111 protein-coding genes, 2 tRNA genes and 1 pseudogene (1 of these 114 cut by a window edge) are annotated in these 115,343 nt (G+C 66.3%); 59 read left to right on the top strand and 55 right to left on the bottom strand.

Annotation, left to right across the window (positions count from 1 at the left end; all coding sequences use genetic code 11):
• Both orn and QN239_RS11765 read left to right on the top strand, forming a co-directional pair.
• Window positions 1–238 carry the final stretch of an oligoribonuclease gene (orn, locus tag QN239_RS11770; protein WP_499010470.1) on the top strand. It extends 410 nt beyond the left edge of the window, so the window shows 238 of its 648 coding nt (coding positions 411–648); its start codon lies off the left edge, out of view; the stop codon is at window positions 236–238.
• Between the two features lie 28 nt (window positions 239–266).
• Window positions 267–339 (top strand) — tRNA-His (locus QN239_RS11765).
• A 133-nt stretch (window positions 340–472) separates the two neighbouring features.
• Here the strand turns inward: QN239_RS11765 and QN239_RS11760 are convergent.
• Window positions 473–1,240: an SDR family oxidoreductase gene (locus QN239_RS11760; RefSeq protein ID WP_499010468.1), complete on the bottom strand. Its 768-nt coding sequence runs from the start codon at window positions 1,238–1,240 to the stop codon at window positions 473–475.
• 101 nt (window positions 1,241–1,341) lie between these two features.
• On the opposite strand from QN239_RS11760, the gene QN239_RS11755 reads away from it, so the two are divergent.
• Both QN239_RS11755 and QN239_RS11750 read left to right on the top strand, forming a co-directional pair.
• A complete protein-coding gene (locus tag QN239_RS11755; RefSeq protein WP_499010466.1) occupies window positions 1,342–2,031 on the top strand; it encodes a DUF899 domain-containing protein in 690 nt (229 codons plus the stop codon).
• On the top strand, window positions 2,028–2,495 hold the full coding sequence (locus tag QN239_RS11750; protein WP_499010465.1) for an SRPBCC family protein: 468 nt from the start codon (window positions 2,028–2,030) through the stop codon (window positions 2,493–2,495). Before QN239_RS11755 ends, QN239_RS11750 begins: the two co-directional genes overlap by 4 nt.
• Here QN239_RS11750 and QN239_RS11745 read toward each other — a convergent pair.
• Both QN239_RS11745 and QN239_RS11740 read right to left on the bottom strand, forming a co-directional pair.
• Window positions 2,488–2,853: a nuclear transport factor 2 family protein gene (locus tag QN239_RS11745; protein WP_499010463.1), complete on the bottom strand. Its 366-nt coding sequence runs from the start codon at window positions 2,851–2,853 to the stop codon at window positions 2,488–2,490. The two genes, QN239_RS11750 and QN239_RS11745, sit on opposite strands and share 8 nt — an antisense overlap.
• An 87-nt stretch (window positions 2,854–2,940) precedes the next feature.
• On the bottom strand, window positions 2,941–4,155 hold the full coding sequence (locus QN239_RS11740) for a L,D-transpeptidase (RefSeq protein WP_499010461.1): 1,215 nt from the start codon (window positions 4,153–4,155) through the stop codon (window positions 2,941–2,943).
• Between the two features lie 192 nt (window positions 4,156–4,347).
• On the opposite strand from QN239_RS11740, the gene QN239_RS11735 reads away from it, so the two are divergent.
• Window positions 4,348–4,423: transfer RNA gene (locus QN239_RS11735), tRNA-Lys, on the top strand.
• A gap of 194 nt (window positions 4,424–4,617) precedes the next feature.
• On the opposite strand, the gene QN239_RS11730 is transcribed toward QN239_RS11735, so the two are convergent.
• Complete coding sequence (locus tag QN239_RS11730; protein ID WP_499010459.1) at window positions 4,618–5,235, bottom strand: cation efflux transmembrane domain-containing protein; 618 nt, start codon at window positions 5,233–5,235, stop codon at window positions 4,618–4,620.
• Window positions 5,232–5,570: an ArsR/SmtB family transcription factor gene (locus QN239_RS11725; RefSeq protein WP_499010458.1), complete on the bottom strand. Its 339-nt coding sequence runs from the start codon at window positions 5,568–5,570 to the stop codon at window positions 5,232–5,234. Before QN239_RS11725 ends, QN239_RS11730 begins: the two co-directional genes overlap by 4 nt.
• Before the next feature lie 683 nt (window positions 5,571–6,253).
• Between QN239_RS11725 and QN239_RS11720 the strand changes: the two genes are divergently transcribed.
• Window positions 6,254–6,580 carry a hypothetical protein gene (locus QN239_RS11720; RefSeq protein ID WP_499010457.1) on the top strand — a complete coding sequence of 109 codons (327 nt, stop codon included), beginning with the start codon at window positions 6,254–6,256 and terminating at the stop codon, window positions 6,578–6,580.
• 570 nt (window positions 6,581–7,150) lie between these two features.
• Here the strand turns inward: QN239_RS11720 and QN239_RS11715 are convergent.
• Window positions 7,151–7,372, bottom strand: coding sequence for a DUF3618 domain-containing protein (locus QN239_RS11715; RefSeq protein ID WP_499010456.1), 222 nt, complete (start codon window positions 7,370–7,372; stop codon window positions 7,151–7,153).
• Window positions 7,373–7,479: 107 nt separating this feature from the next.
• On the opposite strand from QN239_RS11715, the gene bcp reads away from it, so the two are divergent.
• A complete protein-coding gene (gene bcp, locus QN239_RS11710) occupies window positions 7,480–7,953 on the top strand; it encodes a thioredoxin-dependent thiol peroxidase (protein WP_499010455.1) in 474 nt (157 codons plus the stop codon).
• A gap of 67 nt (window positions 7,954–8,020) precedes the next feature.
• On the opposite strand, the gene QN239_RS11705 is transcribed toward bcp, so the two are convergent.
• The 4 genes from QN239_RS11705 to QN239_RS11690 all read right to left on the bottom strand — a co-directional run bounded on the left by QN239_RS11705 (window position 8,021) and on the right by QN239_RS11690 (window position 20,378).
• Window positions 8,021–9,352 (bottom strand): dipeptidase, encoded by a 1,332-nt coding sequence (locus QN239_RS11705; protein WP_499010453.1) that lies wholly within the window; start codon window positions 9,350–9,352, stop codon window positions 8,021–8,023.
• Window positions 9,353–9,447: 95 nt separating this feature from the next.
• Entirely contained in the window at window positions 9,448–9,837 is a 390-nt protein-coding gene (gene acpS, locus QN239_RS11700) for a holo-ACP synthase AcpS (protein WP_090353927.1), read from the bottom strand.
• A 35-nt stretch (window positions 9,838–9,872) separates the two neighbouring features.
• On the bottom strand, window positions 9,873–19,097 hold the full coding sequence (locus QN239_RS11695) for a fatty acid synthase subunit beta domain-containing protein (RefSeq protein ID WP_499010452.1): 9,225 nt from the start codon (window positions 19,095–19,097) through the stop codon (window positions 9,873–9,875).
• Window positions 19,098–19,655: 558 nt separating this feature from the next.
• Complete coding sequence (locus QN239_RS11690) at window positions 19,656–20,378, bottom strand: DUF1906 domain-containing protein (RefSeq protein WP_499010450.1); 723 nt, start codon at window positions 20,376–20,378, stop codon at window positions 19,656–19,658.
• A 164-nt stretch (window positions 20,379–20,542) separates the two neighbouring features.
• On the opposite strand from QN239_RS11690, the gene QN239_RS11685 reads away from it, so the two are divergent.
• Genes QN239_RS11685 through QN239_RS11670 form a run of 4 tightly spaced genes read left to right on the top strand, consistent with a single transcriptional unit; the run spans window position 20,543 to window position 24,460 of the window.
• Window positions 20,543–21,637, top strand: a complete 1,095-nt coding sequence (locus QN239_RS11685; protein ID WP_499010449.1) for an ABC transporter ATP-binding protein — start codon at window positions 20,543–20,545, stop codon at window positions 21,635–21,637.
• 11 nt (window positions 21,638–21,648) lie between these two features.
• On the top strand, window positions 21,649–22,839 hold the full coding sequence (locus tag QN239_RS11680; protein ID WP_499010447.1) for an ABC transporter substrate-binding protein: 1,191 nt from the start codon (window positions 21,649–21,651) through the stop codon (window positions 22,837–22,839).
• Entirely contained in the window at window positions 22,818–23,660 is an 843-nt protein-coding gene (locus QN239_RS11675; RefSeq protein WP_499010444.1) for an ABC transporter permease, read from the top strand. The genes QN239_RS11680 and QN239_RS11675 overlap by 22 nt, the downstream gene beginning before the upstream one ends.
• Window positions 23,660–24,460 carry an ABC transporter permease gene (locus tag QN239_RS11670; protein ID WP_499010443.1) on the top strand — a complete coding sequence of 267 codons (801 nt, stop codon included), beginning with the start codon at window positions 23,660–23,662 and terminating at the stop codon, window positions 24,458–24,460. Before QN239_RS11675 ends, QN239_RS11670 begins: the two co-directional genes overlap by 1 nt.
• 3 nt (window positions 24,461–24,463) lie before the next feature.
• Here QN239_RS11670 and QN239_RS11665 read toward each other — a convergent pair whose 3' ends face one another.
• Window positions 24,464–25,066 (bottom strand): MerR family transcriptional regulator, encoded by a 603-nt coding sequence (locus tag QN239_RS11665; RefSeq protein WP_499010441.1) that lies wholly within the window; start codon window positions 25,064–25,066, stop codon window positions 24,464–24,466.
• 297 nt (window positions 25,067–25,363) lie between these two features.
• On the opposite strand from QN239_RS11665, the gene QN239_RS11660 reads away from it, so the two are divergent.
• Window positions 25,364–26,653, top strand: a complete 1,290-nt coding sequence (locus QN239_RS11660; protein WP_499010439.1) for an MFS transporter — start codon at window positions 25,364–25,366, stop codon at window positions 26,651–26,653.
• On the opposite strand, the gene QN239_RS11655 is transcribed toward QN239_RS11660, so the two are convergent.
• On the bottom strand, window positions 26,650–27,888 hold the full coding sequence (locus tag QN239_RS11655; protein WP_499010437.1) for a low temperature requirement protein A: 1,239 nt from the start codon (window positions 27,886–27,888) through the stop codon (window positions 26,650–26,652). The two genes, QN239_RS11660 and QN239_RS11655, sit on opposite strands and share 4 nt — an antisense overlap.
• A 40-nt stretch (window positions 27,889–27,928) precedes the next feature.
• Between QN239_RS11655 and QN239_RS11650 the strand changes: the two genes are divergently transcribed.
• Window positions 27,929–28,636: an IspD/TarI family cytidylyltransferase gene (locus tag QN239_RS11650; RefSeq protein WP_499010435.1), complete on the top strand. Its 708-nt coding sequence runs from the start codon at window positions 27,929–27,931 to the stop codon at window positions 28,634–28,636.
• Here the strand turns inward: QN239_RS11650 and QN239_RS11645 are convergent.
• From QN239_RS11645 to QN239_RS11625, 5 genes are read right to left on the bottom strand one after another with little or no spacing between them, the layout of a single operon-like run.
• On the bottom strand, window positions 28,620–29,153 hold the full coding sequence (locus tag QN239_RS11645; RefSeq protein ID WP_499010433.1) for a 2-C-methyl-D-erythritol 4-phosphate cytidylyltransferase: 534 nt from the start codon (window positions 29,151–29,153) through the stop codon (window positions 28,620–28,622). The two genes, QN239_RS11650 and QN239_RS11645, sit on opposite strands and share 17 nt — an antisense overlap.
• Before the next feature lie 54 nt (window positions 29,154–29,207).
• Window positions 29,208–30,227, bottom strand: coding sequence for a patatin-like phospholipase family protein (locus QN239_RS11640; protein ID WP_499010431.1), 1,020 nt, complete (start codon window positions 30,225–30,227; stop codon window positions 29,208–29,210).
• Window positions 30,228–30,248: 21 nt separating this feature from the next.
• On the bottom strand, window positions 30,249–31,676 hold the full coding sequence (locus QN239_RS11635) for a FadD3 family acyl-CoA ligase (protein WP_499010429.1): 1,428 nt from the start codon (window positions 31,674–31,676) through the stop codon (window positions 30,249–30,251).
• Complete coding sequence (locus QN239_RS11630; RefSeq protein WP_167161537.1) at window positions 31,673–32,863, bottom strand: amidohydrolase family protein; 1,191 nt, start codon at window positions 32,861–32,863, stop codon at window positions 31,673–31,675. The genes QN239_RS11635 and QN239_RS11630 overlap by 4 nt, the downstream gene beginning before the upstream one ends.
• A gap of 60 nt (window positions 32,864–32,923) precedes the next feature.
• Window positions 32,924–34,483 carry an AMP-binding protein gene (locus tag QN239_RS11625; RefSeq protein ID WP_499010428.1) on the bottom strand — a complete coding sequence of 520 codons (1,560 nt, stop codon included), beginning with the start codon at window positions 34,481–34,483 and terminating at the stop codon, window positions 32,924–32,926.
• 58 nt (window positions 34,484–34,541) lie between these two features.
• On the opposite strand from QN239_RS11625, the gene QN239_RS11620 reads away from it, so the two are divergent.
• Entirely contained in the window at window positions 34,542–35,258 is a 717-nt protein-coding gene (locus QN239_RS11620; RefSeq protein ID WP_499010425.1) for an enoyl-CoA hydratase/isomerase family protein, read from the top strand.
• A 22-nt stretch (window positions 35,259–35,280) separates the two neighbouring features.
• Here the strand turns inward: QN239_RS11620 and QN239_RS11615 are convergent, their stop codons facing one another.
• Entirely contained in the window at window positions 35,281–35,946 is a 666-nt protein-coding gene (locus QN239_RS11615; protein ID WP_187096376.1) for a TetR/AcrR family transcriptional regulator, read from the bottom strand.
• A gap of 170 nt (window positions 35,947–36,116) precedes the next feature.
• Here QN239_RS11615 and QN239_RS11610 point away from each other — a divergent pair, with 170 nt between their 5' ends.
• From QN239_RS11610 to QN239_RS11590, 5 genes are all read left to right on the top strand, one after another.
• On the top strand, window positions 36,117–37,397 hold the full coding sequence (locus tag QN239_RS11610; protein WP_499010423.1) for a cytochrome P450: 1,281 nt from the start codon (window positions 36,117–36,119) through the stop codon (window positions 37,395–37,397).
• An 84-nt stretch (window positions 37,398–37,481) separates the two neighbouring features.
• Complete coding sequence (locus QN239_RS11605) at window positions 37,482–38,084, top strand: TetR/AcrR family transcriptional regulator (RefSeq protein ID WP_499010421.1); 603 nt, start codon at window positions 37,482–37,484, stop codon at window positions 38,082–38,084.
• A gap of 153 nt (window positions 38,085–38,237) precedes the next feature.
• Complete coding sequence (locus QN239_RS11600) at window positions 38,238–38,675, top strand: Rv2576c family protein (protein WP_499010419.1); 438 nt, start codon at window positions 38,238–38,240, stop codon at window positions 38,673–38,675.
• Between the two features lie 226 nt (window positions 38,676–38,901).
• Entirely contained in the window at window positions 38,902–39,630 is a 729-nt protein-coding gene (locus tag QN239_RS11595) for an Rv1363c family protein (protein WP_499010417.1), read from the top strand.
• Window positions 39,627–40,259 carry a hypothetical protein gene (locus tag QN239_RS11590; RefSeq protein ID WP_499010416.1) on the top strand — a complete coding sequence of 211 codons (633 nt, stop codon included), beginning with the start codon at window positions 39,627–39,629 and terminating at the stop codon, window positions 40,257–40,259. Before QN239_RS11595 ends, QN239_RS11590 begins: the two co-directional genes overlap by 4 nt.
• Window positions 40,260–40,283: 24 nt before the next feature.
• On the opposite strand, the gene QN239_RS11585 is transcribed toward QN239_RS11590, so the two are convergent.
• The 15 genes from QN239_RS11585 to QN239_RS11515 form a co-directional block, all read right to left on the bottom strand.
• A complete protein-coding gene (locus QN239_RS11585; protein ID WP_499010414.1) occupies window positions 40,284–40,736 on the bottom strand; it encodes a hypothetical protein in 453 nt (150 codons plus the stop codon).
• Window positions 40,737–40,747: 11 nt separating this feature from the next.
• Window positions 40,748–41,143 carry a hypothetical protein gene (locus tag QN239_RS11580; protein WP_499016713.1) on the bottom strand — a complete coding sequence of 132 codons (396 nt, stop codon included), beginning with the start codon at window positions 41,141–41,143 and terminating at the stop codon, window positions 40,748–40,750.
• Between the two features lie 15 nt (window positions 41,144–41,158).
• Window positions 41,159–41,659, bottom strand: a complete 501-nt coding sequence (locus QN239_RS11575) for an Rv2253/PknI dimerization domain-containing protein (RefSeq protein WP_499010413.1) — start codon at window positions 41,657–41,659, stop codon at window positions 41,159–41,161.
• A 31-nt stretch (window positions 41,660–41,690) separates the two neighbouring features.
• Window positions 41,691–43,355 (bottom strand): MCE family protein, encoded by a 1,665-nt coding sequence (locus QN239_RS11570; RefSeq protein ID WP_499010411.1) that lies wholly within the window; start codon window positions 43,353–43,355, stop codon window positions 41,691–41,693.
• Window positions 43,356–44,675: an MCE family protein gene (locus QN239_RS11565; protein WP_499010409.1), complete on the bottom strand. Its 1,320-nt coding sequence runs from the start codon at window positions 44,673–44,675 to the stop codon at window positions 43,356–43,358.
• Window positions 44,672–46,144 (bottom strand): MCE family protein, encoded by a 1,473-nt coding sequence (locus QN239_RS11560; protein ID WP_499010407.1) that lies wholly within the window; start codon window positions 46,142–46,144, stop codon window positions 44,672–44,674. The genes QN239_RS11565 and QN239_RS11560 overlap by 4 nt, the downstream gene beginning before the upstream one ends.
• Window positions 46,141–47,217: an MCE family protein gene (locus QN239_RS11555; protein ID WP_499010405.1), complete on the bottom strand. Its 1,077-nt coding sequence runs from the start codon at window positions 47,215–47,217 to the stop codon at window positions 46,141–46,143. Before QN239_RS11555 ends, QN239_RS11560 begins: the two co-directional genes overlap by 4 nt.
• Before the next feature lie 25 nt (window positions 47,218–47,242).
• Window positions 47,243–48,271 (bottom strand): MCE family protein, encoded by a 1,029-nt coding sequence (locus QN239_RS11550; protein ID WP_499010403.1) that lies wholly within the window; start codon window positions 48,269–48,271, stop codon window positions 47,243–47,245.
• Window positions 48,268–49,464, bottom strand: coding sequence for an MCE family protein (locus QN239_RS11545; protein ID WP_499010401.1), 1,197 nt, complete (start codon window positions 49,462–49,464; stop codon window positions 48,268–48,270). The genes QN239_RS11550 and QN239_RS11545 overlap by 4 nt, the downstream gene beginning before the upstream one ends.
• A gap of 12 nt (window positions 49,465–49,476) precedes the next feature.
• Window positions 49,477–50,334 (bottom strand): MlaE family ABC transporter permease, encoded by an 858-nt coding sequence (locus QN239_RS11540; RefSeq protein WP_499010399.1) that lies wholly within the window; start codon window positions 50,332–50,334, stop codon window positions 49,477–49,479.
• 4 nt (window positions 50,335–50,338) lie between these two features.
• Window positions 50,339–51,148 (bottom strand): MlaE family ABC transporter permease, encoded by an 810-nt coding sequence (locus tag QN239_RS11535; protein WP_499010397.1) that lies wholly within the window; start codon window positions 51,146–51,148, stop codon window positions 50,339–50,341.
• Entirely contained in the window at window positions 51,138–52,307 is a 1,170-nt protein-coding gene (locus QN239_RS11530; RefSeq protein ID WP_499010395.1) for a thiolase C-terminal domain-containing protein, read from the bottom strand. The genes QN239_RS11535 and QN239_RS11530 overlap by 11 nt, the downstream gene beginning before the upstream one ends.
• Before the next feature lie 85 nt (window positions 52,308–52,392).
• A complete protein-coding gene (locus tag QN239_RS11525; RefSeq protein WP_499010393.1) occupies window positions 52,393–53,565 on the bottom strand; it encodes a Zn-ribbon domain-containing OB-fold protein in 1,173 nt (390 codons plus the stop codon).
• 30 nt (window positions 53,566–53,595) lie between these two features.
• A complete protein-coding gene (locus tag QN239_RS11520; RefSeq protein ID WP_499010391.1) occupies window positions 53,596–54,804 on the bottom strand; it encodes a CaiB/BaiF CoA transferase family protein in 1,209 nt (402 codons plus the stop codon).
• A complete protein-coding gene (locus tag QN239_RS11515; RefSeq protein WP_499016711.1) occupies window positions 54,804–56,240 on the bottom strand; it encodes an aldehyde dehydrogenase family protein in 1,437 nt (478 codons plus the stop codon). The genes QN239_RS11520 and QN239_RS11515 overlap by 1 nt, the downstream gene beginning before the upstream one ends.
• A 299-nt stretch (window positions 56,241–56,539) precedes the next feature.
• On the opposite strand from QN239_RS11515, the gene QN239_RS11510 reads away from it, so the two are divergent.
• The 6 genes from QN239_RS11510 to QN239_RS11485 all read left to right on the top strand — a co-directional run bounded on the left by QN239_RS11510 (window position 56,540) and on the right by QN239_RS11485 (window position 60,957).
• Window positions 56,540–57,241, top strand: a complete 702-nt coding sequence (locus QN239_RS11510; protein WP_499010389.1) for an SDR family NAD(P)-dependent oxidoreductase — start codon at window positions 56,540–56,542, stop codon at window positions 57,239–57,241.
• Between the two features lie 17 nt (window positions 57,242–57,258).
• Window positions 57,259–58,140, top strand: coding sequence for a mycofactocin-coupled SDR family oxidoreductase (locus tag QN239_RS11505; RefSeq protein ID WP_499010388.1), 882 nt, complete (start codon window positions 57,259–57,261; stop codon window positions 58,138–58,140).
• A 19-nt stretch (window positions 58,141–58,159) separates the two neighbouring features.
• Window positions 58,160–58,351 (top strand): ferredoxin, encoded by a 192-nt coding sequence (locus QN239_RS11500; RefSeq protein ID WP_499010387.1) that lies wholly within the window; start codon window positions 58,160–58,162, stop codon window positions 58,349–58,351.
• A 49-nt stretch (window positions 58,352–58,400) separates the two neighbouring features.
• Window positions 58,401–59,765, top strand: a complete 1,365-nt coding sequence (locus QN239_RS11495; RefSeq protein WP_499010386.1) for a cytochrome P450 — start codon at window positions 58,401–58,403, stop codon at window positions 59,763–59,765.
• A gap of 77 nt (window positions 59,766–59,842) precedes the next feature.
• Window positions 59,843–60,385 (top strand): TetR family transcriptional regulator, encoded by a 543-nt coding sequence (locus QN239_RS11490; protein WP_499016710.1) that lies wholly within the window; start codon window positions 59,843–59,845, stop codon window positions 60,383–60,385.
• Window positions 60,386–60,618: 233 nt separating this feature from the next.
• The gene (locus tag QN239_RS11485) at window positions 60,619–60,957 is read left to right on the top strand and encodes a hemophore-related protein (RefSeq protein ID WP_499010385.1); all 339 of its coding nucleotides are present in this window, start codon (window positions 60,619–60,621) and stop codon (window positions 60,955–60,957) included.
• A gap of 68 nt (window positions 60,958–61,025) precedes the next feature.
• Here QN239_RS11485 and QN239_RS11480 read toward each other — a convergent pair.
• Window positions 61,026–62,212 (bottom strand): annotated as a pseudogene (locus tag QN239_RS11480) (acyl-CoA dehydrogenase family protein).
• Window positions 62,196–63,239 (bottom strand): acyl-CoA dehydrogenase family protein, encoded by a 1,044-nt coding sequence (locus QN239_RS11475; RefSeq protein ID WP_499010383.1) that lies wholly within the window; start codon window positions 63,237–63,239, stop codon window positions 62,196–62,198. Before QN239_RS11475 ends, QN239_RS11480 begins: the two are co-directional and overlap by 17 nt.
• A gap of 252 nt (window positions 63,240–63,491) precedes the next feature.
• Here QN239_RS11475 and QN239_RS11470 point away from each other — a divergent pair, with 252 nt between their 5' ends.
• The 4 genes from QN239_RS11470 to QN239_RS11455 are packed head-to-tail and all read left to right on the top strand — an operon-like array spanning window position 63,492 to window position 67,051.
• Complete coding sequence (locus tag QN239_RS11470; RefSeq protein WP_499010382.1) at window positions 63,492–64,601, top strand: amidohydrolase family protein; 1,110 nt, start codon at window positions 63,492–63,494, stop codon at window positions 64,599–64,601.
• 17 nt (window positions 64,602–64,618) lie between these two features.
• Window positions 64,619–65,761, top strand: coding sequence for an amidohydrolase family protein (locus tag QN239_RS11465; protein WP_499010381.1), 1,143 nt, complete (start codon window positions 64,619–64,621; stop codon window positions 65,759–65,761).
• A 1-nt stretch (window position 65,762) separates the two neighbouring features.
• On the top strand, window positions 65,763–66,152 hold the full coding sequence (locus QN239_RS11460; RefSeq protein ID WP_090353092.1) for a Rieske (2Fe-2S) protein: 390 nt from the start codon (window positions 65,763–65,765) through the stop codon (window positions 66,150–66,152).
• Window positions 66,149–67,051 (top strand): alpha/beta fold hydrolase, encoded by a 903-nt coding sequence (locus QN239_RS11455; protein WP_499010380.1) that lies wholly within the window; start codon window positions 66,149–66,151, stop codon window positions 67,049–67,051. The genes QN239_RS11460 and QN239_RS11455 overlap by 4 nt, the downstream gene beginning before the upstream one ends.
• A gap of 6 nt (window positions 67,052–67,057) precedes the next feature.
• Here the strand turns inward: QN239_RS11455 and QN239_RS11450 are convergent, their stop codons facing one another.
• Window positions 67,058–67,519 carry a hypothetical protein gene (locus QN239_RS11450; protein ID WP_090353089.1) on the bottom strand — a complete coding sequence of 154 codons (462 nt, stop codon included), beginning with the start codon at window positions 67,517–67,519 and terminating at the stop codon, window positions 67,058–67,060.
• A gap of 54 nt (window positions 67,520–67,573) precedes the next feature.
• Here QN239_RS11450 and QN239_RS11445 point away from each other — a divergent pair, with 54 nt between their 5' ends.
• From QN239_RS11445 to QN239_RS11405, 9 genes are all read left to right on the top strand, one after another.
• The gene (locus QN239_RS11445) at window positions 67,574–68,866 is read left to right on the top strand and encodes an NADH-ubiquinone oxidoreductase-F iron-sulfur binding region domain-containing protein (RefSeq protein ID WP_499010377.1); all 1,293 of its coding nucleotides are present in this window, start codon (window positions 67,574–67,576) and stop codon (window positions 68,864–68,866) included.
• Window positions 68,863–69,159, top strand: coding sequence for a ferredoxin (locus QN239_RS11440; protein ID WP_167161475.1), 297 nt, complete (start codon window positions 68,863–68,865; stop codon window positions 69,157–69,159). Before QN239_RS11445 ends, QN239_RS11440 begins: the two co-directional genes overlap by 4 nt.
• Entirely contained in the window at window positions 69,156–70,814 is a 1,659-nt protein-coding gene (locus tag QN239_RS11435) for a thiolase C-terminal domain-containing protein (RefSeq protein WP_499010375.1), read from the top strand. Before QN239_RS11440 ends, QN239_RS11435 begins: the two co-directional genes overlap by 4 nt.
• Window positions 70,807–71,658: an alpha/beta hydrolase gene (locus QN239_RS11430; protein ID WP_499010372.1), complete on the top strand. Its 852-nt coding sequence runs from the start codon at window positions 70,807–70,809 to the stop codon at window positions 71,656–71,658. The genes QN239_RS11435 and QN239_RS11430 overlap by 8 nt, the downstream gene beginning before the upstream one ends.
• Entirely contained in the window at window positions 71,658–72,476 is an 819-nt protein-coding gene (locus QN239_RS11425; protein ID WP_499010371.1) for an NAD(P)-dependent oxidoreductase, read from the top strand. The genes QN239_RS11430 and QN239_RS11425 overlap by 1 nt, the downstream gene beginning before the upstream one ends.
• Window positions 72,477–72,516: 40 nt before the next feature.
• Window positions 72,517–73,323 (top strand): NAD(P)-dependent oxidoreductase, encoded by an 807-nt coding sequence (locus tag QN239_RS11420; protein ID WP_499016708.1) that lies wholly within the window; start codon window positions 72,517–72,519, stop codon window positions 73,321–73,323.
• Window positions 73,324–73,438: 115 nt separating this feature from the next.
• Entirely contained in the window at window positions 73,439–74,641 is a 1,203-nt protein-coding gene (locus QN239_RS11415) for a cytochrome P450 (RefSeq protein ID WP_499010369.1), read from the top strand.
• 4 nt (window positions 74,642–74,645) lie between these two features.
• The gene (locus QN239_RS11410) at window positions 74,646–74,840 is read left to right on the top strand and encodes a ferredoxin (RefSeq protein WP_090353076.1); all 195 of its coding nucleotides are present in this window, start codon (window positions 74,646–74,648) and stop codon (window positions 74,838–74,840) included.
• Between the two features lie 2 nt (window positions 74,841–74,842).
• Complete coding sequence (locus tag QN239_RS11405) at window positions 74,843–75,601, top strand: alpha/beta fold hydrolase (protein WP_499010367.1); 759 nt, start codon at window positions 74,843–74,845, stop codon at window positions 75,599–75,601.
• Window positions 75,602–75,605: 4 nt separating this feature from the next.
• Here QN239_RS11405 and QN239_RS11400 read toward each other — a convergent pair whose 3' ends face one another.
• Window positions 75,606–76,679 carry an NAD(P)H-dependent amine dehydrogenase family protein gene (locus tag QN239_RS11400; protein ID WP_499010365.1) on the bottom strand — a complete coding sequence of 358 codons (1,074 nt, stop codon included), beginning with the start codon at window positions 76,677–76,679 and terminating at the stop codon, window positions 75,606–75,608.
• A gap of 148 nt (window positions 76,680–76,827) precedes the next feature.
• On the opposite strand from QN239_RS11400, the gene QN239_RS11395 reads away from it, so the two are divergent.
• The 8 genes from QN239_RS11395 to QN239_RS11360 all read left to right on the top strand — a co-directional run bounded on the left by QN239_RS11395 (window position 76,828) and on the right by QN239_RS11360 (window position 83,128).
• Window positions 76,828–77,547, top strand: a complete 720-nt coding sequence (locus QN239_RS11395; protein WP_499010364.1) for a hypothetical protein — start codon at window positions 76,828–76,830, stop codon at window positions 77,545–77,547.
• Between the two features lie 13 nt (window positions 77,548–77,560).
• Entirely contained in the window at window positions 77,561–78,163 is a 603-nt protein-coding gene (locus tag QN239_RS11390) for a TetR/AcrR family transcriptional regulator (RefSeq protein WP_499010363.1), read from the top strand.
• 123 nt (window positions 78,164–78,286) lie between these two features.
• Window positions 78,287–79,831 carry a nitric oxide reductase activation protein NorD gene (locus QN239_RS11385; protein ID WP_499010361.1) on the top strand — a complete coding sequence of 515 codons (1,545 nt, stop codon included), beginning with the start codon at window positions 78,287–78,289 and terminating at the stop codon, window positions 79,829–79,831.
• Window positions 79,828–80,652 carry a CbbQ/NirQ/NorQ/GpvN family protein gene (locus QN239_RS11380; protein ID WP_499010359.1) on the top strand — a complete coding sequence of 275 codons (825 nt, stop codon included), beginning with the start codon at window positions 79,828–79,830 and terminating at the stop codon, window positions 80,650–80,652. Before QN239_RS11385 ends, QN239_RS11380 begins: the two co-directional genes overlap by 4 nt.
• Window positions 80,645–80,776 (top strand): hypothetical protein, encoded by a 132-nt coding sequence (locus tag QN239_RS11375; RefSeq protein WP_263988211.1) that lies wholly within the window; start codon window positions 80,645–80,647, stop codon window positions 80,774–80,776. Before QN239_RS11380 ends, QN239_RS11375 begins: the two co-directional genes overlap by 8 nt.
• Entirely contained in the window at window positions 80,761–81,459 is a 699-nt protein-coding gene (locus QN239_RS11370) for a hypothetical protein (protein ID WP_499010357.1), read from the top strand. Before QN239_RS11375 ends, QN239_RS11370 begins: the two co-directional genes overlap by 16 nt.
• A 10-nt stretch (window positions 81,460–81,469) precedes the next feature.
• The gene (locus QN239_RS11365) at window positions 81,470–81,874 is read left to right on the top strand and encodes a hypothetical protein (RefSeq protein WP_090353067.1); all 405 of its coding nucleotides are present in this window, start codon (window positions 81,470–81,472) and stop codon (window positions 81,872–81,874) included.
• Complete coding sequence (locus QN239_RS11360) at window positions 81,875–83,128, top strand: cytochrome P450 (protein WP_499010355.1); 1,254 nt, start codon at window positions 81,875–81,877, stop codon at window positions 83,126–83,128. It begins immediately after the preceding gene.
• A gap of 252 nt (window positions 83,129–83,380) precedes the next feature.
• Here QN239_RS11360 and QN239_RS11355 read toward each other — a convergent pair whose 3' ends face one another.
• The 6 genes from QN239_RS11355 to QN239_RS11330 form a co-directional block, all read right to left on the bottom strand.
• Entirely contained in the window at window positions 83,381–84,325 is a 945-nt protein-coding gene (locus tag QN239_RS11355; RefSeq protein WP_499010354.1) for an amidohydrolase family protein, read from the bottom strand.
• An 88-nt stretch (window positions 84,326–84,413) separates the two neighbouring features.
• Window positions 84,414–85,331, bottom strand: coding sequence for an alpha/beta hydrolase (locus QN239_RS11350; RefSeq protein WP_499010352.1), 918 nt, complete (start codon window positions 85,329–85,331; stop codon window positions 84,414–84,416).
• A 159-nt stretch (window positions 85,332–85,490) separates the two neighbouring features.
• Window positions 85,491–86,753, bottom strand: coding sequence for a fatty acid desaturase family protein (locus QN239_RS11345; RefSeq protein WP_499010351.1), 1,263 nt, complete (start codon window positions 86,751–86,753; stop codon window positions 85,491–85,493).
• Between the two features lie 113 nt (window positions 86,754–86,866).
• Complete coding sequence (locus tag QN239_RS11340; protein WP_499010350.1) at window positions 86,867–87,889, bottom strand: VOC family protein; 1,023 nt, start codon at window positions 87,887–87,889, stop codon at window positions 86,867–86,869.
• Window positions 87,890–87,894: 5 nt separating this feature from the next.
• The gene (locus QN239_RS11335; protein WP_499010348.1) at window positions 87,895–88,770 is read right to left on the bottom strand and encodes an alpha/beta fold hydrolase; all 876 of its coding nucleotides are present in this window, start codon (window positions 88,768–88,770) and stop codon (window positions 87,895–87,897) included.
• On the bottom strand, window positions 88,767–90,371 hold the full coding sequence (locus tag QN239_RS11330; protein ID WP_499010346.1) for a bifunctional 3-(3-hydroxy-phenyl)propionate/3-hydroxycinnamic acid hydroxylase: 1,605 nt from the start codon (window positions 90,369–90,371) through the stop codon (window positions 88,767–88,769). The genes QN239_RS11335 and QN239_RS11330 overlap by 4 nt, the downstream gene beginning before the upstream one ends.
• 108 nt (window positions 90,372–90,479) lie before the next feature.
• On the opposite strand from QN239_RS11330, the gene QN239_RS11325 reads away from it, so the two are divergent.
• The 4 genes from QN239_RS11325 to dmpG are packed head-to-tail and all read left to right on the top strand — an operon-like array spanning window position 90,480 to window position 93,897.
• Complete coding sequence (locus QN239_RS11325) at window positions 90,480–91,118, top strand: TetR/AcrR family transcriptional regulator (RefSeq protein ID WP_499010345.1); 639 nt, start codon at window positions 90,480–90,482, stop codon at window positions 91,116–91,118.
• The gene (locus QN239_RS11320; RefSeq protein WP_499010343.1) at window positions 91,118–91,906 is read left to right on the top strand and encodes a 2-keto-4-pentenoate hydratase; all 789 of its coding nucleotides are present in this window, start codon (window positions 91,118–91,120) and stop codon (window positions 91,904–91,906) included. The genes QN239_RS11325 and QN239_RS11320 overlap by 1 nt, the downstream gene beginning before the upstream one ends.
• Before the next feature lie 9 nt (window positions 91,907–91,915).
• Window positions 91,916–92,872, top strand: a complete 957-nt coding sequence (locus QN239_RS11315; protein ID WP_499010342.1) for an acetaldehyde dehydrogenase (acetylating) — start codon at window positions 91,916–91,918, stop codon at window positions 92,870–92,872.
• Complete coding sequence (gene dmpG / locus QN239_RS11310; protein ID WP_499010340.1) at window positions 92,869–93,897, top strand: 4-hydroxy-2-oxovalerate aldolase; 1,029 nt, start codon at window positions 92,869–92,871, stop codon at window positions 93,895–93,897. Before QN239_RS11315 ends, dmpG begins: the two co-directional genes overlap by 4 nt.
• A gap of 232 nt (window positions 93,898–94,129) precedes the next feature.
• Here dmpG and QN239_RS11305 read toward each other — a convergent pair whose 3' ends face one another.
• The 3 genes from QN239_RS11305 to QN239_RS11295 are packed head-to-tail and all read right to left on the bottom strand — an operon-like array spanning window position 94,130 to window position 95,899.
• Window positions 94,130–94,420: a DUF1330 domain-containing protein gene (locus QN239_RS11305; RefSeq protein ID WP_499010338.1), complete on the bottom strand. Its 291-nt coding sequence runs from the start codon at window positions 94,418–94,420 to the stop codon at window positions 94,130–94,132.
• A 4-nt stretch (window positions 94,421–94,424) separates the two neighbouring features.
• Window positions 94,425–94,622, bottom strand: a complete 198-nt coding sequence (locus QN239_RS11300) for a ferredoxin (RefSeq protein ID WP_499010337.1) — start codon at window positions 94,620–94,622, stop codon at window positions 94,425–94,427.
• Window positions 94,619–95,899 carry a cytochrome P450 gene (locus QN239_RS11295; RefSeq protein WP_499010335.1) on the bottom strand — a complete coding sequence of 427 codons (1,281 nt, stop codon included), beginning with the start codon at window positions 95,897–95,899 and terminating at the stop codon, window positions 94,619–94,621. The genes QN239_RS11300 and QN239_RS11295 overlap by 4 nt, the downstream gene beginning before the upstream one ends.
• Window positions 95,900–96,065: 166 nt before the next feature.
• On the opposite strand from QN239_RS11295, the gene QN239_RS11290 reads away from it, so the two are divergent.
• From QN239_RS11290 to QN239_RS11275, 4 genes are read left to right on the top strand one after another with little or no spacing between them, the layout of a single operon-like run.
• On the top strand, window positions 96,066–96,731 hold the full coding sequence (locus tag QN239_RS11290) for a TetR/AcrR family transcriptional regulator (RefSeq protein ID WP_499010334.1): 666 nt from the start codon (window positions 96,066–96,068) through the stop codon (window positions 96,729–96,731).
• Window positions 96,732–96,733: 2 nt separating this feature from the next.
• On the top strand, window positions 96,734–98,041 hold the full coding sequence (locus tag QN239_RS11285) for an acyl-CoA dehydrogenase family protein (protein ID WP_499010331.1): 1,308 nt from the start codon (window positions 96,734–96,736) through the stop codon (window positions 98,039–98,041).
• Window positions 98,038–99,057: a phosphotransferase family protein gene (locus QN239_RS11280; protein WP_499010329.1), complete on the top strand. Its 1,020-nt coding sequence runs from the start codon at window positions 98,038–98,040 to the stop codon at window positions 99,055–99,057. The genes QN239_RS11285 and QN239_RS11280 overlap by 4 nt, the downstream gene beginning before the upstream one ends.
• The gene (locus tag QN239_RS11275) at window positions 99,054–100,040 is read left to right on the top strand and encodes an NADPH:quinone oxidoreductase family protein (RefSeq protein ID WP_499010327.1); all 987 of its coding nucleotides are present in this window, start codon (window positions 99,054–99,056) and stop codon (window positions 100,038–100,040) included. Before QN239_RS11280 ends, QN239_RS11275 begins: the two co-directional genes overlap by 4 nt.
• Here QN239_RS11275 and QN239_RS11270 read toward each other — a convergent pair.
• Window positions 100,024–100,887, bottom strand: coding sequence for a cyclopropane mycolic acid synthase family methyltransferase (locus tag QN239_RS11270; protein ID WP_499010326.1), 864 nt, complete (start codon window positions 100,885–100,887; stop codon window positions 100,024–100,026). The two genes, QN239_RS11275 and QN239_RS11270, sit on opposite strands and share 17 nt — an antisense overlap.
• A 314-nt stretch (window positions 100,888–101,201) precedes the next feature.
• Here QN239_RS11270 and QN239_RS11265 point away from each other — a divergent pair, with 314 nt between their 5' ends.
• From QN239_RS11265 to QN239_RS11245, 5 genes are all read left to right on the top strand, one after another.
• On the top strand, window positions 101,202–101,960 hold the full coding sequence (locus QN239_RS11265; protein ID WP_499010325.1) for a DeoR/GlpR family DNA-binding transcription regulator: 759 nt from the start codon (window positions 101,202–101,204) through the stop codon (window positions 101,958–101,960).
• Between the two features lie 82 nt (window positions 101,961–102,042).
• Complete coding sequence (locus QN239_RS11260; RefSeq protein WP_499010324.1) at window positions 102,043–103,545, top strand: amino acid permease; 1,503 nt, start codon at window positions 102,043–102,045, stop codon at window positions 103,543–103,545.
• Window positions 103,542–104,969, top strand: a complete 1,428-nt coding sequence (locus tag QN239_RS11255) for an FGGY family carbohydrate kinase (RefSeq protein WP_499010323.1) — start codon at window positions 103,542–103,544, stop codon at window positions 104,967–104,969. Before QN239_RS11260 ends, QN239_RS11255 begins: the two co-directional genes overlap by 4 nt.
• A complete protein-coding gene (locus tag QN239_RS11250) occupies window positions 104,966–106,378 on the top strand; it encodes an NAD(P)/FAD-dependent oxidoreductase (RefSeq protein WP_499010321.1) in 1,413 nt (470 codons plus the stop codon). Before QN239_RS11255 ends, QN239_RS11250 begins: the two co-directional genes overlap by 4 nt.
• Window positions 106,375–107,619, top strand: a complete 1,245-nt coding sequence (locus QN239_RS11245) for an NAD(P)/FAD-dependent oxidoreductase (RefSeq protein WP_499010320.1) — start codon at window positions 106,375–106,377, stop codon at window positions 107,617–107,619. The genes QN239_RS11250 and QN239_RS11245 overlap by 4 nt, the downstream gene beginning before the upstream one ends.
• A gap of 6 nt (window positions 107,620–107,625) precedes the next feature.
• On the opposite strand, the gene QN239_RS11240 is transcribed toward QN239_RS11245, so the two are convergent.
• From QN239_RS11240 to QN239_RS11205, 8 genes are all read right to left on the bottom strand, one after another.
• On the bottom strand, window positions 107,626–108,129 hold the full coding sequence (locus QN239_RS11240) for a hypothetical protein (RefSeq protein ID WP_499010317.1): 504 nt from the start codon (window positions 108,127–108,129) through the stop codon (window positions 107,626–107,628).
• Window positions 108,126–108,773, bottom strand: a complete 648-nt coding sequence (locus QN239_RS11235) for a TetR/AcrR family transcriptional regulator (protein ID WP_499010315.1) — start codon at window positions 108,771–108,773, stop codon at window positions 108,126–108,128. The genes QN239_RS11240 and QN239_RS11235 overlap by 4 nt, the downstream gene beginning before the upstream one ends.
• Before the next feature lie 157 nt (window positions 108,774–108,930).
• Window positions 108,931–110,079, bottom strand: coding sequence for an acyl-CoA dehydrogenase family protein (locus QN239_RS11230; RefSeq protein ID WP_499010313.1), 1,149 nt, complete (start codon window positions 110,077–110,079; stop codon window positions 108,931–108,933).
• A gap of 15 nt (window positions 110,080–110,094) precedes the next feature.
• Window positions 110,095–111,240, bottom strand: a complete 1,146-nt coding sequence (locus QN239_RS11225; protein WP_499010312.1) for a thiolase family protein — start codon at window positions 111,238–111,240, stop codon at window positions 110,095–110,097.
• 3 nt (window positions 111,241–111,243) lie between these two features.
• On the bottom strand, window positions 111,244–112,068 hold the full coding sequence (locus QN239_RS11220; RefSeq protein WP_499016707.1) for an enoyl-CoA hydratase/isomerase family protein: 825 nt from the start codon (window positions 112,066–112,068) through the stop codon (window positions 111,244–111,246).
• A gap of 2 nt (window positions 112,069–112,070) precedes the next feature.
• Window positions 112,071–113,282, bottom strand: coding sequence for a CaiB/BaiF CoA transferase family protein (locus tag QN239_RS11215; RefSeq protein WP_499010310.1), 1,212 nt, complete (start codon window positions 113,280–113,282; stop codon window positions 112,071–112,073).
• Window positions 113,283–113,286: 4 nt separating this feature from the next.
• A complete protein-coding gene (locus QN239_RS11210; protein WP_499010308.1) occupies window positions 113,287–114,045 on the bottom strand; it encodes an SDR family NAD(P)-dependent oxidoreductase in 759 nt (252 codons plus the stop codon).
• A 34-nt stretch (window positions 114,046–114,079) separates the two neighbouring features.
• Window positions 114,080–115,276 carry an acyl-CoA dehydrogenase family protein gene (locus QN239_RS11205; protein ID WP_499010307.1) on the bottom strand — a complete coding sequence of 399 codons (1,197 nt, stop codon included), beginning with the start codon at window positions 115,274–115,276 and terminating at the stop codon, window positions 114,080–114,082.
• Window positions 115,277–115,343: the final 67 nt, after the last annotated feature.

Genomic DNA, 115,343 nt, shown 5'->3' with positions numbered 1-115,343 from the left:
ACTGTGCCGCCGCTGGTACCCGCGGATCTACTTCGGGCAGCCCGAGAAGGGTCTGGCGCATCGCGCACTGGCCGATATCCACGAGTCGATCCGCGAGCTGAAGTACTACCGCGGTACCGCATTTGTCGCCCCTCCCGGGCCCTCCACCAGCGAAATCGCGGCGGTCGCGGCCGAGCTGGGCCCTCCGAAGCCCGACACTCGGGAAACCGATTCGGCTGTCGAGCACCCGAGCGGCTAGTATCTACAGCGCCGCTTACGCGGCAATGGTGGCTGTAGTTCAGTTGGTAGAGCACCAGGTTGTGATCCTGGCTGTCGCGGGTTCGAGTCCCGTCAGCCACCCGAGTACCGGGAACGCCGTCTACGCAAGTAGGCGGCGTTCTTGGTTTGCGGAGCACCGCTGCACCAGGTGAGGACAACCCAGCACGATGGCATCACTTATGTGTCTAAGTGATGCTTAACCGAGCCGCTGACCTCAGTTCGCCGCAGGCACCTTCTTGATCCGCGGCGAGAGCTGCACGAATTCCGGTACCACACTGGGATTCTCGTGCGCCGTGAGCACCAAGGACAACAGCGTGTTCGCGACGTCGTCGAGCGCGGCCATCCGGGCCGGCAGCTGCCCGTGCTCCACCCAGGACTCGAACAGCTGGGCCAGCAGATCACGGTCGGCGCCGCGCAGGATCTCGGTGCCCTCGGTCGGACAGATGCCGACGCGCACCAACGACAGGTCAGGATGCTCGTTGCGCCACGAGTGCAGAATCTCGTCCAGCGCCGCCTTACTGGCGTTGTAGGCAGCCACGCCGGCGCGCGGGCGTCCGACGTCATGACTGGAGGCGATCAGCACCACCCCGTCCTCGGACAGGTGCGGCCGCACGGCGCGCAACACGTTGTTGGCCCCGAGTGCGTTGACGCTGAAGGCATGTACCCAGGTGGCGACATCGGTGTCCTCGATATGTGCCAGCGGCGCCACGGTGCTGGTGAACACCACCGCGTCCAGTCCGCCGAGTGCCTGCACTGCGGCGCCGACGACCGAGGTGATGGCCGCCGTGTCCTCGATGTCGAGTTCGAACGCCGAGCCACCGACCTCCTCGGCCAGGCTGCTCAACAGCTCCAGACGCCGCGCCGCCACAGCGACGGTGGCGCCGCGGCCGGCGGCGCTGGTCGCCACGGCGTGGCCGATACCCGACGATGCCCCCACCACCAACAGTCGCAACCCGGCCGCATCGGCACGATGACCGCTCATCCCCACCCTCATTCCTTCGGTTAGGCGACCCTAAGACAGCCGCGGTTGCACCGGACAGTACCTGTGCGATGAGTTCCGGTTGTCGCGTGGGTCAACACCGCATGACGCTTTCAGCCAAACCACCGGTCGCCGACCCCCAGACCTGGCGCGCCGCCCTGGACGAGTTGCGGATCCGCGAGAAGGCCGCCACCCGCGAACTCGACGCCATTGCCGCCGCACGCCGGCGACTGCCGATGGTCGAGTTACCCAAGTACGTCCTGATCGGCGAGGACGGCCCGGTGTGCCTGGCCGAGGTGTTCGACGGCCGCTCGCAGCTGATCACCTATCACCACATGTGGACCGACGGCGCCCAGTGGCAGTGCGGCGGCTGCACCGGGTTCACCTCGCAGTTCACCCGGCTGGAGTTCCTGGACAGCTACGACGCCCGGTTCGTCATCGTCACCAACGGCCCCATCGAGGAAGCCCTCGCCTACAAGAAGCGGGTCGGCAACAAGATGACCTGGTACTCCTCCTCGGAGTCCACCTTCGGCGCGGATGTCGACGCGGGGCCCGGGGAAGGCTTCGGGGTGAACGTCTTCCTGCGCGACGGCGACACCGTCTACCGCACCTGGCACACCAACGGTCGCGGCACCGAGCAGCTCAGCCACAGCTTCGCGCTGATCGACCTGCTGCCGTTCGGCCGCCAGGAGGAGTGGCTCGACTCGCCGGACGGCTGGCCGTCTCGGCCCACGTACTCGGGCTGGCTGGACAGCCCGGAAATCGCCCGCATCTACGGAGAGGACCCGCAATGACCGACCAGCGCTACGTCGTCACCCGCACCATCCCGGTATCCCCGAGCACGGTCTTCGCGCTGCTCAGCGATCCGGCGCGACACCGCGACACCGAACCCGGTGACTGGGTGCGCGACGCGATCGATCCGCGGATCATCACCGGCACCGGCCAGATCTTCGCGATCAACATGTTCTTCGAGCAGGCCGGTGGGCCCTATGTCATGCACAACCTGGTCGACGCGTTCGAGCCGGACCGCACCATCGGCTGGCGGCCAGGCCAGCTCGACGATGCGGGAAAGCTGGCCGAGGGTGGCTGGTGGTGGCGCTATGACCTGTCGCCCAACGGGGACGGCACCGACGTCACGCTCACCTACGACTGGACGGGGACGTCACAGGAGTTCCGGGACCAGGTCGGCGGCATGCCCGTCTTCGGGGTCGAGTTCATCGACGAATCGCTTGCCGCCCTGGAACTTTCGGTTACGTAGCCGGCGCGACGGGCACCTTGTCGAGGAAGCCGAGGACGGCGGCGATCCGGCCGTCGTCGTCGGTGGACAGCACATCGAACCCGACCACCACCGGCTCGGCGCCACTGGGGCCCAGGCCCCACTGGAAACGAGCGTGCCGGTGATGGGTGTCGGGCCCGCTCACCAAAGTGAAGACGAATCCCGGGAATTGGGCGTGCACGGCGTCGATCGCCGCCGAGATCCCGTCGTGGCCACGCACCTCGGCCAGCGGATCGATATAGGTGGCACCCGGCGCCCAGTGCTGGTCCAGCAGCGTCCGGCGCGCGGCCGCATCGATGGCGTTCCAGGTGTCCAGATAGGCAGTGACGGTGTCGGTCATGGCGACGTCTCCTTCGCGGAATCGAACTGGTAGGTCACCAGATTCGCGGCCGATCCGCGTGTTGTCGACTACCCGGGAGGTAATCGCTCAGTCGTTGACGTTGCCCGACTTCCACTGATCCCACGGAATGTTCCAGTCACCGAGGCCGTCGGTGCCGGGCAAGGGCGAGCCGACGGTACCGACCACCTCGACGATGTCACCGCGTCTGGTGTTCTCGTAGAACCACTGGGCATTGCTGGTGCTGACATTGAGGCAGCCGTGGCTGACGTTGCTGCGTCCTTGGCTGCCGACCGACCACGGGGCGGCGTGCACGTAGATGCCGCTGTAGGACATCTGGGTGGCGTAGTCCACCTCGGTGCGATACCCGTTGGGCGAGTTGACCGGAACGCCGTAGGTCGAGGAATCCATGATCAGGTGTGAGAACCGGTCGCCGATGATGTAGGTGCCGTTGTTGGTGGGCGTGCTGTTCTTGCCCATCGAAATCGGCATGGTCTTGACCACTTCACCGTTGCGCCGGACGGTCAACGTCTTGGTGGTGTCGTCGGCGGTGGCGATGACCTGGTCACCGATGGTGAAGTGCGTGCTGACGTTCTGCTGCCCGAACAACCCGTCGCCCAGATCCACCCCGTAGGTGTTGACGTCGACCTTGACATCGGTTCCCGGCTTCCAGTAATCCGCTGGGCGCCAACGCACTTCGCGGTTGTTCAACCAGTAGAAGGCGCCCTCGACATGGGGCTTCGTGGTGACCTTGATGGCCTTCTGCGCCGCCAGGCGGTTGGTGATGGTCTCGTCGAACCGGATGGCCACCGGCTGCCCGATCCCGACGACGTCACCGTCGTTGGGCATCAGATAGGGCATGGTCAGGTTCTGCGGCGAATGAGTTTCGAACGTCATCTGCCGGCTCGCCTCGCCACCGAGACCCAGCGAGCGCGCGGTCAGCGTGTAGCGGGTGTTGTAATCCAGCGGATCCGTCGTCGACCAGATCAAGCCATCCGGGCTGAGTTTCCCGGCCACCGCCGCGCCGGCGGAGTCGACCATGCTCACCGCGCCCAGCACGCCATCCTCGGCGCTGACGGTGACGGGGGCGTCGACAGTGACACCGACCGCGCCATCGGTGACCGAAGCGTTGAGCTTGGGCACCAGCAGGTCGCTGAACGGCGTGCCCTTGTCCGCGATGGTCTGCGGCTCGGGCGGCGGCTGGCTGGCGGAGCAGGCCGCCAGCACGAAGACGGACGCCAGCGCCACCACGACGGACCATGTCTTCGCCCGGCGCGCACCAGCGCGCGGTGTGATCTGCACCATTACTCTTGCCCCACCTCATCAGCGCCACGTGCTCGCAGCAACCTGACAGCATTCTATGGGAATCGGCGCCCAGCAGCCCACCGGCTGAGACTGCGCTCAGGCAGTCGCCGAATGCCCTCCCGGAACCGTCCGCACCCCGTCCTTCATGCGGATTTCACCTCGCGCCATAGGGCCTGTTATTCTTCCAACCGCGCGCCGTTAGCTCAGTTGGTAGAGCAGCTGACTCTTAATCAGCGGGTCCGGGGTTCGAAACCCTGACGGCGCACCATCGACGGACGCCCTGCTTCGGCAGGGCTTCTGTCGTTTCGGGGCCGCAACGGGAACACGCACCCGCGTGATGGTGCATTGCCGCCGGCGGACGCTCGGCCGGGCGGTCGCACAGCATCGCCATGGCAGGGGCAAAGACCTCGACCCGCCACCGCCGCATCTCGGCCCTTGAATATGTCTGCGATACAACGCCTATCAGTGCGTGCAACACGCATCCCCGCGCCAGGCGTCCCGACCTTCCTTGAGCGCGACGCCCGCGATCACCAGCCCGGCGATCGGATCGGCCCAGAACCAGCCGAACAGGCTGTTGAGCACCAACCCGACGAGCAGCACCGCCGACAGGTAGGTGCACAGCAGCGTCTGTTTGGAATCGGCCACCGCCGAACGGGATCCCAGTTCGCGACCCGCCCGGCGCTGGGCATACGACAGCGCCGGCATGAGCATCAGACTCACTGCGGCCAGCACGATTCCGACGGTCGAGTGCTGGGCCCTGCCGTCCCCGGACAGCGCTGCGATGGCATCCACCGACACGTAGGCGGCCAACCCGAAGAAGGACAGCGCGATGATGCGCAGCGCGGCCTTCTCCCGGGACTCGGGATCCGACGACGAGAACTGCCACGCCACCGCGGCGGCCGAGGAGACCTCGATGACCGAGTCCAAACCGAACCCGATCAGGGCCGTCGACGAGACGCGGGAGCCTTCGGTGATCGCCACGACGGCTTCGATGACGTTGTAGGAGATGGTCGCCACCACCAGGAATCGGATACGACGGGCCAGCAGCGCACGTCGGCGCTCGGTCAACACTGGGGTCATCGGCAACCGCACCCCCGGCCGCCCGCGCCCACGCAGGTGCAGTTCGGGTCGACGGCCAGCACCAGACCCATCAGGTCGTCCAGCGCGTGACCGATGCGCGGATCGGCCAATTCATAACGCATCCGCCGTCCCTCGGGCACCGCGACCACCAAACCGCACCCACGCAGACACGTCAGATGGTTGGACAAGATCTGCCGGGTGACGCCGATCTGCTCGGCGAGCGCGGAGGGGTAGCCCGGTGCCCGATTGAGGCTCAACAAGATTCGGGTACGGGTGGCATCGGCCAAGGCATGCCCGAACCGCGCCAATGCGTCGGTGTGAACCAGGGTTTCCACGCCGACGATAGTACAGAATTTTCTGTATTCATAGGGCTTGGGTTCGCTTCGCACCGAAATTAGCGAGAGCCGTCCGGTATCGCCGCAGCGGAATTCCCGCAAAAGCCGCGTGGCGCAGCACTGTCTGCCATGATGCTTCTTGCAGCAGCGAACAAATTGACGTTAGCTCCAATTATTCGCGCCGGCAACGGGATTCGGGGTACCACAACGCAGGTCACCGGGAGGGACGCACTGTGACATACCCTGGCGTGCGCTGGTCTCGAGGCGTCGTTCCCCTGCTGCTGGTGGGTGCCGCCATGGCGGTGGCCAATCGCGCACAACCCGTGGACACTCCGCCGCCGCAGGCCGCGCCGATGCCGATGATCGCCGTTCCCGCACCAGCACCGGCCGTCATGCCGGCCCCAGTTCCGCCGCCGGCAGCGGCCCGCGCCTCCGTACCACCACGGCACGCAACGCCCCCGCCTGCCCCCGTCCCCGCCCCTCCCCCATCTCGCCCGCCGGCTCCACCCGCGATCCGGGTCCCGGCCCCGCCGCCCCGTCCACCGGCCCCACCCCCGGTCGCCCTCGCCGCACCACCGCCGGTGCCGGTTATGCCGCCTCGCCCGCCGGCCCCACCCGTAGTCGCGGCACCGCCGCCACCGGTTCTGCCGCCCCTACCGGTCCCACCACCGGTTGCCCTGCCCGTGTCGGCGCCGGCGGCCGCTGCCGACCCGTGCATCCTGAGCTTCGAACAGATGCGCGCGATGGTGGCATCCGCATACAGCGGGACGATTCTGAGCAAGGCCACCTACGGACCGGGGTGCACTTTCCCGCTGGACGCCGGAGTAGACCTCAATATCGCCTTCCCGGTTCCGGCCGGCCGTCCCAATCCCGCGCCACCACCGGCGCCACCTGCCCCGCCGCCCCCGGGACCGCCCCTGACCACGAATCTTCTGACCGACGAGGTTATGGTCGCCGTGCTCACTGGCGTCGGCGACTACGGCTATCACGCCGGGACGGGCCTCACCTAGCGGCCGAGCCCCTACCCTCATCCGCCGGACAATTGCTGACGTCTTGCTCAACGACAGCGCCGTCACTATGCGGGACACATTGCTGAGACGGACAGTTTCAGCGAAACGGACGCGCCGGCAATCTCGGCGATGTTAGGGTTGCAGTCGACGCCGACGTCAATATCAGGGGCGCGACATCCCAGCATCCACCGAAAATGTGCTGAATCTGCGGGCAAGTAAGCTATATGCCCCGCCGCGGGACTTGAATTAGCAGGTAAGAAGCCTTCAAGCGGAACACCACAACGCTCAGCGCCGTGCTACGCTCAAGTTAGCTACATGCCAGCTGCGGCCAGCTGTGGCAAACCACGGGGGACGAAACGAGGTATTAGCTGATGCGAAGCGGAAGCGCACCGCAGACGCCTGATGCCACCGGCGATGGCGGCACAACGCCCAGCATCAGCACCGTCGCGGTCATCAGCTGCAGCCGCATCGGCATGACCGCCAATCCCCCCAGCTTCTCGATCGTCGGCTGGTTTCGGCCCCGCCGGCGTCGCTGACTCGCCGCTCAGCGGCCGGTATTGGACTCGCCGCTCAGCGGCGGCGGACCCGCCGGATCACCAGCACCACCACGACGGTGCCGACCACCGATCCGATCACGACAGGCTTCTTCACGAACGCCAGCACCCGCGCCTTGGCATCGTCAGCGAGTCGCTGCGGATTCGCCCGCACCGCCAACTGGTCGACCGTCGACGCGAGCTGATCGCGCGCCTGATCGATATCGCGCTTGATGGTCTCGGGATCCCGGTCGGCCACTGTGCCCCTCCATGTGCGCCTTACAACTCACAACCTTGCCGCACTACCCTAGAGCAGCCGCAGTCCACTCCGCTGCACCGGTCGACGAGAAAGACGTGTAATCAGGTATGCCTCAGACCCCGCGCCTCGCTCCCGGCGACAAAGCGCCCGCCTTCAGCCTGTCCGATGCCGACGGCAACACCGTCAGTTTGTCCGACTTCGCAGGCCGCAAGGTCATCGTCTACTTCTACCCCGCCGCGTCCACCCCGGGCTGCACCAAGCAGGCCTGCGACTTCCGGGACAGCCTCGCCGAACTCAATGAGGCGGGCCTCGACGTCGTCGGTATCTCCCCCGACAAACCGGAGAAGCTGGCCAAGTTCCGCGACCATGAAGGGCTGACCTTCCCCCTGCTGTCCGACCCGGACAAGAAGGTGCTCACCGCGTGGGGCGCTTTCGGCGAGAAGACGATGTACGGCAAGACCGTGCAGGGCGTCATCCGGTCGACGTTCGTCGTCGACGAGAAGGGCAACATCGAGGTGGCCCAGTACAACGTCAAGGCCACCGGTCACGTCGCCAAACTGCGCCGGGACATCTCGGTCTAGGAGCCCGTTTCCGACGTTCTGGTGACGACTCCGGCGATTCGACGACCGAAACGTCGGAAACGACGCGTCAGCGCTGACCCAGCGAACCCAGCAGCAGCGCCTCGGCCGTCGCCGCGCGTTCCAGCACCCCGAGGTGCAGGCTCTCGTTGACGCTGTGCGCCTGGGTACCCGGGTCCTCCACGCCGGTCACCAGAATCTTGGCGTCGGGGAACGCGGCGGCGAACTCCGCGATGAACGGGATGGACCCGCCCATGCCCATGTCCACGGGCTCACGGCCCCACGCCGTATGGAAAGCCGCCCGGGCGGCGTCGTACACCGGGCCGGTGGCATCGATCGCGTAGGGCTGGCCGACATCGCCTGGTGTCACGGTGACCTGGGCACCCCACGGCGCGTGGGCCAGCAGATGGCGGGTCAGCGCCTGCAGGTGGGCCGCGGCGTCACCGCCGGGGGCCACCCGCAGGCTCACCTTGGCTCGCGCCCGCGGGATCAGGGTGTTGGACGCCTTCTCGATCGGGGTGGTGTCGATACCGATGACGGTGATGGCGGGCTTGGCCCAAAGTCGTTGCACCACAGATCCGGAGCCGATCTGCCCCACGCCCTCGAGCAGCCCGGAATCCGCCCGCACCCGCTCGTCGGGAAACTCGACATCGGCGGCACTGGCCTCATGTAGACCGGCGACGGCCACATTGCCCTCGTCATCGTGCAGACTGGCCAGCAGCCGCACCAGCACCGAGAGCGCGTCGGGCACGACACCGCCCCACAGCCCGGAGTGCAGGCCGTGGTCCAGGGTGGCCACCTCCACCACGCAGTCCGCCAGGCCACGCAGCGACACGGTGAGCGCCGGGATCTCGGTGCTCCAGTTGTCCGAGTCAGCGATCACGATGACATCGGCGGCCAGCAGGTCGCGGTGAGCGGCCAACAGGGCTCCCAGGGACGGCGAGCCGGACTCCTCTTCCCCCTCGACGAACACCGTCACCCCGACCGGGGGCTTGCCGTCATGCGCCCGGAACGCGGCCAAATGGGTTGCGATCCCGGCCTTGTCATCGGCAGTGCCGCGGCCGTAGAGCCGCCCGCCGCGCTCGGTGGGTTCGAACGGCGCCGAAGCCCACTGGTCCGGATTCCCCTCCGGCTGCACATCGTGATGCGCGTACAGCAGCACGGTGGGCGCACCTTCGGGCGCGGGATGACGGGCGATGACCGCAGGGGCCCCACCCTCGGCGACGATCCGGACGTCGCCGAAACCGGCTTCCGACAACAGCTTTGCCGTCAGCTCGGCACTGCGCTGCACCTGGTCGCGCCGCGCCGGGTCGGCCCACACCGATTCGATGCGCACCAACTCTTCGAGGTCACGCCGCACCGACGGCAGAAGCTCCCGGACGCGTTCGACAAGATCGGTCATGCAGACGAGGTTAGTCGCACCTCGTCACCGGCGAACGTGCGCAAACCGCCGACCGCGAGCGGCGTGTCGCGTACAGACACGCACGCTCGCGGCGATCAGGCCTCCAGAACCGCCACCGCAGCGGCGGTATCGGCCTCGTGGGTCAGTGACAGGTGGATCGTCACATCCTTGAGGTGTTCGGCGATCGCTCCGGTCAACCGGACCTTCGGGCGTCCCCACATATCGGTGATCACCTCGATATCGCGGTGGATGCCCTCCGGCAGCATCGGCCGCTTGGAGAACCGTGACCCCGACCAGGCCTTGATCACGGCTTCCTTGGCAGCCCACCGCGCCGCGAGGTGGCGCGCCGCCGACGAACTCTTGTCCGCGGCGTCGCGCCGTTCACCCGGTGTGAAGGTCTCGGCGAACACAGTGCCCGGCTGATCCACCTGTGCGGCGAAATCCGGAATCGATACCAGGTCGATGCCTACCCCTACGATGCCCATACCCGGCACGCTATCCGACTCACGTTCGCTCATTTTCAGTAGTGGTCATCCGCGCCGAGGCGAGCCGCCGGATCCAGCAGCATCGCGGCTTCCTGAGGCTTCTCCGGGGTGTCATGCCCGAACCTACGGTCGGCCGGCTTCTCGTACAGCGACGGCCCACCGGCGATCGCCGACGCCAGCGTGCGCTGGCCGGTCAGCACCCGGGCGTTGGCCCGTGCCTGGTAGTCCGCCCGCTGATCGGCCGGCAGTGCCGCGATCAGCGCCTGCGGATGCACCAGCGCCACCAGACCCGACACGTGCCCGAACCCGAGGCTGGTCACCAGACCCGCCTTGAGCGGGAACTTCTCGCCCAGGTGCAATGCCTCACGAACCCAGACGAAGTGCTGCGCGTGCGACAGTTCGTCGTCGACACAGTCCAGGCTGCGGTTCGGCGGAATGACCCCGTCGCGCAGGATCTGGCACAGGCCCATCATCTGGAAGGCCGCCGCGCCGCCCTTGGCGTGACCGGTCAGGCTCTTCTGGCTGACCACGAACAGCGGAGCGCCCTTCGAGCGACCCATCGAAACTGCCAGCCGCTCATGCAGTTCGGTCTCGTTGGGATCGTTCGCCAGCGTGGAGGTGTCGTGCTTGGACACCACCGCGATGTCGTCGGGGCCCACCCCGAGCTTGGCCAGCGAGCGGGCCAACCGGGATTCGCGGCCACCACGGCCGGCACCGAGGGCGCCGAGCCCGGGAGCCGGGATCGAGGTGTGCACACCGTCGCCGAACGACGACGCGTAGGCGACGACGGCCAGCACCGGCAGACCCATCTGCACCGCGAGATCACCACGGGTCAGCAGAATCGTTCCGCCACCCTGTGATTCGACGAAGCCGAGACGACGACGGTCATTGGCGCGGGAGAACTTCGAGTCGCTGATGCCCTTGGCGCGCATCATCTCGGTGTCCGCGGTGGCCGCCATGTCACCGAAGCCGATGATGGCCTCCAGCGTCAGGTCGTCGTAACCACCGGCGACCACGAATTCGGCCTTGCCGAGCTTGATCTTGTCGACGCCCTCCTCGACCGACACCGCGGCCGTCGCGCAAGCGGCGACCGGGTGGATCATCGAGCCGTAGCTGCCGATGTAGCTCTGCACCACATGGCCGGCGAAGACGTTCGGCAGCACCTCCTGCAGGATGTCGTTCGGCTTGTTCTTGCCCAGCAGGTTGCCGTGATACATGGTCTGCATCGACGTCATGCCACCCATACCGGTGCCCTGCGTGCTGGCCACCAGGCTGGGGTGCACCCACCGCATCAACTCGGCCGGGCTGAAACCCGCTGACAGGAATGCGTCCACCGTGGTCACCAGGTTCCACAGCGCCACCCGGTCGATCGAGCTGGCCATATCCGGCGTGACGCCGTAGACCTGCGGATCGAATCCGGTCGGGATCTGCGCGCCGACGGTGCGGGACAGCTTCACCTTGCGCGGCACCCGGATCTCGGTGCCGGCCTTACGGGTGACCTGCCAGTCGGCACTGTCGGGCACCGGCGAGATGACGGTGTGCTCGGGGTCGAACTGCACGAACGCCCGGGCATCGGCCTCAGACGACACCACGAAGGTGAAGTCCTTGTCCAGGAACACCGAAACCAGCAGCGGCGCCGCGTGATCCGGGTCGATCGCACCGTCGTCCACCCACTCGCGGATGCCGACCCGCTCCACCACGACGTCGTGGTAGCGCTCGACGAGTTCGCCCTCGTCGACCAGGTCACCGCTGGCGGTGTCGTACCAACCCGGCTTGGGGTCGTCCTCCCACTTGACCAACCCGGTGGTCCAGGCCAGCTCCAGCACACCGGCGGCGGACAGCTGCCCGGACACCTCCATCTCGAAGCGGGTCCGCGACGAGCCGTACGGCCCGAGCTCGGCACCGCCGACGATGACCACCAGATCGGCAGGGTCGACGTCGAGGTCGTCCCACGCCGGCGGCGGGGCGCCCTGGTAGCCGCGGGGCGGTGACGGCAGCGCCGCGATGGTGCCGGCACCGTCTGCGTCGGCACCGTCATCGTCGGAAGCGGACTCCGCCAGCATCTCCTCGCGTGCCTTGGCGGCCAGCTCGGCCATGTCGAGTTCGACATCGCCCAGGCCGCCGGTCAGGTCGACCTTGATCGGCTCGCGTGCGGCGGCCACCTTCGACTCGATGGTGCACAGCGCCAACAACATCGACGCCATCTCTTCGGTCGTGTAGGTGGTCACCCCGGCTTCCTCGACGGCGCCGACGATCGCGTCGTTATGCCCCATCAGACCGGTGCCCTTGGTCCAGCCGATCAGCGCATGCGCCAGCGAAACACGCTGGGCCCACGATGATTCCGCCTTCCAGCGGGCCACGACGGCATCGAGTGCGGACTTGGATTCGCCGTACGCTCCGTCGCCACCGAACATGCCGCGGTTGGGCGAGCCCGGCAGCACGACATGCAACCTCGACGCGATATCGCGCTCGGAGCCCAGATGCGACAGCCCGGCGATGAGCCGCTGCACGGCCCACAGCAGCACCTTCATCTCCATCTCCGAGCGCGCACCGGCCTCGGACAGGTCCCCGGCCACCCGCGGAGCGGCGAACGGGAACAGCAGGGTCGGGTTCTGGGCGTCCTTGAGGTGGATCGCCTTGGGCCCGAGGTTCTCGGTCTGCTCGCTACCGACCCACTCGACGAGCGCATCGATATCGCTGTAGGACGCCATGTTGGCCGGGACGACCCACAGGGTCGCGCCGAAGCGGGCATGGTCGCGGTAGAGCGTGCGGTAGAACGCCAGCCGGTCGTCGTCGAGCTTGGACGTGGTGGCGATCACCGTCGCCCCGCCCTCCAGCAGTTGCCCGGCCACCGAGGCGGCGATCGAGCCCTTCGAGGCGCCCGTCACCACCGCGACCTCGTTTGCGTAGCCACCCTTGTCGGGGTTCTCCGCACCCGCGGCGGCGCGGCCGTACAGCGCTGCGTGCGTGAGGCGGCCAGCCGCAAGTGCACGACCTTGCCACCAATTGGCCTGCGTCCCCACGACATTGCCGGCACCTTCGAAGCGCTGCGACAGCCGCTCCCAGTCCGTGTCGATCTCGCTCTCGTCGACCAGCCACAGCTTGGCCAGATCCTCACGGGCACTGGCCCACCGGTCGTCGAAGACCACGGCCTTGCGCGCATCGAACACCGGCGCCACCAGACGCGGCCAGTCCGAACCCAGCTCGGTGGTGACCAGGTCGATCAGCTCGGAATCGCTGACGGTGTCGTTGGCGACGGGCGCGTTGAGACCCAGCTCGCTGAGCACCAGCCGGGCGGCCGACGCCAGCACACCATTGGGTCCGGTGACCTGCTCGGCAAATTCGGTCAGCGCCGCCGAGTCCACGACACCGCCACCGGCGGCACCGGAGGACGGCAGGCTCACGGAGATGCCCTTGCGCGCCGCGACGGCCGCGACCGCGCCGTCGATGACCTTGTCCACCGAAGCGGCATCGGCCAGCGCACCCTCGTGCAGGCCGCCCATGCTGCCACCGCGGACGCTGGATCCCTCACGGGTGCCCAGCGCCACCTCGGCGGTGACGTGCTTGGCCCAGCCGGGGCCGAGTTCCCATGTCTTGGTGACCCGTTCGGCGATGTACGCCGGGCGCTTGCCCGACGGCCCGAACACCGTGCGCAGCTGGTCGTTGATCGCGTCCGAGAGCACCGGACCGAACGGCTTGTACGTGCGGGCCAGCTTGGTCACCTGAGCCTTCAGCCCCGACAGATCGGCCTCGGCCGCACCGTCGATGGCACCCAGGTTCAGCTCGGATCCGAGGTCCACCAGCAGCTGATTACGCCGGGACGACGCACCGTCGGTGATCGACTCGATGGAATCCAGCGGCTCGATCTGCTCGACCCGCATCTTGGCCGACAGCGCGATCAACGACAGCGTCGCGTCGGCGGCGTCGTAGGCGATGTCATCGGGGCGAGGCCCGCCCGACGGCGCAGCGGCCGGAGCCGGTGCCGCCGCGGGGGCGGCCGCCGCCGGGGCGGCTTCCGTTGCCGCCGACGGGGTTTCGTCCACCTCGGGCTCGGGCTCCGGGTCGGTGTCCGTGGCGAACAGCACCGCGGCGTCGCGCTCGGCGTTGAGCACCTCGGTGGTGTTGTGCGAGTACTCCGGCAGCTTCAGCGTGTTGGTGGCCAGGCCGGCGACGGTCGGCGCCGTCTTCACGCCGATCTCGACGAACCGTTCCACACCGAGACCGCCCGCGGCCTCCTCGATGAAGAGCAGGTCCTGGGTCTCGATCCACCGCACCGGGCTGGCGAACTGCCAGGCCAGCAGTTCGATGACGACCTTGCGGCACAACGCTTCCGGCTTCTCGTTACGCCAGGTGTCGTAGTCGGCGAGCACCTCGTCGAGCGGCTCGGCCGGCACCAGGTCGCGGATCTCCTGGATGAAGTCGCGGTCCAGCGTGAACGGCCGCGGCACCAGGTTCGGGATGTAGCGACCGACGATCAGCGCCGGGTCCTGTCCCTCGGGCATGACGCGCTCCAGCGCGCGGCGGAAGTCGGCGACACCGACCCGCAGCACCTCGGAGTGGAACGGCACGTCGATACCGGGCACCAGGATGAACGACCGCTTGCCACCGCTGATCTCGCGGCGGCGCTCGATCTCCTCCTCCAGCGCCTCAAGACCGCGCACCGTACCGGCGATCGCATACTGCGAGCCACGCAGGTTGAAGTTCACGATCTGCAGGAATTCACCTGTGCGCTCGGAGATCTCGGCGACGAAGTCGGTGACGTCGTCATCGTCGAGGTCGATCTGCGACGGGCGGATGGCCGCCAGCCGGTAGTTCGACCGGCCTTTCTCGTCGCGCGGCACGATGTCGTGCATCTTGCTGCCGCGGTGGAACACCACCTCCAGCAGCGCCTCCAGCTGGTAGACGCCGGAAACGCAAGCCAGCGCGGTGTATTCGCCGACGGAGTGCCCGCAGGCGATGGCGTCCTCGACGAACGCACCCTGCTCGCGCATCTCGGCGACCTGGGCCGCGGCCACCGTCGCCATGGCGACCTGGGTGAACTGCGTCAGGTACAGAACGCCCTCGGGGTGGTGGTAGTGCACGCCGGAGGCGATCAGGCTGGTCGGGTTGTCCTTGACCACATGCAGGACCGAGAAGCCCAGGGTGTCGCGGGTGAACTTGTCCGCGGTGTCCCAGATCTTGCGGGCGGCCTTCGACCGGGCCCGCACCTCCATACCCATGCCCTTGTGCTGGATGCCCTGGCCGGGGAACGCGTACACCGTCTTCGGCGCGGCCAACTGGGCGGTCGCCGACATCACCAGGTCGCCGCCGACCTTCGCGGTGACCTCGATGATCTCGGCACCGCGGTCGATGCCGACCCGGTCGACCCGGAAGTCGATCTCGTCGCCGGGCAGCACCATGCCCAGGAAGCGCGAGGTCCAGCCCACCAGACGCGCCGGCGGGGTGGCCCGCCCGTCGGTGGCGGTGACCACGTGCTGAGCGGCGGCCGACAGCCACATGCCGTGCACGATCGGGCCTTTCAGCCCGGCCAGCAGCGCGGCGGCCCGGTCGGTGTGGATGGGGTTGTGGTCACCGGAGACCACGGCGAACGCGCTCATATCGGTGGGCGCGGTGACGGTTGCATCGCGGCGACGGCGACGCGGGGTCTCGGTGGCGTTGTCGGTGATCGCACCGCCGGCCCGCAGTGGGTCGGACAGCTCGGCGGCGCCGTTGCGTCCACGGATCGCGAAGCGCTCCTGCAGGGTCGCCAGCACCGTGCCCTCAGCATCGGCGATCGTCACCGACACCGGTACGACGCGGCCGTATTCGGTATCGCTGGCGGCGGCAGCCGTTGCGGTGACGGTCAATTCGGCCTTGCCCTTGGGCATCGGCGCCAGCAGATGCGCGGCGTGGTCCAGGTGCACGAGGCTGAGCAGACCCTCGACCACCGGGAAGTCGTCGGCGGTCACGGCGGACCCGATGACCGAGAACACCGCCGGCCAGCAGCGGCCCACCAGCGCGTCGGGTACCAGGGTCAGGCCGGGCGCCAGCGGGGCACCGAAGGTCGCGGTGACACCGGTGTGGTCGGCGATCTCCTCGGGGTCCCAGCCGACGGTGACCGTGGAGGTGCCGTCGGTGACCACCGGAAGCGCATCCACCCCGTCGACGCCGGCGGCGATGGCCAGCACCGCGCGCATCGCGGTGGAGGCGTCCTCGGTGGTGACCACCGGCATACCACCGTTGACGGTGGCGGCCGGCAGCGTCAGCTTGATCTCGATCCAGATATCCGAGAGCGGCACGCTGAGCGTGACACCGTCGCCGGTGAGCTCCAGGCGCGACCCGGTGGATGGGTGTACCGCGGAACGGTTCTCGTTGACCTGCCACTCGCTCGGTGCGCCGATCCGGTGCACCGGGTTGATGGCGGTGCGGCCGGCCCACAGCACGTCGGGGGAATCCAGCACCACCGCGATCGGGCCCGTCACGTCGGCACGGGCCTGCCTGCGCGACATGACCGGCACGGACGCGGCGCCGGTCGCGATGACCTCGTCGACGGCAGCCTGTTCGAAGCGGTCGAGCAGTTCACCGACCGGCTCGTCGACCCGGGTGATCCCGGCGACGGCTTGGGTGCCCGGGATGATGCACACCTGGTCGGCGCTGTAGCGGGCGTCGTGGGCCTGCCACAGTGAGTCGCTGCGCCACCAGCGCCGCACATCCTTGTCGATGACGGGCACGAAGTTGACCGGCTTGCCCGGCGTCTTGCACAGCGTGATGAAGAACGGCACGTCGGCCGGATGCAGCTTGATGGTCTCGGCGTCCGGGTAACGCGACAGCAGCGCGGCGCGGGCCGCGGCCGGGTCCTCCAGCAGCGCGGTATCGACGAACAGTGTCTCGATCGGACCGGAGTCCTGCGGGTGCAGGCGGGCCTCGGCGCGCTTGAGCATGCTCTCGTAGCGGTCCCGCCAGGTGATGTCCAACCACGGCGAGTCCTCGCGCTTGGTGTCGGCGGTGGAATCACCGTTGCCGATGGCCAATTCGACGTAGCGGTCCAGCCACTGCACGTAGGTCAGGTCTGCCAGGTCACCGAAGTAGGGCTTGGCGGTGTCTGCCATCGCGGCGATGATCTCGTCGCGCCGCTCGGCGACCGCGTCGGCGTCACCGGCGACCTCGTCGAGCAGGCGGCCGCAACGCGATGCGGTGTTGTCGATCTCGTGGATGTCGGCGCCCAGCTGGCTACGGCCGGAAGCCATGCCGCCCTGGGCTTTTCCGGCGCCGACCCAGATGTCGGTGCCGTTGGTGTCCACCAGCAGCTGCTTGACCGCAGGTGAGGTGGTCGCCTCCAGGGTGGCCATGGCCGCGGTGCCCACCAGGATGCCGTCGACCGGCATCAGCGGGAAGCCGTAGACCTGCGACCACCGCCCGGACAGGTACTCGGCCGCCCGCTCGGGGGTGCCGATACCGCCGCCGACACAGATGGTGATGTTCGACAGCTTGCGCAGATCCGCATAGGTGGCCAGGAGCAGGTCGTCGAGGTCCTCCCACGAGTGGTGGCCACCGGCGCGGCCGCCCTCGATATGCGCGATGACGTCCTTGCCGGGCACCTCGGCCGCGATCTTGATGACGGACTTGATCTGGTCGACGGTGCCGGGTTTGAACACCACGTGGGTGATGCCGATGCCGTTGAGCTCCTCGATCAGGTCGACGGCCTCGGGCAACTCGGGGATACCGGCGGTGACGATGACACCGTCGATCGGTGCACCGGCCTGACGGGCGCGCTGCACCAGGCGGCGGCCACCCAGCTGCAGCTTCCACAAGTAGGGATCCAAGAACAGCGAGTTGAACTGGATCGCGCGGCCGGGTTCGAGAAGCTGGGTCAGCTCCTGCATCCGGCCCTCGAAGATCTCTTCGGTGACCTGACCACCGCCGGCCAGCTCGGCCCAGTGCCCGGCGTTGGCCGCGGCGGCGACGATCTTGGCGTCCACCGTCGTCGGGGTCATTCCGGCCAACAGGATGGGCGAGCGTCCGGTGAGGCGGGTGAACTTGGTGGACAGCTTGACCGAGCCGTCGGGCAGGGTGACCGTCGACGGGGCGTAGCTGCTCCACGGGGCCGGCACCTCGGGTGCCGCACCGACGGTGAACAGGCTGCGCTGTCCGGCGCGGGTGGCGGCGGGCACGATGCCGACGCCCAGACCACGGATCACCGGCGCCGTCACACGGGTGGCGGTATCACCGGGGCCCAGGTCGATGACCCACTTGGCGCCCGCGTCGTGCAGCCGCTCGACCTCGGCGACCCAGTCGACGGGGTCGACGAAGACGGCCTTGGCGAAGTGGTGGGTGAGCTCGGCGTCGATGCCGGGGATGCGGGCGGCCCAGCTGTCGATCAGGTCGACGGCGTCGGCCAGGCGCGGGGTGTGGAAGCCGACCTCGACCTGGATGCCGTTGAAGACCGGGGCGAACACGGCACCGCCACGCGTCTTGTTCTTGCGCTCGGCCTCTTCCTTCTCGGTGATCTTGGAGCAGTACAGCTCGAACCGGGACAGCTGCTCGGGCGTGCCCGTGATGACCACCGAGCGGCGGCCGTTGCGGATGGACAGGACCGGCGGCAGCACCGTGCGCACGTCCTGGGAGAACTCCTCGAGAAGCTCGGCGATGCGCTCGGGGTCGGCGTTGGTCACCGACACCATGGGCGACTTGTCACCCCGGCCGACCATGCCGCGCCGGCGGGACATCAGGGAGCCGGCGGCGCCCATCAGCTGCAGGATGGCCAGCATCTCGGCGTCGCGGGTGCCCTTGGCCTTCAGCGCCTCGGCCGCCACGATGCCCTGGGAGTGTCCGGCGACCGCCACCGGCGGCGAGCCGTACAGGTCCAGCCCCTGCCGCAGCAGGGCGCGCGTCGCGGCGATCTGCGCCAACAGGATGCCGGGACCCGAGATGGCGGTGCTGATCAGTTGTTTGGGGGCCGGCAGCGGCTCATCGGCGGCCAGCGCGCGCACCCACTGCAGCGGCTCGAAGCCGATGGGGCGGACGACGACGAGCTCGCGCGCGACGGGCTCCAGCAGCAGGGCCGCTTCGGTGACCAGTTCGCTCAGGTCGGACTCGATGCCGGCGGAGCTGACGAGTTCCTCGAGGCTTTCCAGCCAGCCGCCGCCCTGCCCACCGAACGCGACCGCGTAGGGCTCGCCGGCATTCAGCAGATCCACGAGCGCATGCGCACCCGACAGCGACGCTCGTCCGAGGTCGCTCTTGCCATTGGCTGCCACTCTGTCGTGTTCATTGATCGTCACGTCTTGCCATCTCCCTCGGTACTGACTCGTCACGCGTCTGGCTGATGGTGCCGGTGCGCCGCGCCTTCGCAGCGCATCCCGGACGGGCCTGCGTCATGCAGGCCCCGGCGATTCGGCACTGAATCTCCATGAGCTCTCGGCCGGTGCGCCCTGCTGGCATGGTCGAGGGTCACGCCTCGGTGTTCCCACCGTGGTGCGACCCCCCGGGGCCAGGTCCAGCAGAGCAGTCCAGCCGTACTAAGAGTGTCATAAGAGCTGGTGTGATCATCCGCCCCTAAATGGTTACTAGCGAGTTCTACGCTCGAGTAACCACGGCTCGTATAACGCCGGTTCACACGACGACCAAAGTCCTGCGGGACAAACGTCCTGTTGGCAGGTGGTTACGGTCGAGTAGCTATAACTTCCCAGATCAAAGCAGCATTGTTATCAAATCGTTATGTCGAATTTCGGCGCCCGCCGCGCGACACGACTCGATCGACAGTTTCGCCAGAAGTGTCTATAAAAGTCCACAAATTCCCGAAATTTGTTTGCTGGACTTTATTACTGATCAGTAAGTTTTTAGTCCCACTGCCCGAACGACGGCTTCAGGATCTCGTTGAGGTCCACCCCCACGCCACCCACCGCGCGCTTGTCGATCTCCACTTGGTGCAGATGCGCTGCGGGGTGCGCAACTCCGCCCGGCGAACCCCAATTGTGCTGCCAGAAGTAGGAGCCGAGACCATCCTGGATGGCCCATTCGATGGTCTTGGAGTTGGCGTAGACGCCGGTCCGCTGATGACCGATGACCGCCTCCCACCCCTTCAGATAAGGGGCAACCTGCGTCTTGTACTGGTCGTAGCTGGGATCGTCGTCGATCGAGGCGTACACGGGGGCACCGACGGGTCCACCGGCCGCGGTGTGCAACTGCCAACCGCGTTTCGCGTGCGCGACGCCGGCGCTCTGTCCGCCCAGCCAGTCGGCGGTGTCCGCTTTGCCGTACTGGTAGCACGACACGATCTTCAAGCCGGCCTTGTAGAGGTCTCGAGCTTCGGGCAATTGGATCGGCTTGCCCAGCATCCAGGCTCCGCCGGGCCGGCGGTCGGACACGTACCGGATGGCGCCGATCGCGCCGGAGGCCCGGATATCGTCGGCCGGAATGACCCCGGCGGCGTAGTCGAGCAGCACGCCCAGGGGTGCGGCGGCAGCCTGTGACGCCAGGGCCGCGGAGACGGCGGCACCCATCCCGAGGAGTGCGGGTGCCGCAGCCGCGTATTTGAGCAGATCACGGCGGGAAAGTGACACGAGAATCAGAATATGACAACTGCCTCATGATCCTCATCAACGCCACTGGTCACATATGCATCAAGTTTCACAGGTACCGGCGGATATCGTGCCGTCACCCCCGCGAAGAGACGAAATCCGTACTTGTGCTGCGCTTTGACCGGTGAATCCATACGATCTCGACCATGCCCGCATCGACATCGGGACTTGCTGGAAGCGCGGACGTCAGCCCCGGACTCGACAGGGAGGGCGATCCGCGCATCGAACTCATCGGGGTCAGAAAGGTATTTCCGGGCCGTCAGGCCGAGGTCATCGCGGTCGAGGGCGCCGATCTCAGCGTCGCCGACGGCGAACTCTTCGCCATCCTCGGCCCGTCCGGCTCGGGTAAGACCACCGTGCTGCGGATAATCGCCGGATTCGAACAACCCACCGCGGGCACCATCCGGCTGGGCGGCACCGACGTGACGACGGCGCCTCCGCAGCGGCGCGAAGTCAACACCGTGTTTCAGGACTACGCCCTGTTCCCCCACATGACGGTGGGCCAGAACGTCGAGTACGGCATGAGGGTGCGCGGGGTCGCCAAGGCGGAGCGGCGCCGTCGCGCCGCCGACGCCCTGGACATGGTGCGGCTGACCGAGCACGGCGACCGTCGCCCCGAACAGCTCTCCGGCGGCCAGCGTCAACGCGTCGCGCTGGCCCGCGCCCTCGTCGGGCGGCCCAGGGTGTTGTTGCTCGACGAGCCGCTCGGGGCACTCGATCTCAAACTCCGCGAGCAGATGCAGGTCGAGTTGAAGGCCATCCAACGCGACGTCGGGATCACGTTCGTCATCGTCACCCACGATCAGGACGAAGCACTCACCCTGTGCGACCGCCTCGCGGTGTTCAACGCGGGACGCATCGAACAGGTCGGTGCGGCCCGCGAGGTGTACGAGAATCCGGCCAACCGGTTCGTCGCCGACTTCGTCGGCACCTCCAACGTCGTCGACGGCACCGCCGCCCAGACGCTGGTGGGCCGCACCGGAACGTTTGCCGTGCGCCCCGAACAGATCGCGGTGCTGCCCCCGGGGAGCGCCGCCGGTCCGGGCAACCGCACTGTCGAGGCCACCGTCGCCGAGGTCATCTATGCCGGTCCGCTGACCCGGGTCACCTCCACCGCGGCCGGTACCGCCGTGACCGCGACGGTGCTCACCTCGCGCACCTCGCTGCCCGCCGGCCTGGCTCACGGCTCCCCCGTCGTCCTGTCGTTCCCGGACTCCGCCGTCCACCCACTGAACTCCTGAGGAGGCCGCACATGTTACGAACCACGATCCGCACCGGGCTCGCCCTGGCCGCGACTGTGGCCCTACTGGCCGCATGTTCGAGCGCTTCCGACGGCGGCGGGTCCGGGCAGGCCCCGCCCAAACTCGAGGCCCCGACCTCGCTCGGCGACGGCGAGGGCCAGCTCAACCTCATCGCCTGGGCCGGCTACGCCGAGAACGGCTCCAACGACAAGGCCGTGGACTGGGTCACCCCGTTCGAGAAGGAGACCGGCTGTAAGACCAACGTCAAGGTGGGCAACACCTCCGACGAGATGCTGCAGTTGATGCGCACCGGTCAGTACGACGGCGTCTCCGCCTCCGGGGACGCCTCACTGCGCCTCATCTACGGCGGCGACGTGGCGCCGGTCAACACCGACCTGGTCCCCAATTACGCGACCATCTCCCCGTTCCTCAAGGACAAGCCGTGGAACTCGGTGGACGGCAAGATGTACGGCATCCCGCACGGCTGGGGCGCAAACCTGTTGATGTACAACATCGGTGTCGTCAAGGACGCGCCCGACTCCTGGGCCGCGGTGTTCACCGATTCCGGCAAGTACAAGGGCAAGGTCACCGCCTACGACTCACCGATCTACATCGCCGATGCGGCGCTGTACCTGTCGAAGGCGAAACCCGAACTGGGCATCAAGAATCCGTACGCGCTGACCGCCGCACAGCTGGACGCCGCAGCGGATCTGCTGAAGGCGCAGCGAGAGAACATCAGCGAGTACTGGTCGGATTACACCAAAGAGGTGCAGGCCTTCGAGTCGGGCACATCCGTCATCGGCACCACCTGGCAGGTCATCGCGAACACCATCGGCAGCGACAACAAAGTGCAGGTGAACACAATTCTGCCCAAGGAGGGCGCCACCGGCTGGTCGGACACCTGGATGGTGGCCGCCAAGGCGGCGCACCCGAACTGCATGTACAAGTGGATGAACTGGATCACCTCCCCCGAGGTCAACGCCCAGGTCGCCGAATACTTCGGTGAGGCACCGGCGCAGACCAAGGCCTGCGAGCACACCAGCCAGAAGGACTTCTGCGACGTCTTCCACGCCACCGACTCGAAATACGCTGAGCAGATCCACTATTGGACGACACCGCAGCGCAAGTGCGTCGACGGCAGCGGAGACAACTGCACGACCTACGATCAGTGGGTCGACAAATGGCAGCAGATCAAGGGGTGATCGCACGCCGTGCTCGGCTGGCACTCCTCCTGGTGCCACCGCTGGCCTGGCTGACCATCGCATATCTGGGATCACTTGCCGTTCTCCTCGTTTCGGCGTTCTGGGGCACTGACAGCTTCACCGGAGCCGTCACCCGGACGGTCACCACCGACAACCTGGTGCGGGTGCTCACCGACGCGGTGTTCCGCGCGGTCACCCTGCGTACCCTGGGCATCGCCGTGGCGGTGACGGTGATCTGCATCGTGCTGTCGGTGCCGCTGGCGCTGTTCATGGCGAAGTTCGCCTCGCCCCGGGTGCGCCTCCTGCTGGTCGTGGCGGTGACGACACCGCTGTGGGCGAGCTATCTGGTCAAGGCATATGCCTGGCGCGTGCTGCTTTCGCCGGAAGGCCCGCTGGCGTGGGCGACAGGCGGCACACCGGGTTACGGGCTGACCGCCACCGTCATCACACTGAGCTATCTGTGGTTGCCGTACATGGTGATTCCGGTGTTCGCGGCCTTCGAGCGAGTACCGGACACCCTGCTGGACGCCAGCGCCGACCTGGGCGCCTCCGATGCGACGACGCTGCGGACGGTGATGGCGCCGTTGGTCTTTCCCGGTATCGCCGCGGGTTCGATCTTCACCTTCTCGTTGTCGCTGGGTGACTACATCGCGGTGACGATCGTCGGCGGCAAAACCCAGATGCTGGGCAACCTCATCTACGGCCAGCTGGTCACCGCCAACAATCAGCCCCTGGCCGCCGCCCTGTCACTCATCCCGCTCGTGGCCATCGTGGCGTACCTGCTGGCGATGCGGCGCACGGGCGCCTTGGAGAACGTCTGATGCGATCGGTTCGGACCCGGTGGGCACTACGGTGCTGGACCGCCCTGGTGCTGCTGTTCCTGTACGCACCCCTGCTTCTGGTCGTCGTCAACGCGTTCAATGCGTCGCGCAGCTTCGCCTTCCCACCGACCGGGTTCACGCTGCGCTGGTGGGTCGACGCCGCGAGCAGCGCCGGGATGTGGCAGGCCCTGGCCAACTCCGCGGTGGTCGGCCTCGCCGCCACCGCGATCGCCCTGGTGCTGGGCACCATGGCCGCGTTCGCCGCGCAGCGGTACCGGTTCTTCGGCAGGCAGGCGGTGAGTTTCCTTGTCGTGCTACCGATCACGCTGCCCGGCATCGTCACCGGCATCGCGCTCAACGCGACCTTCACCTCGGTACTCGGCGTCACACTCGGCATCACGACGGTGATCATCGGGCACGCCACGTTCTGCATCGTGATCGTCTTCAACAACGCGCAGGCCCGGTTGCGGCGCCTCGGTACGCATTTCGAGGACGCCTCGGCCGACCTGGGGGCCTCATCATGGCAGACGTTCCGCTACGTCACGCTGCCGATGATGCGCGGTGCGCTGGTGGCCGGCGCGATCCTCGCGTTCGCGCTGAGTTTCGACGAGATCGTGGTCACGACGTTCACCGCCGGGCCGGCGGTGCAGACCCTGCCGATCTGGATCTTCGCCAACCTGTTCCGGCCCAACCAGGCGCCGGTGATCAATGTGGTGGCCGCGGCGCTGACCGCGCTGGCGATCCTGCCGGTGTGGCTGGCGCAACGGTTCGGCGGCGATCCGGCGAACACGCGCCTGTGACGGTCAGCGCGGTTCGCCCAGCGCCCGGTCCAACCGGTCAGTCGTCACCAGCCGGCCCAGCTCGTGATGCTCGGCGACCGCGCCCGCCACCCCGCCCACCGTCTCCGACACCCCGTCGACCAGCCGCCGCACGTCGCCGTCGACCGCCTCGATCAGTTGCAGGATGAACCGGACGTAGCCGCGCTGGTCGTCGGTCCGCGCGACGATGCCCCCGATCGCCGGGTTCGTCCATGCCAGCCCGTCGGCGGTGCGTTGCACCAGCCCTGCTTGCAGCAGAGCGTCGGCCTCCGGACCGTCCAGCGCGAGGACGAATGCCTGCGGCCACAAGCCCAGGAGCTCGATCAGATCGCTGCCCCGCCGCACGGCGTCGAAGAACTCGGCGATATGCGCGGAGGTGAACCCGCGGCGCAGCAGTTGGTCGATGGCCCGCAGCTGGGCCAGATGGTGATCGTCGTAGATCGCGGCCCTGCCGGCCCGGCGTGGCGGGTCCAGCAACCCACGTTCGCGGTAGGCCCGGATGTTGCGGGCGGTCACCCCGGAAACTCGGGCCAGCTCGCCCACGCGGTAGTCAGGCAAGATCGAGAGCCGATCTGTGTCTGCAACCATCCATGTTTCCATGCTAGCTCGCAGTTCGGCAGGCTGAGCGAATTATCTGACGGCCACCGATCACAGGGTTCGAATATCGGGTTCACAGTCTCCATCTGCGCCGATTCCGGTTCGACCTACCCTCGACCACGCCGATGCCGGTGGGCCCAGCCAACTCCGGACACGCACCGCCCGTTGCTGGTGAGCAAATTCACCGGAAATCGATTGGCGATTCGTCCCATCATTTTGGGAGAATATGACAGGACAAAGCTCGTCTTTCCCGATTCCGGCTGTCACTGCCGAAGAGAGGCTGCCGCCGTGCGTCCCTGGATCGTCTGGGCCACCGGGCTACTGGCCTATATCGTCGCCGTCCTCAACCGGACCACCTTGGGTGTCTCCGGGCTGGAGGCCGCCGACCGCTTCCACGCCAGCCCCAGCGTGTTGTCGACCTTCGTCGTGCTGCAGGTGATCGTCTACGCGGGCGCTCAGGTACCTGCCGGTGTGCTGCTCGATCGTTTCGGCTCGAAGGTCCTGATCGTGTCGGGCGCGGCACTGATGGCCGCCGGGCAGCTCGCCATCGCGCTCACGGAGTCGTTACCGCTGGCGTTGGCCGCCCGCGCGGTCGTGGGTCTCGGCGACGCCATCACCTTCATCTCGGTGTTGCGCCTGGTACCGCACTGGTTCCCGGCCCGGCAGATCCCGCTGCTCACCCAGTTGACCGGCATCTCCGGGCAGGTCGGCCAGGTGCTCTCGGCCATCCCGTTCCTGTCGCTGCTCGGCGTCTCCGGATGGACGTCGGCGTACCTGTCGGTGACCGCGCTCGGGGTACTGGTCCTGGTGCTCGCCGTGGTGGTCGTGCAGAACACCCCGCACGGCCGCTTGGCCGCAGGCGAGACCATGGGCGTGCGCGACACCCTGGCCAGCGTGCGCACGGTATGGATGCGGCCCGGCACCCGGCTGGGGTTCTTCACCCACATGGGCACGCAGTTCTCCGTGACGATCTTCGCCCTGATGTGGGGCGTGCCCTACGTGATGGTGGCCCAGCACCAGTCCCGGGCGGCGGCGGGCATGCTGCTGACCATCTCCGTGGTCACCGCCATCGTCGCCGGCATCGTGCTGGGCATCTTCACCGGTCGTTACCCGCACCGTCGCTCATGGATGGTGCTCGGCATCATCGGCAGCAACGCGGCGATCTGGACCGTGGTGCTGGCGCTGCCGGGACCCGCGCCGCTGTGGCTGCTGATCGTGCTCATCGTCATCATCTCGGTCGGCGGGCCAGGCTCCATGGTGGGCTTCGACTTCGCCCGCACCTTCAACCCGAGCGCCACCCTGGGTACCGCCCAGGGCATGGTGAACATGGGCGGTTTCCTGGCCTCGCTGATCCTCATGCAGGCGATGGGCTGGATCCTCGACGCCGCGGGCGGCTATTCGTTCGACTCATTCCACCTGGCGTGGACACTGCAGTACGCGGTCTGGGTACTGGCGGTCATCGGCATCCTGGTGACCCGCAAGAAAGCGCGAAAGCTGCTCGCCGAAGAGGAAGAGCGGGAACTGCTGGAGACCGTCGAGATCGGGGCCGTCCACCCCGCCGACCGTCGGGCACGCTAGGCGACCAGTCGCCGGGCGAGTGCGTCGGCCATGTGTCGGTGGCCGACGAGTTCGTACCCGAGAACCGACACCATCGGCGCGGCCGTGGCGACCAGCAGGCACCACGCCATCGACACCCCGGACAACGCCAGCAGGACCGCAACCACCAGTACCGCAGCGGTGAGCACGAGTAACAGGAGATGGAACCGGTCGGTCTGGCGCACCAGCGTCGAATAGATGAGGAACACCAGGCAGACGAACAGACCCACCGGGATCACCACCGAGAACACCGTGCCCACCGATCCCAACTCGGAATGCCCTTCCAGGTAGTAAGCGGCCACGTGCAAACCGGCACCGGTCGCGACAATCGATCCGAACAGGAAGATGGGCAGATAGCCGAACCAGAACGACTGCTCACGGTGGGCGTGCAACAGGTCTGCGGTCGGCACGGTGAAATACACCCACCACATCCCGAAGGTCAGACCGATACCGGCGATCGCGACCAGGACGGCATCGGTCGTCCAACCCTGCTCCTGCACCACCGCCGACAGGGTGGCGACCGTCCCGACCACACCCTCGCCGAGGGCGATGATGGCCATCAGCCCGTACCGCTCACTGATGTGGTGCGCATGCCAGGGCGTGCCGCCCACCTGCCGCTCGGCCAACACCGGCACCGAGATCTCCAACAGGATCAGCACGCCGCACCAGACCAGCGTCACCATCAGCGACGTGTGCGCGAAGATCTGGGCGATCCAGCCGATCTGCACCACGCTCACGGCGATCGCGTAGGTCAGGCAGGCCCGCCGCCGCGCCGGATCACCGGCCGCTGCGCGCAACCACTGCGCCACAAGTCCGACACGCATCACCACGTAACCGGCGACCAGCACCGCGTTGTCGACGTGCCCTCCATGCTCGATCGAGGCGAACACGGGGGGAATCCCAAGCGTCAGGATCACCACACCGACCATCTGCACCATGGTGGTCAACCGGTACACCCAGTCGTCGGTGTCATAGGCCGACGCGAACCAGGTGAAGTTGATCCAGGCCCAGCAGATCGCGAAAGTCGCGAACCCGAACGCGATCAACCCCGCTCTGATGTGCCCACCTGTCAACGCATGGGCGAACTCCGAAGCGGCGGTGCCGAAGCCGACGACGAAGGTGAGGTCGAAGAGGAGTTCCAGCGGGGTGGCGACTCGGTGCTGCTCATGCGGGTCTCGCCCCGACATCACCCGGACCCGATGTGTGTACGCAGTCATGACACCGCCCCTTCCCCGCCCGACGCGCTAGCGTGGGCGGATGCCCACCCCCGACACCCTAGGGTCCGCCGTCGGCGTCGTGCTCGCCGCCGGTATCGGATCGCGGGTCGGCGCCGACGGCAACAAGGCCTATCTCCGGCTGGCGGGCCGTTCGATGGTGGCGTGGTCGGTGCACGCCGTCGCGGCCACCCCCGAGATCGACCGCACCATCCTGGTGTATCGCAAGGGTGAACGGGATATCGCCGAAAGCACCGTGCGCGAAGACCTTCCGGACATCGCAGTGGAATATGTGGAGGGCGGGGACACCCGCCACGACTCGGAGTCCAATGTGCTGGCCCACCTCGCCGGCGATATCGATGCCGGCACCGTCGACGTGGTGCTGATCCACGACGCCGCCCGCCCGCTCGCCACGCCGGATCTGATGCGGGCCGCACTGACCACCGCGCGCAACTTCGGCGGCGCGGTGCCTGCGGTGGACGCCCACGGCACGTTGCGGGCCGATACCCTCGCCGGATTCACCGAACACCTGGTGCGGGTGCAGACACCGCAGGCGTTCCGGGCCGCGCCACTGCTGGCCGCCTACCGGCGGGCCGGTGAGGAGGGATTCGACGGGACCGACACCTCGTCGTGTGTGCAGCACTTCACCGATGTCGACGTGCGGGTGTTCCCCGGGGCGTCGGCCAATCTGAAGGTGACCTTCCGCCACGACATCGCGCTGGCCGACCACCTGCTCAGCGGCAGGCGATGAGCGCCTCGATCAACGCGGTGTCGGCCGGCAGGTCCGCGAGGATCGCGTCGGGATCACCTTCGACGGTGACGATGTCCACGTCCGCCAGTGCGTCGACGGCAGCACCGTAGGGGTACTGGGCGGTCCGCAGTGCCGACCGGTCCACGGTTGCCAGGATGCGTCCTTGTGCGTCAACGGTTTTGACGGTGTCGGTGACCGGCACGATCGGCACCACCTTGGCGGCGCCGCCGGCCAGCGCCGCCCGCACCCGCCCGATCACCTGCGGTGAGATCAGCACCTGGCACGGGTCGGCCACCAGGAAATGGGAAACCGCCTCCGCTCGAAGGTGTTCCACGGCGGTGGGTAAGCCGTCACCGTCCGGTGCGGCCAGTACCGTCGCCGCGGTGCCTGCCAGCGCACGCTCGACATCGGCCACCAGGGCCGGCGCGACCGTCACCACCACGCTGTGCAGGTCCGCCGCCGACAACGCATCCACCACGCGCGACAAGGCCGGGCGGCCCGCTATCGGTGTCAGCACCGCGGCACGGTGGTCTGCGGAAACCGGCACTATCGCTGAGATCTTCACCGCGGCTCAGACTATCGGGCTGGTCGGACGGAACCGGAGCAGGTAGGTCTCCCAGTCCCAGCCGGCCAGGAAGGCCTGCGCGGCGTGATAGCCCTTGGCGTACAGGGCCTGCACTTGGGCATCGGTGATGTCGAAGTCGAGAAACCCGACCTCGGTCGAGTCGACCCGGATGGTGCGGGCGCTCACCCACGGCTGGTTGAGGTAGGCCTGATCCCGCCCGACCAACACCGTGGTGATGACATCGTCGAGCAGCCGCGGGGGCCCCAGCCGGTGCAGCAGACCCCAATCGGGCAGCACCTGGTCGATACCGTCCGGCAGATCGGGCAGCAGCGTGATGCCGAAGCTGGGCCAGCGCGGCGCCACCCCGTCGGTGCGGTCCAGGGAATCGACCGGGAAGTTCGACAGCAGACCACCGTCCAGCAAGGTCGAGGTGAGACCCGCGGCGCTGGTCAACTTCACCGGACGGAAATAGAACGGAATGGACATCGACGCGCGCACGGCGTCCGCCACACTCTGTTCATCCGGGTCCAGGCCGTAAACCCGCCGATAGTCCCACGGCAGCCGGACCAGTTGGCCCGTGGTGACATCGGCGACGGTGACGACAAGTTTGTAGCGCTGTTCGGGCGGCAGTTCGTCGTCGTCGATGGCGAGATCACCGAACGTGCGGACGCCGAGATTGCGCAGCTGACTCTGCACCCAGTCGTGGGCGTAGTCACCCCGGTACATTCCGTCGCCCAGCAGCACCGCCAGCGAACTGCCGATGACCGGCAGCCGCTGCGCCGGGACGGGATCGCGGAACTTGTGGTAATCCAATTGCAGCGCAAGGTCTTTGACCTCGGCGCCGGTGAGTGCCCGGGTTTGTTGCGATCCCGCCGCCACGATGGCGCCGACGATCGATCCGGCCGACGTACCGGATACCCGCTGGACGGTGTACCCGGCCTCCAGCAGCGCGACGACGGCACCGACGAGTCCGACACCCTTGACTCCCCCACCGGAGAGCACCAGATCGGCGGACAACGACGACACGATCCGACGATACCGCGGCGGTCAGACGAGTTCGTTCTTCATCACCTTGCCGGTGGCGTTGGTGGGCAGCGCATCCACGAAGTGGACGTACCGCGGCACCTTGTATCCGGCCATCCGTTCCCGGCTCCAGCCGATCAGCTCGTCGGCACCCAGCGGGTGGTGGCACACCACGAAGGCCTTACCCACCTGGCCCATCCGATCGTCGGGCACGCCGATGACGGCGACCTGAGCCACCGCGGGGTGCTGCATCAGGACACCCTCGATCTCGGCCGGATAGGCGTTGAACCCGCCGACGATGAACATGTCCTTCTTGCGGCCGACGATCTTGAGCCGGCCGGATGCGGTGAACTCACCGAGGTCACCGGTGTGCAGCCAGCCGTCGGCGTCGATCGCCTCCGCCGTGGCGGCCGGGTCGTCCAGGTAACCGCGCATGACGCTGTAGCCCCGCACGAGCACCTCGCCGTCTTCGGCGATGCGGACGTCGACGTCCTGGCACGGCACCCCCGCCGTGGTGGCGACGTCGTCGGGGGCGTCGCCGGGCCGCGACAACGTGACATTTCCGGCCTCGGTCAGGCCGTAGCCGGTCATCAGGCTCTGGAACGGCAGCTCGTCGCGTATACGGCGGATGAGTTCGACGGGGATGTCGGCCGCGCCGGTCACTCCCGCGCGCAACGTCGCCAACTTGGATTTGTCGGCGACGGTCAGCAGCGAGTGATACAGCGTGGGCGGCCCGGGCAACATCGTGATGCGCTCGCGTTCAACGAGATCCACCACCGCGTCGATGTCGAACACGGCAACGGGCAACATGGTCGCACCGCGCAGAAAGGAGGCGACGAGGCCGGCTTTGAGCCCGAAGGTGTGGAAGTAGGGGTTGATCATCAGGTAACGGTCACCACGGCGCAGATCCGCCAGGGTGGCCCATTCCTCGTACATCCGCAGCGTCTGGCGATGGCACATCATCGCGCCCTTGGGCCGGCCGGTGGTACCCGAGGTGTAGATGACATCGGAGACGTCGTCCCCGTCGACCGCACCCACGAAAGGCGTACCGCTGCTCAGGAAATCCGAGCGCAGGTCGATGCTCGGCACACCGGGAATCGCGAACCCCTGGCCGAGGAAACCTTGTTGCACCAGAACGGCTTTGGCGCCGCTGCGGGCCACCACATCGGCGGCCTCGTCGGCCTTGAACCGGGTGTTGACCGGCACCAGGACACCGCCGGCGGTCATGATGCCGAACGCGGCGACGATCCACTCGACGGAGTTGGGCGCCCACAGGGCCACCCGATCCCCGTTGCCGATACCGAACTCGTGGAACGCACCCGACGCCTGCCGGATGCGTTCGACGAGTTCGGCGAAAGACAGGCGCTGCGGACCGTCGACGACAGCCTCGGCGTCGCCGAACCGGTCCGCAGCGCGCAGGACCATCTCGGGGATGGTCTGCCAGTAGCTCACGCGGTGATAAGGCGTCCGAGGTTGCCGCCCATGATCTTCGCCTGGTCTTCCAAGGCGAGATGCTCGAGCGCGGTGATGTAGTGCGTCGGCTCGGCCAGGCCCTCGGGGTGCGGCCAGTCCGAACCGTAGAGCACCTGGTCCACACCGATCAGGTTGATCAGGTCGTCGATGCCCTCTTCGTAGAACGGGCTGACGTAGATGCGGTTCTTGATCTCTTCCATCGGGTTGCCCAAGAAGGCCTCGGGCGCCTTCTTGTACACCTCGGCCATCGAATCCAGCAGCGGGAACATCCACTTCGAGCCGGCCTCGACGATGCCGACCTTCAGCTTCGGGAAGCGGAACAGCGCACCGTGGATCACCCAGGACGCCACCGCATCCTGGATGGGGCGCCATTCGTTGAGGATCGACATGGCGTTGGTCTGGAACGGCAGCATCTCCTGCGCGGCGCCGTCCCATTCGGAGGTATAGCGCGAGTAGCCGCTGTCCGACGAGTGCATGCCGACGAAGATGTCGTGGTGCACGACCCGCTCCCAGAAGGGATCGAATTCCGGCAGCGCGAAGGAGCGCGGCCCGCGGAAGCCCGGCACCGGGGCGGGACGGATCAGGATGGCGCGGGCGCCGCGCTTGACGGCCCACTCCAGTTCCTCGATCGCCTTCTCGACGATGGGCAGGGTGATCACCGGGGTGGTGAAGATGCGGCCCTTGTGGTTGAAGCCCCAGACCTCGTGCAGCCACTCGTTGAGCGCGTGGATGATCACGTGGATGGCGAGCGGATCGTCGGACAGCCGCTCCTCGATCAGGCTGGCCAAGGTCGGGAACATCAGGCTGCGGTCGACGCCGAGTTCATCCATCACCTTGATGCGGGGCTCGGGCTCGAAGAAGGCCGGGATGGCCTTCATCGGCTCACCGAACAGTTCCCGCTTGCTCTTGCCGTCGGGGTTTCCGTACTTGAAGTACTCCTCCCAGGCGCCGGGCTTGGCGACCACCGAGAAGGTGGGGTTCGGGATGTAGTTACTGATCTGGCCCTTGAGCGCGATCTTGGTACGACCGTTGACCTCGACGTACTGAACGATGTCCTTGTACTCCTTCGGGAGGTACTTGGTCATCGCCTCCGGCGGTTCGTACAGGTGGTTGTCCGCATCGAAAAGCGGAAACGGCACGTCGACACGATGCGACAGTTGTCCCATGAGATGCTCCTTTTCGGTTCGTGAGAATCATATTCTCACGAACCGAATGCCGCAATGCCCCTAGTGGGCCTTGGCCGCCGCCTCGCGGACGAGCTGGCGGATACGGAACTTCTGCACCTTGCCGCTGGCGGTACGCGGGTAGTCCTCGCCGTCCGGGACCTGATGCAACTCCTCGGGCCACTTCTGCCGCGCCGCCCCGGATTCGTCGAAATGTCCCCTGACCTGCTCAAGCGTCGGCATGACCTGGCCGCTGCGGACCCGGAGTACCGCCGCCACCCGCTCGCCCAGTCGGGCGTCGGGAGCGGCCACCACCGCAGCCTCGGCAATCTGCGGCATGCTCAGCAGCACTTCCTCGACTTCGAGGGCGCTGATGTTCTCGCCACCCCGGATGATCAGGTCGGTGGCGCGATCGGTGATGGTCAGGTAGCCGTCCTCGTCGAGTACGCCGATGTCGCCGGTGCGATACCAACCCTCCTCGTCGAAGCACTTCGCGGTCAGCACGTCATCGGTGTAGCCCAGGCACAGGTCAGGGCCCCTGCTGAAGATCTCACCGTCGGGCCCGAGCCGGATCTCCACCCCCGGCCGAACATTGCCGTCGGTGAACAGGCGCTTGTCCTCGGGCGCGCCGACACCGGACCCCGTGATGGACGGATGTTCGGTACTGCCGTAGGAGCGGTAGACGAACAGGCCCTGGTCGGCCAACCGACGGGTGACGGCCGCCGGCACGGTCGAGCCACCGAGGCCCACCGTGGTGAACTTCGCGAGGTGACCCTCGTCGAACCGGGGGTGATCCATCAGGCTGGTGACGAAGTAGGGCGGCCCGCCACCGATGGACAGCCCGTCGCGCTCGATGAGGTCCAGCACCTTGCCCGGATCCCATACATCGCAGAGGTCGATCGGCGCGCCTTCCAGCACAGGGATCAGGAACGCCCCGATCATGCCGATGAAGTGGCCGATCGGTGTCGCGGTGAGCTGTCGGCCCCGGTTGGGTGGGTAGTTGTCCAGCAGCTGGCGGGTCTCGAAGCCGAGCGTCTGGTGACTGTGCACGACACCCTTGGGGTCCTTGGTGGTCCCGGAGGTGAAGGCGATGAGCGCCCTGGCGGCCGGGTCGGCGGGGACCGTGCCCACCAGCGGTTCGTCGGCCAGTAGATCATCGAAGGTGCGGTGTCCGACCAGGCCGACGATCGGTATGTCGGCGCACAGATCAGGCTGGAAGGACATGCGGCCGAACCGTTCGGTGGACAGGAAGACCTTGGGTCGGGCGGTGGCGATGATGTGCCCGAGTTCCTTGCGCCCGTAGAAGTGCACGATCGGCACGGTCACCGCACCCAGGAAGGCCGACGCCCAGAACGCGACTGCGGCCTCCATCCAGTTGGGCAGCTGCAGCGCCACCACGTCGCCGGGTCCGACGCCACGTTGTTGCAGACCGGCGGCCAACCTCCTGGCCTGCAGTTCGACCTCGGCGAAGGTGCCCGCGTAGGGCCGGGTCTCGGAGTGCACATAGAAGCCGGTATCCGGGCTTGCCGCCAGACCGTCGGCCACCATCTGACCGAGGGTCTCCGGCCGCCACCACCCTTGCTCCACGTACCGTTTGGTCAGGTCAACGGGGATGGTACGCATCCTGGTGATGCTATTCTCGCCCTACGAGAATGCCAATATCTAATCTGGAGAATGCTTGATGGTCGACCTCGAGATCGAGGACGGATTGGCGGTTGTCACCGTGAATCGCCCGCACGCGCGCAATGCCATTTCGCTGGACACGATGAACGAACTCGGTGCGGCGTTGGACAGTGCGGCGGACGCCTCGGCCTTGGTCATCACCGGTGGTGGCGACAAGGCATTCGTCTCGGGCGGCGATCTCAAGGAGCTGGCCGCGCTGCGCACCGAACTGGAGGCCGCCGAGATGGCCTGGCGCATGCGCACCATCTGCGATCGCATCGCCGGCTTCCCCGGCCCGGTGATCGCCGCCCTCAACGGTCACGCACTCGGCGGTGGCGCCGAGTTCGCCGTGGCCGCCGATATCCGCATCGCCGCCGAGGACATCAAGATCGGCTTCAACCAGGTGTCGCTGGCGATCATGCCGGCCTGGGGCGGAGCCGAGCGCCTCGGTGCACTGGTCGGCCGCGGCCGCGCACTGCTGCTGGCCGGCACGGGCCGGGTACTCGGCGCCGCGGAGGCGCAGCGCCTCGGCCTGATCGACGAGGTGGTCCCGCGCGCCGACTTCGCCGAGCACTGGCGCACGACGGCTCGGCTGCTCGCCCGCCGGCCCGGCGCGTCCATCAAGCGCGTCATCAACGGCACCACCACGACCGATGCGGTCGCCGCCTTCGCGAGACTATGGGTGTCCGACGAGCATTGGGAAGCCGCGGACAAGGTGCTGAACAAGGGCAAGTAGCCGGTCTCGGCACCGGGCGAAGCTACGGGGCCGCGGGCACCACTTCAGGCACGCCGTCCTCGATGCGCAGCAGCTGACCGTCGGGCAGGGGGATCTCCAGCGGTTGCGCTGGCCCTTCCAACTCGTGCAGCCAGCGCTCCACGAACGCCAGCGTCTCGGCGTGCCCGGCGGACATGCCGAGTTCCTGCTCCATGACGAGCACCCGGGACAGACTGGTGGCGAACACCGTCCATACCACCGGCGGCACCTCCGAGGTATCCAGCCCGTAGCGGTCCAGCGCGGCGGCCACCGCGACACGCTGATCGTCGCGGAACCGCTCGGCAAAGTGACCGATCTCGGCGCGCAGCGCCTTGCGATGGTTCGCCAGCCCCATGAACTCCATCGTCAGCCGCGTCGCCGCCGGATCGGTGCCGAACCGCCACAGCGCCCACAGCGGCTGCGCGGTCTGCAATGCCGCCGCCTGCACCGCCAGCCCTTGTTCGGCCCGGCGACGGAAGACCGCGAGGAACAGGTCGTCCATCGTGCGGAAGTAGTAGTGCACCAACTGCGGCTTGAGGCCGGCCTTGTCGGCGACCCGGCGCGACGTCACCGCGGCGTAGCCCTCCTCAAGCATCAGCGCCTCGGCGGCATCGAGCAGGACACCACGATTCTTGGCATCCGGTGCCCCGATCCTGCGCGACGTCGTCATGCTCTCCCCACTATGTGCCGGCGTGCACAGATGGTAGCCATCTGCCGCACGTGTGACCTTGACCACGACTCTATCGCCATGCTAAGCAGGTGCACAGCACTTTGAGTGGCGACGACCTTGGATGAGTCGCCGATTCCCCGATTCCCGTACAGCCCTGGGAGAACCGCCATATGACGATCGACTACGCGACCCTGGATTTCCTCACCGAGCAGTCGCTGGTACCCAACCCGTACCCGTACTTCGACTACCTCCGCGACCAGAACCCGGTGCTGGAGGTCCCGCCATGGGGCTGTATCGCGGTCACCGGATACGAAGAGGCCGTCGCCGTCTACAAGGACACCGAGACCTACTCCAATGCGATCGCAGTCGGCGGACCGTTCCCGCCGCTGCCGTTCACCCCGGAGGGTGACGACATCTCCGAGCAGCTCGCGGCGCACCGGCACCTGCTGCCGATGTTCGAACACATGGTCACCATGGACCCGCCCGACCACACGAAGGCGCGCTCACTGCTGAACCGGCTGCTCACGCCGAGCCGGCTCAAGGAGAACGAAGACTTCATGTGGCGACTGGCGGACAACCAGCTCGATGAGTTCCTCTCCAACGGACACTGCGAATTCCTCGCCGAGTACGCCAAGCCGTTCTCCCTCTTGGTGATCGCCGACTTGCTCGGCGTGCCCGAGGAGGACCACAAGGTGTTCCGCACCGTCCTCGGGGCCGACCGACCGGGCGCTCGCGTGGGCTCGCTGGAAGGCGAGGTCGTCTCGGAGAACCCACTGCAGTTCCTCGACGACCAGTTCGTCGCGTACTTGGAGGACCGCCGCGCCAACCCGCGCGAGGACGTACTCACCTCGCTGGCGACCGCGCTGTACCCGGACGGGTCGGTGCCAGAGGTCATCGACGTGGTGCGCTCGGCGACCTTCCTCTTCGCTGCGGGCCAGGAGACCACCACCAAACTGCTCAGCGCCGCCATGCGCGTACTGGCCGAGAACCCCGAGGTTCAAGACAGACTCCGCAAGGATCGGACCCTGATCCCCACCTTCGTCGAGGAGTCACTGCGGCTGGAGAGCCCAGTCAAGTGCGACTTCCGGCTCGTCCGGCGCAAGACCACCCTGGCCGGTGTCGACATCCCGGCCGGCGGCATGGTGATGGTGCTGCCGGGCGCGGTCAACCGCGACCCCCGGCGTTTCGACAACCCGCACGAACTGCGCCTGGACCGCAAGAACGTCCGTGAGCACATGGCCTTCGGTCGGGGCGTGCACTCCTGCCCGGGCGGCCCGTTGGCCCGCGTCGAGGGCCGGGTGTCACTGGAACGGATCCTGGACCGCATGGTCGACATCCACGTCGACGGGGACAAGCACGGCCCGATCGGAGACCAGAACTTCAACTACGAACCGACGTTCGTCCTACGCGGCCTCACCGACCTGAACATCAGGTTCACCCCGGTCGCCTGACCCGCCTCCGGATCGGCGAACCGGCAGTTCCGAGCACCTTCGGAGCGGCCGGTTCGTCATCTTCGGCTCAGGGATAATGGCCCGGTGACATCCGGGAGTCCCCCCAGCACCGAATCCGGTGATACGCGCCGTCGGATCCTGGACGCCGCGCTGGACCTGGCCTCGACGACCGGACTGCGCAAGTACTCCATGGAGCAGATCGCGCGGACCGCCAAGATCGGCCGGGCCACGCTCTACCTCTACTTCAACGGCCGAGAAGCACTGATCGCCGCGCTGGTGGAGGCCGAACTGGCACGCTACTTCGCCGATATCCAGTCCGTCATCGACCGCTACCAGGACACCGACGACCGACTGGTCCACGGCTTCGCCGCGGCATACCGGGGCCTGCACCACCATCCGGCGTTCACCACGGTCTTACGGGTCAACCCCGAGCTACTCACTCCGTACCTGATCGCGGACAACTCGACGGCCATGGAACTGGCGCGCGCCTTCGTCTACTCGGCGGTCCGGGAGGGCGAACTGCCCGACGACGTCCGTGCCCAGTTCGCCGAACACGTGGCGCGCGCGATTCACTCGTTCATCCTCATCCCCGGTGGTGTCCTCGAACTCGACTCCGCCGACGGTCCCGAGGATTACGCCCGGCGGTTTCTGTTGCCGGTACGCCGGGCCCTCTCCGGCGACCGGTAGCGTTGCGCCGTCGCGAAACAGTGATCTCTCATCGCGAGAATCAGGTTCTTCAATTTGGCGAAGCAGGAATGACGTTTCAGCCAAATGAGGCCGGCGGCCGATCTATAGTCAGCCGAAGACGACTAGCCATGGAGGGCGCCCGTGAATTCGGTGGTGAGAAATACCGCGACCCGCGTCTCGACCGTGGCCGCTGTCGTGGGCGCGACGATGACAGCCTCCTTGCTCGGGCCGGTGCCCGCGCACGCCGACGATCCGGTGTTGCACCACGTCAAGTACACCGTCGGTGCCAGCCAGCCGATCAACGCCGAGATTTACTACCGAGATACTCAGCCGCCGAACTTCGGTGAATACAGCCACAACCCCTACCAGTACAGCCCCAAAGCAGTCGCCGAACTCGGCCCCGGCAAACCCTGGACGCTGGAAGCCACCTTGGCCGATCCGCAAGACTGGGCGATGGTGGTGGCCACCAAGAACGGTCACGATCCAGAACTCGCTGCCCCCGGTTTCGTGTGCGAGCTCCGCGTTGATGACATAGTGGTCGCGACGGATTCGGGAACCAAAGGAGTGCTCTGCTCGCTGCGCACCTGGTGAGCGCAGATTCCGGCGGGACGCTGTCCAAGCGGTCCGCGGAAATGATGTTTCCGCTGCTGGATCCACCTGAACAGCGTCCGGCCGGAACAGTTCCCGGCCTCCGGTACCGTAGGAAGATAATGCCATTCTCAACGCGAACGCCCGGCCACAGGGTGCAGAACGGACAGGAGGCCGGATGCCGTCCCGCAAACCTGCCACACCCGACACCCAGAACGATGGTGCCGGCGTGAGAACACCGACCGACAGCGCCGCCGATTCACTGGCCCTGGCCGAAGCCGAAGCCCTCGAAGCGGAAACCGCGGCGGCCGCCGCCCGGGCCAAAGCGGACGTGCTGCGCCTGCGCCGAGAAGCCGAGAAAGCCCAGGCAGAGCCGGAGGCCAGCGAAGACGACTCCCCTGACCACGACAACACCGGCCCTGACACGGTCTCCGAAACTCAGGAGGCCTCCGCCGGCGCGTCCGGCCGGATGGCCCGCGCGCTGCGCTGGGTCGGCGCCGTCGTGACGGTACTACTGATCGGTGCCCTGATCGCGGCCGGCGTGTGGATCTTCATCGAGCATCGCGCCGTCCAAGCCCATCAGCAGCGGACCGCCGAGTTCGAAGCCGCCGCGCGGCAGGGGGTCGTGACACTGATGTCGTTGGACTACAACAAGGTCGACGACAACGTGAAGGCCATCGTGGACAACTCCACCGGCGAATTCAAGAAGGATTTCGAGAGCGCCGCCGACGATTTCAAGAAGACGGCCCGCGATTCCAAGGCGGTCACCGAAGCCATGGTCAGCTCCGCAGCGGTGGAAACCTCCACCGACACCGATGCCGTCGTGCTGGTGGCAGCGACCACCAAGGTCACCAATGCCGCCGGCGCCAGACAGGAACCGCGCAACTGGCGCCTGTCGGTCAACCTCATCCGTGAGGGTGACCAGATCAAACTGTCGAAAGTCGAGTTCGTGCCGTGACCACTGAGGACAGAGACGACGTGACCGAATCGGCCGCGGTCGAACTCGCCGAGAACAGCCCGGAACACGCCCCCCAGGACACCGCCGGACCCGAAGCGGACAGCGCCACGACGACCGTCGCCACCGCCGCTCCGCGCCGCATCTCCCGTATGTGGCTGGTCGCAGCGGTGCTCGCGGTACTACTGGTGGCCTCGGCCGGTGTGACGTCTTGGCTCTACTTCAACCAATATCGACCGGATCAATTGGTGGACAACGATGCCCAGCAGGCAGTCCTCAAAGCCGCCAACGACGGCACGGTCGCGCTGCTGTCGTACTCGCCGGACTCACTGGACAAGGACTTCGCCGCCGCGAAGTCCCACCTGACCGGCGACTTCCTCTCGTACTACACGAATTTCACCCAGCAGATCGTCACCCCGGCGGCCAAGCAGAAGGCCGTGAAGACGTCGGCCGCCGTCATCCGCAAGGGAATCGCAGAGATTCATCCTGATCGGGCCGTGGTGCTCGTCTTCTTGAACCAGGTGACGACCAGCAAGGAGAACCCTGACGGCTCGTACACCACCAGTGCGGTCAAGGTCAGCTTGGAACGCCACGACGGCTCCTGGTTGATCTCCGCATTTGATCCCGTCTAGCCTTCGATCCGGTCTAGCGCCGACTCACATCCGCTTCAGCGCGAAAGTCCAGGTGTTCATCCCGGGCGGACCGTTGAAACAGCCGACGTCGAAACGTGATTCGACGACGCCAGCCAACGTGTTCGCGTCCCAGGTATAGGTGTCACGGGTGGGCAGCACCTGACCGAAGCAGCGCAGGCCGTCCGGGACATCCGTCGTGTAGGAGTACTGGCCGTTGGTCAGGTTCGCCACGCCGCCGTAGTAGGCGCCGCGCTGGGGACTGGGCATTGCGGAGATCCGCACGCAGTTGATCGGGGCACCCGCGTCACCAGGGTTGCCGGGGTCACAGGGGTAGGCCGCCCAGATCCAGGCGGCGTCCGTCCATCGGTTGCTCAGCACATCGTAGTTTCCGTACAGCATCGTCGCGTGCGCCGTCGGCACCACGACAGTGGCCACCGCCACCGGAGCCAGCGCGGCGACAAGCATGTATCTGTTCAACCGTCTCCCCATCACAAGTCACCACGAAGCCACAATGCGGCACCGTCTTTGGGCACGCAGGTCAGAAACAGGCCATCGGGAGCCTGCGCCACCTCGCCGTCATAACCGGCGCAGTCGGTGTTCTCCACCTTGACTCCGTGCATCTCCGGTGATCGGAACCACCGCGGCTCGTACCGGCGCGGCGACCCGCAGAACACCAAGCGGCCCCAATCCGTCACACCGAACACGTAATAGGTGGCGTTGGAACAGTTCGCACCCAGCACCACGTGCGGTGCGATACCCGGGGTGCACGCCGGATAGTTGCAGGACTCCGGGGCAGGGTCAGCGCCCGACGGCGCCGCGACAATCACCGACGTACTTACCAGAGCGAGAAGCAATCTCGGCACCGCCGCCTTCACACGACGCAGCTTCACGGCAGTCTCCTACAGCTTCCGAAGGGTCAACGGAATGCTGATCACCAAGGGCGTGTTGATTCCACACGCACCGCTGACGCCAATGGTCCGGTCGTACCCCATCAACGTTTTGACGTCCAACCTCTCGATCTGCCCGTTGGCGTCGGCAGGCTGGAACTGGTAACGCTGCCGCCCCGGCGAAAAAGTGCCGTCCGGGCAGGGTTCCCACTGTTCGTGGTAGCGATCCAGGATCCACCGTGTGGTGCGGAACTCCACCGGCGCACTCCAGCCCGCATCGCTGTTCACCGTTCCGGTGCAGGTGTGCGCATCGGCGCACGACGTCGAGAATGTCCATATCTCACGAACCGGCACCTCATCCCGGTACTTCTCGTTGGTCTTGGCCCAGTCACCGTTCGAGGTCACCTCGTACGGGCCGTTGAGCTCGAACCCGAAGTCCGCGTGGGCATCCGGCGCCGAGATCAGACACAGCGCCAAACCCGCGGCCGCAATACTCAGTCGGTTCGTCCGCATCGAATCTCCTCCCACTCGGCCCGGTGCTTGCTCACGTGGGCATCAGGTCTTTCCACGAGGTCGGCCCGTGTGCACTGGTGACCAGATTCGTCTGCTGCTCCAGTTGGCCAGTGCCCGACATGTATTTACCGGTGCCGGGGTCGTACGGCACCACCGCGACCGACGGTCCGCCGGCACCGCGGTCGGCATAGCCACTCGGCGCTGCGGGCACCGCGCCGTCGGCGGGCGGTCCCTCCACCGGCGGGATGGGCACACCGTTGAGGGAGTTACCCGGCGGTGGCGGTGGCGGCGGCACGTATGCGGGTGCCGGGGCCGCCGGCACACCGGGGGCGGGGGGCACCGCACCTGGGGCGTCCGGCGGCGTCCCGGAGGGCACCGCCCCCGGAGGCAGCGGGGTGCCTTCGACCGGTGCGAAGATCCGGTCGCCGAAATCCACCCTGTCATCGGGCGGGACACCCTGGGAGATCAGGTTTGGGTCGAACGGCATCGGACCCAGGATATGCTGCCGCTGCGCCATTGGGATGAACCCCTTTGGGTCATCACATAATTGGACGGTCGGCGCACGCTTGCCCGGGTGCTCGATGCACGGGAAGTTGCGGGCACCGCGCACCGAGACCGGCGAGTCCTGTGGCAGTTTGCAGTACAGGTTGTCGGGAGTGTCGATCGTGGTGGTGTCCGCAGGCGAACGCCACGACGACGGCGGCAGAAAGCCGACGGTGCACGGCTGTGGGTCACCCAGGGTGAGGGTGAAGTCGCCCTGCGGCCATCCGGTGGCGTTGTTCTTGGGCAGACCGAAACTCTGCTGAGCCCCGATATAGCCCGGCAGCAACACCATCAACTGCTCGATCGACGGGTTGTATGCGAGCAGCACCTGACCAACCGTGTTCATATTGGCCAGCAACAGCGGCAGCGTCGGCTTCAGGTCGTTGAGCAGACCAGACACTTCCTGAGCGAAGCCCGGCCCGCGCTGCAGCACGGTGCGCAACTGCGGATCGTTCGCCACGACCTGACCGGTGATACCGGCCAGGCTGTGCGCCCAGGTGCGGATGGCATCGGTAGTTTGCGCCTGCGAATCCAGCAGCGGCCCACTGTCGTCGATCAGCGTACGCATCTGATCGGATACCCCGTTGGTTGCCGTGCTGATCCTGGTGGCCGAGTCCACCAGGGACTGGAAGTCCTCACCGGCCCCGTTGAACGCCGTATATGTCTCGTCGAGGAGGTCGCTGATCCTGTCTTTGGGGATCGAGTCCACCAGTGCACTGACCTTGTCGAGCGTCGGCCCCACAGCCTGCGGCATGACCGCACGGTCGCTCGGGATGACCGAGCCGTCCTGCAGGTAGGGACCATTCAGGGAGTGTGGCCTCAGGTCGACGTACTGCTCACCGACGGCCGACACGCTGCGTACCTCGGCCTGCAGATCCGCCGGGACTTTGGGCGAACGGTCCAGCGACAGAGTGGCCACGGCGCCGTTGTCGGTCAATGCCACGTCGGTAACCTTGCCGATCTGCACACCGTTGTAGGTCACGTTCGAGAAGCGGTATAGGCCACCGGTTTCCGGTAGTTCCAGCTTCACTGTCAGGCGTCCCACCCCCAGCAGGGTGGGGACCTGCATATATGTGAAGAGCATGACGGCAACGCCGACAACCGAGGCGATGGTGAAGATGATCAACTGGGTTCGGACGAATCTGGTCAGCATCTAGCCACCACTCCCCGGTGTCGGTGCGGCTTCCGGTGCAGGGGCCGCCGGCGCGGGTGCAGCACCGCCGGCGTACGGCCCTGCGAAGACGGGCCCACCCGGGGTGGGCGGGGCGGCCAGCGGCATCAGCGGTGGCGGCGCCACCGGCAGTATCGGCTCGTTGACCACCGGTATGGCACCGGCTGGCGGTGGAACCGCATCGGGTGGCGGTGGTGACAGCGGCATACCCAACGGGTCGTAGCTGTAGTTCAGATACCACGGTTCGCCGGGAGCGGGAACGAGTTTCGCGTTCGCGTCACCCCAGCGCGTGCCCAAGAACAGCGACCGCTTCAACCGAGGGTAGGAGAGGTCGAATATCGCGTACAGGTTCAGGTAGTCGCCCTTGACTGCGCGTTCGATGGCGTTGGGCCCGTAGGGGAAGGCCGTCGCGTAGTACAGAGCCGAGGTGATGTCCGGCCCGATATCGGCCAGCGACCGGATGGCCGGTTCCAGGTGTTTCAGATCGGCCACCAGCTGATCGCCGGCGTCGTTGACCAGTCCGGTCGCGGTATCGCTGAAGTTGCCCAATCTCTGCAGCGCCGCGGTGAAGTTCGGTCGTTCCTTGACCAGCACGTCGATGGCCGGCGGAAGGTCGCGCAGCGCACGTTCCAGCACCGGGGTCTGGTCGGCGAAAGTGTGTGCCACGCGATTGAGCTGCTGGACGGAAGAGACGATGTTGTCACGCTGGTTGTCCAGCACTCCGACAAAACGGTCCAGTCGGGTGATCAGCTCACGGATCTCGGGTTCGCGGCCCGACATGGAGGTGCTGAAGTTGTGGATGATGTCGCCGATCTGGCCAAGTCCACCGCCGTTGACCAGAACCGACAACGAGGACAACGTCTGCTCGGTGGACGGATAGGTCGACGAGGCATTCAGCGGGATTGTCGTCCCACTGGCCAACCGGCCCGCGGGCTGCTCGCCGACGGGCGGATTGAGCGCCAGGTGCATGGAGCCCAGAAGGCTGGTCTGTCCGACCGACGCGACCGCGTTGCCCGGGATCACCACCCCCGGATTAACCCTGACCTCCACATCGGCGTGCCAGTTGTCGGCGGTCATCGTGCCGACGCTGCCCACCACCACATCGTCGACCATGACCGGTGAATTCGATTCCAGGGTACCGACATTGGCGACCTGGACGTGGAAGATCTGCGCATCGCTCTCGGTGCCCTGGACCCCGGGCAGAGTCAGCGAGTTCACTCCCTGGAAGGCACAGCCACTGGCGGTGAGCGCCACTGCGCACCCGGCCACCAGGGCACGGTGGATCGTTGCAAGGCGGTTCATGGCGTCGGCGTCCCTTCGGCGGGCAGCAGCGGTCCGGCGGCGGGATCCGGCCCCGGCGCGGGGCCGGGCGGCGGACCGGCGGGAAGCATCAATCCGTTGAACGTCGTCGAACTCGGTGGCGGAGCACCCGGATACACCGGAGGCGACGGATTGGCCGGCACGGCACCGTTCGGCAGGAACGCACTCGGCGGCCCAGGAGGCGCATTCCATCCCGGCGGCGGTGCGACGTCGCCGTTGAGTCCGGTGAATGCAGACACCGTCGGCGGTGGTTCCGGCGGACTCACCGGCTGGGTCGTGCTGCCCGGCAACATGTTCGGATCGGTGTACACCAACTCGTTCGGGCTGGGCGCCTTGGTCAGATACGGGTTGATCGGGAACGGAACCCCGTTGAAATTGAGCAACCGCAGCGCAGGCCCGAGGTACTGAGAGCACAGTTTGGCGGTCTCGGGGGCGGTCGTGTTCTCCACCGCACCGACCATCGAGCAGATCATCTGAACCGGATTGCTGAAGTTCGCGAACGCGAACGATCCCACGGGCGTGCCACTGCTCGGGTTGTACATGTTGAACGTGTTGGCGATCGCGTTGGGGGTGACGTGCAGGATATTGCGGATCGCGTCCTTCTGCTCCGCCAGTACCTGGGTCACGTTGGCCAACCGCTGCACCTGCTCGGTGGTCTCCTTACGACTGCCGGCGACGAAGCGCTGCACCTCGCCGACCGCCACGGACAGTTCGTTGAGCATGTCGTCCAGGCTGGACCGATTGTCGTCCACCACGCTGGTCAAAGTGGCCAGCCGGTTCTCGAACACCACGATCTGCTCGCTGCTCCCGCGTAGCGCGGTGACGAACGTCTGAAGACCCTTGACGATATCAACGATGTCGCCGCTTCCATCGGCGAAAATCCTTGCCACCCCTGATAACTGAGCCAACATCTCACGCAGCTTGGCGCCATTGCCGTCCATGGCGTTGGCGGCGCTGTCGATGAACCGGGAAGCCGATGTCCCCGACACCCCACTCTGGGGCCCGAGCTCGGTTGCCAACCGGTTCAATTGAGTCTTGACCTCATCCCACTCCACCGGGATGGCGGTCCGCTCTTTGGGGATCATGGCGCCGTCGGGCATCGTGGGCCCACCGCCGCCGCGGTAGGCGGGCGCCAACTGCACGAAACGGGCGGCGACCAAGTTGGGAGCCACGATGATGGCCCTGGCATCCACCGGAACCTGGATGCCGTGATCCACCCGCAGTGTCAGTTTCGCCTGGTCACCCTGCGGCTCGAAGGTCGTTATCGTACCGACCTTCACCCCGGCGACCCGCACTTCGTCACCCGGGTAGATCGCCGTCGCGCTCGGGAACACCGCGGTGATGGTGGTGGGCTTGAACACCGTTTCGCGGGCCAGGAAAACGGCGCCGGCAACCAGTGCCACCGCCACCGCGGCGACGCCGAGCATTTTCAGAGGTTTGCGTGTCTTCATCGTGGCGGTATTCCGTTGAACGGGATCGGGAACTCTGCTCGGGGGCCGGCATTGTCCGGTGGCTGTCCGGCGTTGACGCCGCGCCGGAATCCGAAGGCATAGTCCAGGAACGGTTGGAAGAACTGGCCGAACTGGAGGTTCGGAACGTAAGCGCTGTAGTAGAAGCCGTTGGAGACTGCCTCACCCTGCGTGAGTTCGTATTTGGCCAACCCGGGGAGGGCCTTCGCGATGTTGTCCCGGTTCTTCTCCAGCACCGCGGACACCGAGTTGAGCCGATCAAGGGTCGGCTTGAGTTGCGCCTCGTTGTCCGCCACCACGCCGACGAGCGTCCTCGACACCTGCGCAGTCTGTGCCAGCAGGGCGACGATCGCCTGGCGGCGGGTGTCGAGCACCCCGACCAGGTCGTTGGCATTGAGGATCAGGGTGTTCACCTGATCGCTGCGCTGCGCCAGTATCCCGGTGACATCGCCGGCGCTCTTCAGCAGCTCGCCCAGACTGCCGTTGCGGCCGTTCAGCGACTTCGACAATCGGCTGAGCCCGTCGAACGTCGGGCCGAGTTGCGGGGCGATCTGGTCGACGGTGGCCGAGAGGGTGTCCAGCGACTGATTCAGCGACGTCGTATCGGTGGCGGCCGTATTGCTGGTCAATTCGCCTACCGCGTCGGTCAGGGAGTACGGCGACGACGTCCGCGACGTCGGGATGACGTCCATGGCATGCATGCGACCGTTGCCGGCCGGCTCCAGAGCCAGCACGCGCTCGCCGAGCAACGATCCGGTGCGGATGTGTGCCAGGGTCTCCGACCCGAGGCCGTACTTGCCGGCCAAGGTGAACGTCACCAATGCGTCGCCGTTGTCCAGTTTGATGTCCGACACCGAACCGACCTTGATACCGGCCAGGGTGACGTCGTTCCCGCTCGACAACCCGCCCGCCTCATCGAAGCGCGCCTGATAGCGCACCGAGGTGCCCCAGTCGATGAGCTTGTCGGGCTGCAAACCGATAGCGATGACCAAGACGATGAGAACGACGCCGATCACGCCGGACCGAATAAGATGCGCCCCACGATATTTCAGCATCCGGGCTCGCCTACCCCGGCCGCGGTCAGTCCGTGTCTTTGCATCGTCCCTCTTCCTGCTTGATCCACGGGTACATCACGGAACGACCCTGCAGATCGCTGAAGCGGAGGGCAACGCCGCAGATGTAGTACTGGATGAACCCGCCGTAGGCGCCCAGCCGGATCGCCTTGCGGAAGTTGTCCGGAGCCTTCTGCAAGGACTTGTCCAGACCGGCCTTGTCGGTATCGATATTGGTGGCCAGTCGGTTCACCTGGGCGATGGTGTCCTTCAACGGCTGGCGCGCATTGCCCAGGAAGTCGGCCAGCGAGGCGGTGCCATTGTCCAGCGCAGTGACAGCCGTGCCGATCGGATCGCGGTCCTCGGACAGGCCACCGACGAGCTTGTCCAACTTGTCGATCGCGCCGGAGAATTTGTCGCCGTCTTTGGACAGCGTGTTCAGCACGGTCCGGAGATCATCGATGAGCTGCTCGACCACCTGGTTGTTGTCGGCCAGCGAATTCGAGAACGACGACGTCTTCGACAGCAATGATTCAATGGTGCCGCCCTGCCCCTGCATCACCTGGATCAATGAGGCCGTGAGCGCATTCACATCTTTGGGGTTGAGTCCCTGTATCACCGGTTTGAGGCCCCCCAGCAGCAGGTCGAGATCGAGCGCGGGCAGGGTGCGGTCCACAGGGATCTGAGATCCGGCCGCCTGCACTCTGGTGGATCCTGGGCCGTCCACCAGTTCGAGGAACCGGTCACCGACCAGATTCAGGTACCGCACAGCAGCTTTCGTTCCGGTGGTCAGCGCGACGGTGCGGTCGGCATCGAAATTCACCAATACGGTGCCGTCGGATTGCAATGAAACATCGTTGACGGTGCCGACCCGCACCCCGGCCACCCGGACGCTGTCTCCCGATTTCAGCCGGGAAGCATCCTTGAACACCGCCGTATAGGGGTTGGTCGAACCCACCCGGACCTCGCCGAAGATGGCGAACAGCGCCGCGGTCAAGAGCACCATGATGACCGCGAAGGTGCCGAACTTCGCGATGGTCTTGCCCATACCCGTCATCCCGGCTGCCCGATCTGCGCTGAGTTACGCGGCGGACCGCCCAGCGGGCCGAACAACCACTGTTTGAGAGCGTCGGAGTTCAGCAGGATGCCCTGATTGCCGTACTGGTCGCGGCGCGCACCGACGTCGGCGATCATGCCCGGCTCCTTGACCTCCGCCGGCACGTTCGGCATCTGGTACTCCTTGCAGAACGGATGATCGGCCTTGGCCGCAACCTTGGGCAGGTCGTTCGGATAGCGGTAGCGCTCCTCGCCCAACACGAAGCTGGCGGCGATGATGATGCCCGGCACCGGGAACGGCGGCGACTTCGCGAACGGCACCAAACCGCCGATCGAGCAGTACAGCGCGTCGTGGTACTTATCCAGAAGTTCGGCGGTGGGCACCAGGATCTGCGCCAGGTTGGTCAGCGCCGGCTTGTTGCTGCCGAGCACATCGTTACCGACATCGGCCAGGCCGATCGCGCTGAGCAGGAACGCGTCCAGATTGTTCTGTTCCTCCACGATGCTCTTCGACAGCTTGCTGGTGTTGTCGACGGCGGTGGTGAGGTCCGGTGCCGCATCGGCATACGCGGTGAACACCTGCGGCATGGTCCCGATCATCCGGTCCAGGTTCGGCAGGCTGGGGTCGATCTTGCCGAGGAAGGTGTTGAAATCCGAGAGCGCCTGCCCGATCTTCTCACCGCGGCCGTTGAAGGCCTTGGCGACCGCACCGAGCGTCTGGTTCAGCTTGGCCGGGTCGATCTTGTCAAGCACCTGGGTGAGCTGCTGGAACACGGTGTTGATCTCGACGGTGACATGGTCACCCTGCAACACCGCCCCCTCCTGGATTGATTTGGGGGACGGCTCCTCCGGAGCCTGGAGCTGGACGAACTTGGCGCCGAACACCGTCGATGACGTGATGTCGGCCCGCACATTGGACGGGATCAGCTTGAGCTGTGCGGGATCCATCGCCAGGTGCAGGACCGCGGATCCGTCGGGGCGGGACTCGATGGAGGACACGCTGCCGACCTGCACACCTCGCATCTTGACCTTGGCATCGGGGTTCATCACCAGGCCGGCGCGTGCCGAGACCACGGTCAGTGGAACGGTTTTGGTGAAACTGCCGCGGAACAGACCGATGGCCAGCGCGAAGATCAGCGCGAGAGCCACCACGGTACCCAGGCCCGCGAGGGCGCGCGCATTGACGTTCTTCATGTTCGCCTCTCCCTAGCCCGACAGGTTGAAGTTGCCGTTGGAGCCGTAGATGGCCAGTGACACCAGCAGGGTCACTGACACCACCACGACGAGGGAGGTACGCACCGCGTTGCCGACCGCCACCCCCACCCCGGAAGGTCCGCCGGTGGCGAAATAGCCGAAGTAGGTGTGAATGAACAGCACCGCCAACGCCATCAGGATCGCCTGCAGGAAGGACCAGAACAGGTCGATGGGGTTGAGAAACGTATCGAAGTAATGCGAATACAGGCCACCGGACTGACCGAACAGCACCGTGGTGGTGAACTGCGAGGCCAAGAACGACAGGATCACCGCGATCGCATAGAGCGGCGTGATGGCGATCATGCCCGCGACGATCCGCGTTGACACCAGGTACTCGACCGGTCTGATGGCCATCGATTCCAGAGCGTCGATCTCCTCGTTGATCCGCATCGCGCCCAGCTGCGCGGTCACCCCGGCACCGAAAGTGGCGGCAAGTCCGATACCCGCCACCACCGGGGCGGCGATGCGGACATTGATGAACGCCGACAAGAAGCCGGTGAGTGCCTCGATACCGATATTGCCCAGGCTGGAGTAACCCTGCACCGCGAGCGTTCCACCGGTGGCCAACGTCAGGAATCCGACGATCACCAGAGTCCCGCCGATCATGGCCAATGTGCCTGCACCCATGGAGATCTCGGCGATGAGCCGGATGATCTCCTTGCGGTAGTGCACGCCGGCGTGCGGTATCCCACCCAGCGCCCGGGCGTAGAACAAGGTGTGATCGCCGAGCCGCGACAGCGCCGAGACGGGTCGCTTCAATGTGCGCGCCACCCGTGGGTAGGTGGACGCGAGCACGGCCCTGTTGCCCATCAGCTCACCTCGCCGTCATCTGGATACCGATGGCGGTGACCACCACATTGACCACGAACAGCGCCATGAACGCGTAGACCACCGTCTCGTTGACGGCGTTGCCGACGGCCTTGGCGCCGCCACCGCTGATGGTCAATCCGCGGTAGCAGGCGATCAGGCCGGCGATCAAGCCGAACAGGCCGGCCTTGACGCACGAGATGATGACCTCGGGCACCCCGGTGAGCAGCGTGATACCGGCCGCGAACGCACCCGGATTGACGTCCTGGACGAAGACCGAGAAGAAATAGCCGCCGAGGATACCGATGATCACCACCAGACTGTTGAGCAACAGCGCCACCAAACCCGAGGCCAGCATCCGTGGCGTCACCAGACGCTGCACCGGGTTGATGCCCAGCACCTCCATCGCGTCGATCTCCTCCCGGATGGTGCGCGACCCCAGATCCGCACACATCGCGGTAGCCCCCGCACCGGCCACGATCAACACCGTGACCATCGGACCCACCTGGGTCACCGCCCCGAAAGCCGCACCCGCACCGGACAAATCCGCCGCACCGAGCTCGCGCAACAGGATGTTGAGCGTGAAGCTCACCAGCACGGTGAACGGAATGGCCACCAACAACGTCGGCCCCAGCGCCACCCGCGCGACGAACCACGCCTGCTCCAGGAACTCCCGCCAGAAGAACGGACGCTGGAACAGGTACTTCACCGCATCGGCCGACATCAGGAACAGCCCACCCACAGCCTGCATCGGCCCCGAGGCGCTCTTGCCGATCGCCACCCCCGCGGTCCAACGATCCGGGCCCTTATTCGCCATTGAAACCCGGTCCTTCCAGAAGTGTCACCGCGGCCACCGCTGTGGGGCCACCGACATTGTGTGCCAACGCAACTCGAGCTCCGTCCACTTGATTGACGGCCTCCCCCCGCAATTGCGCGAACAGTTCGACGCACTGTGCCACACCGGTGGCGCCCGGCGGATGCCCTTTGGCTTTTAATCCCCCGCTGGTATTCACCGGCAGCGCACCGCCGACGCTCGTGACCTCCGTCTCGACGAGCTTGTGGGCCTCGAAGCGGTCGGCGAAGCCGAGATCCTCGTAGCTGATCAGCTCGATACCCGTGAAGAAATCGTGCACCTCGGCGACGTCGATATCGGCCGGTGTCAGCCCGGCCATCCGGAACGCCTGCTTGGCCGCCCGCACCGTGGCCGGGAAGGTCGTCATATCGCCCTTGTGCTGATGCATCACCGAATCGAGCCCGAGACCGACCCCGCGAATCCACACCGGCCGGTTGGTGAAGCGGTCCACGACGTCCTCGGCGGCGATCACCAGCGCGGCCGCACCGTCACTCTGCGGCGCACAGTCGTAGACGTGGAACGGGGTCACCACGGTCGGTGCATCCAGGGCCTGCTGCAGAGTGATCTCGAAACGCAGCCGGGCCTGCGGGTTGGTCACCCCGTGTCGGTGGTTCTTCACCGCGATCATGGCGAGATGCTCACGGGTGGCCGGGGATTCGTGCAGATAACGACGGACGTGCAGAGCGAAGCCGGCCGGTGCCACCAGGCCCAGCGGGTAGTCCCAGGCCTTGTCCCGGGCCATCCCCTCCCACTCCCATAACATGTCCCTGCTCGTGGTGTCGCGCAGCTTGTCCGCACCCATCACCAGCGCGATGTCGAAAGCCCCGGAGGCCACCGCGTACAGCGCATTGCGTACGGCGTCGTTCCCGGTGGCGCAGGAGTTCTCGATGCGGGTCACCGGCAGGTCGGGCAGACCGAGAGTGTCCGCCAGGATTCCGGCCGGGAAGCCGTCGGCGGTTCCCATGGAGCCATACCAAGCGGCTTGGAGGTCATGCTTATCCAGGCCCTTGTCGATGCTGCGGACGCAGTCGGCGAAGGCCAAAGGCAGCAGATCCTTGAGTCCGAGCGCGAAATGCTCCCCGAAAGAGGTCATTCCGGCACCGACGATGGCAACGTTTCTCATGACCTCCCCCCGGCGCTCCGGTGGAGCATACCGAATGGCTTACGGTAACTGTCGCGATCTTTGCGGAAACGGCGCCGGCAGGCGCTCACGCGACAGCCCTGTCGGGCACGAACGCATACCCGTAGTCGGGCACGCCCGAGCGCACCGCCACCCGGCGCAGCGCCATCCGGCCCCGATCACCGATGTCGACGGTGCCCGGCTCGACCCCGGTGACCTTCGCCAGCGCTCGCACCCCCACGCCGTCCAGTTCGACGATGACCAGTGAATAGGGGGTGCGCAGGCCGGGTACCGGAACGTGCACCGTCACCTCGGTGTAGACGCTTCCGGTGCGCGGCAACGGCACGAGTTCGTAGTCCATCGCCAGCGATCCGTCCCGGTCGACGCGGAACCGCGGCGGGAAATCCAGCTCGTCACTGCCCGCGAAAGTCCCTGCCTCCCAGCGCACCTTGGCCTCGAAGGCCCGCTCGTAGGCGGCCAACGAGATCGGGATCTCGGTGCCCGGTGTGGTCCTGCTTTCGGGTACCGCGCGGGACGCCGGCTCGCGGCGGTGCGTCTCGGCGACGCCGTTGCTGACGGTGATACCGGACAGGATGGCCTGCTCGACGGCCACCAGCGGACCTGTCTTGCCGGTCTCCGCCAACCCGGCCAGAGCGAAGATGCTCGCGCTGGCGCCCGTGGTGGGCAACCGCGGCGGATCCGGCAGGCAAAGCTCCAGTGCCCGCTCGTGATCCACACCTGCGACCGCCGCGGGCGTGTCCAGCCACGCCGCCTCCAGCGAGGCGATCAGACCGCGCTCGTGCAGCAGCCGCGGATCGCCGTAGTCCTGGATGCCGGCCTCGGTGCGGATGCGTACCGGTAGGCTGCGCGCCACCCGGGCCGCGGTGCGCACCTGCAGTCCGCGCTCGGCGGTCAGCAGCGCCGCGGCACCCGCGGGTTCCAGGTCGACGCCGATGATCAGGGTCCGCGGCCGGGCCGAGCTGACCGCGTCGGTCGCGGCGGGGGCTCCGCCGAGTCGCTCGTCGACCTCCAACTCGGAGTCGAGGCCGAGGCCCGCCAGCAGCACCGCGGCATTACTGCTCTCCAGCAGCGGAAGATCGCGACTCACCAACACGACGCGCTCGACCGCCCCGCCGGCTTCCAGTGCGGCACGGCCGGCTTCGACGGCGAGCGTGATGGCATCCTCGTCGTCGCCGGGCACCCGGCGCCGGGCGGTACCCCAGCACGGAAGGTAGGTGCCGATAGAAGCGATATGGGGCATGGGCTGTGCGACGGACCTCTCTGTGACCGGTTAAGTAACTGCGCCTGCGGTTTTCAGCTCGATGATGCGATCCCAGTCGAGCCCGAGTTCCAGCAGGATCTCCTCGGTCTGTTCGGCGAATCCCGGTGCACCACCGGTGTGCGGCGCGACGACATCGAACTGCACCGGGTTGGCCACCAGCTCCAGCTCGCCTGCGGTGACGATGTAGTCGTTCGCGCGGATCTGAGCGTCCTCGGCGGCCTGCAGGGTGTCCTGCACCGGCGCCCACGGGCCGGCCAGCGTGGCAAACTTCTTGCTCCACTCGGACAGCGGCCTGGTGGCCATCACCTTGCGGAGGATCTCGACCGCCTCGGGGGTGTGTTCCGCGATCGACTCGGCGGTGGCGAACCGCGGGTCGTCGGCCAACTCGGGGAGGTCGACGTGGTGGCACACGTCGGCCCAGAACTTCGTCGGCTGCATCATGACGAACGAAATGTAGCGGTCATCGGCAGTGCCGTAGACCCCAACGAGCGGATTGATCGGCGATCCGTGTACGCCGGGCGGCTGGGCCACCAGCCGTTGCTTCAGGTGCGAGGTGAGCGCGACGGTGTGCCCCATCGCCCACAAGCCACTGCCGAGCAGCGACACGTCCACCACCGAAGGCGTACCGGTGCGTTCCCTCTTCAGCAAAGCCGCGGCGATACCCCCGGCCAGGTTCGTGCCGGAAATGGTGTCACCGTAGGCGGGACCGGGCGGACCGACCATGCCCTCCACCCCCGGTGGGGTGATGGTGGCCGCGGTACCGGCCCGGCACCAGAAGGCGGTCATGTCATAGCCGCCCTTCTCGGATTCCTCACCGCGGGGCCCGAGCGCACTGCCGCGCGCGTAGATGATGGACGGGTTCACCGCGCGGATATCGTCGACATCGATACCGAACTTCTTGCGGTGCCCCGGCAGGAAGCTGGTCAGGAACACATCCGAACGAGCGGACAGCACCTTCAATATCTCGCACCCCTCGGGCGTCGAAATATCCAGGCCCAGACTGCGTTTCCCGCGATTGGCATGTTCGATATTCGGGTTGGGATCGCCCTCGACGCGCAGCGGCCCGGTCTGACGCAGACCGCGCTGCGGATCGCCCGTCACCGCGTGCTCGACCTTGATCACATCGGCGCCCCACTCGGCCAGCACCGCGCCGGCCGACGGGACGAACCCGTACATGGCGACTTCGAGTACGCGAATTCCGTCCAGCGGCTTGCTCATTACTGGGCCGCCGGTCCGATCACGGTGGCGAACGTCTTCGACTCCAGGAACTCGTCGAGCCCGGCGGCCCCCATCTCACGACCGATACCCGACTGCTTGAACCCGCCGAACGGGCTGTCGGGGCTGAAGTAGTTGCCGCCGTTGATGGAGAAGGTGCCGGTGCGGATCCTGCGGGCCACCGCCAGCGCACGCTCCTGACTTCCGAACACCGCACCGGACAGGCCGTAGATCGAATTGTTGGCGATCGCCACCGCCTCGTCGTCATCGTCATAGGCGATGACGACGAGCACCGGCCCGAACACCTCTTCCTGGGCGATCTCACTGTCGGGATGGACATTCGTGAGCAGTGTCGGGGTGTAGAAGAATCCCGGATCCTTCTTCTCCCCACCGGTGACCAGCGTGGCCCCGGCCGCGACGGCGCGCTGCACCATGGCGTCGACCTTGTCGCGCTGCTTCGCACTGATCAGCGGTCCCATATAGACGGAGGGGTCGGTCGGATCTCCGAAGCGGACGTGCCCGAAATTGGTCTTGACCAGCTCCACGATCTCGTCATGGTGGCTGCGCGGCACCAGCAGCCGGGAGGTCAGCGCGCAGCCCTGGCCGGCGTGGGTCACCATGCTGAAAGCCGAGAACACGGCGGCCATACCGAAATCGGCGTCGTCGAGCACGATGGCCGCCGACTTGCCGCCGAGTTCGAGGAACACCTTCTTCAACGTGGCGCTGGCGGCCGCCATGATGGCGCGGCCGGTCGGGGTCGACCCGGTGAAGGTGACCATGTCGACATCCGGGCTGGTGGTCAGTACCGCCCCGACCTGCGGGTCCGCGCCGCTGATGACGTTGACGACGCCGGCCGGGATGTCGGTGTGATGGGCGATCAACTCACCGAGGGCCAGCGTGATCAGCGGGGTGTCCGGCGCGGCCTTGAGCACCACCGTGCACCCCGCGGCCAGCGCCGGCGCGAGCTTGGCCAGCGCCAGCTGATTGGGGTAGTTGTAGGCGATGATCGCGGCGACGACGCCCGCGGCTTCCTTCTCCACCCAACGGTGGTGCAGGGCGCCCCGGCTCTCGATATTGCCCAGATCCTCGGTGAGCGGGTAGTCGCGCAGCAGGTCTGTGTAGTACTTCACGATGGCGATCGGCTGATCCAGCTGAGCGCCCAGGTTCAGCGCGGGTGTCGCGCCCACCTCCGCCGTCGTCAGTGCGGCCAGCTCGTCGCGGTGCTCGACGAGAGCCTGGTGGAACTGTTCCAGGCAGCGGATCCGCAAGTCGACATCGGTGGCCCACCCGGAATCGTCGAAGGCCCGGCGGGCGGCCGCGACGGCCGCTTCGGCATCGGCGACGGACGCATCGGGCGCGTGGCCCAGCACCTCTCCGGTGGCGGGGTTGAGTGTCGCGAAGGTTTGCGCCGCGTCCACCAGTTGCCCGTCGATCAGCATCCGTCGGTCAGCCGCGCCGCTCCGGTTCTCAGACGTGATCGTCGAGGTCTCGCTCACAAAGGGCTCCTCACTGTGATGGAAATTTCATTCTCATCAACGGCGAATCTTACATTCACATGATGAGAACGCAAGAAAACGCAGATGCGCTAGTCCGGACACCCGAGCTGGACGTGAGACCTACTTGTTATTCCCCCCAGCGACGCCGCCTATCTTGCGTGATCAACCTGGCCGAGAGTACGGTTCTCATAATCGGAAGGCCGATTCTTGAGATCGCGACCACACATGAGGAGGCTCTGTAGGTGAAGAATGCTGTCGTGACCGGCGGCGGGTCCGGGATCGGGCTGGCCATTTCGAATCGACTCCGCGCCGACGGTCACCACGTCGCCATCCTCGATCTCAACCCGTCTGACGCGCCGAACTCCTTCGTCGCCAACGTCACCGACCGGGCCGCCGTCGACGAGGCGATGAACGCCATCCGCGCCCAGCTGGGTCCTGTCTCCATCCTGGTCAACGCGGCAGGCCTGGACAGCTTCGGAAAGTTCATCGACACCTCGTTCGAGCATTGGCAGCGCGTCATCGACGTCAACCTCAACGGCGTCTTCCACTGCGTCCAGGCCGTACTGCCGGACATGATCGAGGCCGGCTGGGGACGCGTCGTCAACATCTCGTCGTCCAGCACGCATTCGGGCCAGCCCTTCATGGCGCCGTATGTGGCGGCCAAGTCGGCGGTCAACGGACTGACGAAGTCACTCGCGCTGGAGTACGGGCCGGTGGGGATCACGGTCAATGCCGTCCCACCGGGCTTCATCGACACCCCGATGCTCCGCAAGGCCGAAGATCGCGGGTTTCTCGGCGACACCGACAAGCAGATCGCCCAGACCCCGGTGCGGCGCATGGGCAAGCCCGAGGACATCGCAGCGGCGTGTGCGTTCTTCATCTCCGAGGAAGCCGGCTACATCACCGGACAGATCCTGGGCGTCAACGGCGGCCGGAACACTTAGAACCGAAGGGACTCCTGATGGGAAGCAGTGCGAGCACTGAAGGCCGGGTTGCCGGAAAAGTCGCATTCATCACCGGTGCCGCGCGCGGGCAGGGGCGCAGCCACGCGATCCGGCTCGCCGAAGAGGGCGCCGACATCATCGCCGTCGACCTGTGCAAGAACCTCGACACCATCGGCTATCCGCTGGCCACACCCGAAGATCTCGAAGAGACCGCGCGCTTCGTCGAGAAGGCGGGCCGCCGCATCGTCACCGCGCAGGCCGACGTCCGCGAGGCCGGCCAGCTCAAGGAGGCGCTCGACGCCGGCCTGGCCGAGTTCGGCAAGGTCGACATCGTCGTGGCCCAAGCCGGTGTCGCCGCCATGAAAGGCCAGCCACCGATGCAGGCCTGGACCGACGGCATCAACACCAACCTGATCGGCACCATCAACGCCATCCAGGTCGCGCTGCCGCATCTGACCGAAGGCGCGTCGATCATCGCGACCGCGTCCGCGGCCGCCCTCATGGATGCGCACAACAAGCCCAATCCAGGTTCGGATCCCGGCGGCATGGGCTACATGGTGTCCAAGCGGATGATCTCCGAATACGTGCACTATCTGGCCACCGAGCTGTCCCCCCGCGGGATCCGGGCCAATGTGATCCACCCGACCAACTGCAACACGAACATGCTGCAGAGCGAACCGATGTACCGCTCGTTCCGGCCCGATCTGGAGCAACCCGAACTCAAGGACGCCGAGCCGGTCTTCTACGTACAGCAGGCCATGAAGGTGCCGTGGGTCGAACCGGTCGACATCAGCAACGCCGTGCTGTGGCTGGCCTCCGACGAGGCCCGGTTCGTCACCGGTATGCAGCTGCGGGTCGACGCCGGCGGCTACCTCAAGTGGTACGACTACCACATCTGACCGGAAAGGTGCTGACGCAGTGAAGGTTTCAGTCGACGGTTCACGCTGCCAGGGACACACGTTGTGCTCGATGATCGCGCCCGATTCGTTCGAACTCGACGACGTCGACGGCCACGCGTCACCGGTTTCCGACATCGTCCCCGACGATCAGCAGGAAGCGGTGCGCGAAGCGGCGCACTCCTGCCCCGAACAGGCAATCGTCATCGAATGACCGGCAGGGCCGCCGTCTTGAGTCACGAAAATCATAGGGAGACAACGCCGTGAGTATCGACGACGTGGTTGACGACGACCGCAAGAAGAACAAGTACCACTTCGACCGGCACACACCGGAATACCGGCTGCAGTTCGAGAAGATCACCGAGGAAATGCAGACCCGGTGCCCGATGGCGTGGACCGATGTCTACAACGGGCACTGGGTGGCTGCCGACAGCAAGCACGTCTTCGAGCTGGCGCGTTGCCCCGTGGTCTCCAATGACCACGACATCACCGGGGAGGGAACGGGTTACGAAGGCATCAGCATCCCGTTGGCCAGCCGGGCGGCCGCCGTCCGCGGTGGCATCCTGGAGATGGACGAGCCCGACCACAGCACCTACCGCGGTGCGCTGAACCCCTACCTGTCGCCGGCCGCGATCAAGCGGTGGGTGCCGTTCGTCGACGAGATCACCCGCGCCGCGCTCGACGAGCACATCGAGTCCGGCCGTATCGATTTCGTCGACCATCTGGCCAATGTGGTTCCCGCGGTACTGACCCTGGCGATGATGGGTCTGGACCTGAAGAAGTGGAACGTCTACAGCGAGCCCACCCACGCGTCGGTATACACCCCCGAGCACTCACCCGACCGCGCGAAGATCAACGAACAGCATCGCGAGATGGGTATCGACCTGCTCACCAACATGTTCGTGATGAAGGAGAACCCCAAGCCGGGCCTGATCAACGCCCTGCTCCAACTTCGCATCGACGGTGAGCCCGCCCCCGATATGGAGATCCTGGGCAACCTGGGCCTGATCATCGGTGGCGGCTTCGACACCACGACCGCTCTGACGGCACACGCTCTGGAATGGCTGGGCGAGCACCCGGAACAGCGTGAGTTGCTCAGCCGGGAACGTGAGGACCTGCTCAATCCGGCCACCGAGGAGTTCCTGCGCTTCTTCACACCCGCCCCCGGCGACGGCCGCACCTTCTCGGCTGACGTCGAGGTGGCGGGCACCCGGTTCAAAGAGGGCGAGCGCCTGTGGATCTCGTGGGCGATGGCCAACCGGGATCCGGCGGTGTTCGAGAATCCGAACACCATCGTCATGGACCGTAAAGGCAACCGGCACTTCAGTTTCGGCATCGGCGTACACCGTTGCGTGGGCTCCAACGTGGCGCGCACCGTCTTCAAGTCCATGCTGACGGCCGTGCTGGACCGGATGCCCGACTATGTCTGTGATCCGGAGGGCACCGTGCACTACGACAGCATCGGTGTCATCCAGGGCATGCGAAACCTGCCCGCCACCTTCACCCCCGGTCGGCGGCTGGGCCCCGGGCTCGACGAGACGCTGGAAAACCTGCAACGCATCTGCGACGAGCAGGAGTTGGCCCGGCCCATCACCGAGCGCAAGGAAGTCGCCGTCATCGACTGGTAGTCGCCGGGCGATACTGTGTCGCTGTGGTGGAAGTGTCAGCGCGCGAGGCCAAGCGGCTGCAAACCCGGGAACGGCTGATGGGCGCCGCGATCGCCGAGTTCAAGCGCTCCGGCCTGGCGGCCGCCGACGTGGCCGCCATCGTGGCCGCGGCAGGGGTCGCGCATGGCACCTTCTTCTTCCACTTCCCCACCAAGGAACATGTCCTGCTGGAGCTGGAACGGCGCGAAGAGGAACGGATCGCCAAGCAGTTCAGGCAGTTCCTCAAGACACAGGACGACCTGGCCTCGGCGTTGCGCGAAGCGGCCCGGCTGATCCTGGGTCTGGAACGCAGGCTGGGCGGCGTTCTCTTCAAGGACTTTCTGGCGCTGCATTTCTCACAGACCCGGCCACCCGCCGAGGACGTTCAGGATCACCCGGTGATCGTCCTGGTCGCCGAGCAGATCGAACTGGCTCGGGGGCGCGGCGACATCGACAGCGCAGTCACGCCGATGAACAGCGCCGTGTACTTCCTGCTGGGCCTCTACGCGCTGCTGATAACCACCGGCGACTGGCCCGAGCGCGACGATCTGCTGGACGACTACCTGACCCGCACACTGCGCAGCATGCAACCGCCGGCCTGACTATGGCTCAACAGCGAACTTCGCCAGTGCCGAATTCTGTGAGTTTGGTAATACCTGCGCCCGCCTGGGAATAATCTGCAAACCTGCAGCTCAGGGCGCCTCCTACAAAGGAATATTCTGCACCCTCGTCCGTCCTGTTAGCCTGTAAAAATCAGCGTGTAACGCAACCGGCGCGAACGACGAAAAGTGTGTGACGCCGGAAACTGGTCCGGGCGGGGAAAGGTATCTAGGCAATGGTGAAGGTGTCGGGAAAGAAGATCGTGCTCACCCTGGTCGGGATGGCAGCCACGCTGCCGCTGACCGCAGGCATCGCGTCGGCGACCCCGGACTTGAGTCCCGTGGTCAACACGACGTGTAGCTACGACCAGGTCGTCGGGGCCATGAACGCGGAACGGCCTGATCTGGCTCAGCAGTTCAGTGCTCAGCCGGTCGGGCAGGCCATGCTGCGCAACTTCCTGGCCTCGGGCCCGGCAGAGCGCCAGCGCACCGCGACGCAGATCGCGAACACTCCGGGTGCGTCGAAGTACTTCGACGGGATCGCGCAGATCATCACGAGCTGCAACAACTACTGATCGACAACGGATTCGGCGCGTTTCGTCTTGGGCGAGACGCGCCGAATTCGTTTGTCCGACCTCGCTACTCAGCCCCGAGGTAGGCCGAGCACCTGCTGCGCGATGATATTGCGCTGGATCTCCGAGGTGCCGCCGGCGATGGTGCCCGAGAAGCTGCGCGCGTAACGCTCGAACCAGCTCGCGTAATAGTGGTCCAGGTTCATGTGGGCGTACGGCCCGCTGAATGCCGGGTGGATCAATCCCTCCGAACCGGCCGCGATGAGCGCATTGTTCGACGCTCGCAGCTCGGCCTCGGCGCCCAGCAGCTTGGGCACCGACACCGAGGCGACGTCGACGTCCCCCGGGCGGCTTTGGCCAGCCCGACCGAACCCAGCAGCCGCAACGCCTGGTAGTCCATGATGGTCGATGCCAGCTGGTCACGCTCCAGCGGCGTGGACGGCTTGAAATCGCCGATCGAGTTGGCGATCCGGTCCGCGAAGCCCAGCCACATCATGGTGCGCTCGTGGCCCAGTGACCCGTTGGCCACCTTCCAGCCGCCGTTGAGCGGGCCGACGAGGTTCTCGGCGGGCACCCGCACATCGGCGAAGAAGACCTCGTTGAAGTCTTTGTTCTCCTCACCGCAGATATCGGCGAACGGCCTGCACACCACACCCGGGGTGTCGGTCGGGATGATGAGCACGCTGATGCCCTTGTGCTTGGGTGCGTCGGGGTCGGTGCGCACGAACGTCAGCAGCCAGTCGGCGTCGTGCGCTCCCGAGGTCCAGACTTTCTGGCCGTTGACGACGAACGCTCCCCCTTCTGCGCCGTTCTCGTACGTAGCCTTGGTGCGCAACGACGCAAGGTCGGACCCCGCGCTCGGCTCGCTCATGCCCAGTGACGCGGTGCGCTCCCCCATGAGCACCGGCACCGCCCACTGCTGCTTCTGCTCCTCGGTGCCGAAGGTCAGCAACGATGCGGCGATGATGTTGACGCCCTGTGGGTTGAAGCTGTGGTAGATCCGACGCCGGCACAGCTCCTCCAGATGAACGTAGGTCTGCAGCACAGATGCGTTGCGGCCCCCGAACTGCGGGGGCTGGGCCGGCAGCAGCCAGCCGTTGTCGAACAACAGACGCTGCCAGTCGCGTGCCCACTGCGGCATGTGCGATACCGACCGCGGACGCTCCAAGGTGTCTGCCGCAGAGGGTAAGTGCTGGTCGAGGAAGGCCGAGAACTCGGCACGGAATTCTTCGACGTCGGGATCAAATTCGAGTTGCATCAAACTCCTCGGCGATGAGAGCGCGGTGTTCTGCGGCGCCGCCGAGCAGGAGCTCGCCGGCCTTGGCCCGCTTCAAGGCGAACTGAAGGTCGTTTTCCCAGGTGAAGCCCATGGCCCCGAAGGTCTGTAGGCCGTGCTGGAACACCAGTGACTGGCACTCCCCCGCACTGGCCTTAGCCATCGCCGCGGCGATACGACGGCGCGGGTCGTCGGCGGCGATGGTGAGCGCGGAGAAATAGGACAGCGCCCGCGCCCGCTCGATGGCCACGTACATATCGGTGGCCTTGTGCTGGATGGCCTGGAACGAGCCGATGGGCACCCCGAACTGATGTCGGCTCTTGGCGTGCTCAAGGGCCAGGTCGAGGACGCGCTGGCAGGCGCCGACCATGGTGATGGCCAGGCCCATCAACGCGATGTGCCGGGATCGTTCGACCAGGGCCGACGCCGCCGACGGCTCGAGGTCCAGCCGGTCGGGCTCCTCGACGCGCAGCCGGTCGAAGGTCACTTCGGCGACGTGCAGAACCGGGTCGAACACATCACGTCGCCGGGCGCTGAAGCCTTCGCCGTCGATCACGAACACCCCGGCGGGTGTCACCACGGCGATCTGCTCGGCGCGATCACCGTCCAGCACGAATTTCGACGTGCCATCCAGCACCCAGCCCTGTTGACTCCACGTGGCGCTGACCCCGTCGTAGACCGCCGCCCCGGCCTTCGAAGGGTCGAAGCGCTTTCCGGCCAGCGGCGCGAACTGCGACAGCGTCGCCAGGAATGGGGTCGGGTCGGTCGCCCTGCCGAGTTCCTCAAGCACGATGGCCAGTTCGACCGCGTTCTCCGGGTCGGCCAGCTCCGTCCAGCCTGCGTCCAGATAGGACTGCCACAGTGCGTGTGCGGCCTCAGGTGCCCCCTTGTTCTCTGCGATTCTGTTCTCTGCGATTCCCCGCACCAATGACGCCGGGCACTGTTCGCCCACCGCATCGCGCACCGTCTCCTGCCATAGCCGCTGGTCAGCATCGAACTCAAGCAGCACGCGGCACCTCCCACCTCACTCGTCCCGACGCGGCGAGAATACCATTCTCCTATGTGGTGTCGAGATTCTCCAGCAGCCAGTGCGGGGTTTCACCCGGCAATCGCCACGCAACTGACCAGCACACACGCCCACCAGCGCGGATGTAAGCGATCCGCTGGAGAACATTATTCTTGATTCGGAAGAACAAGGATCTACACTGGGACCCACTCCGGCCGGTTCCCGGCCCGGCTTGTGAGGGGAAGGTGGAACCCGGTGAAGCGGTTCGAAGAAGGTTCCGGTGTGGTGGATGTGCCCGTCATCGACGCCAGCGTGCACATCTTCTTCGGCTCCAACTCCGACCTGCGGCAGAACTTCCTGCGCGAACCGTTCAGCAGCCGAGGATTCCCGGACTACGAGATGGACTGGTACGGCGCGCCCGGCGGCGAATACCTGAATGAGGCCAAGGGCCCCCACCGCGAATACCCGGGATCCGATGTCGACCTGGTGGCCGAGCACCTGTTCGTCGACCGCGGCGTCGACGTGGCGGTCCTGCACCCGATGACGCGCGGCATCATGCCCGACCGCCATCTGGGCTCCGCGCTCGCCGCGGCTCACAACGACATGATGGTGACCCGCTGGCTCGAACACGACGAGTTCGGTGAACGCTTTCGCGGCACCCTCCGCGTCAACCCCGATGATGTCGCCGGCGCGCTGCGGGAGATCGAGAAATACAAGGACCACCCACGGGTCGTGCAGATCGGCGTACCCCTGCAATCCCGCGAGCTCTACGGCAAGCCCCAGTTCTGGCCGCTGTGGGCCGCCGCTGAAGCGGCAGGTCTGCCGGTCGCCGTGCACATCGAGGTCGGTGCGGGAATCCAGTTCTCCCCCACACCTTCTGGCAGAGCCCGGACGTACGAACAGTACCTGTCCTTCATGTCCCTGAACTATCTGTATCACCTGATGAACATGATCGCCGAGGGCGTGTTCGAACGAATGCCGAACCTCAAGATGGTCTGGGCCGACGGTGCGGCCGACATGCTGACACCGTTCATCTGGCGGATGGACTGCTTCGGAAGGCCGCATCTGGAGCAGACCCCGTGGGCCCCGAAGATGCCCAGCGACTACCTGCCGGGCCACGTGTATTTCGTCCAGGGCGCGTACGACGGGCCCGGCGACGTCGACTTCGCGGGTGAGTGGTTCGGGTTCACCGGCAAGGAAGACATGACGATGTTCGGGTCGAGTTACCCGCACTACAACGCTGCCGAACTGACCGTGCCGGCGGCATACAGCGCCGAACAACGGGACAAGCTGTGCTGGCGCAATGCCGCGCAGTTGTACGGAATTCAAAGTCCGGCTTTTTCGTCCGCTTCGGGCGCACAGTAGAGCAGGAGGCCACCACCATGTCCGTCACCACCACACCCCGTGTCGCCCCTGCCGAGCGCATCGCCGTTCGGTGCGTCGACTCCGACGTCCACCCCATGCCGCGACGCGGTGAGCTGGTCGAATACATCCCGGAACCGTGGCGCAGCAAGTATTTCCTGAACCACAAAGTGGGCGAGCAGATCTACTACGACGCCCCTGATTACGCACACGCGTACGCGATGCGCCTCGACGCGTTTCCGCCGGACGGCGAGTTCGCCTGCAGTGACCCCGATATGGCGCTGCGCCAGCTGGTGATGGAGGCCGGATCCGATATCGCGATCCTGGAGCCCACCCACGGTGAGATGCGGCTGCCCGAGGCGACATCGGCCTACTGCACGGCCACCAACACCTGGCTGGCCAATCATTGGCTGGACAGCCACAACAACTGGCACGAGCGCTGGCGCGGGTCCATCTGTGTGGCCATCGAGGACCAGCCCGGCGCCGTCACCGAGATCGAGAAGTGGGCGGAACACCCGTTCATGGCCCAGATCCTCATCAAGGCCGAACCGCGGCCGTCCTGGGGCGATCCGTGCTACGACCAGATCTGGGCGACCGCCACCAAATACAACATGCCCGTAAGCTGCCATCTGTCGCGCGGCGTGTACGAGACGCTGCCCATCCCGCCGGTCGGGCTACCCAGTTACAACCACGATTTCATGGTCACGTACTCGTTGTTGGCCGCGAACCAGGTCATGAGCCTCATCTTCGACGGTGTCTTCGACCGGCATCCGACCCTGAAGATCGTCTTCATCGAGCATGCGTTCACCTGGATCCTGCCGCTGATGTGGCGGATGGACGCCATCTACGAAGCCCGCAAAAGCTGGCTGGACATCAAGCGCAAACCCAGCGAATACGTCAAGCAGCACATCAAGTTCAGTACGCAGCCGTTGGACTACCCCGAGGACAAGACCGAACTCTCCCGGGCCTTCGAATGGATGGAGTGCGACAAGCTCCTGCTCTTCTCCAGCGACTACCCGCACTGGACCTTCGACGACCCCCGCTGGCTGGTCAAACACCTGCCCGAGTACGCCCGCGAGAACATCATGTTCCGCAACTCGATCGAGACCTACAACCTTCCCGACACCGTACCGGTGCTCGAGGGTCAGGTTCGGGTGTTCTGAGTTGGCCGACAACGAGACTCCCCGACTCGCCCAGGGACGCGAACACGTTGTTGCCACCGTCGACGAAATACCTTCCGGCACGCACAAACTCGTTCCCATCGGCCGTCACGGCGTGGGCGTGTACAACGTCAACGGCACTTTCTATGCGATCGCGAACTACTGCCCCCACGAGGGCGGCCCGCTGTGCTCGGGACGCGCTCGCGGTCTGAATGTCGTCGACGAGAACGTTCCCGGTGATGCCGTGATGGTGCGCGACAAGGAGTACATCTTCTGTCCCTGGCACCAGTGGGGATTCGAATTGGCCACCGGCACCACGGCGGTGAAGCCGGAGTGGAGCATCCGGACCTACCCGGTGCGGGTGGTCGGCAACGATGTGCTGGTGCAGGCATGACCAGTCACGAAGGCCCCGTGCTCAAGCGAGGCGAGAAGGTCATCGAGATCAACGGCGGTAACGTCGTCTACGAAATACTGGGCAAGACAGGAGATCTCATCGCCCTGACACCGGGCGGACGGTTCAGCAAGGATATCCCCGGGCTGCGTCCACTGGCCAACGCTCTGGTCAAGGGCGGCTGCCGGGTACTGCTGTGGGACCGGCCGAATTGCGGCAAGTCCGACGTGCAGTTCTACGGCCAGAGCGAGTCGCACATGCGCGCCGAGACGCTCTACACCCTGATCTCCAAGCTCGGTGTCGGGCCGTGCATCATCGCCGGAGGTTCCGGCGGCGCCCGGGACTCGATTCTGACGGCGATCCTCTACCCGGAGATCGTCACCAAGCTGATCGTGTGGAACATCGTCGGCGGCGTGTACGGATCGTTCGTGCTCGGTGGGCACTACATCACCCCGAGCATCCTGGCCGTCCGCGGTTTGGGTATCAAGGGACTGCTGCACGTACCGGAGTGGCGCGAACGTATCGATCAGAATCCCACCAACCGGCAGCGCTTCCTGGAGCTGGACAACGACGAGTTCCTCAAGGTGATGTTGCGCTGGCTCAACGCCTTCGTGTCCAAACCGGGCCAGACCATCCCCGGCGTACCGGACGAGACGTTCGAGAACATCACCGTCCCGACGCTGATCATCCGGGGCGGCGAGAACGACTGGGATCACCCCAAGCGCACCTCACTCGAAGTGAGCTGCCTGATCAAGGGTTCCACCCTGATCGATCCGCCGTGGCCCGAGGACGCCTGGGAGCGGGCCGGCGAGAAGTTCGCCCGGAGCGGCGGGAAGAAGTTCTGCTTGTTCGACACGTGGGTGCAGGCCGCGCCGGCGATTCTCGACTTCCTGGACAGCTGACGTGAACTACTCCAGCAGGATGCGCACCTCGCTGTTCAGCGATGCCTCCAGCGCGGTGTGGATCCGGCTCTCGGGCACCCGGGCCAGGTCGGCGCGACACAGCGTCACCTCCACGATGTCCCAGCCCTCGCCGCTCGGGAAACGCTGCACCCGGCCGGCCAATCCGAAGCCGGCCAGCACACCGTGCGCGTCGTCGTCGGTGCCGCGACTGACGAAGGTCAGCACCCCCGGCACCGGGTTGGTACCGAAAGCCTTGCTGCACAGCGTGATAGCTTCTGCCGTCAGCACATCCGGATCGTCGCCGGCCACCAGCACCTCAACCTGGCGCCGGCCGGCCGGCAGTGCACTCAGATCGGCCTCGACCACCTCGGCGCCGAGCTCGCGCAATGCTGCCATGCCTTCGGTAAGCCGGGCCGGGGTCAGCTGCCCGAACGGATCCACGTCCACACGCACCACTGCGGTTCTCACGGCACTCAGCCTAACCGTCGCCGGCACGGCGGACGAGCAGGAAAGGACTACCGCATGACCACCACCGCAACGGATCTCGCCACTTCGGTGTGGCCGGGCCTGACCCCGCGCCTGTTGCGGACCGAACACGGCCGCGAAGATCTCTCCGACTACACGCGTTCCGGCGGCTACCAGGACGTCGACGATCCAGAGCGACTGCTCGGCGAGATCGCCGCGGCGGGGCTGCTCGGCCGCGGTGGCGCCGCGTTTCCGCTCGCGGTAAAGCTGCAGACGGTGCGCGCCGCCCACCTCGCGGGGCGGCAGACCATCGTCGTCGCCAACGGCGAAGAGGGCGAGCCGGCATCGGTGAAAGATCGCTGGCTGCTGCGTAACCGGCCTCATCTGGTGCTCGACGGGCTACGTCTGGCAGCGTGGATCGTCGGCGCGCAACGGGCCTACGTCTACGTCTCCGACACCCACGCCGCCGCCGCGATCGAGGCCGCGCTGGCCGGGGCCGACACCGCACCGGCGATCAGCGTGGTGACCGTCTCGCCCGCCTATATCGCCGGTGAGGAATCCGCGGCCGTGCGGGTGATCAACGGCGGACCGGCCAAACCCACGGACAAACCGCCGCGGGTGTTCGACGAAGGAGTCGCCGGGTGCCCGACGCTGGTGAGCAACGTCGAGACGCTGGCCCATCTGCCGTATATCCGGCGACATGGCGCGGATGCGTTCCGCTCGCAGGGCACCGAGGCCTCGCCGGGCACCTTCCTGGCCACGATCACCGGTGCAGGCAAATCACCCGTGCTCTACGAGCTGCCCTACGGCACCCCCATCGCCGATCTGCTGACCCTGCACGGAGTGTCCCCCGCGGCCGTGTCAGGACTGCTGATGGGTGGGTACTTCGCCGGACTGCTCGGCCCCGACGCGGTCGGTGCCGGCCTGGACCACGAGACGCTGCGCGCACTCGGCAGCGGCCTGGGCTGCGCAGCGGTGGCGGTGCTCACCTCCGACTGCCCCGTCGCTGTGGCCGCCTCGGTGCTCGACTACTTCGACCGGGAGAATGCGGGACAGTGCGGCTCCTGCTTCAACGGGACGGCGGCGATGGCCGCCGTCACCGGGGCTTTGCGCAACGGTGCCGCCACCGCCGAAGACCTCGAGCGGCTGCAGCGGTGGTCGGTGGTGCTGCGCGGCCGGGGCGCGTGCGCGACGCTGGACGGCGCGGCGAATATCGCGGCCAGTCTATTGGCCCATTTCCCCGACCTGGTCCGTGCGCATGTCGACGGATCCTGCGACGGCTGCCGCACTTTCGAGGCGCAGCGGCCCTTCGAGGTTGAGGCGATCGAAGCAGTGGAGGCGCGTCGATGAGGATCAAATTGGACCGTACCCTGTGCGACGGGTTCGGGATCTGCGCCAAACACGCACCCGAGTACTTCTCACTCGACGACTGGGGATACGCCAAGCTCGAGGGCTCCGGCGACGTGCCGGCCCAGGATCGCGATGCGGTGATGCGGGCCCTGCTGGACTGCCCGGTACACGCCATCCTCGAGCTCGGCGAGCGACGCCCCGATGACGATCACCGGCCACTCGTCGACACGGCCGACCCCGCCGGCAGCCTCAAGACCGAAGACAACGAAGCGCAGTGGGGGTTCACCCGGTGACCGCAGCCCCGGGACGTCCACTGCCCCAACTGACTTCGCAGAACGAGTTCTTCTGGACCTCGGGCGCCGACGGGAGACTCCGCATCCAGGAATGCCAGAGCTGCCACGCGCTCATCCATCCGCCTGCCCCGATCTGCCGCTACTGCCGCAGCCAGGATCTCGGGGTTCGCGCCGTGTCGGGCCGGGGCACGCTGGCCGGTGTGAGCATCAATCACCGCTTCGGCTTCCCCGATCTGCCGCCGCCCTATGTGATCGCCGAAGTGGCGATCGCCGAGGATCTGCGGGTCCGGCTCACCACCAACATCATCGACTGTGATCCGGAGAAGCTGGAACTGGGCCAACCCGTCGAGGTGCGCTTCCAGCAGTTCGCCGATGTCTGGCTGCCGGTGTTCACACCCGCGGCCGACCAGACGGCGCCGGCGACGATGCCCGAAGACGAGATCGCACCATCGGAATTCGGCAAGTACGTCCGCCCCATGCTCACCGCCGAGAAGTTCGAGGACCGCTCGGCCATCACCGGGGTCGGCGCTTCCACGATGGGCCGACGGCTGATGGTGCCACCGCTGTCGCTCACCATCGAGGCGTGTAAGGCGGCGGTCGCCGACGCCGGACTGACCTTCGACGATATCGACGGGCTGTCCACCTATCCGGGTCTGGACATCGCCGGGATGGGCGAGGGTGGCGTGTCCGCGCTGGAGGGTGCGCTGGGACTGCGTCCCACCTGGATCAACGGCGGTATGGACACCTTCGGGCCGGGCGGCTCGGTGATCGCGGCGATGATGGCCGTGGCCACGGGCATGGCCAGGCATGTGCTGTGCTTTCGCACCCTGTGGGAGGCCACCTTCCAACAGTTGATGAAGGAAGGCCGGATGTCGCCCCCCGGTGGTTCGCGCACCACCAGCTGGCAGCAGCCGTTCGGCGGCATCTCGGCGGCACATACGCTGGCGCAGAACGCCTCCCGGCACTTTCACCGGTACGGCACCACACGTGAGACGCTGGGCTGGATCGCGCTGAACCAGCGGGCGAACGCGGCCCTGAATCCCACCGCCATCTACCGCGATCCGATGACGATGGACGACTACCTGTCTGCCCGGATGATCACCACGCCGTTCGGTTTGTACGACTGCGATGTTCCGTGCGACGGCGCCGTCGCCGTGATCGTGTCGGCCGTCGACGCCGCCAAGGACCTGCCCCACAAGCCGGTGCGGGTGGAGGCCGTCGGCACCCAGATCATCGAGCGGCTGGACTGGGACCAGACCACCCTCACCCACGAACCCCAGGTGCTGGGCCAGTCCGCACATCTGTGGAGCCGGACCTCGTTGCGGCCCAGCGATGTCGATGTTGCGCAGCTCTACGACGGTTTCACCTTCAACTGCCTGTCCTGGCTGGAAGCCCTGGGCTTCTGCGGGATCGGCGAGGCCAAGGATTTCCTGGACGGCGGCAAGGCCATCGCACGGGACGGGGTGATCCCGCTCAACACCCACGGCGGGCAGCTCTCGCATGGTCGCACCCACGGGATGGGACTGATCCACGAGGCGGTGACCCAGCTCCGGGGCGACGCCGGCGAGCGCCAGGTCGCCGGTGCCAAGGTGGCGGTGGCCAGCAGCGGCGGCTTGACACCCAGCGGTGTGCTCCTGCTCCGGACCGATGACTGACCTCGTCCGGCGCCGCATGGTGATGATCGGCGCGGTGCCGATGACCGCCCTGGTCGCATCGGTCCCCGAGCCGCGGGCGGTGATCGTCGCGATCCACGGCGGGGCAACCTCTTCGGTGTATTTCGACTGCCCGGGCCACCCGGATCTGTCGCTGCTACGCCGGGCCGGATCGCAGGGTTTCACCGCCATCGCACTGGACCGCCCCGGCTACGGTGCATCCGCGCTGTATCAGGACACCATGGACAGCCCGGCGAACCGGGTGGCGCTGGCCTGGGGTGCGGTCGACAAGATCGCCGAGGGCGGACCGCTGTTCCTGCTGGGCCATTCGTTGGGCTGCGAACTCGCACTGCGGATGGCCGATCACGAACGCGTCATCGGCATCTCACTGGCCGGCACCGGACTTCGCTACCACCCGAAGGCGAAAGACCTGCTCAGCACGGCCACGCTGGCCGGTACCCCGACGGGGTTGCGTCAGCTGCTCTGGGAGCCGGCGACGTTGTATCCCGACGGGATTCCCAGCTCGGCGCTGTCGGCCCCGGGAGTGCGCTACGAGGGTGCGGTGACGGCCGATTGGGCACGCCACACTTTCGGCGAACTCGCAGCGGCCGTGCGTGTTCCGGTGCAATTCAGCGCCGCCGACCACGAGGGTGTGTGGGAGTCCGGTCCCGAGTCGCTGGCGGCGATCGCGGCCCTGTTCACCGGGGCACCCGGCGTGGACGTCAGCGAAATGGCCGACAGCGGACACAATCTCAGTGTCGGGCTGTCGGCTGCCGAGTATCACCGGCGGGTGTTGGCATTCGCCGGTCAATGTGTGTCGAGTGCTGTCGAAGCGGAGGCGGGTTGATGCGGGTCGGATTCATCGGGTTGGGTAGCCAGGGCGGGCCGATGGCTCGCCGCATCGTCGACGGCGGCTATGAGACCACACTCTGGGCACGCCGAGCGGCCTCGCTGGAGCCCTACGCCGGCACCGCGGCGAAGACGACCGGGTCACCGGCCGAGCTCGGTGCGGCAAGTGATCTGGTGTGTCTGTGCGTCGTCGGCGACGATGACGTGCGCCAGGTGCTGTTCGGGGACGACGGCGTATTCGACGGCCTGGCGCCCGGCGGTATCGTGGCCATTCACTCCACCATCCACCCCGACACCTGCCGCGAGATCGCCGAAAGAGCTGCCGGTCAGGGTGTTTCGGTGATCGATGCTCCGGTCAGCGGGGGCGCGCCCGCCGTCGAGGCCGGCCAACTGCTGGTCATGGTCGGCGGCGCCGAGGCCGATGTGGAGAAGGCCCGTCCGGTGTTCGCCACCTATGCCGACCCGATCGTGCACTTGGGCCCCCTGGGGAGCGGGCAGGTCGCCAAGATCCTGAACAACCTGTTGTTCAGCGCCAATCTCGGTGCGGCCATGAGCACCCTGGAACTCGGCGAAGCGCTCGGTGTGCCACGAGACCGGCTGTGCGAGGTGATCTCCCGCGGCTCGGCCAACAGCAAGGCGCTCGGCAGTATCGCGGCGTTCGGGGGCACGCTGGACCGGTTGGCCCCGATCGCGGGTGCGCTGCTGCAGAAGGACTGCCGGTATGCGACCGCCCTGGCCGAGGAAGCCTCGGCCACGCAGGGTTCGGTGTTCACCGCGGCGGACACGGCGCTGGGCATCATGGACCACCCGCGCTGATGAGCGCCTGCGCGAAGAAGAAAGTGCCCCTGATGAGCGCCTGCGCGAAGAAGAGACTGTCCTGATGAGGGTCGGTTTCATCGGAGCGGGCCGGATGGGCGCGTCCATGGTCGGCCGCCTGGTCGGGGCCGGTCATCAGGTCGCCGTGCTGGCGCGCACCCCCGCGCGGCGTGAGGCGATTCGCGAACTCGGCGCCACCCCTGTCGGCGATATCACCGAGGTGGCCACCGAGGCCGTGGTGCTGTGCGTGTTCACCGACGAACAGGTGCGCGACGTGTGCGCGGGTCCGCTACTGGCAGCGATGCCGGCCGACGCCACCCTGATCATCCACACCACCGGCAGCCCTCGGACCGCCCAGGCCATCGCCGCCCAGGCGCCGCAGATCGGGGTGGTGGACGCGCCGGTGAGCGGCGGACCGCACGATATCGCCGCGGGCCGTGTCACGGTGTTCGCCGGCGGCGCCGAGGACGTCGTTGCCCGCGTCCGGCCGGTCCTGGACAGCTACGCCGCACCCGTCCTGCACATGGGCCCGTTGGGTACCGGGCAGGGCATGAAGCTGGTCAACAACACGATGTTCGCCGCGCAGATCGGCCTGGTCTCCGAAGCGGTGCGGATGGGAGCGCGGCTCTCGATCGACGAGACCGCACTGCTGGGCGCGCTCGCACACGGCAGTGGCGCAAGTCGGGCGCTGGGCATGATCGAGCGGGCTGGTTCCACGCAGCGGTTCATCGGCGCGGTAGGCGAGTTTCTCAGTAAGGACATCGCCGTGGTGCACCGGACGCTCGCCGATCTCGGTTTCCCGCTCGGCGCGGTGGAGGCAGTCGTCAACGCCGGTGTGCCAGATTGAGTCACGGTGAAATCGGGCATTTCGGCGCGGCTGGGCAGCTGCGCTGCTAACGTTACAATTTTTTAGCCTTCCGTAATGTTTGGGGTGGCAGCTCCACCCCAAAGGAGGACCCGGAATGACAACGGCCGAACTCGTTTTCGATCCTTTCTCCGAGGAGTACTTCACCAATCCTTTCGAGATCTACCGGCGGATGCGCACCGAGGCGCCGCTGTACTACAGCGCCGACCAGGACTTCTATGCCCTCACCCGGCACGCGGACGTGTCCGCGGCGCTCAAGGACCACGAGGCGTTCTCGTCCTCCCGCGGATGCGACCTGGCGATGGTGCAAAGCGACGAACCGCCGCAGAAATCCATCATCTTCATGGATCCACCGGATCACCGGCACATGCGCAGTCTGCTCAACAAGGCGTTCACCCCGCGGGCGGTACAGGCCCAGAAGGACACCATCGTCGAACAGATCGACCGCTTCCTGGGCAGGATCACCAGCGACGAGTTCGACGTCGTCCAGGACTTCTCCGCGCCGTTCCCGGTCGAGGTGATCACCCGCATGGCCGGTGTCGAAGACGAGTACCGCCAGCAGGTGCGGCACTGGATCGACACCAGTCTGTCCCGCGAACCCGGACAGATCGGTTATTCCGAAGCCGGCATGCAGGCCAATATCGACACCGCCATCTACTACTACTCACTGGTGCAGAAGCGTCGGGAGAACCCGCAGGACGACATGATCAGCCGGCTCATCGCTGCGGAGATCCCGCGTGAGGACGGCAAACTGCACAAGCTCGACGATATCGAGATCACCGGATTCGCCACCTTGCTCGGCGGTGCGGGCGCCGAGACCGTCACCAAACTCATCGGCACGGCGGTGGTGTTATTCGCGAAGCACCCGGACCAGTGGCAGAAGCTGATCGACAATCGTGAACTGGTGCCGGATGCGGTGGAGGAGCTGTTGCGGTTCGAAGGGCCGGTGCAGTACAACGTGCGCTACACCCTCAAGGAAGCCCACGTGCCCAGCGGCGTGATCCCCGCCGGCAAGGCCGTGTTCCTCATCAGCGCAGCCGCCAACCGCGATCCCGACGCGTTCACCGACGCCGACAGATTCGATATCGAGCGGGATCGCACCGAGGCCCAGAATCTCGGCCTGGGCTACGGTATCCACAGTTGCCTGGGCGCCGCGTTGGCCCGCATGGAGAGTGTCATCGCGTTGCAGAAGCTGCTCGACTTCATGCCCCGCTACGAGGTCGATTTCGCCGGTCTCGAACGGGTGCGGATGCAGAATGTGGCGGGCTACGCCCGGGTCCCGGTGAAGGTGGTGCGGTGACGACATGAGTCGCATCGAGGTCGATTTCGGATTGTGCGAGAGCAACGGCGTCTGTATGGGGGTGATCCCCGAGGTGTTCGATCTCGACGACCAGGACTATCTGCACATCCTCACCGACGAAGTCACCCCGTCCAACGAGGGCCAGGTGCGCGAGGCCGTCCGGCAGTGCCCGCGTCAGGCCATCTCCATCGTGGACTGAGCGTGCGATTCGTCTTCGTGCACGGCGGTTTTCACGCTGCCTGGTGCTGGGATCGGGTGATCGCCGAGCTCGCCGACCTCGGCCACGACGGTGTCGCGGTGGACCTACCCGGCCACGGCGCACTCGTGAGACAGGACTCCACCCTGGCCAATCGGCGCGACGCCATCGTCGCGGCGATGCAGCCGCACGACGTGCTGGTCGGGCATTCGGGTGGCGGTTTCGATCAGACGCTGGCCGCCGACACCCGGCCTGATCTGGTGAAGCACATCATCTACCTCGCCGCCGGGCTGCCCCGCGAAGGCCGTACATATCCGGAGGCGATGGCGATGCGCGACACCGAAGACGGTGAGTTCGACGGGGACGTCGGGGAAATGCTGCGCTACTTGAGCTTCGATGCCGACGGCGCGATGACGTTCGCAGATTTCGACGGGGCGTGGAAATACTTCTACCACGATTGCGACGAGGAGACGGCCCGCTGGGCGTTCGGCCGGCTGGGACCGGAACGCTTCGGCGACACCACGGTGACACCGGTGTCGGTCCCCACCTTCTGGGCCGCCGATCTGCCCCGCAGTTTCATTGTCTGCGAACAGGACCGGTGCATGCCTCGGTGGCTGGCCGATACCGTGGCGCGTCGTCTCGGCGTCGAGCAGCTGTCCATCAACGCATCGCACTCGCCGTTCCTGAGCCGGCCGCGCGAACTGGCCGAGCTGTTGGTGCACGCGACCACCACCAAGCCCATCGGCCCCCTCATCCCGGTGTGACGTGTCACCACATGAGGCCGCGGACCGTTGCACTGAGCGGGATGTCCTCCACCGCGATCAACCCGCTGGGCGCCCGGCAGATCCAGTCGATGGCGTTGACCACCCGCGCCGCGGTCGAGATGCATCCGGCGTCGGTCGAGTCCAGCACGGGGTGCGCCACGTGGGTGTTGAGCTCCACCCGCGGTTCACCCTCGACGACCACCCGGTGCACGCCGGTGTGTCCGTCCGGCGGGTGATCCCATTCGGGTGCCGCGGCGCTGGTCAACCGGTTGATGTGCTCCATCGTGATGATCGGCCCACCGTCGCGCACTCCCTCCACCGCGAACCGAGCCGCGGCCATCTGCCCCGGCTCGACGGTGCACATCGTGCACTCGATCCGGGTGTCGGCGTACCACGGTTCGACGCGTTGGCGGATCTCGTCGAGTTCGACCCCGAGCTGGGCGGCGAGATTGCGTACCGGCCCACCCCACATGCTGGTGATCACCCCGGGCAGGAACAGCATGGGCTCACCCTCCTCGGGCGACATGCCGAAACCCATTGACCGGCCGGTGAACTCGTAGTCATCGTAGTTGCCGTAGTCGAAGATCTCCTGAACGGTGACAGACCTGGCCCGGGTCACCAGACTCAGCGCGGCGATCACCTCGGTGTCGCCCGAGTAACCCGGGTCCATCCCGTTCACGTACAACGATGACGTACCCGCCTTACACGCCGCTTCCAGCGGGACGCGCAGCCAGTCCTCGGCGTGATGTGGGGCCACCAGCCACACCATCGACGTCGCGGCCACGTTGATCCCGGCGGACAGGAATCGGCACATCTGCCCGATCGCCTCCATGGGACGGGTCTCGCCCTGTGCGGTGTACACGACACAGTCGGGCTGTAGCGCGATCAGCGCGTCGATGTCGTCGGTCGCGATGACCCCGGTCGCTTCGCTCAGGCCGCACAGTTCGGCGGCATCGCGGCCGATCTTGTCCTCGCTTGCCGCATGGACGCCGACGAGCTCGAGATCGGGTCGGCCGATGATCGCCCGCAGCGAGTGCCTGCCGACATTCCCCGTGGAGAACTGGACCACCCTGCGCATCGAGACACCCTTTCGTGGCCCACCGAAGTCCTGACTTAAGTCAACCATAGGCATCGGCTCAACATGCCGCTATTAGGCAGCTATGGCGATTCTTGACCGTCGATATCAGCCCTTGACTCCGCTATTTGACTGACTATAGTCAGCGTTTGTGAACCTGCCGACGCGCGATCGTGGTCGCAGACCGGCACCGCACGGCCCCGGCGGCCGGCTCGACGAACACCTGGAGACGTCCCGGCTCGCGCAACGCCAGGCCGACAGGTGGCTGATCTCCGGCAGCCTGCTGATCGGCACGGCGGCACTGGGCTTCTTCGGGCTCCCCCTGTTCCTGCGGGGTGTATGGCTGCTCCGCAAGGCGGCCCGCGACGGACTGACCGTGCGCCCGATGCTGGTCACCCTGATCGGCTACCTGGTCATCATCGACGCGGCGATCAACACCGTCGGCTGGGCGCTGGACACCGTCGCCAACCACACCCTGCTGGCCCGAGTCCTGTTGAACGGCTGGGGAAACATGTTCGACGCCGGCTACTTCTGGCACTACAACGAACTCCTGATCGGCGGCGCCGCCGGCCCCGGGGAGAAGGCCATGGAAGTCGGCATGATCCTGACCGTCTTCACCATGCGAATCGCCGCCGGAATCGGCTTCCTGCAGATGAAACGCTGGGGACACCAGTGGATGATCATCACCTGCTGGATGGGCGTCCTGATCTGGTGCGTCTACGTGTTCAACATGACGATGTATGCCGACGTGCGCTTCGCCGGGGTGGTGCTACCGGTCGTGGGGTGGTGGCTCTACGACATCTTCTACATCACGCCTTTCCTCGCGATCCCCTATCTGCACTCCGTGAACCGCGAGATCTTCTCCGACTGAGGAAGGCCAGGCGATGACACCTCCGGCCAGGCAGTCGACGCGCGAGCAGCGTCGACGACAGACCCGCGAACGGATACTCGGTGCCGCCATCGCCGAGTTCACCTCATCAGGGATGGCGCATGCCGACATCGACACCATCGCGACCGCGGCCGGCGTGGCGCACGGGACGTTCTTCTTCCACTTCCCCAGCAAGGAGCACGTGCTGCTGGAACTGGAGGCCCGCGAGGAAGCACGCATGGCCACCGAATTCGGCCGCTACCTCGACGGGGCGCACGATCTTGCCGGCACCCTGGACCACGTCGTGGCGCTGATTACCGGGCTCGAACGCCGGCTGGGTCCGTCGCTGTTCAAAGAGTTTCTTGCCCTGCACTTTTCGCCGACCCGTCCCGCTGCCGACGAATGGACCGATCACCCGTTGATCGTACTGCTGGTCCGGGAGATCGAGCGCGCCCGCGGTGACGGGAAGGTACCACACGAAGTCGACGCGTTCTACAGCGCGACGTTCTTCCTGCTGGGCATCTACGGGGTCCTCACCACCACATCGAACACCGACTCACGCGGCGCCATGCTGACCGGTTTGGTGACCACCGCACTACGCGGACTCGAAGCCCGATAAGAAAGGAATCCGACGTGGACTGGATCTGGGAGATACTCCGTTACGTCGCCGCCTGGGGCGGAACAGGTTTGATCATCTGGTTCTGGTACTGGATGTTCTCCAACATCGGCACGTTCTGACCCGATGACATCCGACCTGGCCGAGACAGGCACGGACCACACAGCGATGGCGACCGAACGCAGTTGCGCGGTGACCGCGGTGGCACTCAGCGACGGGCGCCGCACGGGCGCCCGCCTGCTCACTGGTCACCATCGCGGATTCGGGTTGAACAGTCAGCTCGACACCCTCTACGTGCCCTACCCGCCGCGCCGGGCCTGGACCCGGCGGACACTCACCTGCGGTGTGGCACTGCAGTGTTCGCCGTCCAAGGAGCGATTGCTCGCTTACCGGATCAGTGAACTCTCGACTCGTGAGCTCACCGCGCTCACCCTCGTCGAAGCCGGTGTCGCGCTGGGCTGGGTCGCCGAATTCTGGCCCGGCCTGCTCCCCGACCTGCGCAGGGCGCTGCCCACCCTCGAACCCACCCCGGCCGCGACGGCCGCCGAGGAGATGCTCAACCGCGCGATCGCACTGGCGCGTTCGGCGCAACCCCTGGTCATCGATCCCCTGCTGGGCAGCCTGCCGCGGGCGTACACCCTGCCGCGAGGGCTCTCGGACAAGCTGCGCCGGACGTTCGGGCGGATGCCCTGGACCAGCGACCAGAAACGGTTGCCTCGACCGTATTCGGTCCCTGTCGGCGGTGACGGCGGTGTCCGCAACTCCAATCTGCCTCCGGCCAGCCGGCCACAGGACAACGACCTCGACATCACGCCCGAGCATCGCCCGGGTATCCCCTACCCGGAGTGGAACTCCTGGACCGGATCCTTCATGACCGACCATGTGGCCGTGGTCGAACGAGCGCATCCGGGCACCGACAGGCGTGCCCGCCCCGTCGGCGTCGACGTACGGAAGTGGTTCGAGGAGAACACCCATCGCACGATGCACAACCGGCTGGAGGACGGATCCGACCTCGATGTCGAGCAGTACGTCGAGCACTACATCGACGTCGCGGCCGGCGAGGCGGACGAACCGCGTCTCTTCCGGGAGCTGCTGCCCAGCAGCCGTGATGTGACCACCGCCCTGCTGCTGGATGGCAGCTCCTCGCTGGGCGTGCACGGCGGCCATATCTTCACCCTCGAGTTGGCCTGCGCCGATGCCTTGTCCCGGGCCATGGCCTCGGCGCGGGAACGGCACGGCATCTTCGTGTTCACCGGTAACACCCGGCACCGCGTCGAAGTCAGCTGTCTCAAGGACTTCGGCGACCGGCGCATCATCACGCCCGGCGGGCTGGGCCTGTCCACCGGCGGCTACACCAGGCTCGGCGCGCCGCTGCGCCATCTGACCAGCCGTCTGCTCGCTCAGCCATCCGAGCGCAGACAGCTCATCGTCATCGGTGACGGCTTGATCTCCGACGAGGGATATGAGGGGCGCTACGCCTGGGCTGATTCGGCGCATGCGGTCGAGGAGGCTCGCGACGCCGGAGTCGCGATGTACTACATCGGCATCGGACCGGTACGCGTCGACCCGTTGCCGGAAGTCTTCGGGCCCAAGCGGTCCCAGCGCATCCGCCGGATCGAAGAACTGCCCCGTGTCCTCGCCCACGTCCACCGGGAGCTGGTCGCCGCGTGAATACAGATACCTACTTCGCGAATGCCAACGAGGTTCAGCTGTTCGAGCAGGCCTACCACCGGCGGCTGCCCGTCATGCTCACCGGCCCCACGGGCTGCGGTAAGACGCGCCTGGTCGAACACATGGGATCGCTGTTGGGGCGGCAGGTCGTCACCATCAGCTGTCATGACGACCTCACCAGTTCGGACCTGGTGGGCCGGTTCATGGTGACCGGCGGTGACGTGGTGTGGACCGACGGCCCGCTGACCAGAGCGGTGAAGACCGGCGCCATCTGCTATCTCGACGAAGTGGTGGAGGCCAGACACGATTCCCTGGCCATCCTGCATTCGCTCACCGACCACCGTCGCGCGCTGTACCTGGACCGAGCCGGTGAAGTGGTGGAGGCTCCCGCCACCTTCATGCTGGTGTGCTCCTACAACCCCGCCTATCGCAGCTCGCTGAAGGAACTCAAACCCTCCTTCCGGCAACGGTTCGTCACCCTCCCGATGCGGTATCTGCCCCCGGGACGCGAAGCCGAGGTGATCGTGGCCGAGACCCAGGTCGGTCATCCGACGGCCGAGCGCTTGGTGCGCTGCGCCACCGCGATCCGCACCGCCGACGAAGCCTTCCACTTCGAGCCGCCGTCCACCCGCGTGCTCGTCACCGCGGCGCAGCTGATCGCCGCCGGTGCAACAGAACTGGACGCCGCGCAGGCCTGCATCTTGGCACCGCTGTCCAGCGACGGCGCCATCACCGAAGGGCTGCTGGAGGTCGCCTCGGCGTGCCTGTCCAGTGCCGATACCGAAAGCCCCCGCGAGAAAGGAATCACCGCCCGTGGTTGACCAGAAAGAGAAGAATCGCAAGAAGGCGCTCATCGTCCTGCAGATCGTCATCTACGGCTACCTGCTGGCGATGTTCGGGATCCAGCTGTACATGTCCTTCGCCCGCGGATGGTGGGACCTGTGACGCGCTCGCAGGCGTCCGTGGGCCTGGAGGAACATCACGACGAATCCCGTTCGGCGCAGCGGCGCGCCGACAAATGGATGATCGTCGGCGCCGCCCTGATGGGCATGTGGGCTCCCGGTTTGATCGGCTTCCCCATCTTCATGCAGGGGGCGTGGCTGCAGCGCCAGGCCCTGCGCTCCGGCCTTTCCGTGCGGCCGATGATCGTCACGCTGATCGGGTACCTGACCCTGATCGACGGCATGCTCAACAGTCTGGGCTGGGCACTGGACCTGGTCGCCAACCACACGCTGATCAACCGGGTCCTGATGATCGGCTGGGGCAACATGTTCGACGCCGGCTACTTCTGGCATTACAACGAACTGTGGGTGGGCGGTGCCGCCGGCCCCGGCGAGAAGTCGATGGTCTTCGGCATGATCATCACCGTCTTCGCGATGCGCTGCGCGGCCGCCATCGGCTTCCTGCAGATGAAGCGCTGGGGCCACCAGTACATGGTCATCACCTGCTGGATGGGCGTCGTGATCTGGTGCGTCTACGTGTTCAACATGACGATGTTCGCCGACGTCCGCTTCGCCGGCGTGGTGTTCCCCGTCATCGGCTGGTGGCTCTACGACATCTTCTACATCACCCCCTTCCTCGCGATCCCGTACCTGCACACGGTGAACCGCGAAATCTTCACGGACTAAAGGAGAAACTGTGACCGCACCAGCGAGCACCGACGACAAGGCCGACGATCTTCCGCCCGGCACCACGCCCTATTACGCCCGCATGCACACCTGGATCAAGCGCGCGGTGCTCGTGTGCTTGGTGGCGCTCGTGCTCGAAGGCGCCTTCACCTTGCCGTTCATGGCCATCTACTACGGCTACCCCACCTTGAGCCTCACCCAGATCTGCAGCGAACTGCTCAAGGTGCGCTATTCCGATGACACCCTCGAATGCAAGGTGCCCTACCCGGCGTTCGGGCCGCCCGAGGGCGCCGAAGGCAAGGACACCGCCCAGGATCAATGGGGTATCCAGCCGGTGCCGAAGTACCACCGGATCGGCTTCCGCGAACTTGTCCGCATCCACGATCAGCGGGTGGCCCGGGAGCAGGGGCATTAGATGACGACCTCACCGGAAAGCCATGCGCAGAACTGGGATCTACGGCACCCGGACTTCAATGACAACGACCTGCTGTACGACGTCTACACCGTGATGCGCCAGGGGTGTCCCTTCCCGCACACCGACACCCCGTTTCTCGCCGACACTCCCGGCGGGGCCTGGATCGCGGTGAACTACGACGACTGCTACCGGATCGCCCAGGACTGGGAACATTTCTCCAACAATCCGGCTCCGGGATCGGCCGACTTCGTCATCGGCGACCTGGTGGTGATGATGGATCCGCCGCGGCAGCAGAAACTCCGCAGAGTGCTCAACCCGTACTTCTCGCCGGCTCAGATGAAGGCGCTGCGGCCGCAGATCACCACCGAAACCGATCTGCTCATCGACGATTTCATCGGTGCCGGAGCCGGGAACCTGGCCCGGGTCGCCTGGCGGCAGCCCGGAATCGTGCTGTTCAAGTACCTGCTGGGCATTCCCGCCGACGATGTCGGGGCCTGTTTTCAACTCACCGACGACGCCCTCAACGGGGCGACCGAGGACATCCGGATGGCGGCTTGGGGTGGGCTGTATCAGTACATCCACGACGCCGTCACGACCCGCATCGGCCAACCGTCGCGCGGAGACATGATCGATATCCTGCTGGCCGCCGAGATCGACGGGGAGAGGCTGCCTATCGAGGATGCCGTTGGCAATGCGATGCTGCTCGTCCAGGCCGGGCTGGAGACCACCGCCAGCGCAATGTCTTTCGCCTTCCACCACCTGGCCACCCATCCGGGTGAGCGTGACCGTCTCGCCGCGGACCCCGACCTGCTCCCCCGTGCGGTGGAGGAACTCATCCGCTACGCGGGGTCGATCCACGGGCTGCACCGGACCGTCGCCAAGGATGTCGAACTGAGCGGGCACACCTTCCACGCCGGCGACACGGTGGTGGTCAACTTCGCTGCCGCGAACCGCGACGACAGCGTGTTCCCCGACGCGGACCGCTGCGTGCTCGATCGCCGGGAGAACCGTCACCTTGGCTTCGGTGCGGGTGTGCACCGTTGTCTGGGCTCCAACCTGGCGCGCCTGGAGTTCCAGATCGGGGTCGAGCGGGTGCTGTCACGCCTGTCCGACTTCCGGCTGGCGACCGGTGCCCGTCCGGACTTTCACGGCAATTCGATCACACGTGGATTTCGTTCTGTCCCTGTGGAGTTCAGTCCTGGGATACGTCGGCATCCACAAGTTCCTGCCGGCCGGCCAAAACGACTCCTCTGATCACGGAACTGGTCGACGGCGGTTGTCGGTCAGAATTCTTGATCCCCGGACGGCGTTCGGGTTCTTACACGGCTCACTGGATGTCAACGTCTCGCTTCCAGCCAGCATCGTAGGGCAAATGCAATCTGCTCGAAATGCCATGCGGTACCTAAGCGGTGGTGGTCGATGCGGTGGCCCACTCCACGATAGATGCCGCCGGTGACAGTGGCTGCTTGAGCGACTGCGCGGACACAGGAACGTGGGCACCAGCCATTATTCGACCGGCCGAATGAAGCGCGGGAACAGCGACAACGCCGTGCTTTCGTTGATGGCGGCGAGGCCGGCGGCATCGATGTGGGTATAGGCGTCCAGGTTTGTCGAGAACCAGTTCGCCGCGGCCAGGGGTGCGAACGGCCAATCGGACCCGAAGGTGATGTGGCCTGGGTGGGCGAAAGCGAGCAGGGTCGGCAGCGCCGCCGGGCTGGAGGACAGCGCCGTATCGAAGTAGAAGGTCGCGAATTCGTCGAGGATGTCCGCGACGCTACGTCCGGTGTCGGCCGAGATCGGCAGCGACATCCGATGTGACGCGTAGGGCACGAATCCCCCGCCGTGACTGAGTATGAATCGGATATTCGGATAGGTTTGGCGAATTCCGTTGCGCACAAGTAAGTACGCCGCACGTGTGGTATCGAGCAGGAAGTCGGCCGCGAACGGCGGCAGGTGCCGGATTGTCGGTCCGGGCAGGTCGGCGGGATGTATGAGCACCTTGGCCTCGCGCTCGTCGAGTGCGGCGAACAGTTCGTCGTAACCCTCTTCACCCAGATAGACGCCGGCGCTGTTTGCCAGCAATACCACGCCATCGGCGTGCAACTCGTCGAGTGCCCGTATCGATTCGGCGACCGCGGCAGCTCTGTGCGGCAAGGGAACTGTGGCAAGGAACCCAAACCTCCGTGGCCACTTCGTCACCAGATCGGCCGTGTAGTCGTTGAGGTCACGTGCTAGTGCAGCGGCATCGCCGCCGTCGGTCAGAAAGGTGGTACCGGGAGTCGACACCGAGAGGATCGCAGCGCTGACGCCCAGCACGTCCATCGCCTCAAGCGACGCATCCGCGCTCCACTCAGGCAGCGCTCGTCCACCCGCCTCGACCACGCCTGCCTTGTGGAGTACGGCCCGATAGAACGGAGGGATCACATGGTGGTGGGTGTCGATGCGCGACATGAGTGCACGTCCTGTCAGTTGTCAATGGCGAGGTTGGTGTGAGCGCGCACGGATCTCCGGTGCAGCTGAGAGGTTTGTGCGGTGTGTCCTATGAGGCAGGCCGATGCGGTAGCGGACCAAATGCGGAGGCGACAGCGGCAAGGCGGCATTCTTCGGCGAAGGCAAGCTCGTGAAGGTAGAAAGCGCGGGCGGCGTAGTTAGCGCTCAGCTGATGGCCTGCGAAACGTTGCCGGCGAACCTCGACCAGCGCTGCCGTGGTGAAGAGTTTCTGCAATGCCTGCAGGTCTGGCGGCGTCGATGACCACCGGTCGTCGTATTCCGCGATCGCGACTCGTACGGGAACCGAGATCGATCCGGCGACCAGGTCGAGTCGTTGCGGCCATTGAAGCGCGTCGTGTAGTTCCCCTACAGGGGCTGGCGCAGAAGTCTCGAGCAACGATTGCGCAGTCTGCGGCGGCCACGTCCATTCGGGGCCGAAGACGACGGTGCTCCGACCACGCGGATCGATATGGGTCGACGCTTCGCGATCCATGCGGACTTGGAGTTCCGTAGCGAAGCCGGGAATCCAGTGGTAGCCGGCGCTATGGGCGCTGACTCCGAGCAGCGGGAAGTTGCCGTTCTCCGCGGCAAGGCACAGTGCCAGCATTCCGCCGATCGAGTTTCCGGTGAGGACCACCCCAGCGCTCTCGCCGCCGATCCGAGCCCAGAGGTCCGCGATGGCGGTTCGCAGGATGGCGATCTGTTCGTCGAAGCAGGTTTTGTCTGGGTTGATTCCGGAACTTGCTCCATATCCTGGCCGATCGACCGCGACTGCGGCGAAGCCCAGTTGTGCAGCCAGATCCAAGTATGAAGAATCACCTGGGATGCGTTGATCGTAGATTCGAGACGTGACCGAGCCACCGTGCAGCGCAACAATCAGTGCACGCGGCCGATTTTCCGGTTTGACGTAGATTCCTGATAACACGATGTCATCGACGTCGACCGAGATCGGAACGATGTTCATCATCCTTCTTTCCATCGAGTTCGGCGGGCGAGTTGGGCGAGCCGCAGGATCGGCAGCGCCGACAGCGTCTGCCTCACCAATTCCCAGATCTTGCCTTCCTGCCGCCGGACAGTCTGTGCTGCAACGCGTTTACTGGTGAAGGACCGATATTCGGTGTCCGGTTCAGGCGCCGTGCGATCCTCGCTTCAGGCGTCTCCTGCTCGATCGGCGCACGGTGTCGATCGCGGTCTTCAGGCCACGGCGACGCCCGGTCGCGGGATCGATCACCCCGTAACCTTCGAGCTCGGCGAACATCCGCTCGCTGCGAGTCTCGGGTGCATTGTCGGCCGTGCCCTTCAGGAACTTCTCCGGCAGCGACAGCTTGGCGATGGTGCGCCACGTCTTGGCGTACTGCACCAGAAACGATCCCGTGGTGTAAGGCAGGTCGTACTTGTCGCACACCGCCCGCACCCGGATCGAGATCTCGTAGAGCCGGTTGCTCGGCAGGTCCGGATACAGGTGGTGCTCGATCTGGTGGCACAGGTTGCCACTCATGAAGCGCAGCACCGGGCCGTTCTCGAAGTTCGCACTGCCGAGCATCTGCCGCAGATACCACTGGCCGCGGCTCTCACCGGCCATGTCGGTCTTCGTGAACTTCTCTGCCCCATCGGGGAAATGACCGCAGAAGATCACCGCGTTGGCCCACACGTTGCGGATGACGTTGGCCACCGCAGTGGCCTTCAAGCTCGACTTGAAGGTCGCACCGGGTGACAACGACGTCAGCGCGGGCCACACCAGATAGTCCTTGACCAGCTGATGCCCAGCCTTGATACCGAACTCACGGACGCGGACGAGCGTGGCGTTGCGGTCGTCGCGGCCCTTGAAGATCTTGCCGAGCTCCAGGTGCTGCAGCCCCACACCCCACTCGAACAACGTGGCCAGCATGGTGTTGTAGAACAGGTTCAAGATATTGAACGGCTTCCAGCGCTGGTCGCGGGTGACGCGCAGCAACCCGAACCCGACGTCGTCATCCATGCCCAGGATGTTGGTGTACTTGTGGTGCATGAAGTTGTGGGTGAAGCGCCAATGCTTGGACGCGCCGCCCATGTCCCACTCCCACGACGAGGAGTGGATCTCCGGATCGTTCATCCAATCCCACTGGCCGTGCATGACGTTGTGGCCGATCTCCATGTTCTCGATGATCTTGGCCACGCCCAGGGTTACGGTGCCCGCCCACCATGCGGCACGCTTGGAACTCGCCGCGAGCATAACGCGGCCGGCGACGTCGAGCGCACGCTGCGCCGCGATGGTACGGCGGATATAGCGCGCATCGCGCCCGCCACGGGAGTCTTCGATGGCCTGACGGATCGCATCAAGTTCGATGCCCAGATTCTCGACATCGGTATCGGTCAGATGCGCGAACACGGGAACGTCGGTAACTGCCATTCTCACGGTCCTTTCTCCAGGTGGTCGGTGGCCGGGGATGCACGCAACCGACCGAGCGCCCGCCGCCAGTGCCCAGCCTTCGCGGCCATCGTGGCTTCCCACCCTGCGTTCGGTCAGTAGTCAGGGATTCCCTCGGACAGGGCCGGGACAGTGTCTTCTCGTTGTACGAGCGACTGCGCACCGATCTTGAACTGTGCGAGCTTGTCGAAGATCGTCTGCCCGTGGGCGGTGTGTCCCCAGATACTGATGCCTTGGTGCGTCGTCGGCTCCCAGACATCTTCGTTGTCGATCACGATGGGGTTCCATCCCACTTCCCATTCGAATCCCGACGGTGTGACCGCATAGAACGACAGTTCCTTGTCGTTGGTGTGTTGACCGATCGACAGGGCCACCCCGAATCCGTTCTCTGCCATCCGTTGATAGGCGGCCACCATGTCGTCGAGGGCGGCCACCTGGATGTTCACGTGCTGGATTCGGGTGCGAATAGGCTTGATGGGCAACCGATTCACCGAAGCGATGGCCACGCTGTGGTGACGTTCGTTCACTCGCAGGAATCGGATCTTGAATTTGAGTCCGCTGATGGTCTCGTCGATATAGTCCGACAGACGTGCGTCGAACACCGTCCGGTAGTAGCCGTGCATCTGGTGTGGGTGCTTGCTCACTATCGCCACATGCCCAAGTCCACTCTCGCCGGTGACGAATCCCTCTTTCGCCAGCAGCACCGGCGCGGTGTGGCTGACGTGCGGGCGCGTGTAGATCTCCTGTATGAGTCCATTGGGGCCTGCAAACCGGGCCAGCCTCTCGACGCCGCGCAGTGCGGCATCCTCGGCGCCACCTTCGGTCAACGCAACGCCATGTGCGGTGACGCGTGCTGCCACGGCGTCGAAGACATCATGGTCGTCGAGTTCCCAACCGAGGGCCGTGACATCTTCGGCGGGGCCGCGTTGCAGGAGGAATCGGCAACTGTGGTCGTCCAGCCGAAACCGCATGGTGTCGGACAGTGTTTCGTCTACCTGTAAGCCGACAGCATCGCGTCCGAATCTGCGCCAGTCGGCGAATCGCTGGGTTTCGATGACGACGTAACCGAGATGGACATCACCGAATATCGACTGCGAAGGGGTGAGGTTGCGGGTCACCGGTGTCACCCCCGAGCCAGCGTCGAGTCGGGCTGTAGGAAGTCGGTGACCAGTCGATTGAAGAGTGCTGCGCGTTCCCACTGCATCCAGTGGCCGGTGTGGGAGGTCATCACCAGTTCTGCGTTGGGCAGGGTGTTGAGCAGTGTGGGTCCGCCGTTGGGTCGATTGACCTTGTCGTCGCGGCCCCACAACACCAGTGTCGGGTTTGGCAGAGTCTTCAGCCGCGGGTCACGGGTGAGGTCCATCCGCCACAGGGTGCGCAGCGCCGTTGGCCCCGACGGGCGCCGAAGCGGAGGCGCTGCCACCACAGCGGGGTCGATGGACGCCAGGTAGCGCTGTTCGATGAGTTCATCGGGAACTGCGGCCCCGTCATACACGAGGTAGGTGCGGACGAACGACGCAAGCTTCTCGCGGCTGGGCCCTTCGCCACCGTAGTACGCGAACAGGCTTTTGAGGCCAGCCGTCGGGAGGGCGCGAGTTGTGCCTATCCCGCCGGGGCCCATCAGAACCAGTTTTCCGACACGGTTGGGTGTGTCGAGCGCAAGACGCAAGGCTGCCGCGCCGCCGTAGGAGTTGCCGACCAGATGTGCTGTGTCGATGTCGAGTTGGTGCAGCAGGCCCCGGATCATTGTTGCGAGGTAGCCGAACGGATCGGAATGGTCGAAGCTCTTGGTCGAGCGGCCGTATCCGGGCAGGTCGGGAACGATGACCCGGAAGTGCTGTGCGAGCGCGTCGATGTTGCGTGAATAGTTCGACACTCCCGACGCCCCTGGTCCACCGCCATGAAGCAGGACCACCGGCGTTCCGGTGCCGGACTCCACGTAGAAGATCGGGTTGCCCGCCACGGAGACGGTGTTTCCGAGGAGTGCGTGGCTTGTCATGCGGTGGCTCCGGTTCTGGTCGAGGGGGCGGCAGCGGCCTTGCCGCAGCCGGCTAGGCCGTACGGTGGCGGCGGCAGCGGCTCATCCGATTGGGCTGCGCCGTAGACGAATCCGTCGGGGCGCAGTACCACGGCCGCGGCCTTGTGGGTGGCCAGCCAGGTGTTCAATGCGCCAGTTCTGTCGACAACTGTGCCCGGCGCCGGGGGCACGGTGGCGGGATGCACTGCCACACTGGGCACTCCCAGCCGCTCCCAGCGTTGAGCACCGGACGGTTTCTGCCCCGTGTACAGCAGCGTCCAGCGACCGCCGATGATGTCGTCGAGCCGTGCCGTGGCGTGCTCACCGTCGACCACGAATGGTTGCGGTATCAGTCGACCGGTTGCGGGATGCGTACTTGTGGCGAAGAAGCCACGCGCGTAGTGCGGTTCGGGTACCCAGTAGAACCGCTGTCCCGCGCGTATCAAGCCCGGCACACGACTGAGCGTGCGCAGCACGTGATTGCGGACGGCAGCGACCCACTGGCGACGCTCGGTGATGACCCGGCCGACGAAGACGGCGCGGCGGGTCACCTCGGTAACGTGCGGCTGTCGTTCGACTTGATAGGAGTCCAGTAGTTCTTCGGATGCCTGCCCCCGCACCACTGCGGCCAGCTTCCAGCACAGATTGGCCACGTCTCGCACGCCGGCGCACATGCCCTGGCCGATCCACGGCGGCATCGCGTGCGCGGCGTCACCGGCCAGGAATACTCGTCCGGCCCGCCACCGGTCGGCCACACGTACGTGGTGACTGTAAATGACGGATCGCAGGATCTTCACGTGCTGCTCGGTGATGCCCTGATCGTTGAGGACCTTCCAGATCGATTCGGGTTGAAGAAGGGTGCGATCGTCCTCACCGGCCAGGGCGGGGAACTCCCAACGATGATGTCCCAGGGGCGTGGGGCAATCGACGGTGGGGCGAGCGGGGTTGCAGTGAAACCGCAGCGCGTCGTGGTTCTCCCACGGTTGCAGCATCTCGGTATCGATGACCACCCACCGTTCGGCGTAGGTGCGCCCCGCATAGCCGATGCCGAGTTGACCTCGGATTGCCGACCCGCCACCGTCTGCGGCGATCACATACGACGCGGTCAGCCGTTTGAAGGTGTCGGTCTTCAGGTCGGCCAACATCAACTCGACCTTGTCCCCCTTGGTCAACACCCGCAAACACTCGTGCTCCAGCAGCACTTCGATATTGGGAAAACGCCCCACACCCTCGCGCAGGACCTGATCCACCGCCGGCTGGTAGATGAACTGTTGAGGCGCGTGCCCCGATCCGCGGGGGGTCAGTGCCAGTTGGACGAACGGTCTACCCGCGGCGTCCACAAATGTCAGCGGACGGTTGGGCAGCATGTCGCCCTGCAACTGTTCGGCCAACCCCACCGACTGCCATATCCGCAGCACTTCCTCATCAATCGAGATGGCCCGGGCACGACCGAAGATGTCCGGATCACGCTCCAGAACAACGACTTTGAGACCTAGTTGACCGAGGAGATTGGCGGCCGTCGCGCCCGACGGACCGTAACCGACAATCGCGACGTCGTAGTTCTTTTCCTCAGCCAAGGCCATCCTCGTTCACCAGATCCATCGTGTAGTGATCACTACGGTAATGTAGTGATCGATACGGTAGAGTGTTACGGAAGCCACGTCAACCCCCCGAACGCGAGGAGCGTCACCATGCCAACCGAGAAGCCGCAACGCCAGAACACCCGGCGGCACAGGCTCGACGGCGCGGCGTCACGCGTGCGAATCGTCGACGCTGCCGCGGAGATTGCGGCCGAACGCGGTTACGAAGGCACCGGTATCGCCGCGGTCAGCGCGAAGTGCGGGCTGCCGGCGAGTTCGATCTACTGGCATTTCAAGGACAAGGACGACCTGATCGCCGCAGTTATCGAGCGGAGCTACGACGAATGGCTTCGAAGCTGGCAGTTGCCCGACGAGGGTTCACCACTGGACCGGCTGGTGGCCATGGTGACGCAGATCGCCAAGGCACTCTCGGATTCGCCGGACTTCTTGCGACTGGGGCTCATGCTGTCACTGGAGCGACGTCCAGTCGAACCGCGAGCGCGGTCGATGTTCCTCGAGGTACGCGCCAATGCGGTTGACAACGTTTCCCGCGCCATCGCCGATCTCGTACCCGGGCTCACCGCGGCCCAAATCCGTCAACTGTCGACCTATGCGGTGGCCGGCGCCGACGGACTGTTTATCGCCAAGGAAATTGATGGCGACGCTCTCGATTTGGTGGCGATGTTCGAACAGCATGCGCTGGCGCTGTACGGGCTCGCGGAGCGCATGGCGAGCGAGAACACGCAGTAATGGCATTGAGCGACAACATGATCAACACCGCCGCGGCGGTGTTGGAGACCGCGCAGAGAAGCCGGGTCCCGGCTCCACCACTCACCGAGTCCTATCCCGGATTCAACCAGGGCGACGCCTACGCGGTTCAGCGGGTCAACCTACGCCGCAGGCTGGAGCAAGGGCGCGTCGTCGTTGGCCACAAGGTCGGGTTGACCTCGGCGGCAATGCAACAGCTCCTCGGCGTCGATCAGCCTGATTTCGGCTACATCCTCGATGACATGGTCGTGCCCGACAACGCTGTCGTCGCGGCCGACCAGTTCTGCGCTCCCCGGGTGGAACCCGAGGTGGCGTTTCTGCTCCGAGCTCCACTGCGCGGTCCCCATGTCACTATCGAAGAGGTGTATGAGGCCACAGAGTCGGTGGCCTCAGCACTGGAAATCGTCGACAGCCGCATCGCGGACTGGCGGATCACCCTGCCTGATACCGTCGCCGACAACGCCAGCTCCGGCGCGGTGGTTCTAGGCACTTGGGTGCCCTACCATCACCACCTCGATCTGCCCGGGCTCGGCGCATCACTGCTGATCAACGGAGTTGAAACCGATACCGGCATGGGGACAGCGGTGATGGGTGACCCCGCTGCGGCAGTGACCTGGCTCGCCAACGCACTGGCCGCGTTCTCGGTGACCATCGAGCCCGGACAGTTCGTGATGTCCGGCTCGTTCACCTCCGCGCGCTTCATCCACGCGGGCGACACCGTCACCACCGATATCACCGGGCTCGGCGCGGTCTCACTCAGGTTCAGCTGAAGGATTGACATGACAACACAACATCAATGGCCGGTTGCAGTCATCGGCTCGGGCAACATCGGCACCGATCTCATGATCAAGATCATGCGCAGTGACGGGCCGTTGACCATGGCTGCGATGGTCGGCATCGACCCGGAATCAGACGGATTGGCCCGAGCACGACGCCTCGGCATAGCCACCTCATCCGATGGGATCGACGGCCTTCTCACGATGCCTGAGTTCGACGGAGTTCGACTTGTATTCGACGCGACATCGGCGAACGCTCACCGCGTCAACTGGAACATGCTGCAGAACACCGGAGTACGGGTGCTCGACCTTACCCCGGCAGCACTGGGTCCCTACTGCGTGCCGGTGGTCAACCTTGACGAGCATGTCGACGAACACAACTTGAACATGGTTACCTGCGGCGGGCAGGCCACCGTGCCCATCGTCTCCGCCGTAGGACAGGCCGGAACCGTCTCCTACGCCGAGATCGTATCCGCGATCTCGGCGAGATCAGCGGGCCCCGGCACCCGGGCGAACATCGATGAGTTCACCGAAACAACTTCTGCGGCACTGGAAGTGGTGGGCGGCGCCCGGCGGGGCAAAGCCGTGATGGTGGTCAACCCGGCCGATCCGCCGATCTTGATGCGTAACACTGTCTACTGCCTTGTCGATGGCGACGCAGACCACGCCGCCATCGAGGAGGCGGTAGAGGACATGATCGCCAAGGTCGGCACCTATGTGCCCGGGTATCGACTCAAACAGCGGGTGCAGTTCGAGACGTTCGGCAGCCACAACGCGCTCTACATACCAGAAACTGGCAGTTTCACAGGTACCCGGGTGACGGTGATGCTGGAAGTCGCGGGTGCAGCACACTACCTGCCTGCCTACGCGGGCAACCTCGACATCATGACGTCAGCAGCCAAGTCCACCGCCGAACGGATCGCCGCCATAGACAACGAAATCGCAGGAGACGCCTCATGATTCATGACCTCTACATCAGTGACGTCACGCTACGCGACGGGATGCACGCCATCCGGCACCAGTACAGCATCCGCCAGGCAGTCACCATCGCGAAAGCACTCGACGCCGCCGGCGTCGACTCCATCGAAGTCGCCCACGGTGACGGGTTGGGCGGATCGAGTTGCATCTACGGATTCGGCGCCCACACCGACATCGAGTGGATTGAGGCAGTGGCCACTGCCGTGCACCGCGCCAAGGTCGCAACACTGCTGCTTCCCGGTATCGGGAGCGTGCGGAGATTGAAAGATGCCCACCGCGCCGGCGCAAGCGTCGTCCGCGTCGCCACACACTGCACGGAAGCCGACATCGCTGCCCAACACATCGCGGCAGCACGTGACTTGGATATGGACACGGTCGGCTTTCTGATGATGAGCCATATGACCACACCGCATGTACTCGCCGAACAAGCCAAGCTCATGGAGAGCTACGGCGCGACTTGCGTCTACATCGTGGACTCAGGTGGCGCCATGACTATGCGTGACGTCGCCGAACGTGTCGATGCACTGGCCCAGACTCTGCAGCCCACCACCACAATCGGAATCCACGCCCATCACAACCTCTCGCTGGGCGTCGCGAACTCCGTCGTCGCGGTCGAGCACGGCGCTCGCCGGGTCGATGCCTCGCTGACCGGCATGGGCGCCGGAGCGGGCAACGCGCCGCTGGAGGCCTTCGTCGCCACCGCGAACCGGATGGGTTGGCAACATGGTTGTGACCTGCACGCGATGCAGGACGCCGCCGACGACATCGTCCGTCCGCTGCAAGACCGGCCGGTGCGGGTAGACCGCGAAACTCTGAGTCTGGGCTATGCCGGCGTGTACTCCAGCTTCCTTCGCCATGCCGAGGCCGCCGCAGCTCGCTACGGTCTCGACGCTCGTACCCTCATCGAGGAGGCCGGCCGCCGCGGCATGGTGGGCGGCCAAGAGGACATGCTCGTCGACATCGCCCTTGATTTGACCGCACCACGGCGCCACCCCGCTCCACTATGAGGCGAGAACGCTATCCGCGACGAACGCACACAAGTCATCTCAATGCCGAAACCCTTGATCCACCGATGAACCGACGTTTGGTCGGTGCAGCCCCCGACCAGACCTGATCTCGGCGACCATCCCGCACCACCCGCGGTCTCCCGCCAAGCCCCGACCCGACAGGGGAACGCGCCCAATGGTGGTGGTACCAGCCCTTCGAACCACCACCACCACCGTCCGGCGAAGTCGGCCCCTAGGCGCCGAATCCGTTGAGGATCACCCCGTTACACGTCGCGGCGGCCTGCCGCAATGCGACGGCGGCCTGGTACGCATCCGAGTAGTACCAATCGTTGGCCGCCTGCACGGATTCGAATTCCAGCAACACCGTCTGCGTGGTCTCCCAGGTGCCCTCGATGACGGTCGGCTTCCGGTCGACGGCCAGAATGGTGGCACCGGCCATCGCCGGACCGGCGGCCTTCGCGTACTCCCCCATGCCCGCCGGGTCGGTGATCGTCTCGGTCAGCAGGACGTAACCTTTTGCCACGCTTCTAGTCTCCTTCTGTGATGCTGATTGCTTGTTCGGGACACCATTCGACGGCATCCCTGACACCGGAGACATAGTCGTCGGGCACCTCATCGAGAAGCACCTCGGCGTAGCCACCGTCGGCCAGGGCGAACACCTCAGGGCACGCCGTCAGACACATCCCGTGACCGCGGCACCGGTCCTCGTCGACCGAGACTCTCACGTGTCGAACTCCAGGTGCAGATCGACCAGCCCGCGCAGGATGAACGTCGGGATGTACTTGTACCGGCGGCTGTCGGCAGAACCGTGCTTGTCCTCGGCGATCCGGATATCGGTGGTGCGGTCCAGCAGTCGCTCCAGAGCCACTTTGGTTTCCGCGCGGGCCAGCGGTGCCCCCGGGCAACTGTGGATGCCTCGCCCGAATGCCAGATGCTGGCGAGCGTTCTTGCGGGCCGGGTCGAAGGTGTCGGGATCGGAGAACCGGCGTGGGTCGCGGTTGGCGGCGCCGTTGAGCACCATGACGGTGGTACCCGAACCGAGCTCGGTCTCGCCGACAGTCACGGGGCAGCGCGACAACCGGAAGTCGCCCTTGACCGGGCTCTCGATCCGCAATGCCTCCTCGATGAAATTCGGTATGAGGCTTCGATCTTCGCGCAACGCGGCCTGGACCGCGGGCTGCTCGGCGATGACCTTCAGGGCCGTGCCCAGCAGCCGGACGGTCGTTTCCTGGCCGGCGGAGAAGACATTCGTCGCCACCCGAGCGACATCGCCGACGTCGGGGATGGAGCCGTCTGGGAAGGTCGCGGTCGCCATCCCGGTCATCACATCGTCACGTGGGTTCTCGCGCCGCTCCGAGACGTAGGACGCGAACAGGTCATACAGGAATTCCAGCGGGCTGTGCGCCAGGGCTTCCTCGCCGGTACCCCCGACCCCGCCGCCCGCGTTGTGGCTGATGCCGTTGATGAAGCTGTCCCGATCTTCTTCCGGGATACCCAGCAGATCGGCGATCACCAGCAAGGTGAACGGGCTCGCGAAGCCCTTGATGAACTCGCCCCGGCCACCATCGAGGAAGGTGTCGAGCACCTCGTCGGCGAGCTTCCACATCGCGTCCTCGTTCTCCTTGAGGCGCTTGGGGGTGATCAAGCGCATCAGCAGCGCACGGTGATCGGTGTGGGTCGGTGGGTCCAGCGTCGGCAGCTGATCGCTGAACGGAAGCTCGTTGCGATGCTTCTCGATGAGGGCGGTGACCTCATCCTTGGTCAGGCCTTCCAACGGCACCGGAAACCCCGGGAACGGACCGGTAACCGACGTGACCGAGGAGAACGTGTCGGCGTCGTTGTAGACCTGGACGGCCTCGTCCCAGCCGGTCACCATGGTCACGCCGTGCGGGCCGTTCCGATGAACCGGGCAGCCACTGCGCAGAGCCTCGAAATACGGGTAGGGATCCTCGACCAGCTGCGGGTCCCGGAAGAAATCCAAGTCGGTCAGGCCGTCCGCCATCTGTGCTCCGTTTCGGCAATCTCACTCGACGAGAATGTAATTCTCATCTTTGCGTATCAGATTTCCACAGTGGCCGAACTCCGTCAACGGGCGCGTGCCGTTTTCATCGGACCGACGCCAAAAGTTGACTCTGGTCAAATATGTCCGCCGGAGTTATCGTGCTGATATGCCGGGTTCCCGTGAGGTGTCCGCGCCTGACCGTGGTCAGCGTCGCACCTCCCTGGCGCAGGCCAGGTCCAAGGAGACCAAACGTGCGCTGGTGCAGGCGGCGATGGCCCTGTGGCGCACCAGCGGGTACGCGACCACCACCGTGGCCGATATCTGCAGGGCCGCCGGCGTCTCCAAGGCGCTGTTCTACTTCTATTTCCCGCGCAAGGAGGACGTGCTGTTCGAGGTGGGCGTGATGTCCACCCGGTCGGCTGGGCGCGTCGTCGCCGACATGCTCGTCGGTGACTACGACATGCCCGCGGTCATCGCTGCGGCGCTGTCGGATCTGGAGCGGTCCATGGCCCGCAATCCACGCGAGTTGATCATCGAGACGATTCTCGAGGGCTACCGCCACGAACACCGGATCATGGCGGATACCGCCGGCGGACTCGGCCACGACACCCCCGACCTCGACAGCGGGATGTTCACCGCGCTGTTCGACCGTGCCGTCGCCGACGGAAAACTGCCCGCCCACACCGATGTCACACACCTGGCCTACCTGGCCATGACGCTGGTCAGCGAGGGCGCCCGACATTGGGCCGCCGGCGCGTTCGGAAACCGTTCGTTCGCCGACGTGGTCGGCGCAGACATCGTCACCCTCATCGCCGGATATCAAAGGAGCTAGCCATGGCATGGGATTTCGAGACCGATCCGCAGTTCCAGGAACTACTGGACTGGGCCGATGACTTCGTGCGGGACGAGGTCGAGCCGCTCGATCTGATCTGGCCGCATCTGCAGTTCACCCCGCTCGACGACACCCGCCGCGCCGTGGTGGATCCCCTCAAGGAACGGGTACGCAAGAAGGGGCTGTGGGCCACCCATCTCGAACCGGAGTTGGGTGGACAGGGATACGGACAGCTGAAACTCGCTCTGCTCAACGAGATCCTGGGCCGCTCGCAATGGGCGCCGGTCATCTTCGGCTGTCAGGCACCCGATACGGGCAACGCCGAGATCATCGCGCACTACGGCACCCCCGAACAGAAGGAACGCTATCTGCGTCCGCTGCTCGACGGGGAGGTCTTCTCCTGTTACTCGATGACCGAGCCCCAGGGCGGGGCCGACCCCACCCAGTTCAAGACCGCCGCGGTGCGTGATGGGGATGGGGTGAGCTGGATCATCAATGGATACAAGTTCTTCTCCTCGAACGCCTCCACCTCGTCCTTCCTCATCGTCATGGTGGTGACCAACCCGGATGTCAGTCCATACCAGGGCATGTCGATGTTCCTGGTGCCCACCGACACCCCCGGGGTGACCATCGAACGCAACTGTGGGCTCTACGGCGAGTCCGACGGTCAGGGCTCCCACGCACTCATCCACTACGACAATGTGCGGGTTCCGGATTCGGCGCTGCTCGGTGGTGAGGGCCAGGCCTTCGTCATCGCCCAGACGCGACTGGGCGGCGGGCGGATCCACCACGCCATGCGCACCATCGGCCTGGCGCAGAAGGCACTCGACATGATGTGCGAGCGGGCGCTCAGCCGCCAGACCGCGGGCAGCCTGCTGGCCGACAAGCAGGCCATCCAGGCCTACATCGCCGATTCCTACGCCCAGCTCACCCAGTTCCGGCTCCTGGTGCTCTACACCGCGTGGGAGATCGACAAGTACAACGACTACAAGTTGGTGCGCAAGGACATCGCCGCGGTCAAGGTGGTGATGCCGACGGTGCTGCACGACATCGCCTGGCGGGCCATGCAGGTGCACGGCGCGCTCGGGGTCACCAACGAGATGCCGTTCCTCGGCATGGTCACCGGGGCCGCGGTGATGGGGCTGGCCGACGGACCCACCGAGGTGCACAAGACCACGGTGGCCAAGCAGGTGCTACGGGGCTATTCGGCGAGCGACGATCTGTGGCCCACCGACTGGATTCCGCGCAAACGCGAAGCCGCGCAGGCCAAGTACGCGCAGTTCCTGGAACTGGAGGTCGGCAACCTGTGACTCTGGACATCGCCCGGCTGTCGGCTTGGCTGGACGAGGCCGACATCCCCGGCAAGGGCGAACCGACCGATATCCAGTTCCTTTCCGGCGGTACGCAGAACGTCATCTACCGCATCACCCGAGGAGAGCACGAATGCGTCCTGCGGATGCCTCCGCCGGGCGCACCGGCCGACCGCGACAATGGCATTCTCCGGGAGTGGCGCATCATCGAGGCGCTCGACGGCACCGACGTCCCGCATACCAAAGCGGTCGGGGCCTGTTCGGACCCGAGTGTTCTGGGCCGGCCGTTCTACCTCATGGGGTTCGTCGACGGGTGGTCGCCGATGGACTCGCGGCACTGGCCTGAGCCGTTCAACTCCGATCACTCGCTACGGCCGGCGCTGGCCTATCAACTGGCCGAGGGCATCGCGCTGCTGTCCCAGGTGGACTGGCGGGCCCGGGGATTGAGCGATCTGGGCCGCCCCGACGGTTATCACGACCGTCAGGTCGCGCGCTGGACCGGCTTCTATGAACGGATCAAAGCCCGTGAGCTGGAAGGCCTTGCAGTCGCGACGGAGTGGTTGCGCACGCATCGCCCACTGGATTTCATCCCCGGCCTGATGCATGGCGACTACCAGTTCGCCAACGTGATGTACCGGCACGGCGCGCCGGCCACACTCGCTGCGATCGTGGACTGGGAGATGGGCACAGTCGGCGATCCGAAACTCGATCTGGCCTGGATGGTGCAGGGCTGGCCGGAAGACACCGGCGCGCCCGACGCCGCCGAGTCGGGATATGTCGACATGCAGGGCATGCCCTCGCAGGATCAGGTGGTCGCACACTACGCCGAGGTGTCCGGACGCCAGGTCGACGACGTGGACTATTACCTGGTGCTGGCGAAGTGGAAGCTCGCGATCGTGCTGGAGCAAGGATTTCAGCGTGCCGGCGATGACGAGAAGCTGCTGGCGTTCGGGCCGGTGGTCGCCGATCTGATGCGCTCGGCGGCCGAACTCGCCGAGGCCAGCGACTACCGGTGAGAGCGGCCGTCTGCCCGGTCTACGGACCACCGGAGGTGGTGCAGGTCCGCGACATCCCGGCCCCCGTGCTGGCCCCCGGTCAGGTGCGCGTCGATATCCGGGCGTCGGCGGTGAACTTCCCCGACGTGCTGCTGGTCGCCGGCGAGTACCAGATCAAGGTCCCGCCCCCATTCGTCCCCGGCAGCGAGTGTGCCGGCATCATCACCGAAATATCGGACGAAGTGGCGGGTTTCGCGGTCGGCGACCGGGTGACGGCGACCGTCGTGTACGGCGCATTCGCCGAGCAGGTGTGCCCGTCGAGCGCTGCGCTCGCCCACATCCCCGACGCCGTCGATGATCACACGGCGGCCGCAGCCGGGGTCGCCTATCGCACCGCCCATCACGCGTTGCGCTCGACGGCACGCATACAGGCCGGCGACGAGGTGATCGTGCTGGGCGCCGGCGGTGGCGTCGGGCTGGCGGCCGTGCAACTGGCCACAGCGCTGGGCGCCCGGGTCACCGCGGTGGCCTCCTCGGCGGAGAAGCTCTCCACCGCAAGGCAATACGGCGCGCATGCGGTGCTCAACCACCGTGCCGGCGACCTGCGAGCCGCCCTGCGGGACGCGGTGCCCGATGGCGCCCACGCCGTTCTGGACCCGGTGGGTGGCCACCTGTCCGAGCCCGCGCTGCGCGCGCTGCGCCGCGGTGGCCGGTTCGTCACCGTCGGCTACGCATCCGGCACCATCCCCCGCATCCCGCTGAACCTGGTGCTGGTGAAAGGTGTTGTGCTGCTCGGGTTCCAGTTCCAGGACGTGCCTCCCGACGAGTTCGCCCGCAACGAGGCGGAACTGGCCGCCCTGTTGGCGGCCGGCACCGTCGTTCCCCATGTCGGTGCGGTCTATCCGCTCGAACAGGCCGCCGCGGCGCTGCGGCATGTCGCCGACGGGCGGGCGGTCGGGAAGGTGATCGTGCAGGTCGCCGGGGCGCCTACTTCTCCATGGTGAACTGGACGACGTCCATCTGGCGATTGCGGAACAGATCGGCGCATCCCGTCAGGTACTTCATATAACGGTCGTAGACCTCCACGGACTGGATGGCGATCGCCTCCTCTCGATGCGCCTGCAGGTTCTGCGCCCAGATGTCGAGGGTCTTGGCGTAATGCGGTTGCAGCGACTGCTCACGGGTGACCCGAAAGCCGGCGGCATCGGCATGCTGCTCGACCTTCTCGATCGACGGCAGCCGCCCGCCCGGGAAGATCTCGGTGAGGATGAACTTGGCGAAGCGAGCCATCGCCCAGGTCAACGGAATGCCCAGCTCCTTCGCGCGGTCGGGATGGAGCGCAGTAATGGTGTGCAGCATCATCACGCCGTCGGAGGGCAGGAGGTGGTAGGCCTTCGCGAAGAAGTCGGTGTACCGGTCGAAGCCGAAGTGCTCGAAAGCCCCGATGGATACGATCCGGTCCACCGGCTCGTCGAACTGCTCCCACCCCTGCAGCAGCACCCGCCGGCCGCGGGGCGTGTCGAGTTCGTCGAAGCCGGCCCGGACGTGGGCGGCCTGGTTCTTGGACAGCGTCAGCCCGACGACGTTGACGTCGTACTCCTCCACCGCACGGCGCAGCACAGCGCCCCAGCCGCACCCCACATCGAGCAGCGTCATACCCGGTTGCAGTCCGAGCTTGCCCAGCGACAGGTCGACCTTTGCCAGCTGAGCCTCGGCGAGCGTCATATCGTCGCGCTCGAAGTAGGCGCAGCTGTAGATCTGCGAAGGATCCAGGAAAAGCCGGAAGAAATCGTCGGACAGGTCATAGTGCGCCTGGACGTCTTCGAAGTGCGGTCTCATCGATTCAGCCATGGCCTGCGGCCTTTCGCTACGCGTGCGGCGCAGTCGAGCCATCGACGTGAGATCGATCGTCACACCGTTGTGGCCATCAAAAGTTGGGAACCAACACACGGACGCCATATGCGTCCTCGGCGCCGCACTGCTGCCGACCCTCATGGTAGGCGACGACGGTGATACGCGAGAAGCAGCGACAGACGAATTCGCGGCTGGCCAACCGGCGCCTCGTCACGCGCTGGTATTCAGCCCCCGCTCCGCTTGACGACCCACGGTCAGTAACCCACACTTGCAGGCATTCGCAGTCAAAAATCCACACGAGGTGGGCGCGCATGCTTCCGGTAGTCCGGCACGACGCCATCGTCGATGCGGTCAACACCGCCTCGACGATCAGTACCGACGAGCTCGTCCGCATGCTCGGCGTCTCCGCCGAGACCGTGCGCCGCGACCTGGCCCTGCTCGAGGAACGCGGGGCGCTGCGGCGGGTGCACGGCGGGGCCGCGACCGTGGCGGCCCGCGGCGAGGAACCGTCGTTCACCGAACGCGCCGGCATCCACCACCGAGCCAAGGCCGAGATGGCCCGGGTCGCGGCCGGGCTGCTGGAGTCCGGGCAGACCATCGTCATCGACCTCGGCACCACCGCCGTCGAAGTCGCCCGCGCGATCCCGCACGGCTGGCGCGGCACGGTGGCCACCCCGTCCCTGCTGGTGGCCGTCGAACTGGCGGGCCGCCCTGGGATCACCGTCCTGGTGTGTGGCGGCCGCGTCCGCGGAGGCGATCTGGCGTGCTCGAATGCCCACGCCAACGCGATGTTCGCCGAGTTGTACGCCGATATCGCCTTCATCGGTTCCGGCGGGGTCGACGCGGCCGCGGGTCTGACCGACTATCACCTCGACGAGGTCGACGTTCGGCGCACCATAATCGCCAACAGCGCCCGCTCGTTCATCCTGGCCGACTCGTCGAAGCTCGGCCAGATCGCACCGCATCGCGTCTGCGGGCTGGATGCGGTCAGCGGGTTGATCACCGATCAGCACAACCCGGCTCTCACCGAAGCCATCCACGAAGCGGGAGGTGCCGTGCTGTCAGCGTGACAGCCTCCGGAAATGGGTGCGGGCGGCGTTGCAGCGCCGCCCGCGGGACCGAACATTCAAAACCAGTCAGAAAGCACGATCCATGACACATGATTCCACATCGTCGGGCGGCCAAGAGCCGTCCGGCGTCGCCCGCTTCGGCTACCGCGAGTCCTTCGAGCGCACCACCGGCCGGTTCGCCTCCTTCGCCGTGGCCTTCGCCTTCGTCTCCATCGCCACCGGCATCTTCACCACATACGGAAGTGTCCTGAATTCCTCAGGGCCACTGGGTATCTGGACCTGGCCCATCGTGGTCGTCGGCCAGCTCGCCGTCGCGCTGCTCATCGGTGCACTGGCCGCCCGCATCCCGGTCACCGGATACGCCTACCAATGGGTGTCCCGGCTGGCCAATCCCGTACTCGGCTGGATCACCGGCTGGATCTCGTTCACCTTCCTGGCCATCGTCGTCATCGCCGTCGACTACACCGTCGCCGCCACCGTGCTGCCGGCCCTGTTCGGGTTCCAGGGCACACCCGCGACGGCATTTCTCATCACGGCGACCGTGCTGGTGCTGCAGGCTGTGCTGGTGGGTCTGTCGACGACATGGACCGAACGGGTCAACAACTTCGCGGTGACCGCCGAACTCATCGGAATGGTCGCGCTGGTCGCCCTGCTGCTCATCGTCGGCGTCATCGCGCACAAACTGGACGTCGGCAACGTGTTCTCCACCGGAGAGGTGTCCCCCGAGCAGTACTGGAGCTTCGGCACCGCCACCTCGGCCGGCCCGTGGATGCTCGGGTTCCTGTTGGGCGCCTTCACCATCGTCGGCTTCGAATCCGCCGCGAACCTTGCCGAGGAGACGAAGCGGCCGGAGGTGGTGGTCCCCCGCGCCATGTGGCAGGCCGTGCTGGCGTCGGGCGTGCTCGGTTTCCTGTTCCTGCTCGTGGTGACCGCCGCGGTCGGCAACCCGGGCGAACTCGCCCAATCCGGGACACCGATCGCCGATGTCATCCAGGACATCCTCGGGTCCTTCGTGGGCACCGCCCTGCTGGTACTGGTGGCCATCGCGATCTTTGCCTGCGGTCTGGTGATCCTGATGACCGGCGTTCGGCTGGTCTGGGCCATGTCGCGGGACGAGCGGTTCCCCGGCTGGCAGGTGCTGGGCACGGTGTCACCCCGATTCAAGACACCGCTGAACGCCACGGTGTTCATGACCGTCGTCGCGGCGGCGATCCTCGGCCTGTTCTCGACCAGTACCGATGCCCTGTTCAAACTCTTCTCTGCCGCCACGCTGCTGCCGGCGATCATCTACACGATCACGGTGGCGCTGTACATCGCCAAACGCCGGGAGTTACCCACCAGTGCCGGGTTCAGCCTGGGCCGCTTCGAACTGCCGATCATCATCGTCGCGGTGGTGTGGCTGCTGTTCGAGCTCTCGCTGTTCCGGGACGCCTCGTTCCGCGATCCCTGGCTCTATGTCCTGGTGATGGTCGCACTCGGCGCCGTGTACCTGGCGTTCCTGCTGATCACCCGCGGCACGCGCGGGTTGCGCATGCCCGAAATGCGGTCCATCGACGCAGAACTCGACGGGGTGGCCACGCCGTGACGGTGCTCGCCATCGATCAGGGCACCTCGGGAACCAAAGCCATCGTGGTGGACCCCACCGACGGGGTGTGCGGAGTCGCGGAAATCCCGGTGCATCCGCGGTATCTCGACGGCGGCGGGGTGGAACAGGATCCGGCCGAGCTCCTGGCGTCGGTGCTGAGCGCCGGCCGGGCGGCCGTCGCCGATGCCGGCCGGCCGATCGACGCGGTGTCCCTGGCCAATCAGGGCGAGACCGTACTGGCCTGGGATCCCGGCACCGGGCGCCCGCTGACCCCGGCGATCGTGTGGCAGGACCGGCGCGCCGAGGCACTGTGCGCCGGCCTGTCCGAGCGGCGCGAAACACTGGCCGCGCGTACGGGTCTGGTGCTCGACCCGTACTTCTCCGCGCCCAAGATGGCGTGGCTGCGCCGCAACATGGAGACCGCCGGGGTGGTGACCACCTCGGACACCTGGCTACTGCACCAGCTGACCGGCGAGTTCGTCACCGACGCCACCACCGCCAGCCGGTCGCTGCTCACCGAACTGGGTGGCGACGGCTGGAGCTCCGACCTCATGGAGATCTTCGGACTCTCCGGCGAGGCGATGCCACGGATCGCCGGCAACGACGAGATCATCGGTATGACTTCGACTTTCGGGGCCGAGATGCCGGTCGGCGGTATCGTCGTCGACCAGCAGGCGGCCCTGCTGGCCGAAGAGTGTCTGGAGGCCGGCACCGCCAAGTGCACGTTCGGCACCGGCGCGTTCCTGCTCGCCAACACCGGAACCGTCCCGGTGTTCTCCGGCACCGGGCTGACATCCTCAGTGGCCTGGCGGGTGGCCGGACAGGACACCTTCTGCGTGGACGGGCAGGTCTACACGGCCGCGTCCGCGGTGCGGTGGCTGGCCTCGCTGGGGATCATCTCCGGTGCTGCCGATCTGGATCCGGTGGCCGCCGCCGACAACGGCGGTGTGCTGTGTGTGCCCGCGCTGGCGGGGTTGGCCGCACCGTGGTGGCAATCGAGTGCCACCGCAACGTTTTCCGGGATGACGCTGGCCACCGAACGTGGCCATCTGGTGCTGGCGCTGCTCGAGGGCATCGCCGCGCAGATCGGGGAGCTGGTGTCGGCCATCGGACCGCAGACCACGCTGACCCGGCTGCGCGCCGACGGCGGGCTGACCCAATCGAAGGTGCTCATGCAGGCGTGCGCCGACATCCTGCAGGTACCCGTCGACGTCTACCCGTCCCCGCACGCCACCGCGCTGGGCGCCGCGGCACTGGCCGAACTGAGCCTGCACCCCGACCGCGGTGTGCGCGGCGTCATCCCCCGGTGGTCGGCGTCGGCGACCTTCGAGCCGGCCTGGGGCCCAGACCGTGCCACCGAATTCCGTTCGAGGTGGCGGACACTGGCCGCCACCACCTATTCGCACGCGAGGAACCCTGAGTGAACACCACCTATGACATCGTCGTCATCGGCGCCGGTATCGTCGGCGCCGCGATCGCCCGGGAGTTGTCCGGACACCAGCTCTCGGTGGCGCTGCTCGACGCCCGCGATGACGTCGGCGACGGCACCAGCAAGGCCAATACCGCCATCCTGCACACCGGTTTCGACGCCAAGCCCGGCACGCTCGAATCGGCCATGGTCAGCCGCGGCTACACCCTGCTGTCCGAATACGCCCGCCACACCGGCATACCCGTCGAGCACACCGGCGCGATCCTGGTGGCGTGGGACGACGAACAGCTCGACGCGCTACCCGGCCTGCGCGACAAGGCCGAGGCCAACGGGTACCGCCATTGCGAGATCATCGGCGCGGCCGAGGTCTACCGGCAGATCCCGCACCTCGGCGACGGCGCGCTGGGCGGCCTGACAGTGCCCGACGAGTCCATCATCTGCACCTGGACCGTCAACCTCGCCCTGGCGACCGATGCGGTCAACAGGGGCACCACCCTGCTGCGCGGGCATCGGGTCGAAACCGTGGACATCGGAACCGAATTCACCACACTGCACACCAGCGCGGGCCCGGTCACAACCCGCTGGGTGGTCAACGCCGCCGGACTCGGGGCGGACGTGATCGACGCCCGGTTCGGCTTCGACCGGTTCACCGTGACACCGCGGCGCGGTGAACTGATCGTGTACGACAAACTGGCCCGCGCCCTGGTGGACAAGATCGTGCTGCCCGTCCCCACCGCGCGCGGTAAGGGTGTGCTGGTCAGCCCCACCATCTACGGCAACGTCATGCTCGGACCGACCTCGGAGGATCTGCAGGACCGCACCGCCACCGCCACCTCGGAGGCCGGCTTCGAGTTCCTGCTCGACAAGGGCCGCAGGCTCATGCCTGAACTGCTCGAGGAAGAGGTCACCGCCACCTACTCCGGCCTGCGCGCCGCCATCGACCACGGTGACTACCTGATCGCCGCCGACGCCCCCAAGCGCTACCTGCTGCTGGGCGGTATCAGATCGACGGGCCTGACCGCGGGTATGGCGATCGCCGAATACGCCATCGGCGAGTTGCGTTCGGCGGGACTCGAACTCATCCCCGCCGGCGAACTGCCCGATCCACCGCGAATGCCGAACCTTGGTGAGGCGTTCACCCGTCCCTATCAGGATGCCGAGCGGATCGCCGCCGACCCCGCGTACGGCAAGATCGTCTGCTTCTGCGAACGGGTCACCGCGGGCGAACTGCGCGACGCGTGCCGATCCACCATCCCCCCGGCCGATCTCGACGGGTTGCGCCGGCGCACCCGCGTCATGAACGGACGCTGCCAGGGCTTCTTCTGCGGAGCCGAGGTGCAGGCCGTGGTCGACACCTTGTCCCCGGTGCCCGTCACCGTCCAGCCCGAGAGGATCCGCCAGTGACCAGCCCCCAGACCGCCGACGTCGTCATCGTCGGCGCCGGACCGGCCGGCCTGACCGCGGCCGCCGAACTCGCCCCCGGTCTCGATGTCGTTGTGCTCGAACGGGAATCGGCGGCCGGTGGTATCCCCCGACACAGTGACCACCCGGGCTACGGGGTCCGCGACCTCAAACGCTTCCTCAGCGGACCGGAGTATGCCCGCCGACTGGTCCGGCGGGCGACCGGCGCCGGTGCCGTCATCCGCACCGACACCACGGTGACCGGATGGGCGGGCGAACGCGCCCTGGACGTGACGTCACCGCAGGGCCGCTACCGTCTCGACGCCCGCGCCGTCATCCTCGCCACCGGCGCCAGGGAACGCCCGAGGCCGGCCCGGATGATCCCCGGCGACCGCCCGTCCGGCATCTACACCACCGGGCTGCTGCAGAACGTCGTGCACCTCAAGCACCGCGGCGTCGGCCGGTGCGCCGTCGTGGTCGGCGCCGAACTGGTCAGCTACTCGGCGGTCCTCACACTCAAACACGCCGGCTGCGACACCGCGCTGATGACCACCACCCACCCGTCCCCGGAGTCCTACGCGGTGTTCAACCTCGCCGGCCTGACGCCGTTCCTGGGGCTGGACATCGCGACGCGCACCAGGCTGTCACGGATCATCGGCAAGCCCGCATTGGAAGCGGTCGAGGTCGAGAACCTCGATACCGGCCACCGTCAGATCATCGAGTGCGACACCTTGGTGCTCACCGGGGACTGGATTCCCGACCACGAACTGGCCCGCGCCGCGGGACTGGACATGGACCCGAACACCCTTGGGCCGCTGACGGATACCGCGTTACGTACCAGCCGTCCGGGCGTCTTCGCCATCGGCAACCTGCTACACCCGGTGGATACCGCCGATATCGCCGCACTCGACGGCAGGCATGTCGGCGAACCGGTGCGGGCCTTCCTTCGGGGCGCCACCGCGGCCGAGGACGGGCTGCGGCTGCGGGCCGAAGCGCCGCTGCGGTGGATCACGCCAGGCATCGTGCGCGCCGGCGACACCGCCCCGGCACGGCGAAGGCTGTTGTTGTGGACCGACGAACTGATCCGCATCCCCAGAGTGACGGTCAGACAAGACGGCAGAGTGATCGCCCGCAAGACACTGCCGTGGCCGGCGTCGCCGGGCCGGGTGTTTCGGGTGCCGTCCGAGGTGCTCGACGACGCCGACCCGCGGGGCGGACCGGTGACCGTGTCGGTACGGGGCTGAGGGCGGTCAGCTGGCGGGAACCAGATCGGCGGCCACGGCAGGACAGGACATCACCCCGCAGCGGAAGACCTCGACCCGCTCGACCGGCGCGGTCTCACCGAGGGCGGCCAACGCCTGCGCCTTGAACGCGCGGGCGGCGGCGCTGAGCTCATGCAGCATCGAGTCGACGGTGCTGTCCAGCTCCCGCGGCCAGCGCTGGCCCCACAGGGTCACCTCGGTGAGGCCCTGTTCGAGGGCACCCAGCACGCCTTCACGCACGCGCGCATCCGTCATGAACAGATCGGCGGCCACCGCCACCGTCTGTGGGTGCGGGCGCTCTTCCCATTCCCGCATGGCGCTATCCAGATCACCCGTCTCGACCCCGAGGATGCGTAGCGGGCGCAGGTCGTCATCCCCGGAGATCAGCACGGTGACATCCCAGCCGGCCATCACCCGGTCGACCAGCCAGCCACCGGCGGAACGGACGACGTCGGCCACGCTGGGCGCCACCACATCGAGTCGGTACCTCATCGCGAACTCCTGCTCGGTTCCCGGACCCCGAAGTCGCGGGCCAGCGCTTCGGCGTATCCCTTGAACACCTCGGCTAGGGGAATTGAAGGATCGAGTAGCCATGCGGTCTCCATTCCGTTGACGAAGGCGAGAATCTCCACGGCCTTGATGGCCGCGTCGAGGTCTGAGCGGTAGCGGCCTTCGCGCTGCCCACGGCGGATGCCGTCGGCGACGATATTGACCGCGGCCTGCTGACGCGCCACCAGGCGGTCGTGCAGCGGAGCGTCGGGCTGAATGTTCTCCACCAGCAGCACGGTGAAGGTCCCCACCAGCGCGGGAGCCCGGTCGAAGCGCTCTGCGACGCGGGTGATCTGCGCAAGCAGATCCCCGGTGCGGTCGGCGTGGGTGTCATCGTCGAAGTCACGGGCGTCGAGTACGGCGTGCAGCAGCGCTTCCTTGGACGCGAAGTGATGCAACAGTCCGGCCGCGCTGACGCCGGCCTCCCGCGCGATCTGCGCCAGCGACGTGTTGCGCCAGCCGTTGCGCGCCAGCAGGGTCTCCGCGGCGGCGAGAATGCGCTGCTTGCGGTCCTCACCTTTGGCGAGCAGCGACTCATAGGGTCGCGATCTCTGGGCCGGCCCCGCTGCCGCGGACGTCGCTGTCACCGCTCTCCCTCGCACTCGCAAACCAACCAACTGAACACACAGTAGGTTGGTTGAGGGTGCTGTGACAAGGGTCTCAGGTTACAAATTTCCCGACGGGTGTCATGCCGGGTTCCGCGGCCCAGCGCTACGGCGTGGAGGCTGCCCTCCGTCCGGTGACCTACAGGCCCAGGTCCTTGGCGATGATCACCTTCATCACCTCGCTGGTCCCCGCGTAGATCCGGGCCACCCGGGCATCGGTGTACAGCCGCGCGATCGGATACTCCATCATGTAGCCGTATCCCCCGAACAACTGCAGGCACCGGTCGATCACCCGGGCCTGCATCTCGGTGCAGAACAACTTCACCCGCGCCGCATCCGGTGCCGACAGCGCCCCGTCCACATGCAACGCGACGGCGCGGTCCAGCATCGCCTGCGCAGCCTCGACCTCCGTCGAACAGGCGGCAAGTTCGAACTTGGTGTTCTGAAAAGAGGCGACGGGCGTGCCGAATGCCTTGCGGTCCTTGGTGTAGTCGATGGCCGCCGCGATCGCCGACCGCGCCTGGGCCACCGAACCGACCGCCACGGTCAGCCGCTCCTGGGGCAGGTTGTGGCCCAGGTAACCGAACGCCTCGTCCACCTCGCCGAGCACATTGGCCGCGGGCACCCGCACATCGACGAAGGACAGCTCGGCGGTGTCCTGCACCTTGCAGCCCATCTTCTCCAGTTCCCGGCCGCGGGTGAAACCGGGCATCCCGTCCTCCACCACGAACAGCGTCAGCCCCCGGCGCCGGTTGTCCGGATCGGTGGACGTGCGGGCCACCACGATGACCAGGTCGGCCTGCATACCACCGGTGATGAAGGTCTTGGCGCCGTTGAGGATCCAGTCGTCACCGTCACGCGCGGCGGTCGAGCGCATGCCCGCCAGATCGGACCCGGTGCCGGGCTCGGTCATGGCGACCGCGGTGAGCAGGGTGCCGTCGGCCAGCCCCGGGAACCAGCGCTTGCGCTGTTCCTCGTTGGCGTAGTGCAGGAAGTACGGCAGGATCACCTCGAGCTGGGTGCGTACCGTGGACAGGGTGACCAGCGCGCGGGCGGCCTCTTCCTGCAGCACCACGTTGTAGCGGTAGTCGGGCACCCCGCCGCCGCCGTACTCCTCGTCGATGGCCGTGCCCAACATGCCCAGGGCGCCCATCTTCTCGAACACCTCGCGGGGCATCCGGCCGCCCTTCTCCCACTCGGGATAGGCCGGGACGACTTCCTTTTCGACGAAGTCGCGGGCCAGCTCGCGGAACGCCTCGTGGTCCTCGGTGAACAGATTGCGTTGCACGTGTTGCCCTTTCGACTAGAAGACGTACTCGACCAGCGTGGCGTTGGCGGTGCCGCCGCCTTCGCACATGGTCTGCAGCCCGTAGCGAATTCCGTTGTCGCGCATGTGATGGATCATCCGGGTCATCAGCACCGCGCCGGAGGCGCCGAGCGGATGGCCCAGGGCGATCGCCCCGCCCAGCGGGTTCAGCTTGGCCTCCTCCACACCGGTCTCGGCCAGCCAGGCCAGCGGCACCGGCGCGAACGCCTCGTTCACTTCGAACACCCCGACCTCGTCGATCCCGACGCCGGCCTTGTGCAACACCTTCTCGGTGGCCGGGATGGGCCCGGTCAGCATCAGCACCGGGTCGGCACCGATCACCGCGCCGGCACGGTAGTACACCAACGGGGTGAGTCCCAGCTGCAGCGCCTGGTCGGCGGTCATCACCAGCAGCGCAGCCGCACCGTCGGAAATCTGAGACGAGTTGCCGGCGTGGATGATGCCGTCTTCGGTAAATGCGGGCTTGAGTCCGGCGAGCTTCTCGACCGTCGTGCCGCGACGGATGCCTTCGTCATCGGTGATCACGCCACCGTCGACGAAGACCGGCACGATCTGATCGAGGAAGGCCCGGGCATCCTGCGCGGCGGCGGCGCGCTCGTGGGACTGCGCCGAATACTCATCGCAGCGGGTGCGCGACAGGTCCCATTTCTGGCAGATCAGTTCCGCCGAGATGCCCTGGTTGAACGAGAAACCGTCATAGCGGGCAAGCGCTTTCGGGCCGTAGGGCTGGCCGGTCTGGCGGGCCGCGCCCAGCGGCGCCCGGCTCATCACCTCGACACCACCGGCGACGACGATGTCCTGCTGACCCGACATCACCGCCTGCACCGCGAAATCCAAGGCCTGTTGGCTGGATCCGCAGGCGCGGTTGACCGTCGTGCCGGGGATGTGCTCGGGCCAGCCGGCGGCAAGCACCGCGTACCGGCCGATATTGCTGGATTGGTCGCCCACCTGCGACACGCAGCCCCACACCACATCGTCGATGAGGGCGGGCTCCACGCCGGTGCGTTCGACGAGTTCGTTGAGCACCACGGCGGACAGGTCGGCGGCGTGCTGGTCGGACAGTCCGCCGTTGCGCTTGCCGACCGGGGTGCGCACGGCCCCGACGATGACGGTTTCTCGCATGCGTTACTCCTTGCTGTGTTGTCCCCCGGGTCGCTCCGCTCCTGCCCCCGAGGGGGCGAGCGGCACCGCCCAGGTTCCGGTGAACGACGGGTCACGTTTGGCGGCGAACGCCGCGTACGCCTCCGCCGAGTCAGTGGTGGCGAAATTGCCCGGCTGAGCGCGCGCCTCGTTGGCCAGCGCCTGGGCGAAACTCGCGCTGGCGCCGTCGTTGAGCAGCGCCTTGCTCTGCGCCAGCGCGAACGGCGGTCCGCCGGCGAGTCGGTCGGCCAGTTCGCCGACGAATCCGTCGATCTCTTCGGCCGCCCGCACCCAGGTCACCAGGCCCATTCGCAGTGCTTCGTCCGCCGAGATCATGTCGGCCAGCATCACCAGTCGCTTGGCCTGTTGCAGTCCAACGAGTTTCGGCAGCAGCCAGGATCCCCCCAGATCGACCGACAGGCCGCGCTTGGAGAAGATCTGGCAGAACTTCGATTCCGGGGTGGCGACCACGAGATCGCAGCCCAGCGCCAGGTTCCAGCCGGCCCCGACGGCGACGCCGGTGACCTTGGCGATGGTCGGCACCGACAGGTGGTGCAGCGCCAGCGCGACATCGGTGAGGCGCTGCAGTTTGCGTCGCGGGTGGATGACCTCTCCGGTCCCGATATCGGCTCCCGAGCAGAAGGCTCCGCCTGCGCCGGTGAGGACCAGCGCCCGCACCGTGTCGTCGGTATCGGCGACGCGTAGTGCCTCGGCCAGCGCACCCCACAGTTGCGGGTCGAGGGCGTTCTTGCGTTCCGGCCGGTTCAGGGTCAGCGTCCGCACACCGTCGCGGTCCTCGGTCAGCAGCACGCTCACAGGTACTCCGGACCGATCGCGCCGTCCGAGCGCAACGCGGCGACCTCGTCGGCGGCGAAACCCAGCTCACCCAGCACCGCGTCGGTGTGCTGGCCCAGGCCCGGCACCGCACCCATCGCCATCTCGAAGCCACTGATCACCGGTGGCGGCAGGAGTGCGGAGATCGTCCCGTTCGGGGTACCGACCTCGCGCCAGCGGTCCCGCGCCTTCAGGTGCGGGTGCGCGATGACCTCACTGGGCAGGTTGTAGCGGGAGTTGCCGATCCCGGCCCGGTCCGCGGTCTCCTGAATATGCGCCAGATCGTGCTGGGCGCACCAGGTTTCGATGGCGGCGTTGAGCTCGTCGCGGTGCGCGCAGCGGTCGGAGTTGGTGGCGAATCGCGCGTCGTCGGCCAGGTCCGGGCGTTCGATGATCTCGCGGGCCAGCCGCTGCCACTCCCGGTCGTTGGTGGTGCCCAACACCACCGTCTGCCCGTCCCGCGTCGAGAACGAGCCGTACGGGGCGACCGCCGGTGAGCTCATGCCGAGCGGAATCTGGTCGATCCCGGAGTGCTGGGTGTAGGTCAGCTGATAGCCCATGATGTCGGTCATCGTGTCGAACAAACTCACCGCCACCGAGGGTGCCGCCCCGGTGTCGCGCTGTCGCGCCCGCCCGAGCAGCAGCGCCATGATGGACAGGGCCGAATACAGGCCCGTGGTGATATCGGCGACCGCCGCACCCGGTTTCGCCGGCATCCCGGCATAACCGGTGGAGGCGCACGATCCCGACTCCGCTTGCACCAACAGATCGTAGGCGCGCTTCTCCGACAGCGGCCCGCCCGGACCGTAGCCGTCGATCTCAAGTGAAATGACCTGTGGGTGGCGCTCTTTCAGGTCGGCCGGCGCCAACCCGAGGCGGGCGGTGGCGCCGGGGGCCAGATTGGACACGAACGCGTCGGCTCGGGAGAGCAGCCGGTGCAGCACCTCCATCCCCGCCGGGGACTTGAGGTTCAGCGTGACCGATTCCTTGCCCCGGTTCGCCCAGACGAAATGCGCTGCCTGCCCCAGCACCACGTCGTCGTAATCGCGGGCGAAGTCGCCGCCCTTGGGGTTTTCGATCTTGATCACCCGGGCGCCGAAGTCGGCCAGGACCCGGGTGCACATCGGCGCGGACACCGCCTGCTCCATGGCAACGACGGTGATGCCGGACAGCGGCGCGGTACTGGTCACGACTTCACATAACCATGCCGCCGTCGACCGGCAGCACCTGGCCGGTGATGTACGACGCGGCATCGGAGGCCAGGAAGACGAAGGCACCCGCGACCTCTTCGGCCTCTGCCCAGCGTTTGAGCGGGATGCGGTTCATCATGTTGGCCGCGAATTTCTCATTGGTGCGGATGGTCTCGGTCATCGGGGTGGCCGCCAGCGGGGCCAGGGCGTTGACCATGATGTTCTTGGTCGCGAGCTCGCGGGCCAATGATTTGGTCATGCCGATGATGCCGGCCTTGGCCGCCGAGTAGTTGACCTGACCCAGCGTGCCGGTGATGCCCGCCGAGGACGTCACGTTGATGACGCGGCCGGTCCCGTCGGTGGGGATGTGCGGCAACGCGGCCTGGGTGACGTGGAATGTCCCCATCACGTGGATGTCGAAGGTCAGCCGGAACGTCTCGTCGGTCAGCTTGGGAAACATCGCCGGAGCGGTGACGCCGGCGTTGTTGACCACGATGTGCAGGCCGCCCGCGCCGAGGCCGGCCGCCTGGGCGGCGGCGGCCACCGCGGCGTCCCGGTCGCTCACATCCAGCGGGGCGCTGTCTGCCTTACCGCCCGCGGTGTTGATCCGCTCGGCGACCGCGGCGGCGGCGTCACCGCTGATATCGGTGACCAACACCGCCGCACCCGCGGCGGCCAGCGCCTCGGAAACGCCGGCGCCGATACCGGCCCCCGCGCCGGTGACCAGCGCCGTGCGGCCGGTCAGGTCGAAGTATGTCCTCATCGAGATGGCTTTCCTCTCTGCAGCGCCGACGGCGTCAGTAGCTCTTGGGCAGACCCAGGACGTTGGCGGCCAGGAAGTTCAGGATCATCTCCTGGCTCACCGGAGCGATCTTCATCAGGCGCGACTCCCGGAAGAACCGCGAGATGTTGTACTCCTCCGAGTAACCCATCCCGCCGTGGGTCTGCAAAGCGCGGTCCGCGGCCGAGAACCCGGCATCCGCGCACAGATACTTGGCCATATTGGCCTCGCGGCCACAGGGTTTGCCGTTGTCGTAGAGCCAGGTCGCCTTGCGCAGGATCAGCTCGGCCGCATCGAGCCGGGCCAGCGAGTCGGCCAGCGGGAACTGGATACCCTGGTTCATACCGATGGGCCTGTCGAACACCACGCGCTCGTTGGCATATTTCACCGCGCGGTCCAGCGCCACCCGGCCGATACCGAGTGCCTCGGCGGCGATCAACATCCGCTCGGGGTTGAGGCCGTGCAGGATGTAGGAGAAACCCTTGCCCTCGTCGCCGATCCGGTCGCAGACCGGGATCCGCAGATCGTCGATGAACACCTCGTTGGAGCTGACGGCATTGCGCCCCATCTTCTTGATCGGGCGGATGTCGACGTGGTCGCGGTCGATGTCGGTGAGGAACAGGGTCAGGCCCTCGGTCGGCTTGCCCCCGCGCTTCTGCACGTCGTCGCGGCTCTCCGTGCGGGTGAGCAGCAGGATCTTCTCGGATTCCAGCGCCTTGGAGATCCACACCTTGCGACCGTTGACCGTGTAGAACTCTCCGGAGCTGTCCCGTTTGGCAAAGGTGGTGATGCGCGAAGTATCCAGCCCCGCACCGGGTTCGGTGACCCCGAAGCACACGTGCAGGTCGCCGTTGACGATCCGCGGCAACGTCGCCTTCTTCATCTCCTCGGAGCCGAACACCACCACCGGCTGCATCCCGAAGATCGACATGTGGATGGAGCTCGCGGCGTTCATCGCGCCGCCGGAGCGGGCCACCTCCTCGGCCAGGATGGTCGCCTCGGTGATGCCGAGACCGTGCCCGCCGTACTCTTCGGGAATCGTCATCCCGAGCCACCCACCGGCGGCGATGGCGTCGTAGAACTCGGTGGGGAACTCGTGCGCCTGGTCCTTCTCCATCCAGTAGTGGTCATCGAATCTGGATGCCAGTTCCGCCACGGACTTGCGAATCAGCTGTTGATCCTCGGTCAGCTCGAAATTCATTCCCGCAGGCATGGTTCCCTCCTCAGTCCGCGCATACGACGGTACGGTGCAGGTGTCCCTGCACCGTCCGTCGAAGCTG

Source organism: Mycolicibacterium sp. Y3 (genome assembly GCF_051188035.1).
GTDB classification, from domain to species: Bacteria; Actinomycetota; Actinomycetes; order Mycobacteriales; family Mycobacteriaceae; genus Mycobacterium; species Mycobacterium fluoranthenivorans.
The sequence above is the reverse complement of the archived record's forward strand: the minus strand, read 5'-3'. Positions and strand labels throughout refer to the sequence as shown.

Coding starts and splice junctions, on each gene's coding strand:
- QN239_RS11760 (WP_499010468.1), bottom strand. CDS start 1,240: ATGAGCGGTCATCGTGCCGATGCGGCCGGGTTGCGACTGTTGGTGGTG.
- QN239_RS11755 (WP_499010466.1), top strand. CDS start 1,342: ATGACGCTTTCAGCCAAACCACCGGTCGCCGACCCCCAGACCTGGCGC.
- QN239_RS11750 (WP_499010465.1), top strand. CDS start 2,028: ATGACCGACCAGCGCTACGTCGTCACCCGCACCATCCCGGTATCCCCG.
- QN239_RS11745 (WP_499010463.1), bottom strand. CDS start 2,853: ATGACCGACACCGTCACTGCCTATCTGGACACCTGGAACGCCATCGAT.
- QN239_RS11740 (WP_499010461.1), bottom strand. CDS start 4,155: ATGGTGCAGATCACACCGCGCGCTGGTGCGCGCCGGGCGAAGACATGG.
- QN239_RS11730 (WP_499010459.1), bottom strand. CDS start 5,235: ATGACCCCAGTGTTGACCGAGCGCCGACGTGCGCTGCTGGCCCGTCGT.
- bcp (WP_499010455.1), top strand. CDS start 7,480: ATGCCTCAGACCCCGCGCCTCGCTCCCGGCGACAAAGCGCCCGCCTTC.
- QN239_RS11705 (WP_499010453.1), bottom strand. CDS start 9,352: ATGACCGATCTTGTCGAACGCGTCCGGGAGCTTCTGCCGTCGGTGCGG.
- acpS (WP_090353927.1), bottom strand. CDS start 9,837: ATGGGCATCGTAGGGGTAGGCATCGACCTGGTATCGATTCCGGATTTC.
- QN239_RS11685 (WP_499010449.1), top strand. CDS start 20,543: ATGCCCGCATCGACATCGGGACTTGCTGGAAGCGCGGACGTCAGCCCC.
- QN239_RS11680 (WP_499010447.1), top strand. CDS start 21,649: ATGTTACGAACCACGATCCGCACCGGGCTCGCCCTGGCCGCGACTGTG.
- QN239_RS11675 (WP_499010444.1), top strand. CDS start 22,818: ATGGCAGCAGATCAAGGGGTGATCGCACGCCGTGCTCGGCTGGCACTC.
- QN239_RS11670 (WP_499010443.1), top strand. CDS start 23,660: ATGCGATCGGTTCGGACCCGGTGGGCACTACGGTGCTGGACCGCCCTG.
- QN239_RS11665 (WP_499010441.1), bottom strand. CDS start 25,066: ATGGTTGCAGACACAGATCGGCTCTCGATCTTGCCTGACTACCGCGTG.
- QN239_RS11655 (WP_499010437.1), bottom strand. CDS start 27,888: ATGACTGCGTACACACATCGGGTCCGGGTGATGTCGGGGCGAGACCCG.
- QN239_RS11650 (WP_499010435.1), top strand. CDS start 27,929: ATGCCCACCCCCGACACCCTAGGGTCCGCCGTCGGCGTCGTGCTCGCC.
- QN239_RS11630 (WP_167161537.1), bottom strand. CDS start 32,863: ATGGGACAACTGTCGCATCGTGTCGACGTGCCGTTTCCGCTTTTCGAT.
- QN239_RS11625 (WP_499010428.1), bottom strand. CDS start 34,483: ATGCGTACCATCCCCGTTGACCTGACCAAACGGTACGTGGAGCAAGGG.
- QN239_RS11620 (WP_499010425.1), top strand. CDS start 34,542: ATGGTCGACCTCGAGATCGAGGACGGATTGGCGGTTGTCACCGTGAAT.
- QN239_RS11615 (WP_187096376.1), bottom strand. CDS start 35,946: ATGACGACGTCGCGCAGGATCGGGGCACCGGATGCCAAGAATCGTGGT.
- QN239_RS11610 (WP_499010423.1), top strand. CDS start 36,117: ATGACGATCGACTACGCGACCCTGGATTTCCTCACCGAGCAGTCGCTG.
- QN239_RS11575 (WP_499010413.1), bottom strand. CDS start 41,659: ATGCGGACGAACCGACTGAGTATTGCGGCCGCGGGTTTGGCGCTGTGT.
- QN239_RS11570 (WP_499010411.1), bottom strand. CDS start 43,355: ATGCTGACCAGATTCGTCCGAACCCAGTTGATCATCTTCACCATCGCC.
- QN239_RS11565 (WP_499010409.1), bottom strand. CDS start 44,675: ATGAACCGCCTTGCAACGATCCACCGTGCCCTGGTGGCCGGGTGCGCA.
- QN239_RS11560 (WP_499010407.1), bottom strand. CDS start 46,144: ATGAAGACACGCAAACCTCTGAAAATGCTCGGCGTCGCCGCGGTGGCG.
- QN239_RS11555 (WP_499010405.1), bottom strand. CDS start 47,217: ATGCTGAAATATCGTGGGGCGCATCTTATTCGGTCCGGCGTGATCGGC.
- QN239_RS11550 (WP_499010403.1), bottom strand. CDS start 48,271: ATGACGGGTATGGGCAAGACCATCGCGAAGTTCGGCACCTTCGCGGTC.
- QN239_RS11545 (WP_499010401.1), bottom strand. CDS start 49,464: ATGAAGAACGTCAATGCGCGCGCCCTCGCGGGCCTGGGTACCGTGGTG.
- QN239_RS11540 (WP_499010399.1), bottom strand. CDS start 50,334: ATGGGCAACAGGGCCGTGCTCGCGTCCACCTACCCACGGGTGGCGCGC.
- QN239_RS11535 (WP_499010397.1), bottom strand. CDS start 51,148: ATGGCGAATAAGGGCCCGGATCGTTGGACCGCGGGGGTGGCGATCGGC.
- QN239_RS11530 (WP_499010395.1), bottom strand. CDS start 52,307: ATGAGAAACGTTGCCATCGTCGGTGCCGGAATGACCTCTTTCGGGGAG.
- QN239_RS11525 (WP_499010393.1), bottom strand. CDS start 53,565: ATGCCCCATATCGCTTCTATCGGCACCTACCTTCCGTGCTGGGGTACC.
- QN239_RS11520 (WP_499010391.1), bottom strand. CDS start 54,804: ATGAGCAAGCCGCTGGACGGAATTCGCGTACTCGAAGTCGCCATGTAC.
- QN239_RS11515 (WP_499016711.1), bottom strand. CDS start 56,240: ATGCTGATCGACGGGCAACTGGTGGACGCGGCGCAAACCTTCGCGACA.
- QN239_RS11505 (WP_499010388.1), top strand. CDS start 57,259: ATGGGAAGCAGTGCGAGCACTGAAGGCCGGGTTGCCGGAAAAGTCGCA.
- QN239_RS11490 (WP_499016710.1), top strand. CDS start 59,843: ATGGGCGCCGCGATCGCCGAGTTCAAGCGCTCCGGCCTGGCGGCCGCC.
- QN239_RS11485 (WP_499010385.1), top strand. CDS start 60,619: ATGGTGAAGGTGTCGGGAAAGAAGATCGTGCTCACCCTGGTCGGGATG.
- QN239_RS11465 (WP_499010381.1), top strand. CDS start 64,619: ATGTCCGTCACCACCACACCCCGTGTCGCCCCTGCCGAGCGCATCGCC.
- QN239_RS11455 (WP_499010380.1), top strand. CDS start 66,149: ATGACCAGTCACGAAGGCCCCGTGCTCAAGCGAGGCGAGAAGGTCATC.
- QN239_RS11445 (WP_499010377.1), top strand. CDS start 67,574: ATGACCACCACCGCAACGGATCTCGCCACTTCGGTGTGGCCGGGCCTG.
- QN239_RS11440 (WP_167161475.1), top strand. CDS start 68,863: ATGAGGATCAAATTGGACCGTACCCTGTGCGACGGGTTCGGGATCTGC.
- QN239_RS11430 (WP_499010372.1), top strand. CDS start 70,807: ATGACTGACCTCGTCCGGCGCCGCATGGTGATGATCGGCGCGGTGCCG.
- QN239_RS11425 (WP_499010371.1), top strand. CDS start 71,658: ATGCGGGTCGGATTCATCGGGTTGGGTAGCCAGGGCGGGCCGATGGCT.
- QN239_RS11415 (WP_499010369.1), top strand. CDS start 73,439: ATGACAACGGCCGAACTCGTTTTCGATCCTTTCTCCGAGGAGTACTTC.
- QN239_RS11410 (WP_090353076.1), top strand. CDS start 74,646: ATGAGTCGCATCGAGGTCGATTTCGGATTGTGCGAGAGCAACGGCGTC.
- QN239_RS11400 (WP_499010365.1), bottom strand. CDS start 76,679: ATGCGCAGGGTGGTCCAGTTCTCCACGGGGAATGTCGGCAGGCACTCG.
- QN239_RS11390 (WP_499010363.1), top strand. CDS start 77,561: ATGACACCTCCGGCCAGGCAGTCGACGCGCGAGCAGCGTCGACGACAG.
- QN239_RS11385 (WP_499010361.1), top strand. CDS start 78,287: ATGACATCCGACCTGGCCGAGACAGGCACGGACCACACAGCGATGGCG.
- QN239_RS11370 (WP_499010357.1), top strand. CDS start 80,761: ATGGTGGGACCTGTGACGCGCTCGCAGGCGTCCGTGGGCCTGGAGGAA.
- QN239_RS11360 (WP_499010355.1), top strand. CDS start 81,875: ATGACGACCTCACCGGAAAGCCATGCGCAGAACTGGGATCTACGGCAC.
- QN239_RS11355 (WP_499010354.1), bottom strand. CDS start 84,325: ATGTCGCGCATCGACACCCACCACCATGTGATCCCTCCGTTCTATCGG.
- QN239_RS11350 (WP_499010352.1), bottom strand. CDS start 85,331: ATGATGAACATCGTTCCGATCTCGGTCGACGTCGATGACATCGTGTTA.
- QN239_RS11345 (WP_499010351.1), bottom strand. CDS start 86,753: ATGGCAGTTACCGACGTTCCCGTGTTCGCGCATCTGACCGATACCGAT.
- QN239_RS11335 (WP_499010348.1), bottom strand. CDS start 88,770: ATGACAAGCCACGCACTCCTCGGAAACACCGTCTCCGTGGCGGGCAAC.
- QN239_RS11330 (WP_499010346.1), bottom strand. CDS start 90,371: ATGGCCTTGGCTGAGGAAAAGAACTACGACGTCGCGATTGTCGGTTAC.
- QN239_RS11325 (WP_499010345.1), top strand. CDS start 90,480: ATGCCAACCGAGAAGCCGCAACGCCAGAACACCCGGCGGCACAGGCTC.
- QN239_RS11320 (WP_499010343.1), top strand. CDS start 91,118: ATGGCATTGAGCGACAACATGATCAACACCGCCGCGGCGGTGTTGGAG.
- QN239_RS11315 (WP_499010342.1), top strand. CDS start 91,916: ATGACAACACAACATCAATGGCCGGTTGCAGTCATCGGCTCGGGCAAC.
- dmpG (WP_499010340.1), top strand. CDS start 92,869: ATGATTCATGACCTCTACATCAGTGACGTCACGCTACGCGACGGGATG.
- QN239_RS11295 (WP_499010335.1), bottom strand. CDS start 95,899: ATGGCGGACGGCCTGACCGACTTGGATTTCTTCCGGGACCCGCAGCTG.
- QN239_RS11290 (WP_499010334.1), top strand. CDS start 96,066: ATGCCGGGTTCCCGTGAGGTGTCCGCGCCTGACCGTGGTCAGCGTCGC.
- QN239_RS11285 (WP_499010331.1), top strand. CDS start 96,734: ATGGCATGGGATTTCGAGACCGATCCGCAGTTCCAGGAACTACTGGAC.
- QN239_RS11270 (WP_499010326.1), bottom strand. CDS start 100,887: ATGGCTGAATCGATGAGACCGCACTTCGAAGACGTCCAGGCGCACTAT.
- QN239_RS11265 (WP_499010325.1), top strand. CDS start 101,202: ATGCTTCCGGTAGTCCGGCACGACGCCATCGTCGATGCGGTCAACACC.
- QN239_RS11260 (WP_499010324.1), top strand. CDS start 102,043: ATGACACATGATTCCACATCGTCGGGCGGCCAAGAGCCGTCCGGCGTC.
- QN239_RS11240 (WP_499010317.1), bottom strand. CDS start 108,129: ATGAGGTACCGACTCGATGTGGTGGCGCCCAGCGTGGCCGACGTCGTC.
- QN239_RS11225 (WP_499010312.1), bottom strand. CDS start 111,240: ATGCGAGAAACCGTCATCGTCGGGGCCGTGCGCACCCCGGTCGGCAAG.
- QN239_RS11210 (WP_499010308.1), bottom strand. CDS start 114,045: ATGAGGACATACTTCGACCTGACCGGCCGCACGGCGCTGGTCACCGGC.
- QN239_RS11205 (WP_499010307.1), bottom strand. CDS start 115,276: ATGCCTGCGGGAATGAATTTCGAGCTGACCGAGGATCAACAGCTGATT.